The sequence below is a fragment of the Paenibacillus planticolens genome (assembly GCF_013141725.1).
In the GTDB taxonomy this organism is placed as follows: domain Bacteria; phylum Bacillota; class Bacilli; order Paenibacillales; family NBRC-103111; genus Paenibacillus_E; species Paenibacillus_E planticolens.
Window position 1 is genome coordinate 1 of the sequence record NZ_WHNZ01000061.1, and the last position, 115343, is coordinate 115343.

112 protein-coding genes (1 of these 112 running past the window's edge) are annotated in these 115343 nt (G+C 46.1%); 5 read left to right on the forward strand and 107 right to left on the reverse strand.

Annotated elements, in window-relative coordinates; all coding sequences use genetic code 11:
• Positions 1-190: 190 nt before the first annotated feature.
• Both GC097_RS24295 and GC097_RS24300 read right to left on the reverse strand, forming a co-directional pair.
• The gene (locus GC097_RS24295) at positions 191-1681 is read right to left on the reverse strand and encodes a protein adenylyltransferase SelO (protein WP_171685891.1); all 1491 of its coding nucleotides are present in this window, start codon (positions 1679-1681) and stop codon (positions 191-193) included.
• Positions 1682-1833: 152 nt separating this feature from the next.
• Entirely contained in the window at positions 1834-4296 is a 2463-nt protein-coding gene (locus GC097_RS24300) for a S9 family peptidase (protein ID WP_171685892.1), read from the reverse strand.
• 170 nt (positions 4297-4466) lie between these two features.
• On the opposite strand from GC097_RS24300, the gene GC097_RS24305 reads away from it, so the two are divergent.
• Positions 4467-5699: a niacin permease NiaP gene (locus GC097_RS24305; RefSeq protein ID WP_171685893.1), complete on the forward strand. Its 1233-nt coding sequence runs from the start codon at positions 4467-4469 to the stop codon at positions 5697-5699.
• Positions 5700-5721: 22 nt separating this feature from the next.
• On the opposite strand, the gene vanY is transcribed toward GC097_RS24305, so the two are convergent.
• From vanY to GC097_RS24335, 6 genes are all read right to left on the reverse strand, one after another.
• Positions 5722-6585 (reverse strand): VanY-A/VanY-F/VanY-M family D-Ala-D-Ala carboxypeptidase, encoded by an 864-nt coding sequence (vanY, locus tag GC097_RS24310; RefSeq protein WP_171685894.1) that lies wholly within the window; start codon positions 6583-6585, stop codon positions 5722-5724.
• A 95-nt stretch (positions 6586-6680) separates the two neighbouring features.
• Positions 6681-7766: a HAMP domain-containing sensor histidine kinase gene (locus GC097_RS24315; RefSeq protein WP_171685895.1), complete on the reverse strand. Its 1086-nt coding sequence runs from the start codon at positions 7764-7766 to the stop codon at positions 6681-6683.
• Complete coding sequence (locus GC097_RS24320) at positions 7759-8454, reverse strand: response regulator transcription factor (RefSeq protein ID WP_171685896.1); 696 nt, start codon at positions 8452-8454, stop codon at positions 7759-7761. The genes GC097_RS24315 and GC097_RS24320 overlap by 8 nt, the downstream gene beginning before the upstream one ends.
• Before the next feature lie 99 nt (positions 8455-8553).
• Positions 8554-9729, reverse strand: coding sequence for an FAD-dependent oxidoreductase (locus GC097_RS24325; RefSeq protein WP_171685897.1), 1176 nt, complete (start codon positions 9727-9729; stop codon positions 8554-8556).
• 314 nt (positions 9730-10043) lie between these two features.
• Complete coding sequence (locus GC097_RS24330) at positions 10044-11081, reverse strand: glycoside hydrolase family protein (RefSeq protein WP_171685898.1); 1038 nt, start codon at positions 11079-11081, stop codon at positions 10044-10046.
• A gap of 5 nt (positions 11082-11086) precedes the next feature.
• Positions 11087-13411 (reverse strand): glycoside hydrolase family 95 protein, encoded by a 2325-nt coding sequence (locus tag GC097_RS24335; protein WP_171685899.1) that lies wholly within the window; start codon positions 13409-13411, stop codon positions 11087-11089.
• 246 nt (positions 13412-13657) lie between these two features.
• Here GC097_RS24335 and GC097_RS24340 point away from each other — a divergent pair, with 246 nt between their 5' ends.
• A complete protein-coding gene (locus GC097_RS24340; RefSeq protein WP_171685900.1) occupies positions 13658-14095 on the forward strand; it encodes a hypothetical protein in 438 nt (145 codons plus the stop codon).
• Positions 14096-14249: 154 nt separating this feature from the next.
• On the opposite strand, the gene GC097_RS34465 is transcribed toward GC097_RS24340, so the two are convergent.
• From GC097_RS34465 to GC097_RS24365, 5 genes are all read right to left on the reverse strand, one after another.
• Entirely contained in the window at positions 14250-14822 is a 573-nt protein-coding gene (locus tag GC097_RS34465) for a DUF3892 domain-containing protein (protein ID WP_246294438.1), read from the reverse strand.
• Positions 14823-14897: 75 nt separating this feature from the next.
• Entirely contained in the window at positions 14898-15740 is an 843-nt protein-coding gene (locus tag GC097_RS24350) for an ABC transporter permease (protein WP_171685901.1), read from the reverse strand.
• Positions 15724-16527, reverse strand: coding sequence for an ABC transporter permease (locus GC097_RS24355; RefSeq protein ID WP_171685902.1), 804 nt, complete (start codon positions 16525-16527; stop codon positions 15724-15726). The genes GC097_RS24350 and GC097_RS24355 overlap by 17 nt, the downstream gene beginning before the upstream one ends.
• A complete protein-coding gene (locus tag GC097_RS24360; RefSeq protein WP_171685903.1) occupies positions 16502-17524 on the reverse strand; it encodes an ABC transporter ATP-binding protein in 1023 nt (340 codons plus the stop codon). The genes GC097_RS24355 and GC097_RS24360 overlap by 26 nt, the downstream gene beginning before the upstream one ends.
• A gap of 224 nt (positions 17525-17748) precedes the next feature.
• Positions 17749-18006 (reverse strand): hypothetical protein, encoded by a 258-nt coding sequence (locus GC097_RS24365; RefSeq protein WP_171685904.1) that lies wholly within the window; start codon positions 18004-18006, stop codon positions 17749-17751.
• Positions 18007-18154: 148 nt separating this feature from the next.
• Here GC097_RS24365 and xerS point away from each other — a divergent pair, with 148 nt between their 5' ends.
• Entirely contained in the window at positions 18155-19237 is a 1083-nt protein-coding gene (xerS, locus tag GC097_RS24370; protein ID WP_171685905.1) for a tyrosine recombinase XerS, read from the forward strand.
• 3 nt (positions 19238-19240) lie between these two features.
• Here the strand turns inward: xerS and mgrA are convergent, their stop codons facing one another.
• From mgrA to GC097_RS24420, 10 genes are all read right to left on the reverse strand, one after another.
• Complete coding sequence (gene mgrA / locus GC097_RS24375) at positions 19241-20230, reverse strand: L-glyceraldehyde 3-phosphate reductase (protein ID WP_171685906.1); 990 nt, start codon at positions 20228-20230, stop codon at positions 19241-19243.
• A 1169-nt stretch (positions 20231-21399) separates the two neighbouring features.
• Positions 21400-22440 (reverse strand): phosphotransferase, encoded by a 1041-nt coding sequence (locus GC097_RS24380; protein ID WP_171685907.1) that lies wholly within the window; start codon positions 22438-22440, stop codon positions 21400-21402.
• A gap of 25 nt (positions 22441-22465) precedes the next feature.
• Positions 22466-22972: an ADP-heptose synthase gene (locus GC097_RS24385; protein WP_171685908.1), complete on the reverse strand. Its 507-nt coding sequence runs from the start codon at positions 22970-22972 to the stop codon at positions 22466-22468.
• A 165-nt stretch (positions 22973-23137) separates the two neighbouring features.
• A complete protein-coding gene (locus GC097_RS24390; RefSeq protein ID WP_171685909.1) occupies positions 23138-23731 on the reverse strand; it encodes a ribonuclease H-like YkuK family protein in 594 nt (197 codons plus the stop codon).
• Positions 23732-23839: 108 nt separating this feature from the next.
• On the reverse strand, positions 23840-24793 hold the full coding sequence (locus GC097_RS24395) for a C40 family peptidase (RefSeq protein WP_171685910.1): 954 nt from the start codon (positions 24791-24793) through the stop codon (positions 23840-23842).
• 149 nt (positions 24794-24942) lie between these two features.
• Positions 24943-25224 carry a hypothetical protein gene (locus tag GC097_RS24400; protein WP_171685911.1) on the reverse strand — a complete coding sequence of 94 codons (282 nt, stop codon included), beginning with the start codon at positions 25222-25224 and terminating at the stop codon, positions 24943-24945.
• Positions 25225-25299: 75 nt separating this feature from the next.
• Entirely contained in the window at positions 25300-27603 is a 2304-nt protein-coding gene (locus tag GC097_RS24405; RefSeq protein WP_171685912.1) for a thiamine pyrophosphate-dependent enzyme, read from the reverse strand.
• Positions 27604-27637: 34 nt separating this feature from the next.
• Complete coding sequence (locus GC097_RS24410; protein ID WP_171685913.1) at positions 27638-28648, reverse strand: 2-oxoacid:acceptor oxidoreductase family protein; 1011 nt, start codon at positions 28646-28648, stop codon at positions 27638-27640.
• A gap of 115 nt (positions 28649-28763) precedes the next feature.
• A complete protein-coding gene (locus tag GC097_RS24415) occupies positions 28764-28943 on the reverse strand; it encodes a hypothetical protein (protein ID WP_171685914.1) in 180 nt (59 codons plus the stop codon).
• A gap of 2 nt (positions 28944-28945) precedes the next feature.
• Entirely contained in the window at positions 28946-29137 is a 192-nt protein-coding gene (locus GC097_RS24420; protein WP_171685915.1) for a hypothetical protein, read from the reverse strand.
• Positions 29138-29355: 218 nt separating this feature from the next.
• Between GC097_RS24420 and GC097_RS24425 the strand changes: the two genes are divergently transcribed.
• A complete protein-coding gene (locus tag GC097_RS24425) occupies positions 29356-30405 on the forward strand; it encodes an ATP-binding protein (protein WP_171685916.1) in 1050 nt (349 codons plus the stop codon).
• An 89-nt stretch (positions 30406-30494) separates the two neighbouring features.
• A complete protein-coding gene (locus GC097_RS24430) occupies positions 30495-30893 on the forward strand; it encodes a hypothetical protein (RefSeq protein WP_171685917.1) in 399 nt (132 codons plus the stop codon).
• 63 nt (positions 30894-30956) lie between these two features.
• Here the strand turns inward: GC097_RS24430 and GC097_RS24435 are convergent, their stop codons facing one another.
• From GC097_RS24435 to GC097_RS24850, 84 genes are all read right to left on the reverse strand, one after another.
• Positions 30957-31442: a low molecular weight protein-tyrosine-phosphatase gene (locus GC097_RS24435; RefSeq protein WP_171685918.1), complete on the reverse strand. Its 486-nt coding sequence runs from the start codon at positions 31440-31442 to the stop codon at positions 30957-30959.
• Complete coding sequence (locus GC097_RS24440) at positions 31439-32173, reverse strand: phosphonate ABC transporter ATP-binding protein (RefSeq protein ID WP_171685919.1); 735 nt, start codon at positions 32171-32173, stop codon at positions 31439-31441. The genes GC097_RS24435 and GC097_RS24440 overlap by 4 nt, the downstream gene beginning before the upstream one ends.
• A gap of 108 nt (positions 32174-32281) precedes the next feature.
• Positions 32282-32746 carry a YlbF/YmcA family competence regulator gene (locus GC097_RS24445; RefSeq protein WP_171685920.1) on the reverse strand — a complete coding sequence of 155 codons (465 nt, stop codon included), beginning with the start codon at positions 32744-32746 and terminating at the stop codon, positions 32282-32284.
• Positions 32747-32780: 34 nt separating this feature from the next.
• Positions 32781-34250, reverse strand: coding sequence for a tRNA (N6-isopentenyl adenosine(37)-C2)-methylthiotransferase MiaB (gene miaB / locus GC097_RS24450; RefSeq protein ID WP_376768427.1), 1470 nt, complete (start codon positions 34248-34250; stop codon positions 32781-32783).
• A gap of 147 nt (positions 34251-34397) precedes the next feature.
• A complete protein-coding gene (gene pduL, locus GC097_RS24455) occupies positions 34398-34967 on the reverse strand; it encodes a phosphate propanoyltransferase (RefSeq protein ID WP_171685922.1) in 570 nt (189 codons plus the stop codon).
• Positions 34968-35061: 94 nt separating this feature from the next.
• Positions 35062-35928 (reverse strand): 2-oxoacid:ferredoxin oxidoreductase subunit beta, encoded by an 867-nt coding sequence (locus GC097_RS24460; RefSeq protein WP_171685923.1) that lies wholly within the window; start codon positions 35926-35928, stop codon positions 35062-35064.
• Positions 35916-37664, reverse strand: a complete 1749-nt coding sequence (locus GC097_RS24465; RefSeq protein WP_171685924.1) for a 2-oxoacid:acceptor oxidoreductase subunit alpha — start codon at positions 37662-37664, stop codon at positions 35916-35918. Before GC097_RS24465 ends, GC097_RS24460 begins: the two co-directional genes overlap by 13 nt.
• 205 nt (positions 37665-37869) lie before the next feature.
• On the reverse strand, positions 37870-38811 hold the full coding sequence (locus GC097_RS24470; RefSeq protein ID WP_171685925.1) for a dipeptidase: 942 nt from the start codon (positions 38809-38811) through the stop codon (positions 37870-37872).
• Between the two features lie 124 nt (positions 38812-38935).
• Positions 38936-39196, reverse strand: coding sequence for a stage V sporulation protein S (locus tag GC097_RS24475; protein ID WP_028558349.1), 261 nt, complete (start codon positions 39194-39196; stop codon positions 38936-38938).
• A 115-nt stretch (positions 39197-39311) separates the two neighbouring features.
• Positions 39312-40106 (reverse strand): TIGR00282 family metallophosphoesterase, encoded by a 795-nt coding sequence (locus tag GC097_RS24480; RefSeq protein ID WP_171685926.1) that lies wholly within the window; start codon positions 40104-40106, stop codon positions 39312-39314.
• Positions 40107-40224: 118 nt separating this feature from the next.
• On the reverse strand, positions 40225-41766 hold the full coding sequence (rny, locus tag GC097_RS24485; RefSeq protein ID WP_171685927.1) for a ribonuclease Y: 1542 nt from the start codon (positions 41764-41766) through the stop codon (positions 40225-40227).
• Between the two features lie 388 nt (positions 41767-42154).
• Positions 42155-42844, reverse strand: coding sequence for a regulatory protein RecX (locus tag GC097_RS24490; protein ID WP_171685928.1), 690 nt, complete (start codon positions 42842-42844; stop codon positions 42155-42157).
• 78 nt (positions 42845-42922) lie between these two features.
• Positions 42923-43966 (reverse strand): recombinase RecA, encoded by a 1044-nt coding sequence (gene recA, locus GC097_RS24495; protein ID WP_171685929.1) that lies wholly within the window; start codon positions 43964-43966, stop codon positions 42923-42925.
• Positions 43967-44137: 171 nt separating this feature from the next.
• Positions 44138-45388, reverse strand: coding sequence for a competence/damage-inducible protein A (locus tag GC097_RS24500; RefSeq protein WP_171685930.1), 1251 nt, complete (start codon positions 45386-45388; stop codon positions 44138-44140).
• Positions 45389-45430: 42 nt separating this feature from the next.
• Complete coding sequence (gene pgsA / locus GC097_RS24505; protein WP_171685931.1) at positions 45431-46018, reverse strand: CDP-diacylglycerol--glycerol-3-phosphate 3-phosphatidyltransferase; 588 nt, start codon at positions 46016-46018, stop codon at positions 45431-45433.
• Entirely contained in the window at positions 46015-47343 is a 1329-nt protein-coding gene (gene rimO, locus GC097_RS24510; protein ID WP_171685932.1) for a 30S ribosomal protein S12 methylthiotransferase RimO, read from the reverse strand. The genes pgsA and rimO overlap by 4 nt, the downstream gene beginning before the upstream one ends.
• A 127-nt stretch (positions 47344-47470) precedes the next feature.
• Positions 47471-47962 (reverse strand): YajQ family cyclic di-GMP-binding protein, encoded by a 492-nt coding sequence (locus GC097_RS24515; protein WP_171685933.1) that lies wholly within the window; start codon positions 47960-47962, stop codon positions 47471-47473.
• 144 nt (positions 47963-48106) lie between these two features.
• A complete protein-coding gene (locus GC097_RS24520) occupies positions 48107-48979 on the reverse strand; it encodes a helix-turn-helix domain-containing protein (RefSeq protein WP_171685934.1) in 873 nt (290 codons plus the stop codon).
• A gap of 49 nt (positions 48980-49028) precedes the next feature.
• Entirely contained in the window at positions 49029-49772 is a 744-nt protein-coding gene (locus GC097_RS24525) for a DUF3388 domain-containing protein (protein WP_376768421.1), read from the reverse strand.
• A gap of 120 nt (positions 49773-49892) precedes the next feature.
• A complete protein-coding gene (locus GC097_RS24530) occupies positions 49893-50744 on the reverse strand; it encodes a hypothetical protein (RefSeq protein WP_171685935.1) in 852 nt (283 codons plus the stop codon).
• A gap of 91 nt (positions 50745-50835) precedes the next feature.
• Positions 50836-51087 (reverse strand): DUF3243 domain-containing protein, encoded by a 252-nt coding sequence (locus GC097_RS24535; RefSeq protein ID WP_171685936.1) that lies wholly within the window; start codon positions 51085-51087, stop codon positions 50836-50838.
• Positions 51088-51183: 96 nt separating this feature from the next.
• Positions 51184-51939, reverse strand: a complete 756-nt coding sequence (gene ymfI, locus GC097_RS24540) for an elongation factor P 5-aminopentanone reductase (protein ID WP_171685937.1) — start codon at positions 51937-51939, stop codon at positions 51184-51186.
• Positions 51936-53225, reverse strand: a complete 1290-nt coding sequence (yfmH, locus tag GC097_RS24545; RefSeq protein ID WP_171685938.1) for an EF-P 5-aminopentanol modification-associated protein YfmH — start codon at positions 53223-53225, stop codon at positions 51936-51938. Before yfmH ends, ymfI begins: the two co-directional genes overlap by 4 nt.
• 3 nt (positions 53226-53228) lie before the next feature.
• The gene (gene yfmF, locus GC097_RS24550; RefSeq protein ID WP_171685939.1) at positions 53229-54509 is read right to left on the reverse strand and encodes an EF-P 5-aminopentanol modification-associated protein YfmF; all 1281 of its coding nucleotides are present in this window, start codon (positions 54507-54509) and stop codon (positions 53229-53231) included.
• Positions 54510-54609: 100 nt separating this feature from the next.
• A complete protein-coding gene (sleB, locus tag GC097_RS24555; RefSeq protein WP_171685940.1) occupies positions 54610-55407 on the reverse strand; it encodes a spore cortex-lytic enzyme in 798 nt (265 codons plus the stop codon).
• A 133-nt stretch (positions 55408-55540) separates the two neighbouring features.
• Positions 55541-58111, reverse strand: a complete 2571-nt coding sequence (locus GC097_RS24560; protein ID WP_312875725.1) for a DNA translocase FtsK — start codon at positions 58109-58111, stop codon at positions 55541-55543.
• Positions 58112-58175: 64 nt separating this feature from the next.
• Positions 58176-58412 (reverse strand): YlzJ-like family protein, encoded by a 237-nt coding sequence (locus GC097_RS24565; protein ID WP_171685941.1) that lies wholly within the window; start codon positions 58410-58412, stop codon positions 58176-58178.
• On the reverse strand, positions 58409-59104 hold the full coding sequence (locus GC097_RS24570) for a ClpP family protease (protein WP_376768428.1): 696 nt from the start codon (positions 59102-59104) through the stop codon (positions 58409-58411). Before GC097_RS24570 ends, GC097_RS24565 begins: the two co-directional genes overlap by 4 nt.
• A gap of 218 nt (positions 59105-59322) precedes the next feature.
• Positions 59323-60999, reverse strand: coding sequence for a ribonuclease J (locus GC097_RS24575; protein ID WP_171685943.1), 1677 nt, complete (start codon positions 60997-60999; stop codon positions 59323-59325).
• Between the two features lie 168 nt (positions 61000-61167).
• On the reverse strand, positions 61168-62031 hold the full coding sequence (dapA, locus tag GC097_RS24580; protein ID WP_171685944.1) for a 4-hydroxy-tetrahydrodipicolinate synthase: 864 nt from the start codon (positions 62029-62031) through the stop codon (positions 61168-61170).
• 26 nt (positions 62032-62057) lie between these two features.
• Entirely contained in the window at positions 62058-63275 is a 1218-nt protein-coding gene (dapG, locus tag GC097_RS24585; RefSeq protein ID WP_171685945.1) for an aspartate kinase, read from the reverse strand.
• Positions 63276-63318: 43 nt separating this feature from the next.
• On the reverse strand, positions 63319-64356 hold the full coding sequence (locus GC097_RS24590) for an aspartate-semialdehyde dehydrogenase (RefSeq protein ID WP_171685946.1): 1038 nt from the start codon (positions 64354-64356) through the stop codon (positions 63319-63321).
• Between the two features lie 33 nt (positions 64357-64389).
• Positions 64390-64983, reverse strand: coding sequence for a dipicolinate synthase subunit B (locus GC097_RS24595; protein ID WP_171685947.1), 594 nt, complete (start codon positions 64981-64983; stop codon positions 64390-64392).
• Entirely contained in the window at positions 64980-65879 is a 900-nt protein-coding gene (dpsA, locus tag GC097_RS24600; RefSeq protein ID WP_171685948.1) for a dipicolinate synthase subunit DpsA, read from the reverse strand. Before dpsA ends, GC097_RS24595 begins: the two co-directional genes overlap by 4 nt.
• A 124-nt stretch (positions 65880-66003) precedes the next feature.
• A complete protein-coding gene (gene dut, locus GC097_RS24605) occupies positions 66004-66459 on the reverse strand; it encodes a dUTP diphosphatase (RefSeq protein WP_281364354.1) in 456 nt (151 codons plus the stop codon).
• Complete coding sequence (locus GC097_RS24610; RefSeq protein ID WP_171685950.1) at positions 66446-67702, reverse strand: M16 family metallopeptidase; 1257 nt, start codon at positions 67700-67702, stop codon at positions 66446-66448. The genes dut and GC097_RS24610 overlap by 14 nt, the downstream gene beginning before the upstream one ends.
• A 107-nt stretch (positions 67703-67809) precedes the next feature.
• Positions 67810-68838, reverse strand: coding sequence for a polysaccharide deacetylase family protein (locus GC097_RS24615; protein ID WP_246294439.1), 1029 nt, complete (start codon positions 68836-68838; stop codon positions 67810-67812).
• A 164-nt stretch (positions 68839-69002) separates the two neighbouring features.
• Positions 69003-71105, reverse strand: coding sequence for a polyribonucleotide nucleotidyltransferase (pnp, locus tag GC097_RS24620; protein ID WP_171685951.1), 2103 nt, complete (start codon positions 71103-71105; stop codon positions 69003-69005).
• 263 nt (positions 71106-71368) lie between these two features.
• Positions 71369-71638, reverse strand: a complete 270-nt coding sequence (rpsO, locus tag GC097_RS24625) for a 30S ribosomal protein S15 (RefSeq protein WP_029195252.1) — start codon at positions 71636-71638, stop codon at positions 71369-71371.
• 154 nt (positions 71639-71792) lie between these two features.
• Entirely contained in the window at positions 71793-72740 is a 948-nt protein-coding gene (locus GC097_RS24630; protein ID WP_171685952.1) for a bifunctional riboflavin kinase/FAD synthetase, read from the reverse strand.
• A 49-nt stretch (positions 72741-72789) separates the two neighbouring features.
• Positions 72790-73704, reverse strand: a complete 915-nt coding sequence (gene truB / locus GC097_RS24635; protein ID WP_171685953.1) for a tRNA pseudouridine(55) synthase TruB — start codon at positions 73702-73704, stop codon at positions 72790-72792.
• Positions 73701-74702 carry a DHH family phosphoesterase gene (locus tag GC097_RS24640; protein WP_246294440.1) on the reverse strand — a complete coding sequence of 334 codons (1002 nt, stop codon included), beginning with the start codon at positions 74700-74702 and terminating at the stop codon, positions 73701-73703. The genes truB and GC097_RS24640 overlap by 4 nt, the downstream gene beginning before the upstream one ends.
• Positions 74699-75058: a 30S ribosome-binding factor RbfA gene (gene rbfA / locus GC097_RS24645; protein WP_171685954.1), complete on the reverse strand. Its 360-nt coding sequence runs from the start codon at positions 75056-75058 to the stop codon at positions 74699-74701. The genes GC097_RS24640 and rbfA overlap by 4 nt, the downstream gene beginning before the upstream one ends.
• A gap of 6 nt (positions 75059-75064) precedes the next feature.
• The gene (gene infB, locus GC097_RS24650) at positions 75065-77992 is read right to left on the reverse strand and encodes a translation initiation factor IF-2 (RefSeq protein ID WP_171685955.1); all 2928 of its coding nucleotides are present in this window, start codon (positions 77990-77992) and stop codon (positions 75065-75067) included.
• Entirely contained in the window at positions 77982-78311 is a 330-nt protein-coding gene (locus tag GC097_RS24655; RefSeq protein ID WP_171685956.1) for a L7Ae/L30e/S12e/Gadd45 family ribosomal protein, read from the reverse strand. The genes infB and GC097_RS24655 overlap by 11 nt, the downstream gene beginning before the upstream one ends.
• A complete protein-coding gene (gene rnpM / locus GC097_RS24660) occupies positions 78301-78615 on the reverse strand; it encodes an RNase P modulator RnpM (RefSeq protein ID WP_171685957.1) in 315 nt (104 codons plus the stop codon). The genes GC097_RS24655 and rnpM overlap by 11 nt, the downstream gene beginning before the upstream one ends.
• A 30-nt stretch (positions 78616-78645) precedes the next feature.
• On the reverse strand, positions 78646-79743 hold the full coding sequence (nusA, locus tag GC097_RS24665) for a transcription termination factor NusA (RefSeq protein WP_171685958.1): 1098 nt from the start codon (positions 79741-79743) through the stop codon (positions 78646-78648).
• A gap of 36 nt (positions 79744-79779) precedes the next feature.
• Positions 79780-80244 (reverse strand): ribosome maturation factor RimP, encoded by a 465-nt coding sequence (gene rimP / locus GC097_RS24670; protein WP_312875726.1) that lies wholly within the window; start codon positions 80242-80244, stop codon positions 79780-79782.
• A 217-nt stretch (positions 80245-80461) separates the two neighbouring features.
• Positions 80462-84769 (reverse strand): PolC-type DNA polymerase III, encoded by a 4308-nt coding sequence (locus GC097_RS24675; RefSeq protein ID WP_171685959.1) that lies wholly within the window; start codon positions 84767-84769, stop codon positions 80462-80464.
• A 68-nt stretch (positions 84770-84837) separates the two neighbouring features.
• Entirely contained in the window at positions 84838-86286 is a 1449-nt protein-coding gene (gene proS, locus GC097_RS24680; RefSeq protein ID WP_171685960.1) for a proline--tRNA ligase, read from the reverse strand.
• A gap of 22 nt (positions 86287-86308) precedes the next feature.
• Positions 86309-87568 (reverse strand): RIP metalloprotease RseP, encoded by a 1260-nt coding sequence (rseP, locus tag GC097_RS24685; RefSeq protein WP_171685961.1) that lies wholly within the window; start codon positions 87566-87568, stop codon positions 86309-86311.
• A gap of 170 nt (positions 87569-87738) precedes the next feature.
• Positions 87739-88884, reverse strand: a complete 1146-nt coding sequence (locus GC097_RS24690; RefSeq protein WP_171685962.1) for a 1-deoxy-D-xylulose-5-phosphate reductoisomerase — start codon at positions 88882-88884, stop codon at positions 87739-87741.
• Between the two features lie 24 nt (positions 88885-88908).
• A complete protein-coding gene (locus GC097_RS24695; RefSeq protein ID WP_171685963.1) occupies positions 88909-89703 on the reverse strand; it encodes a phosphatidate cytidylyltransferase in 795 nt (264 codons plus the stop codon).
• 80 nt (positions 89704-89783) lie between these two features.
• Complete coding sequence (gene uppS / locus GC097_RS24700; RefSeq protein ID WP_171686364.1) at positions 89784-90527, reverse strand: undecaprenyl pyrophosphate synthase; 744 nt, start codon at positions 90525-90527, stop codon at positions 89784-89786.
• A 94-nt stretch (positions 90528-90621) separates the two neighbouring features.
• On the reverse strand, positions 90622-91176 hold the full coding sequence (gene frr, locus GC097_RS24705; RefSeq protein ID WP_157321196.1) for a ribosome recycling factor: 555 nt from the start codon (positions 91174-91176) through the stop codon (positions 90622-90624).
• A gap of 3 nt (positions 91177-91179) precedes the next feature.
• Positions 91180-91905, reverse strand: coding sequence for a UMP kinase (gene pyrH, locus GC097_RS24710; protein ID WP_127451020.1), 726 nt, complete (start codon positions 91903-91905; stop codon positions 91180-91182).
• Positions 91906-91992: 87 nt separating this feature from the next.
• Positions 91993-92643, reverse strand: coding sequence for a translation elongation factor Ts (gene tsf, locus GC097_RS24715; protein WP_171685964.1), 651 nt, complete (start codon positions 92641-92643; stop codon positions 91993-91995).
• A gap of 105 nt (positions 92644-92748) precedes the next feature.
• Positions 92749-93447: a 30S ribosomal protein S2 gene (rpsB, locus tag GC097_RS24720; RefSeq protein WP_171685965.1), complete on the reverse strand. Its 699-nt coding sequence runs from the start codon at positions 93445-93447 to the stop codon at positions 92749-92751.
• Positions 93448-93696: 249 nt separating this feature from the next.
• Positions 93697-94203: a hypothetical protein gene (locus GC097_RS24725; protein ID WP_171685966.1), complete on the reverse strand. Its 507-nt coding sequence runs from the start codon at positions 94201-94203 to the stop codon at positions 93697-93699.
• The gene (locus tag GC097_RS24730) at positions 94196-94774 is read right to left on the reverse strand and encodes a hypothetical protein (protein ID WP_246294441.1); all 579 of its coding nucleotides are present in this window, start codon (positions 94772-94774) and stop codon (positions 94196-94198) included. Before GC097_RS24730 ends, GC097_RS24725 begins: the two co-directional genes overlap by 8 nt.
• 41 nt (positions 94775-94815) lie before the next feature.
• The gene (locus GC097_RS24735) at positions 94816-95139 is read right to left on the reverse strand and encodes a hypothetical protein (RefSeq protein WP_171685967.1); all 324 of its coding nucleotides are present in this window, start codon (positions 95137-95139) and stop codon (positions 94816-94818) included.
• An 18-nt stretch (positions 95140-95157) separates the two neighbouring features.
• Positions 95158-96567 (reverse strand): flagellar assembly protein A, encoded by a 1410-nt coding sequence (locus GC097_RS24740; RefSeq protein WP_171685968.1) that lies wholly within the window; start codon positions 96565-96567, stop codon positions 95158-95160.
• A gap of 32 nt (positions 96568-96599) precedes the next feature.
• Positions 96600-97388, reverse strand: coding sequence for a FliA/WhiG family RNA polymerase sigma factor (locus GC097_RS24745; protein ID WP_171685969.1), 789 nt, complete (start codon positions 97386-97388; stop codon positions 96600-96602).
• A gap of 19 nt (positions 97389-97407) precedes the next feature.
• Positions 97408-97842, reverse strand: a complete 435-nt coding sequence (locus tag GC097_RS24750) for a hypothetical protein (RefSeq protein ID WP_171685970.1) — start codon at positions 97840-97842, stop codon at positions 97408-97410.
• Positions 97842-98336, reverse strand: coding sequence for a chemotaxis protein CheD (locus GC097_RS24755; protein ID WP_171685971.1), 495 nt, complete (start codon positions 98334-98336; stop codon positions 97842-97844). Before GC097_RS24755 ends, GC097_RS24750 begins: the two co-directional genes overlap by 1 nt.
• Positions 98333-98953, reverse strand: a complete 621-nt coding sequence (locus GC097_RS24760) for a chemotaxis protein CheC (RefSeq protein ID WP_171685972.1) — start codon at positions 98951-98953, stop codon at positions 98333-98335. The genes GC097_RS24755 and GC097_RS24760 overlap by 4 nt, the downstream gene beginning before the upstream one ends.
• A gap of 3 nt (positions 98954-98956) precedes the next feature.
• Entirely contained in the window at positions 98957-99418 is a 462-nt protein-coding gene (locus GC097_RS24765) for a chemotaxis protein CheW (protein ID WP_171685973.1), read from the reverse strand.
• A gap of 26 nt (positions 99419-99444) precedes the next feature.
• Positions 99445-101517 carry a chemotaxis protein CheA gene (locus GC097_RS24770; RefSeq protein WP_171685974.1) on the reverse strand — a complete coding sequence of 691 codons (2073 nt, stop codon included), beginning with the start codon at positions 101515-101517 and terminating at the stop codon, positions 99445-99447.
• Between the two features lie 55 nt (positions 101518-101572).
• Positions 101573-102685, reverse strand: a complete 1113-nt coding sequence (locus GC097_RS24775) for a protein-glutamate methylesterase/protein-glutamine glutaminase (RefSeq protein ID WP_171685975.1) — start codon at positions 102683-102685, stop codon at positions 101573-101575.
• A gap of 48 nt (positions 102686-102733) precedes the next feature.
• Positions 102734-103603 carry a MinD/ParA family protein gene (locus GC097_RS24780; RefSeq protein WP_171685976.1) on the reverse strand — a complete coding sequence of 290 codons (870 nt, stop codon included), beginning with the start codon at positions 103601-103603 and terminating at the stop codon, positions 102734-102736.
• A complete protein-coding gene (gene flhF, locus GC097_RS24785; RefSeq protein ID WP_171685977.1) occupies positions 103600-104910 on the reverse strand; it encodes a flagellar biosynthesis GTPase FlhF in 1311 nt (436 codons plus the stop codon). Before flhF ends, GC097_RS24780 begins: the two co-directional genes overlap by 4 nt.
• The gene (flhA, locus tag GC097_RS24790) at positions 104907-106940 is read right to left on the reverse strand and encodes a flagellar biosynthesis protein FlhA (protein ID WP_171685978.1); all 2034 of its coding nucleotides are present in this window, start codon (positions 106938-106940) and stop codon (positions 104907-104909) included. The genes flhF and flhA overlap by 4 nt, the downstream gene beginning before the upstream one ends.
• 21 nt (positions 106941-106961) lie before the next feature.
• A complete protein-coding gene (flhB, locus tag GC097_RS24795) occupies positions 106962-108056 on the reverse strand; it encodes a flagellar biosynthesis protein FlhB (protein WP_171685979.1) in 1095 nt (364 codons plus the stop codon).
• 14 nt (positions 108057-108070) lie between these two features.
• Complete coding sequence (gene fliR, locus GC097_RS24800; RefSeq protein WP_171685980.1) at positions 108071-108868, reverse strand: flagellar biosynthetic protein FliR; 798 nt, start codon at positions 108866-108868, stop codon at positions 108071-108073.
• Between the two features lie 12 nt (positions 108869-108880).
• Positions 108881-109150 (reverse strand): flagellar biosynthesis protein FliQ, encoded by a 270-nt coding sequence (gene fliQ / locus GC097_RS24805; protein WP_127451055.1) that lies wholly within the window; start codon positions 109148-109150, stop codon positions 108881-108883.
• Between the two features lie 26 nt (positions 109151-109176).
• Entirely contained in the window at positions 109177-109950 is a 774-nt protein-coding gene (gene fliP / locus GC097_RS24810; RefSeq protein ID WP_171685981.1) for a flagellar type III secretion system pore protein FliP, read from the reverse strand.
• Positions 109947-110540 carry a flagellar biosynthetic protein FliO gene (locus GC097_RS24815; protein ID WP_171685982.1) on the reverse strand — a complete coding sequence of 198 codons (594 nt, stop codon included), beginning with the start codon at positions 110538-110540 and terminating at the stop codon, positions 109947-109949. Before GC097_RS24815 ends, fliP begins: the two co-directional genes overlap by 4 nt.
• A gap of 82 nt (positions 110541-110622) precedes the next feature.
• A complete protein-coding gene (locus tag GC097_RS24820; protein ID WP_126144987.1) occupies positions 110623-110985 on the reverse strand; it encodes a response regulator in 363 nt (120 codons plus the stop codon).
• Positions 110986-111011: 26 nt separating this feature from the next.
• A complete protein-coding gene (gene fliY / locus GC097_RS24825) occupies positions 111012-112337 on the reverse strand; it encodes a flagellar motor switch phosphatase FliY (protein WP_246294442.1) in 1326 nt (441 codons plus the stop codon).
• On the reverse strand, positions 112309-113307 hold the full coding sequence (gene fliM / locus GC097_RS24830) for a flagellar motor switch protein FliM (RefSeq protein WP_167056190.1): 999 nt from the start codon (positions 113305-113307) through the stop codon (positions 112309-112311). Before fliM ends, fliY begins: the two co-directional genes overlap by 29 nt.
• Positions 113308-113343: 36 nt before the next feature.
• Positions 113344-113829, reverse strand: coding sequence for a flagellar basal body-associated FliL family protein (locus tag GC097_RS24835; RefSeq protein WP_171685983.1), 486 nt, complete (start codon positions 113827-113829; stop codon positions 113344-113346).
• On the reverse strand, positions 113830-114051 hold the full coding sequence (locus tag GC097_RS24840) for a flagellar FlbD family protein (protein ID WP_171685984.1): 222 nt from the start codon (positions 114049-114051) through the stop codon (positions 113830-113832).
• 59 nt (positions 114052-114110) lie between these two features.
• Positions 114111-114932: a flagellar basal body rod protein FlgG gene (gene flgG / locus GC097_RS24845; protein ID WP_171685985.1), complete on the reverse strand. Its 822-nt coding sequence runs from the start codon at positions 114930-114932 to the stop codon at positions 114111-114113.
• 91 nt (positions 114933-115023) lie between these two features.
• Positions 115024-115343, reverse strand: the 3' portion of a protein-coding gene (locus GC097_RS24850; protein WP_171685986.1) for a TIGR02530 family flagellar biosynthesis protein. The gene runs 70 nt beyond the window's last position; 320 of the gene's 390 nt are visible here — the last part of the coding sequence; the start codon falls outside the window, past its right edge — the gene reads right to left on this strand; its stop codon occupies positions 115024-115026.

The window sequence follows — 115343 nt, forward strand, 5'->3', positions numbered from 1 at the left end:
GTCATATTCATTTAAATGGAAAAACTCCCGCTATTTGCGCCGGTTTCGTGAGAATTCACGAAATCCGGTCAAATTAACGGGAGTTTTTCCTTATATATTCCCTGCGAGCTCATCCTTCGAGCCATTTAGAGGGATATTTTCCAGTTATCTTCATTTAGCAACAGAAAATTCATTGATCCATCTCGCAATCTCATGTCCCGCAAAAAGTTCGGTAAGGACCGGATGTTGGCGCCGGCAATGCTGCGTACTCAGCTTGTTCGGAGGTATGTGCATAGGGGTTCGCAAGAACTCCCAGCAACCTTTCCATCACGCTGTAATCTCCATGCTTCGCTGCGGCTTCCAGTGCCTCTTCTACCCGGTGGTTCCGCGGTATGACAGCAGGATTGCTGCTGCGCATCAACTGATGCGAGGAAGCTTGCAGTTCATCCTGCCTGCTAAGCCTTGCCTGCCAGCGTTCATGCCACTGCGCAAATTCCGTAGTGCCGCATAAGAACATCTCTTCCCTTTTATCAAAAGTTAAAGCAAGGAAAGTATTCGTATAGTCTTCTCCATACTTTTTCATCATACCAAGCAGGTCATCGATCAGAGACACATCGTCCTGTTCTTCACTAAAGAGGCCCAATTTCGCTCTCATTCCCGAAAGCCAGTTCCGGTGATACATTTCGGAAAAAGTGGCCAGCGCGGCTTCAGCGATTTGAATCGCCTGTTCTTCATTTTCATTCAACAGCGGCAATAAAGTTTCTGCGAATCTCGCCAGGTTCCACGCAGCAATGCGCGGCTGATTGCCATAAGCGTAGCGCCCTTGTGTATCGATAGAGCTAAAAACCGTTGCTGGGTCATAGGCATCCATGAAGGCGCAAGGACCATAATCAATGGTTTCCCCGCTAAGGGCCATGTTGTCGGTGTTCATCACGCCATGAATGAAGCCCACGAGCTGCCATTTGGCGATCAGAGCGGCTTGACGCTTAATCACTTCCTTAAGCAGCATCAGGTACCGGTTCTCATCTTGATCTACTTCGGGAAAATGTCTTTGCAAGGTGTAATCAGCCATAGCCCGGAGATCCTCTTCTGTGCCAAACTTGGCAGCAAATTGGAAGGTGCCGACGCGCAGATGACTCGCGGCTACGCGGGTAAGAATCGCACCCGGCTGCTCGATTTCGCGATACACCGTCTCACCGGTGGCGACCACCGCTAAGCTGCGTGTTGACGGAATGCCAAGCGCATGCATAGCTTCGCTAATGATGTATTCACGCAGCATCGGTCCCAGCGCTGCTCGGCCATCACCTCCGCGGGAGTAAATCGTCCGCCCGGAACCTTTTAGCTGGATATCGACACGCACGTCTTGAGGAGTAAGATGTTCTCCCATCAGATTCGCCCGACCGTCCCCCAACATGTTAAAGTACCCGAATTGATGACCTGCATAGGCTTGTGCAAGCGGCAAAGCGCCTTCGGGAATCTCGTTGCCGGCAAGCTGCCCCACGCCTTCTAAGCTTTGCAAAGCTTGGGCGTTCAAGCCAAGTGATGCTGCCAACGGACCATTCAAAATGACTATTTCAGGAGAACTTACAGGAGTCGGTTGTAGACGGCTATAAAATAATTTCGGCAGACGCGCATAACTGTTGTCGAAATGCCAACCGATTTCCTTGTCATTTTCGCTTTCTTGAATTGAAATTTTATCCATAATGCCCTCCTTCTATCATCGCTTAACGCTATTGATCAGTTCACTAATCATATCATCCGATATCTTCTCCAGCAAATCTGAAAATCATCATCGCCCAGCGGCAAAAAAAGTGCCAAGAACCCTTGTCACATCAGGGTTTCTTGGCATATCAATCATGAGGCTGATTTTTTCTTGTTTTTCACGTTCTTATTCAGGAAATGGATAAGTGCTTGATAGAAATCACGTGCGTTTTCCAACTTGTTAAAACCGTGTCCCTCATTTTTCTTGAGCATATAAGGAACGTCTACATCTAACTTGCGGAGCGCTGCAACGATTTGATCCGATTCCGCTTTATTCACGCGAGGATCGTTCACACCTTGGGCAATCATCAGCGGAGCTTTGATTTGATCAACATGCAGCAGTGGCGATACATCTTCCAGCAACTTCTTATCTTTCACCGGGTCGCCGACCTGCAGGTACATCACCGGAAGATCGAGCTCCCAATACGAAGGCGTAGTCTTCATAAAAGTAAGGAGACTGGACGGCCCAACATAATCTACGCCGGCCGCGTACAAATCAGGAGTAAACGTCATGCCAGCCAGTGTCGCATATCCGCCATAAGAGGCCCCGTATATCGCTACGCGCTCAGGATCTGCCGTCCCTCGTTGGATCAGCCAGTTCACACCGTCGGTAATATCGTTCTGCATAGCTTTGCCCCATTGCTTGTCCCCGGCATGCAGAAATGCTTTTCCATAGCCGCTGGAACCCCGGAAATTCAACTGCAGTACGGCATATCCTTGGTTGGCAAGCAACTGCGCTTCCATATTATAGCCCCAAGAATTGCGACTCCACGGTCCCCCGTGCGGATTGACGACAACAGGCAGTTTCGTAGCGGCAACGCCTTTGGGAAGCGTTAAATAGCCATGGATCGTCAATCCGTCCCTGCTTTTAAAAGAAATCGGCTGCATATCCGCCATCTTTTTCTCATCGATCTTGGGCTGCATATCGGCAATTTTGTCGAGCTTATCCGTCTTACGGTCGTACAAATAATAGCTGCCGTAAGATTTATCGCTTCCCGTGTACAAAAGCAGCACGTCCCTGTCCGGCGATCCGATCAGGCCCCAATGGCGGGTTTTCAGCTTTTCTTCGATTGTATGGGACAGCGCTTCAAACTCTTTGTCCAAATACTGCATTTGCATGTCATCCGTCTCATACGAGACGGCCAGAATGGACTGCTTCTTAAAGGAAACGATGATATCATTAATATCCACATCGTTATTCACATAAAGAACTTCCGTCTCTTTCCTCGTATTCGGATCATATTTCACTAAAGCCATCTTATCTCTTCCTACATTGGAAACCGCGTAGATTTGCTCATTATTAAAGGTGAAAAGTGCAGGAAGAAAGGTATCACTCGCGTTAAACGTGTCTATTATCGCAAAGGCTTTGTTCTCGTCTTCCCGATAGAGCAGACTAGTCTTTTCACCGTCTCTGGCGAGCGCCGCCCGGACTCTCCCCCAGTTGTCCGTCGCCCACAGTTTAACGTTTCCGGGATTTTGCGCGTGCATGTTCGTTTCTCCGTTGCTCAGCTTAACCCTATACACGTCCATAACTTTGGGATCGCGCTTATTCATTGTCAGCAAGAGCTCTAGATCGTTTTCATCCTGCGCAGGCAAAACATCGAGAAGATCCGCCTTTACGTTCGGATATGGAGTCAGATCGCTGTCGCCGGAACCGTCGACTTTAACGGCCCGGATATGCGTGTTTTCCGTCCCGCCGCTATCGATCGAATAGACGATCACCTTATCGGTAATCCAATACATATGACCGATATTTTCGTCTTTGGAACTCGTCAGCCGGGTACTTTGCTCCTCACCGACCTTTTGAATATACAGGTTCATCCGGTTTTCCCATGGCTGCAGGTAGGCCAGCGTTTTGCCGTCGGGCGATAGCCGCATCGCCGCTTTATTCGGCAGCTGCAAGAAGTCATCCAGTGTGTAGGAACCTTGCGACGTCTCTTCCTTCTGAGATATCGTTCGATAGATAAACAACACTAGCTGTGCGCGGGTCACCTGATCCTGCGGCATAAACGATAGCTGATCCGTTATAAAATTTTGCTTCAGCTTTATGACATCGTCATGATGGACTTTGGAAATAACAGCTTCATCCTTAAGCCAAGCCTGGATACCGTTATCCTTAAGCTGAAAAGCACGAACCAGCAAGCTCGCCATCTGCTCCCGTGTAAGAAGCGAATCCGGCTGATAGAGCCCATCATTGCCCTGGACAATGTTTTGTTCTTTCAAAGCATTAACCGCCTCCGCATACGGGCTGGTTTCCGCTACGTCTTTAAATGCATTCAGCGATTTCGGCTTGTTCAGCTTTAACGCTTTACTGAGCCATTCTGCGGCATCCCCGCGCGTTACGGCATCATTCGGATGAAAGCTGCCGTCTTCCTCTGCATCAATAATGCCTTTCTGCTTCAGAAGGGTGATTTCTTGACTCGCATAATAATCTCCGGGCACGTCTGGATAGGCAGCCGGATCGCTGCTCGCCTGAGCGCCGATCGGAAGCGCAGCCGTCGCAATCCATACCGCCGCCAAAATCGAAACTACCCCTCTTTGAAAAAAAATCTTCATACTCACCCTCCTGCATCGTACATGCAACAATAATACGGAACGCATCCCATTATATACCAGAAAATACAGTATGAATAGACTACTAGAGTAGATTTCAGCATGCATGTATGAAAAAGGCGGATAGGCGGAAAATAGGGTAAAAAAGTTCGCTGATGGGAGAAGCAATCAACATGAGCATAACATCATTGCTGCGTGAACCCTCTAAACGAAAATTGCTGTTCAGCGCGGGAATAAGCTGGCTCTTTGATGCCATGGATGTAGGGATTATTTCCTTTATCGTGGCCGCGCTGGCCGTCGAATGGAAATTAGGGGCTCAGCAAATTGGCTTCCTGGCTGCCATTAATTCAGTCGGAATGGCCGTTGGTGCAGCAGTTGCAGGCGCAAGTGCAGACCGCTACGGACGTCGTGCCGTCCTTCTGGCGACGCTGCTTATTTTTTCTGCGGCAAGCGGACTCTCTGCGTTAGCAACAAGCTTTATGATGCTATGCGTTCTGCGCTTCATAACTGGCTTCGGTCTTGGCGGTGAGCTTCCCGTTGCTTCCACACTTGTTTCGGAATCGTTCTCTGCGAAAGACAGGGGACGCGCCGTTGTACTGCTGGAAAGCTTTTGGGCATGCGGATGGATTGTCGCGGCATTAATTGCCTATTTCGTCATACCTGTTTACGGTTGGAGAACCGCCTTTCTCATAGGCGCACTGCCCGCATTGTATGCTATTTATTTAAGAAGAGCTATTCAAGATTCACCGCGATTTATCGAGCAGCGCAGTCGCAAGTTGACATTCAAAGAGCGCATCGTCTCGGTTTGGTCAGCCAAATACCGCAAATCGACAGGCACGCTTTGGGTGCTTTGGTTCATTGTGGTTTTTTCTTATTACGGCATGTTTCTGTGGCTGCCAACGGTAATGGTTTTGAAAGGCTTTAGCCTCGTAAAAAGCTTTCAATATGTCTTGATCATGACATTAGCGCAGCTTCCCGGCTATTTCACGGCAGCTTACTTGATTGAGAGATTCGGTCGCAAATTTGTGCTTGTTACTTATTTGCTGCTGACGGCTGTAAGCGCACTATGGTTCAGCACGGCCGGTACGGAAGGAAATCTGATTGCAGCAGGCATTAGCCTGTCGTTCTTCAATCTTGGCGCATGGGGGGCCATGTATGCCTACACGCCCGAGTTGTATCCTACCGGCGTTCGCTCGACGGGCGTAGGTTTTGCCGCAGCATTCGGACGTATTGGCGGCATCATAGGTCCGTACCTTGTAGGCTTGCTCGTAGCTATAGGCCACAGCATCACCTCGATTTTCATCATTTTCTTCGTCGCCATCTTATTCGGAGCGCTAGCACTGTTGTTCTTCGGCAAAGAAACAAAAGGAACTGACCCGGATGAGGCGATTAACGGGAACGGATAGGAATTGGATTTCGGAGTCCGGTTCAGGGGAACACAGTCACAATGACGCCATCCATATTGTTGCCTGAAATCTCATAGTGACGATCTCCTGGAACTTGAATGGTGGTATTTTTAGAAATCGGATAATATGAAATCTCATACTTCACACCTTGAACAGTAGTCGAAACCGACTTTTGTTCTTTCAGATAATCCAAGTACTGTTCCAAAGATAAATTCTTCTGCTGCATAATCACACTGTGAGGCAAACCAACGTATCGGAAATGCCAAGGTTCATATTGGATGCCGGTTACGGCCGTTTTGTCTTTGGGATAACGTAAAATAAACCCGTACATCGATGCATTTTTCGTAAGCCAAATGCCCTCAGGAGCTTGACTCATTTCCTTTTGCGAAGACCCGATATCAAGTGCCAATCCTAAGTTATGTTCGCTGTAGCCCGCTGGCAAAGCATAGTCTGGCCCCATTTCTTTATAAAGCTGACTTTGTTCTTTGTTGGTTCGATAACCGCTGTTTATCATAAAATGACTTACGCCCTCTTTGTCGGCTGCTGCGACCATCGTTGAGAAGGATTGCACCACCCGCTGCGACAATTGAACGGTACGATCCAATAAGCCAAACCCCTTAACCAACTCCTTATGCTGAAACAGATTGACCACATCCGTTTGCATGCCCGCTTGATGGACAGGATACTCTTTATTAATCAATACTAGATTCCCTTGGTAAATCTGATCTTTTGTAACTCCTACCGTAAGATTGTTACTTCCGGAATTCACCGAATGCGCTTCATTATTTTCCTTCCCTTGATCGCCGTTCGCGGCTTCCGGTTCTTGGTGAAAAGCTTGATAGCCTAGCAGCACGATGATGACAAGCCAAAAAACCCACTTCTTCATTCTGTTCCCTCCTTAACCTTGCATGCGTACAGGATAGGACAAACTGTTTAAAAAAGAAGTGGGGCAAATATAAAATTTTTCTTAAATGTAATCGGTCATTGCGGTAAACGCACTTCAAAGAGTGTTCGAATCAAATTGCTTTGAACAGAAATCGTTCCTTGATGCTGCTCCACAATATTTTTCGCAATAAATAACCCTAGGCCGGTACTCCCACCTTGATACGTGCGAGCTTGATCCCCGGTATAAAACATATCAAAGAGATACGGCAGTTCTTCTTCAGGAATGCAATTGCCATAATTGATGATGTGGACGACCACATCGTTGGCATCCGTATAACAGTGGATATCCACGAATTGTCCATCTTTTCCATATCGATTAGCATTCGTCAACAGATTTTCAAATACCCGTGCCAACAACTCACCATCACACCAAATTTTCAATTGCGGAATGATCTGCAGTCTGACCGACAAATGACTTTTCTCAAAAACAGGATATAATTCTTCACTGAGTTGGTTGAGAAGATCGCTTAAATCGATTTGCTTTTTTTCAATGGTCAGCATGCCGTAATTCATTCTGGTGAGTTCAAACAGTTCATCAATCAGCTTTTCCAATCTCTGTGACTTGGTAAAAGCAATGGTCGTATAATGTTTAATTTGCTCCGCAGTCAACTGATTGTCATGAAGAATAAAATCCAAATAACCTAAAACCGAAGTCAGCGGCGTACGCAAATCATGGGCTAAATTCAAAACTAACTGATCCTTGCTGCTTTCTGCAAAATCGCCTCTCTCCACCGCTTTCTGCAGCTTCACACTAGCCATATTGATATCTTCAGCAATCTCCTTGAACTCGTCATTCGATGAAATGTGTACACGGCTTTGAAAATTACCGTTGGCAAGACGATGAATACCTGCCGAAATCTCATTGAAATAGGTTGCATAGGGCTTGGTGAGGAAAAAGAAAAATAAAATAGCAAGCGGGATAAAGACGATTAAAAAGAAATTAAGATCTCCGAAATTGTAGATCATGTGACGAAATTTGGCTAAGGGTTCATCGACCCGCACACCCATATAATAAAGTTGCAGCACTTTATAAAGTAAGAACGTAATGATGCCTGAGAAAAGCAGGCTAAGACCTAATAACACGATCATTTTAAAACGAAAACTTCGCATCATTTTAGCCATTGAATGTGTATCCTACACCCCAAACGGTTTTGATCCATTTGTTTTTATTGTGATCTTCGCCAAGTTTTTTTCGCAGGGTACGAATATGCACCATAACCGTATTGCCGCTTTCATAGTAGGCTTCGCCCCACACTTGCCGGAAAATATTTTCCACACTAAATACTTTCTTGGCGTGAGCAGCCAGCAAATACAGAATATCGAACTCTTTCGGCGTTAGTTCGATATTTTCACCATACTGAATGACTGTCCGCTGGTCAGGATCAATCGTCAATCCACCCGCTTCAATGACAGATTTGCTTGCTGCCGCTGGCATGTTCAATTGCGTGGATCTGCGCAGCTGGGCATTCACTCGGGCAACAAGTTCCATGGGATTGAAAGGCTTGGTCATATAATCGTCCGCCCCCATCACCAATCCCGTGATTTTATCCAAATCCGACGATTTGGCACTCAAAAAAATAATCGGCATATGATGTTGTTCCCGTATTTGACGCGTTACTTCATAACCATCCAGCTTAGGCATCATGATATCTAAGATCGCCAAATCAATCGAGTGCGACCCAATGGCGCGAATGGCCTCTCGCCCATCCGATACTTTGATCAAATGGTACCCTTCCTTTTCTAAATGCAAAGCAATCAGATCTGCAATCTCCGCTTCGTCATCCGCTATCAATATCGTTGTAGGCTTCATAGAGATTTCGCTCCTATAGGATAGTAAACCGGATCTTCAATGGGTATCCGTTCCTTCTTATTCTACCCTAATTTGCCTCTTTCGCCCATTTTCTCCGAATTAACGCTGTGCACCCGCGGCTTCATGATATTGGTTCATCAGAGCCGTCAATTTGGCCGCGGCATCGTCGGAGAAGATCAACTCGAGATTGGCATGGGATTCCTGAGCTGAGATGGATGAATAGGCGAACATCTTCTCCTCGTAGACACGGACCGCCTCATTGACGTCCCCATGTCGGACAATGGACAAAGCGAGCTCCGCGGCATCTTGCATGGCCAAGTTCACACCTTCTCCGGCAAACGGAGACATCAGATGGGCCGCATCGCCGATTAGCGTAACGCCCGGTTTGTGAGCCCATTTGAGGCCGACAGGCAGCGTATAAATACGTCTCGGAGTCATTGGGCCATCAATGGCTCGGATATAATTTTTCAACGAATCGTCCCAATCGTGGAAATGCTGCAGAAGCAGCCGCTTGGCTTCTTTCAGCTCATCGAACGGAATGCCGCAGGTGTCCAGCCACTCGCGTTCCGCTTGGAACGCTAGGTAAACACAGAGGCGTCCGTCCCCATTCAGCTGTCCCAGAATGCCTTTATGGTCATCAAGCGCGAACAATTTGCCGCGTCTGTTAAATGCAGCGATGTCTGGATGTGCCGTTGCGACATTATCCAGATAAATCTCGATCATGCTTAGTCCGCTGTAGGCAGGCACGGAATCGGTCAGAAGCGGACGAATGCGGGAGAAGGCACCGTCTGCAGCTACAACTAGGTGGACAGTATCTACATGCCCGTTGTCAAAGTGCAGTTCATGCATGCCATTGGCCAATGGGATCGCTTGAACCAGATTATATCCCCAGTGAATGCATGCAGGGTCCACGGAATTCAGCAGCAGCTCGCGCAGCGTACCGCGATCAATCTCCGGTCGATCCCCCTCGTGGAGCTCAGCCACTTCGTCCATGTAAACTTTGCCGGTTTTGTCCAGAAGCCGGAAATCTTGTCCCTCATACCGGGCCAGTGCTTCGAATTGTTCGATTAATCCCGCCTCGCGGAGCGCTCTTTGCCCGGAATCTTCATGAATATCTAAGGAGCCGCCTTGCATGCGGCTTGCGGGGGATGATTCGCGTTCATAGACGACGGTTTTTATGCCATGCTGCTGAAGGATTCGCGCCAGCGTCAGCCCACCGGGGCCAGCCCCTACGATGGCAATGCGTTGTTCTTGTGCTTGCGTTGTTTGATTCATAATCGACACCTCGGATTTGGATTTTATTTATCAACTACCGAAAGTATACGATTGGCATTTAAACTGAATATTAACGGAAAGTTTACGTGCAGCAGCACCTGTCCAGTCTATGTCTCATCACGCTTCGGACATAGCGGCCGTTATCTTCGCGCAAAGCATCGTGTCTCTCTGCTGACGGACAACAGCGTCCTTATTTGCCAATTTCGGGGGGAATTCAGTCTCCAATGAGTAAGTAACAGCGCTGATATCCGTTACATAATTGAAAAAAACGACCCCTGAAATCAGAAGCCGGCTTCATAATAAAATATAATGGATTATTCCGGTGCAATCGGCACAACCATGTTCCACGTATTGGCAGCTCTCGCGAAGCCTCCTTCTCCATCCGCCGTTGCTGCGAACAAGTGCGTCGGTTTCCCGTCCTGGAACAAAATGAATGGCCGCTCAAAGCTTCCCATCATCGTCTCAGAGCCGTCATCCCATTTAATTTTCCTGGAATATGCTTTAGGATTATCCGATAGATGCCATGTCAATCCGTCTTCGGAATAAGCTTGGATACCTGCATGCATCTCCCCGCAGATACGGCCGTCCATATCTTTGGCAATAAGCTCATAGCGCTCGCCCGTATGCCATACAAACGGGTCTTCCAGATGAAATTGTGCTGGCGGAAATACCGGATCTTCGCTGACTACGCGGTAAGAACCGTCGAATCGTTCTGCGCGCGCCGCGCCGATCATCATTTGACCATGCACATTCCCTTCATACTGACGCGCTTTGTAAATCAGCAGTACGGTGCCGTCCTCATGAATACAAGGTGCGGGATTAGAGGTCAGGAAGCTGTCAAACCGTCCTGGCCTAGTAGGTAGAATCGGAGCATCGCTTCGTTCCCAAGGGCCGAAGACGCTTTTGGAAGTCGCCAGGCCAACTCGCTTATTGGCGCGGGCAACAATACAGCGCGGATCCGAAAGGCCGAATTCTTCTCCTGGCTTTACGTCTTCCAAAGGGTGTGTAGAACCCATGTAATAAAGCACATAGGTGTCCCCGTGTTTCGTAATATGCGGATTATGGGTGCTGCGGCCATCCCAATATTGTGCTCCGCGCGCCGGGAACACAATCTCCTCGAACGTATAGGGTCCTTCCGGCGTATCCGAAACTGCCCTTACGACTTCCGAGTGAACAAGCCAGCCTGGGTGCATCGGCAAATGTTTAGGCCAACGGGATGCAAACATGTGAAAGCGTCCGTCTTCGCCTTTCACGACGGAACCGCACCATACCCAATAACCTTCCATTCGAAATCCACCGTCTCTCGGGGCTGGCAGCAGCCTGTCATATAAGCCTCGATGTTGTTTTGTCATCTATCTCACCCTTTAGTCAAAGATTTATGAAAAATGGTATTCCGAGTTGGACGAAGCACGTACGTCTGGCCGGCTTGCGTCGCGAATTCAATTCCTGCTTCAGAGCATGCATCCACTAAATCAGACTCCCCCGAGACCGTGAGCTGTAAATCGCTTTGAACTTTACAGAGCCCTCCGCTAATTGAACGGATCACTGCCTCTGTCAGATGGCCATTGTCCCATACGAGATCGACCTCGAATCCGCCTCTAGCCCGCAGCCCCCTTACGCGTCCGCTTCGCCAAGCAGACGGCAAAGCCGGCAGCAGCCGAATAGCCCCGGCGTGCGATTGCAGCAGCATTTCGGCTATGGCCGCCGTACCGCCGAAGTTGGCATCGATCTGAAATGGCGGATGATCGCCGAATAAATTCGGGTGCACGGCATGACTTAGCAGCTCATGGAGATTATCGTAAGCCTGCTCGCCGTCCTCCAGCCTTGCCCAGAAATTGATAATCCATGCCCGGCTCCAACCGGTATGGCCGCCTCCATGCTGCAGCCTGCGCTGCAGGGTTACTTTGGCCGCTTCCGCAAGCACCGGCGTACCGCGCCTAGTAATTTGCTCTCCAGGATGCAGCCCAAACAAATGAGAAATATGCCGATGCCCAGGCTCCGGTTCGTCATAATCGACTGACCATTCCATCAGTTGACCGTGCTGACCGATTTGCGGCTCAGGCAGCCTGCTTATCGTTCGAACCAGCTCTTCCCGCAAGGCGTCGTCGATACCAAGCAGCCGGCTTGCTTCCACGCAGCCGCTGAACAAGGCGAAAATCAGCTGCGTATCCATAGAAGGACCCATACAGAGGTGCCCGATGTTGCCATTTGGCAGTTGGTAGCTGTTCTCAGGTGAAAGAGACGGCGCCGTAACCAGCCTGCCTTGATCATCCTCAACCAGATAATCAAGGAAGAATTCGGCGGCTTCCTTCATGACTGGGTAGGCGCGCCCCGCAAGGAAGCTGCGATTCTGGCCGTATCTGTAATGATCCCAAAGATGCAGAGCCAGCCATGCGCCCCCCATCGGCCAAATGACGGCAGGCATATACGTTCCCTGAACGGCGGTATCCGCCCAAATATCGCTCGCATGATGGACGACAAATCCACGTGCTCCGTATACCGTCTGAGCGGTGCGTCGGCCGTTAACGACGAGCCTGTCCAGGAAATCGAACAACGGCTCATGGCACTCGGCAAGATTAGCGGTTTCCGCCGGCCAATAATTCATTTGCAGATTAATGTTCGTATGATAATCAGCTTCCCAAGGCGGCGTATGACTCTCATTCCATATACCCTGCAGATTAGCCGGAAGCGTTCCAGGCCTTGAGCTCGCCATGAGCAAATACCGGCCGTACTGGAAAAATAACGCTGCCAGCCCGGGGTCCTCGCCGCCTTCCTTTAGCCGCCGAAGGCGTTCGTCCGTAGGCAGATTCGTGATGCCGCTGCCGTGCGAATCATGCAGTTCAAGCTCAACCCGCTTGAACATCGAGCGGTGATCTTCCGCGTGGTTCCCGCGTAGCACCGCGTATCCCAAAAGAGCGGCTCGCTCCGCTTGCTCCAAGCATTTCGCCATAGGATCCGCGTGCCGGAACGTTGTTTGCGCTGTCAAAAGCAGCGTTACCGAATCCGCGCCGTTCACGGACAGGTAGCCGCCGTGCATCCGCAAGCTTCCACCTTCGGTAACAGCTTTGAGCATGGCGCAATATGTGATGCCATCCGGGCCGCACTGGCCTGACATAACCAAGGTATCGCCGCCAAGGACTTCCATACGTCCATCAAATGGACGGCGATTGAGACTTGCATCCAACGTCAAACTTGCAGGCTCGCTTGCATACATACGGATCACAATCGCTTGATCAACCGCACTGGCAAACATTTCTCTTCGATACGAAATCCCCTGACAAGTGTAGCTTACAGATATGATACCGCTTTCCAAATCAAGCTCACGGTAATAATCGGTTATTTCCCCGTCCATGCCCTCAAAATGCAGTGTAAGATCGCCAAGCGTCTGATATGGCGCGAAGTGCTGCGGGACCGATGTCATCGTCAGCTTGGCTAGCCGCTCCGCTTCTTGCGGACGGCCTTCAAACAATAGGCTGCGAATTTCATTCAAATGCTTTAGAGCTTCGGGATTGTCGCGCTGCCCAGGACCGCCATACCAAACAGAGTCCTCATTCAGCTGAATTCTTTCCTGTTTGAGTTGGCCAAAGACCATCCCGCCTAGTCTTCCATTGCCGATTGGGATTGCTTGGACCCAAGTTTTTGCAGGTCGATCATACCATAGCTTCACATTCGCACTTTCCATTCATGGCGTCCTCCTTCTTCTGCTACCTCACCACGCAAACGTAAGGTTATCGATAACTCTATTGTATGTCTATATAATTTCTTGTCAATAAACGATTTTTTCACCCTATCTTCTGAAAACAAACTTCATCATTAATGGTTACAAAACGACAACGGTTTTCGAGCAACATTTTACACAAAATCCGTTAATCTATGAAAAAGGAATTACTAGAGCAAATTCCTATCCAATATAGAAGGAGGACTTATCGTGGCACACAAAGTTGTCAGTGATGAAGAACTGCTGATGCTGCTGTCCCCCATTGACGAGAACCAGGAAACGAACTTAACGGAGAAACCGAAACTCACCATGAAACTGCTATTTGAACTTATCAAAAAACTCAAGGAAGAAAATATCGTTCTATCCAATCGGGTAACCGAATACGAGCTTAAGCTGGAACTTCATCTTCAAACAAAAGCTGAAATTGCCAGTACCTTGGAAGTTCCTGACCACATCGAACCTGTCTCTACATTCCAAATGAACAATGAACTTGAGCGCGTGCTCCCTCACACCGCATTAGCGCCACGCTCCGTTCGTCATCCTTCTCACAGGAAAAAGCCCATCTGGATTTTATTTATCAAAGAGGCTGCGAGATATTTCGTCCGACGCCGCAAAATTTTTATCCATACGCCAAAAAACGGCTTCTGAACATATTCAGAAACTGGCCATCTTACAAGGATAAACGGCTTCGTCTTCCTTTTAGGACGTGCGCGTTTGTTAAGGTAGATGCGAAGCAAAAGTATACTTTCTTATCTACTCAAAAAAGCGGCTTGCCCGAAGGCAAACCGCTTTTCCTGTCCTTTTAAAACCGTGGTAAATTGGATAAATTGTTGCTTGGATCCCCATCCGGGTAAGAACGCAGCGTCTTTTCCCCTTCGCGATTTTTTCCGGTGTTCACATCCTCAATTAATCCAGCCTCTGTCATCGCAATTGCATCCGCAATATCGACAACTCTGCCGTCTTGGAATTGGACCGAGCTTATGCCGCCATTTCCATAATGAACGGCTTGAATGATCGCCTTATTCGGATCGATGGTATGCGGACCTGCGCCATATTGAGTGCCATCTCTCATAAAAGTACCGTACTGCGTAGGCTGACCGTTGGGACCATAGCCTGTATACCCGCCTTGGAAGCCCACGTTGCGCGCATCGGCATGATTGATCCCTGTATTTCGCTGACCGTATGGGGCATTCATGTTGCCGGAAGAACCCGGGACAGGCATTCCGCCCTGATAAGTCTGGTATGGATTAACATCGTTACGGGCTTGCGGCATTGACGTTTGTTGACCGCTTGATTGATACATCGGTTGCATCATGCCGTAAGGTTGGCTTTGCATATTCGGATTCGGTTCTGGAACACGTCGGCGTCTCGACATTTGGATCGACTCCTTTGTTTTCGTTATATGGCTGCCACCTAACTAGCATGCGCCACACACGCGTATCCTATGCCTTTATCTGCGCAAGCCCATCATATTTCCAGAAGCATACCTTCTTAATCCCCCATAAAACACACCGATGCCGCCTACGCAAAGCAAAAGAGTCACGCCAATTGCGCCCAAAATAAAAGGTACGTCTGCTTCTCGTAACAATCCGATCGGCAAGTAGCTGATAAATCCTGCTGGCAGCACGGTAAATAGGACAATTTTGCCTAGACCGCGGAAAATGCTGGTTGGATAAGTTGTAAACGTAAGAAGTGCATTATACAATTGAAAACTCAACCCTTCCGTGCTGCCTAACCAAAAAGCAAGACAATTCACAATCACCGTGAAAAACAAGAAAATCAATGTCGAAAGCACCATCGCCAGCCCAAATTTAATAAAGCCTAACCCCGACTTATCGCCGAAAGCGATATAGATCAATAGTGCGAAGAGCATATCACCAATGGCACTTACCGACATGCGGCTTATGAGAACATGCAGCAGAACCGGTTTCGGCTGCGTCAAATAAATATCCAGCTGTCCTGTTGCAATCAGATTCGATATCCGCATCGCATTGCCGAAGAAAGCAGCCATCGTGCCAAAACCCCCGGCCGCTATTGCCCAGAGCATCATCACATCTTGAAGCTCCCATCCGTTCAAGACCTGAAACCGGCCAAAATAAATCCCCCAAAATACGATCCAAACCACATTATTGACGATCATCATGCCGGCTGTAAGAAGAAAGCTCAATCGAAACTCCATGGCTCCCGCCAGATTCAACTTCCAGCAATCCCAAACGAAACGAATCAAGCGCTTGAACTTGCCGGGTTGCCCCATTTCACTGATTGCTGCTGATTTGCTATCCACCGTTAACATTGAGCTTTGTCACTCCTTTTCGGTACACCACAGATACGATTACACCAATCACAAGCATCCAGATGAACTGTGTCCCAAGCACTCCTGGCAAATTGGACATATCGAATGCAACGGTTGTTTTGGCTGGCAAATACACGATAGCTTGAAAAGGAAGCCAATGACCTATTCGCTGAAGAACGTCAGGGAAAAGCTCTAGCGGCATCAGCATACCGCCTATGGTAAACAAAAATTTGTTATACACAAATTCTAGTCCCCGCGTCTCCTCGACCCAGAAGGCACAAAGCGCTAGCACCATATTTAACAAAAAGTTAACCGTAAAGCCGCACAACGCAATGAACGGGAGCCATAACAAGCCATAGCCGAAGTGCGGGGGGCCAATGATGATCAGTCCCAGAATGGCACCGAGCGCTGCATTAACGATAAATCGCACCACCGCTTCACTCATATATTCCACATAGTGAAACACGACAAAATTGACCGGCCTAACAAATTTAAAAACGATATCCCCGCTCTTTACTTCTTCTTCAACGCGGGTGCACAAGCTCGGACAGGCGAGGATCATCGATTCCGTAATGACTAGATACCACATGATTTGCTTAAAGCTATAACCGGCTATCGTGTCTGTTCCTTCACCTTGAAACGTCGTCTGCCATAACTGAAGAAAAATATAAAGAATCAAGAGCAGGAATAAAGAGCGAATGAGAAAATCAGCCACATAGGCAAGTTGATTGCGCAGGGTGATTTTTCCGATAAAAGCATATTTAACGGATTTGCTCAAGGAGTTCATGTTCCATCCCTCCCTTGCCGTACTCCCCGTACATGCGCGTGATGATCTCCTCCATGGGCGGGTCCTCTACGGTGACGTCGACGATCCGGTGAGCTGCCATGATTCGGGACAACGCCGCTTCAATCGTGGTGACTCCCGTATCCACCGACAGCGTAAGTCGGGCTCCGCTCTTATCGAGCACGGTCACGCCTTCGAGCTCCACCCAGCCAGGTTCATCCTCAAGCACAAGGCGAACCGTCTTGTGGGTCATGAAGCACTGTTTCATCACATGTACGCGATCATCGAATACGATACGACCATGATTGATGACGATTGCCCGGTCGCATAGCCGCTCAATGTCCCCGGCATCGTGCGAAGTGAGGAATATCGTCGTTCCTTCTTCGCGTTTCAGCTCTAGGATGAGCTCTCGAATACGCTGCTTAACGACGACATCCAGCCCAATGGTCGGTTCATCCAGAAATAACACCTGAGGACGATGCAGCAGGGAGGCGGCAATTTCACAGCGCATCCGTTCGCCTAGCGAAAGCTTTCGAACGGTAGTGTGCAAATAAGGCCCCAGCTCAAATCGCTCAATAAGATTGTCGCGACGCTTGATATAGTCACTTCGCCGCAGCTCGTATATTCGGCTCATCAGCTCAAATGTATCGATAGGCGGCAGGTGATACCATAACTGCGACTTTTGTCCGAAAACAGAGCCAATACGATAACTGAGCTTGTTGCGCTCTTTCCACGGACAACAGCCGAGCACTTCCGCTTCGCCGGTTGACGGGTGCAGAATCCCTGTCAACATCTTGATCGTTGTTGATTTACCGGCGCCATTCGGCCCGAGGAAGGCAAGTGTCTCCCCTTGCGCAGCGGAGAATGTAATGCCTTCAACGGCTGACTTTTCCACATATTGCGGCCTTATCAGCGCTTTCACGCTTCCTGCGAATCCTTCCTCTTTTTTCTTCATCCGAAAAGATTTCCCTAACTGCTGTGCGCGTATCGACGTCTCCATGTCTACCGTCCTTTCATTCACTGCAGCAAAAAAGACCTCTCGGTCCGTTTCGCCTATGCAGGCGGAACTTTCCGAAGGTCTTTTATCCCTTACGGTGTAGCACGTCTCGATCGTGCCGACTTCGCTCGGTTCGCCATCCGCATGGATTCGGATCCCTAGAAGCCCTTCCGTTTATTTTCCACATCTTAACACATCATGTCATGTACAGACAATACTTTTTACGATCAATTTTCAGACTGCCCAAGGGAATCAAGCTCTTCTCTGAGCACAGCCGATTTTTGCTGGGCATCCTCAATTTGGGTCTGAAGCTCATGGATTTCCTCCTCCGCCTCGGACAATGCAGCCGCGGTAGCCTGCGAGTGAAGCTCTTGAGCTACCTGCAGGGTTTGTTCCGCAGCCTGCTCCGCTTGTTGTGCAAACTGTTTAATTTGTTCGATGTTTTGCTTATTTTCATCTTGACTTTGTTGATCTTCTTGTGGCATAAAGAAACCCCCTGCTCGAATTTTCCATACAGGATTAATTTTAGTAAAATGGGCCGATCTTATTCTCAGAATTTCCCCGCTTCTACCAATTTCCTTCTTTCACTGCTATACTTACAGCATGTAAACGTCAAAGAGGTGACAACTGCCTATGAACATCATTAAAGTCAAGGACCGGCACGAATTAGACAAAAGAATCCCCTCTATGCCATGGTATATTGAGAAATTCATCAACTACAAGCTGCCCGATCTTTCCCCTTCCTCCTTGCTGGAATATGTGCGCGATTACGAAATTTTCCTTTCTTGGCTCTTGGCCGAAGGATTAAGCGCGGCCCCGGTTATGAATCAAGTTCCGTTGGAAGATTTAGAGAAATTGCATATGGACAGCGTAGATAACTTCCGCATGTTCCTTGCTACTCGGAAAGAACAAGCTAACGTAAAAACGACCATTAATCGTAAACTGTCCGCACTTCGCTCCCTGTTTCATTATCTAAGCCAAATTGCGGAAGACGATAATTTCTACCCGCTTCTTAAGCGAAATGTCATGGCCAAAGTGGAGATTAAGCGCTCCCACAGGCCAAAGGATACGGCCGCCAAGCTCGAGGGAAAGCTGCTGCAGGAAGAGGAAATTGCCCAGTTTATCGACTATGTCCAGAACGGTTACGAGCATGATGTCGCTTCCAACAAGCAAGCCATTTACTCCTATGAACGCAATAAAATAAGGGATATATGCATCATAACGCTGATTTTGAATTCCGGTTTGCGCGTGTCAGAGGTTTTCAATTTGAACATGGATGATATTGATCTTAAGAAAAAGCTGACCCATGTTTATCGTAAAGGAAAAAACGACGATACGTTCAAAACTCCAGTCTATTTCCGCCAAGAAGCCATTCAAGCGCTAACTGACTATATGGCTATTCGGCAAACGCAGTATAAACCGGTCAAAAAAGAAAAAGCCCTCTTCCTTGCCATCGCAAATGGCAAAAAAGAAGGCGTCCGTATGACCAAGAGGGCTATTCAAGAGCTTGTGATCAAATACGCAAAGCGTTTCGGCAAGCCCTACTTGTCCGTTCACAAGTTGCGGCACTCGTTCGCCACAGACTATTACTTGCAGAACGATTTGTACAAAACGCAAGAGCAGCTCGGACATGCCTCGCCAGAAACGACGCAAATTTATGCCCATCTTACAGATCGAACCATGTCCGAAGCGATTGATAAACGGTTGGAATCCTGAAGCTTACTTCAGGATTTTTTCGATTTGTTCCAATTCTTCCGGAGCAAATTCCAAATTTTTCAGAGCTGCGACGTTTTCTTCAATTTGCGAGACGCGGCTTGCCCCGATCAGCGCTGAAGTGACGCGTCCGCCGCGAAGCACCCAGGCCAGAGCCATTTGCGCTAAGCTTTGACCACGGCTTGCGGCCAACTCGTTTAGCTGAATAATTTGGTTCAGCTTCTCTTCTGTGATGTCCTTCGTATTCAAGAATTGGCTTTTCCCGCCTGCCCGCGAATCACTCGGAATGCCGCTCACATATTTGTTCGTCAGCAAGCCTTGCGCTAGCGGACAAAACGCAATACTGCCCACTCCGAAATCGTCCAGAACATCCTGAAGCCCGCCCTCGATCCAACGATTCAACATACTGTAGGAAGGTTGGTGAATCAAGAGCGGTGTCCCAAGACCTTTCAAAATCGCAGCCGCTTCCTTCGTTTGTTCTGCCGTATAGTTGGAAAGCCCCACATACAACGCTTTACCTTGACGAACAATTTGATCTAGCGCTGCCATTGTTTCTTCAAAAGGCGTGTTCGGATCCGGTCTGTGCGAATAGAAAATATCGACGTACTCGAGTCCCATTCGTTTCAAGCTTTGATCCAGCGAGGATACTAAGTATTTCTTGGAGCCCCACTCCCCATATGGACCTTCCCACATGTAGTAGCCCGCCTTTGTCGAAATGATCATTTCATCGCGGTACGCGCCTAAATCGCTCTTCAGCACCTTGCCGAACATTTCTTCAGCCGATCCCGGAGGCGGGCCGTAGTTATTCGCCAAGTCAAAATGTGTAATTCCCAGGTCAAATGAACGCAGCAGCATCGCTCGTCCGTTCTCATGAATATCCAATCCGCCGAAATTGTGCCACAGCCCTAATGAAATCGCCGGGAGCTTAAGTCCGGACTTGCCGGAACGATTATATTTCATTTCTGCATAACGAGTTGAACTTGCCTGATAAACCATGTTCTTCCTCCTTCAAATGTCCGTACAAAAACTTACGGTGTAGACATCTATTAATATTTCACCAATTAATGGTTTCTAAGTACAGTATAGGCGAACCCGGACAACAAAAAAAGAACTGAAAAAAACGTGTCTTACTTACCTTGAGGTGAGTATGACCGCCTTTTCCACTTTCTTCGGTCAACAAGAAGGAGACCTAGCCTGCGGCTAAGTTCTTGTCTAAACCCATACGTTTGAGCGTGGGGTGGGAATTGGGTATAGGACTCCGACCGTTTCTTGAAATCGTGTCCATCCCATACCCATCCCCTTTTTGTTCTACTTTGTGCTGCCTCCGACTTCTCCTACCCCGATACGGTTGAAGGAGACCTATATCTCACCACGCTTCGGACACAGCGGCCGTTATCTTCGCGAAAAGCGTCATGTCTCTCTGCTTGTGGACACCAGAGACTTTATTTGCCGATTACGGGGCGAAATCAGTCACCACGTGAGCAAGTAACAGCAATGGTGTCCGTTACATGTTCGAAGGTGTCCTTTTCCACCTAATAAGGGCTTCCCTGTCCGTCAGCGAGGACAGACCCAGTCATGCCAAATACGCTTATCCCAAACAGGGGATGCCTCGCCCATACTATGGGAACTCAGTTCCCTTATTTCGGTGAGAAGCGGTATTTCGGCACCCAAGGGGGAACTACAGGGCCTTATTCGCCCTCCATCTTCCAAATATGTGACCAACTTGACGAAATAGCGGACCCGAGATCCCTTTCCCTCGTCCAAAAAGGTGTTTTCAACAGAATAACGCCCTATAGTTCCCCCTATCCCTCCTACGGGGCCTAAATCAACAAAAAAACTGCCGAGTCTCCCCGGCAGCTTTAGATTTACTTACATTTGCCGCAGCCGCAATTGCATTTGCTCTTTGGCTTATAAATTTCTTTTTTGGTAAGCAACGCTGTTGATTTCGCAGTCCCGCGTATTCCGGCACAACGCAAACAGTCAGCAATACATTGGTTTCGGCCAACGACGAACAACCGTGTACAGACATTACGGCAATAACGTCCGCAGTTCGGTACTGCACCTACATTTCCGAGATAAGCGCTTTTTTGCATACCTCAAGCACCGCCTTTTCCTTTGGTACTATAAGGTATTCCTGTGCTCCTAGTTACGGTTGTACGGTTCAGCTAAACTTTTTGCTTATTTTGCAACGAAAGCACCAGTTCAATGCCGTATTCCTGCAGCCATTTCGTTTTTTCAAATGTATTTTGAATAATATCGATCAGCACGCCTTGCGGATCAACGCCATCTGCATATCGTCCCAAGAAATGAATAAAAACATCCAATCTCCGAAGCTCAATCAACAACGGAAGTACTTGAATTTCTGCCTCTTTTAACGCAACAGACTGCCCGTAACCCTCATAAAAAGCCGTACAATTACGTTTCAGCTCATCTTTGGAAAGCGCCGGATCAATCAAGTCCGACAAGCAGACAGCGATTTCCATAACGCGAAGATCTTTGGTTACAAACTCAAAATCAAGCACCGCTGTAATTCGGCCGTCCCCATCAACAAGCATATTCGATCCGTTTATGTCTCCATGGACTAGCTGGTGAGGCAGTTTTCGCAATGCGGGAATCGCTTGATAAAAGGCTGAAAACCGTTCAAAAATGTATGTTAGCTCCTCGCGCAGTGCAGAGAACGTTTCCGGAGGATGCAAACAGAACTCATGAATCGCATCCGGCGTGCAGCGGGGATGAATGTTGTCAATCTCATAGTACGGCGGATACACAGGCTTTAGATCGACAGATACCGTTCCGAGAACGGCAGAGAGCTGACCGACAGCCGCTCCAAATTGTAAGATTTGTTCGGAATTCATCCAGGTTGGATTCATCCCATCTGTAAATGTAAACAAAGCTGCGAGCTTCCCTTGATTATGATCCAACTGGACGACAGTTCCGCCGTCCGGCAGCTCGATCGGCACCGGAATGCGATACGGCAGCTGATTTTTGCGCTTATTAAGCGCCAAAAGGATCCGATGCTCAAACATGATTTTATCGATATCCCGATGTGTTTCGTATAACCGCATCACATAGGTGCTGCCGGCCACCTCGACAAATCGTGTTGTATTATTCATTCCCCCCATACCTGTACGCATCGACCATGTTTGACCAGGAAACCAGTATGCAGGCAATAAGGCTAATTGCTCCTCCAAATCTTTTACGCGCATAATTGTATTCGTCAGCTCACTTTCACTAAACCTGATTGTCGCCTTCCACCGCGAATTCGAAGTCCTCCACATCAAAGGCCTGTACTGGAATGCTTGCTCCAATCAGCCTTTCGATAAAATCGAACTGATCTGTCAATAATGCCGCTTGCTCCTTGATCGCAGTTAGAATTAACTCGGTTTCAATCGGGTCGAATTGTTCGCCGTACGCTTCGTTATCAATGGCAAATACAACCATTAAGGTCACGTGCTCGTTGATCGGAAGCGGAGGACTTTTGCGCCATGGAACGGCAAGCGCTTTTTCAATTTTTTTCTTATTAAAAGATTCCTCGAAGAACGCGATCAGCTCGCCAATCATTTGCTTAACGAATCCGTCGTCTTCTTCCTCCAGCATAATCGGCTCGCTGCCGGCCTGCAGCTCATATAACTCTTGAATGCTGGTATAAGGGATTAAGTAAGTAACAGGCTGCCCCGGCAGCATCAACTGACCGTGTACGGCGAGCATGACTGCCTCTATAATAAACGTTTTGCTCATGTCTAATCATTCTCCTTCCTCTAAGGCTGCTTCAGTTTTATTTCGCTAGAAAGCCTTAGAAATCCTTTTTTCAACTGGCAAATTAGCCATGTCACAATCGCATAACAAAAAACCGTAAGCTCTAGCGATCTCAATGATCACCTGAACAAACGGTTCAAAATCATTTTAAAGACTCCCATCGACAGCCTCACGATCCTCGTACAACGGAAGATAAGGTTTCTTTGAAAATCGATTCGCATAGGCCGACGCTACATAACAATCCGGCTTAATGACAGGAACCATCCCGACAGATGCTACTCGCCGCACCATCTCTTGGACGAATTTGGCCGTTCGGTTCTTCGTCACATCATCCCCAGCATCAATATGGATATACATATCGAAAGAGGCTCCCTGGTACAGATGAGGAAGAACGATATTTTCCATATCTTGTCGTTTAGCCTCGTCAAAGTATGTGGCGATCTCTTCACTGAGCGCAGTTTCCATCGACAGCTTTTCTTTAATCGAATGCATGGCCCGGTGGACAATCACTTGACGATAGCACGCCCATGCTCCTTTACCACAACGCTGAATAACTACACCTGTTATGAATTTGGTGTGGCCTGGGTGTACCTGACAATCCGTTCCGATAATAAATTTGTAGATAGCTGCAGGGTCTAGCCGCATGAAATGCAAAATTCTCTCATGAACCGTATCCAGGTTTAGTCCTCTTTCCGTCGTGTTCCGAAATTCCAGTGGGTGGTTTGCCGTCGAAGTTTTCAAAGATAAGGTTCTTCCTTTCTCCTTAGAATCAGGAAGAAGCGGATGCTGGCCTCATGCATCCGCCCCTATCTATAGTATATGGCAAAACTCCTCTGATCGAACCATCACTTATCGTAAAACGCTTCCGCCGTATAAAAAGCGGTTCTCCCATTGCTTTCCTTCGATCGTATCGAACCGCACGCCACCGGATTCGACGGAGTACGTATGCAGTATGTTTCCATCCCCTAAATAAAGCGCAACATGCGTAATTGGTTCTTTAAAAGCATTCATATTGGCATAGTCAGAAGCTTTGCTGCCTTTGTAGGAGCTGAAGAACATCAAGTCGCCACGCTTTAATTTCGTCCAATCTGTGCTAACAGGACCTAAGGAACGAACAAACGTGCCTTGTGATGCTGAATCGCTCGGTACGGAGAAGCGTAAAGCATCCCAGAACATCGTTTGCACAAAATCCGAGCAATCGAACGTTGTCGTGTCGTTTCGGTCGGAACCATACTCGTACGGTGTTCCTAAGTAACTATTGCCTGCGGCAATAACGGCTTCAATCTCATCCGCCAGCGGCATATTGGGCACTGCAACAGAGAAATCAGTTAGCATATATTTGCTGCTCGTGCTAACGTAACCGCTTGTACCGTTCGCGTCCTGGATTTTGTACCAACTGTCATTGACTTTATCGGTTACGAGAACTTCTTCCCCTTTGCTTAGCATCCGAATAACTTTGGATCCGCTATCGGAAGAAGGAAGCGTGCGAAAGTTAACGCCATAAATGATTTGCGCATTGCTGATGATTTTTATGTATTTACTGTTCGTAGATACATAACCGATCACACCCTGAGCATCTTTGACTTTATACCAATTTGAAGAGACATAATTCGTTACGGTTACTTTTTCATTTGCTTTCAGCAAACGGATCACATTGCTTGACGTGTTCGGTTGAGATCTAAAACTTACGCCCGAAACGATTTGCGCCTTGGTTGTAACACCCTCAGCAGCTGAAATTGCCGCTGGGAAAACAAAACTAAGCACTAAAGCAATCATGCTTAAAACCATCGTCCATTTTTTCATCGCCTCAACCGCTCTCCCATGCTGTCATATTTTTCGTTCATACCCTAATTATAGGTTCATTGTGTATTGAGCGAATATAGGCGAATGGTTGCGTTTTTTGTCGATTGCTTACTGGAGCTGCATGGCTGCGTACCTATTGACGATACGGTTTAATTTTCCACTTTACGGACCTCTGATTTTCGTGTAGGAAGCCAAAATAGAGCGTGATTGGCGTCATTCTTCAGCTTCACATTGCACAGCTTCATCTCCCTTTCCTCAAGCTCGATAATTTGCCATTCCTCGGCAGCTAAACCTTCAATGGAGAGAATAAAAGCATGCACTTGCTCCTCAGCTTCCTCTCGCTCGGACCAATATTTCACGCCATAATAAGCAAGATCATAATTATTGACCAGTGTGCATGTGTAGAGCTGATCTGTTCTTTTGTTTTGCATAACAAAGGGCATCACGGTTTCCTCCATCAAAAAGGCACATTCACCGCACAGGGTGAACGTGCCTGGTTCATATCATTACAAATAAGCGTTCTCGTGCTTTGCTTTCAATCGATTCCAACGGCGCTCGACTTCGACCTCGAACGATTTGAGAGAGCCCTCATATTCCGGCTTCGTCATATGCTTCGTTTTCCCCATCGTTTTCAGCCAATCGGCAAGTGGAATCTTCTTGTTCTTATCCTCAGGGTTGTAAGTGAGGGTCGTTATCCCATGCTCGACTTCATACAGCGGGAAGAAACAGGAATCTACCGCAGCGCCGACAATGTTCGATCCCTCTTGATCATCGGACAACCAGTTGAGCGGGCAGGCAATCAGAATCTTGCCGTACACCAATCCTTCATTCTGGGCGTACCACTGCGCTTTCGCCGCCTTTTTCACGAGATCCTGCGGGTAGGCCTCAGATCCGGTAAAGACATATGGAATATGCGTGGCCGCCATAATTTGCGCAGTATCCTTATGGTGGAACACTTTACCGCCTTGATGTTTCCCGACATTCGAAGTCGACGTCCGATGGCCCATCGGCGTAGAATAGGACAGCTGAGCGCCGGTATTCATGTATCCCTCGTTATCATACTCGAGGATAATCATTTTATGGTTGCGCAGTGCAGCGCCAATGGCCGGCCCCATGCCGATATCCATCCCGCCGTCGCCTGTAATCATGACGAAAGTGAAGTCGTCCTTCAAGCCCAGATGATCGAGCTCTCCGCGCCGTTTGCGCTCCCAGAACATCTCAACAACCCCTGACAGCGTTGCGGCACCGTTCTGGAACAGGTTATGGATATATGTCGCCTTATGGGCTGAGTACGGATAGCCCGTCGTAACGACCATCGCACAGCCGGTATGGAAGATCGATACAATATCGCCTTCTATGCCTTTGAAAAACAGCTCCAAGCCCGAGAAAATGCCGCAGCCCGGACATGCACCGTGACCCGGAGCGATACGCTTCGGCTTTTTGGTCAGTGCACGCAGCGGCGGGATGCGAACGTTCAGCTTGCCTGAGGTCTCATCCGGCGTCACCGTAATGAGTCCCGTCTTCAAGTCCTCATACTTCATCGGCGTCAGTACCCTCTTCGGCGCTTTGGCCGGGTCGCCCGGCGTGTGACCGTAGTAATCGAAGGGCACTTCCACCTTGCCGCTTTGTACAGCGTCAATGGCAAATTGGAACAGATTATGCCCGTCTTCGGCATAAAAGTCCTTGCCGCCTAAGCCGTAGATGCGGCTTATCACAAGCGTATCTCTGTTCCCGTGGGTGAACAGCGCCGCTTTAATTTCATTGACCATATTGCCTCCATGGCCGCCGTACGAATCCGCGCGATCGCCTACGGTGATCGCCTTCACGTTTTGCAAAGCATCCGCAATCTGCTTGGCGGGGAAAGGACGGATCATATTCGGTGCGATGGATCCCGCTTTAATGCCCTTCTCGCGGAGCTGGTCGACGACGTCTTTGATGATTTCGGAGGCCGAATTCATCAGGAACACCGCGACTTCCGCATCCTCCATCCGATACAGCTCCAGAATCGGATAGTCACGCCCGGTTAATTCGGCATATTCCTGCCGAATGCGGTCATATACGCCTTCGGCGTTGTACATCGCCATAGACTGCTGGTAACAGTTATTAATGTAATCCGGTTCATTCATATAAGGACCGACCGTGATCGGGTTGTTTCGATCCAAAGTATCCGGGAAGCCTTTCGGCTGCTCGCCGATAAAAGCGTGGACATCATCTCGATGTGCAAACGTTTGCACTCTGCGCTTCTGGTGGGACGTGAAATACCCGTCCGAAGCAACCAATACCGGCAAGCGCACCGCCGGATCTTCCGCCAGTTTCAACGCGATAATGTTCATATCGTAGACGGATTGGGGATCACGGCACATTACAATGGGCCATCCCGTATTTAAGGCATAATACAAATCCGAGTGATCCCCGTGAATGTTCAAGGGACCTGAAACGGACCGGCATACCAGGTTCATTACCATTGGGAAACGTGTACCGGATTGTACCGGCATTTGTTCCAACATATACAAATAACCGTTGGCGCTTGTCGCGTTAAATACGCGGCCGCCAGCAGTTGAAGCTCCATAGCATATACCTGCAGATCCGTGCTCGCCGTCAGCCGGGATGAGCACAATATCATGTTGTCCGTTGGACTTCATAAGATCTAGGAATTGGGCTACTTCCGTGGATGGAGAAATCGGGAAATATCCCATGACATGATAATTAATTTGATGAGCTGCATAAGCAGCCATCTCGTTGCCTGATTCGTATACAATGCGTTGCTCTACCTTGGCCTGCCCTAATTCCTTCTTAATATCAATGGACATACGAGTAGTTCCACCCTTCTCCCATAAATACTCTCTAAGAGTTTGCAGCTAGATTGAAGCGATGTGGCATACGGTGATTATCGGCATAACCGTCTACTTCCCGCTCATCTGTGAGCGCTTCGGTCGGACAAGCCTGTACACATTTGAGGCAGCCTTTGCAGTATTGATAGTCAATGCCCTGCAGAAACATTTGCGGACGTCCTTTTTTGTCCGGGAGCTCATCCCACACAAAGCAGAAATCCGGGCAAACATTATCACAAGAAGCACAGTGAATACATTTATCTTCATGGAAATGCGGCATCATCCCCGCACGGGAAATACTTAAATCCTTCAGAATACTGTTGCCTGGATTTGAAATAACTCCACCGATCGTTTGTGTCTCGTACCCGAGCACAGGCGTATCGAAGCGGACGAAATCAGGCATGGTCTCCCCTTCTGGAAGCGCATACGACTGGAATTGTACCTCGTTATACCCGCGGTCGAACGTCCGTAAGGCAGGTGCAACAGCCAGAGGATATTTCTTCTCCAACGATTTGCGAATTACGCCTCTCATGACATCCGGATCAAGGAAATCACATAACCGGAACAGCGCGCCAAGCATCGCCATGTTAACGCGGTTCTTCTCCTCCAGCGATATGCCGATCGCATCAATCACGGCGATCGTGCCTCCTCTGAGCTTCATCTTTTCCTTGAGCTCATCAGGCGTTTTGGTTGAATTTACTAATACGGTACTATCCTCATAGATGCCACTGATAACGTTTACAGTTTTGGAAAGCGATTCATGAAAAACACCAACAACATGCGGTCGTTCAACGGGTGATGTATCCCGTATTTGCGTATCCATGTCACAAAACCGGATATGTGCTTTCACTGCCGATCCTTTCTTCTCAGAACCATAAGAAGAAAAACTAACTCCGTTTAATCCAACCCCGACAACTCCTGCTTCCGCCAGCATCTTGCCTGCCAGATTGGCGCCGAGACCGCCGATGGATTCCAGCCTTATCTCGAAAAATCCGAGATCGTTCAATTTAGGTAAAGTTACCATGCAAGGTCTCCTTTCAAAAATGAACTGCATAAAGAATGAATAGTATGAATAGTAAATCTACTATCATTGTAACAAGAAATCGCTGGTAATCAACCTTTTTTTAACCCGGAGCCACTTACAGCAAATAATCGATGATAAGGCCGCACTTCCCCAAATAGAAGCTTGTTGTCGCTTCTTTATCCGCTTCATCTTCATGACAGCCCTTTTCAGCCTCTTCGCACTCTTCACATACGTTGACAAAATCATCGTCAATCGGATTAAAGACAACACCGCAAACATGTGAGCACGCCCTCATCCTCATCTCTCCTCGTTTTCAAATCCCGCGAATTTGTAAACGCTTGCATTCAATGTATCTCCTATTATACAGCCGTTTATAGCGATAACACCATAAGTCTTTATCAAATCTTTAGCATTCAAAATAAGCCCTTTCTCTTGATTAGGTCTATTTCTGTGAGATAATGTAGAAATAACAAAGATAATGTCGGACATTTGGAAAGGATGGCACTATTTTGCTCCATTCAATCATTTCCCATGAACTGCATGGACTCTTCTACCTCTTCAGTGCTGCATTAATCCATCTGGTTCTTACCCCTATATTCATTTACAAAAAGCATCAGCGAAATCTATTATTTGGGCTTCTCCTCGTCATCTTAATGAATGTTTACTGGCATTTTGAAGAGATCGACCCTCTCATCTATTCGCTCCACTTGCTACCGCTATCATTGACGGCGATCATTATATTTGCCGGATTTATACCTGCTGCGATGACATGGATCTGTTTTAATATAGGCTGCTTCCTTGTTTTGAATTATTATTGGCAACCGGCATTGCTTAGCAGTGCGTTTATCTTAGTTGGCAGTTATTTTGTTAGACATAAAACCAATCAGATGAAGCTTAAAATCAAGTTATGTTATGCAGCAGGTTTGCTTAGCATATACGAAATATTGTATGCGCTGCTTGCGACTCATACCCAAACTTACTTCTCTCTGTATGTTTTATACACCATTTTGTTTACTTTTATTTCACTCTTGGTATTGATCATAGTCATCTTCCATGTAATGAGGCACGAATTTATTAGGGAGCGGCTCGTCGCCTTAGAAAAGGATCGCATGGTCGGCCAACTGGCAGCCACGATCTCTCATGAGATTCGAAATCCGTTAACTTCAATCCGTGGTTTTCTGCAGCTTTTAGATCAGAAAGAACTTTCTATGTATGATCAGAAGCGGTATATTGAACTGGCGCTATCCGGCGTTGATCAGGCGAACACCATCATCAATGATTATTTGAACTATGCCAAACCGTCAACAGGACTGCAGGAACAATTGGATATCAAAAAGGAATTAGAAGCAACGCTTCGATTCATCTCTCCTTATGCGTCAGACCATCAGGTCGTGATCGAAATCACTCACGATAACGAGATCCCTCTCTACATCCTTGGAGAATCCAAAAAACTCCGGCAGTGCTTGATGAATTTGGTTAAGAATGCGATCGAATCCATGCCAAACGGCGGTCTCATTTCCATGCGAACCTGCAAACTGCCGGGTGCCGTCCAGATTTTGATTACCGATACAGGCGTTGGAATGACAAAAGAGCAAATAGATTCGCTCGGGATGCCGTTCTTTACAACCAAAGAACAAGGAACCGGGCTTGGACTTGTCGTCGTCATGAGCATTATCAAAATGATGAACGGAACCATTTCTTTCAGCAGCTCCTTGAATCAAGGCACGGAATGCTCCATCCTGTTTCAACAAAAATAGGTACCAAGACCCTCCATTAACATGGAAGATGATCTGTGTTATTCTGTTATGACAAGCATTCATCATGACACGTGAAGGAGGGCTTTGCCATGCATTCAGATTTCATTCAGATCAAATCGCTGGAAGGCGACTTGAAAATGTCTCATAAAAAAAAGGACTACGGTCTGACGGTCACGACCAAAGAACTGATCTTTCACAAACCGCACGTGAATTATTATTTCAAACTTGACCAGATCATCTCTATTGTTCCCTATGATAATTCGACGCTCAAAACCATTACATTCGTCAACGCCCGGTCTTCTAACCAAGAATCCACCCATCTGGCTCCTGGCTCAGAACACTTCCGCATTTATGTACAAGGCGCTACGGTTCATAACCGCAGTGGTTTGTTTGAAATTGGGCCCATTGATGTCATTCTCCCTATTTATCCAATTATGATGAAAGCTATATCAGAATGCCTGCAGCGTACGGGGCTGACTGTCTTCTAATACGTCAAAAAAGCAAAAGCTGAGAACATTTCTTTCTCGCCTTTGCTTTTTTTGTTTGTATGGCTAGGATAGCTGTTCCTTTTCGATAATAAAAGCGAGTAATCGTGCGCAGCTCTCTTCCACCATCTCGTAAACTTCTTGAAAATTCCCGGTATAATACGGGTCAGGTACATCTTTATTCGTACGCCCAGGCGCAAAATCCAACAACTTATGAATGGAAGCCCGCTTCTCGCCAGCAACCGGTGCCGGAGCAAATCCAGCCAAATTACGGACATTGCTCTCATCCATCGCCACGATGTATGTAAACTGCACGAAATCATCCGATGTGACTTGTCTCGCTTGCATTCCCTTGTAATCAATCTGATTTTTATCCAAAATGTCTCTTGTTCCTTGATGCGGCGGATGCCCGATGTGCCAGTCCCCGGTGCCAGCTGAATCAATAGCTATGACATGAGCAAGCCCCGCCTGCTTGACCTGGTGCCGAAACAACGCTTCCGCCATGGGGGAGCGGCAAATATTTCCTAAACAAACGAATAAGACCTGGATCATACTTCACCAAATACGAGCTTTTTCTCACGCATTGTTAACGCTCTGGCGGGGATATCGAGTACAATTTTACCTTCAGATATTCCCCAAATGCGTGTTGCAAATCGCTCCGCTAATTCTACCTTATGCAGGGTCGCGATTACGCTCATATTCCTATCTTTGCATAATGATTTCAAATCCTGAAGAATATATTCCGTCGATTTCGGGTCCAGTCCTGATACCGGTTCATCGGCAACCAGCACTTTAGGTCCTAAAATCAAAGCTTTGGCAATCGCTACACGCTGCTGCTCGCCGCCGCTAAGCTGACCTACCTTCTTGTCTCCTTTATCGAGCAGGCCCACTTTTTCCAAATAGTCCATGCTGTCCACATGTTCATCTCGGGATGTCAGGCCTGTTAATACTCGCAAGGGCGTTTGGAAAACTCTCCCCATCATCACATTTTTGACAGCGCTTTTATTTCGGTTCAGCGCAGGTTTTTCTTCAAGGAAAGCGAAATCCTTGCCTAGTTTGAAACGCTCCCACGGGCCCGGCTTTGAGATATCGTTGGAATGATAGATGAGTTGGCCGCTTGTCCACTTTTCTTGATGACTGATGCAGCGCAGTAAGGTTGTTTTGCCGCTCCCGCTGCTTCCAATGACGGCGATAAACTCGCCCTCATCCACTTGAAAGCTGATTTGAGAAAGCACTTGATTGTCCGGCGGATATACTTTACTTAGATTGCGTACGGTCAGCATGACATCCCCTCCTTCATGAATCCAATTGTTGATTTTGGAAAAAATCGCCCTCACATCAAGCTGGAGCCTGATTAGACGGCGATTCTCCATTCCCCGCAGGAAGTCATCTTAGTCACAAGATGTCGGCGCTTCAGCAGTTCCTGCTTCTACATTGATTTTGTCGGAGATTGTATCACGGACGACCGACATCACAAGCTGCAACAAATAATTGATATCGTCTTGTGTTTGTTTGAATTCACTTACAATCGGAATGCCATCCAGTTCATCTTGCAGAACTTCGATTTCATTCTCAATTTTTTGAACCATTTTCTCATTTTTGAATGTCTGGAATGCGACGATTTCTTTTTGCTTCTTTTTAATCGAACTAATCAACACCTGAATATCAGGGTTATTTGCAATTTGCTTCTCGGCCTTTTGATAAAATTGCACTTCATTCGAAGTCGTCAACAAATTGGCCAGTTCCTTGGCTTTATCCAAAATATCTTCACGAACGATCATTTCCGTATTCGTAAACTCCTCCACTTTGAAAGCATGAGGCTGGTTATCGTTATGTTGATGATCACATTGGGACATTCTCATACACACTCCTATCTATATTAACAACGACTTAAATGGACAATTTCATAGGTTTCGGGACGATTTCACCCTTCAAGATCCAGGTTTGCGCATGCGTCACTTTAACGTCTATCATTTGTCCGATTAGCTCTTTAGAGCCGGTAAAATGAATCAACTTATTCGTACGCGTACGTCCAGCAAGTACATCGGCATTATTTTTACTTTCGCCTTCAACCAGTACTTCAACTGTTTCCCCCAGCAGCTTCTCGTTGCTTGCTTTACTGTGAGCATTCACAAGCTCATTCAAGCGATACAAACGCTGTTTCTTCACTTCCATCGGAACATTATCTTCCATACCGGCAGCAGGCGTTCCTTCTCGCGGCGAATAAATAAACGTAAACGCGAAATCAAAACCTACTTCCTCATAGAGCGACATTGTTTCGTCGAACTGCTCGTCTGTCTCGCCAGGAAAACCGACAATAATATCCGTCGTTAGTACGACATCAGGCATCGTTGCTTTAATCTTGCGGGCAAGCTGCAAATAATGATCTCTGGAATACTTCCTGCTCATCCGTTTCAAAACTTCTGTATTGCCCGATTGAACCGGAAGATGGATATGTTCGACCAGATTGCCTCCTTGACCTAACACTTCAATCAAGTCGTCATCAAAATCGCGTGGATGCGAAGTTGTAAACCGAACTCTCGGTACATCGATTTTACGAATGTCATCCATCAAATTAGCGAAAGAATACGTAATATCTTCAAAGTCTTTGCCGTAGGCATTGACGTTTTGTCCAAGCAGCGTAATTTCCTGGAATCCTTGACGAGCCAGATCTCTTACTTCGGCAAGCACATCCTGCGGTCTCCGGCTTCTCTCTTTGCCGCGTGTATAAGGAACGATACAGTACGTGCAGAACTTATCGCATCCGAACATAATGTTCACCCAAGCACGGATTCCTTCCCGTTTCTTTGGTAAATTTTCAACGATGTCGCCTTCTTTGGACCATACTTCAACGACCATTTCTTTGTTATAAAAAGCATCCTTCAATAATGCCGGCAGACGATGAATATTATGTGTTCCAAAAATCAAATCAACAAAAGCATGCTTCTGCATGATCCGGTTCACAACCGCTTCTTCCTGCGACATACAACCGCATACGCCAAGAACAAGGCCTGGCTTCTGCGCTTTGAGTGCCTTCAGATGGCCAAGCTCGCCGAACACTTTGTCCTCAGCATTCTCACGGATGGCGCAAGTGTTCAGCAATATAACATCTGCTTGATACTTATCCTCCGTTGTCTGATAGCCCATCTGTTCAAGCAAGCCTCTCATAACTTCTGTATCATGCTCATTCATCTGGCATCCGTAAGTGCGAATCAAATAATATTTATCTTTGCCGAACCCCTGCATGTCCTCAGGGATATGAAAGTCATAGTGAACGGCGATTTCTTCTTTTCCGCGCTTCTTAGCATCTGTCAGTGAAGGAGGCTGAAAATATTGGGAATAATCCTTGTCGGATTTCACTTGGTTAGCCACTTTCGTTCCTCCTACGAGTTTGCGTTGGTAAAACTTACGTAATACACAAATAATTACGCAACTTTAATTATAACATCACATGCCTATTCAGATCAAAAGGAAATTGGCATAACGGTGAAAATGACGCTGTCTTCGCTATTCGAGGATCTCGGCCATATCGCCTGTTTTTACGCCGGCCGCATTTCCTTCATCCGTGTCGATGTGCATATCCAAAGCAAATTGCTCGGATACACGGGCAATCACGTCTTCAAAAATCAAAGGCCTTTCGCCATTCACTTTGACGCGCAGCAGCTGTTTATCTTGAATGCCCCATTTCTCTGCATCTGAAGTATGAAAATGAATATGTCTAGCGGCGACGATCACACCTTGTTCCAAGTCAACTTCGCCTGCAGGACCTACGACACGGAGACCGGGTGTTTGATCGATATGACCGGATTCACGCACAGGAGGGTTAACGCCTAAAGAGAAAGCGTCGGTCCGTGATACTTCTATTTGCGTAAAAGGACGTGCCGGTCCCAAAATCCTTACTTTTTCAATCTTATTTTTCGGTCCGACAATCGTTACAGTTTCTTGGGCTGCAAATTGCCCAGGTTGCGAAAGATCTTTGAAATGCTTTAGTTCATAGCCTTGTCCGAATAATATTTCAATATGAGCCGGTGAAAGATGAATATGTCTAGCAGAGACTCCAACGGGAACTGTTTTCATTATGTATCATCCTTTAAAAGAGTATAGTTGTCAGTATTGCCGCCCAGCAAAAAGGGCATACGGAGTATCTCCATATGCCCTCAACGTACAACGATTATTTGAATTCAGTGAGCATTTTGTTGAAGTCTGCTTCTGAAATTTGAAGATTTTGTTTCGATAGTCCTTCTTTTGCGAAGCTAGGAATAGAATCTTCATAACTCTTTTTATCTTTGTTTTGGTAAATGATGCCTGTCAACATGGAGTTAGTTTCCATGATCTTGGTCATTGCCATTACGCGATTCGTGTAGTCGTAATCAGGAATTTCATCAAGATCTACGATGTTTTCTTTGAACCAGTCATACGTGTTCACTTTATTGAAAGTTACGCATGGGCTGAAAACGTTGATCAAGGAGAATCCTTTGTGGTTCAGACCAGCTTCGATAACAGCTGTTAACTGTTTCAAGTTGCTGGAGAAAGATTGTGCTACGAAAGTTGCACCTGCAGCCATAGCTACTTCTAACGGAGAAATAGCGGACTCGATTGTTCCAAGCGGCGTGCTTTTCGTTTTGAAGCCTTCCGCACTACGTGGGGATGCTTGACCTTTTGTCAAACCGTAGATTTGGTTATCCATAACGATGTAAGTTACATCGATGTTACGGCGAATTGCGTGTACCGTGTGACCCATACCGATTGCGAAACCGTCTCCGTCACCGCCGGAAGCGATAACTGTCAAGTCGCGGTTAGCCATTTTCACACCTTGTGCGATAGGCAACGATCTGCCGTGAATACCATGGAAGCCATAAGCATTGATATAACCGGAGATACGTCCGGAACAACCGATACCCGATACGATTGCCAAACCTTCAGGCTCTAAACCAACATTAGCCGCTGCGCGTTGAATAGCTGCTTGTACGGAGAAGTCTCCGCATCCTGGACACCAATTCGGCTTTACATTGTTACGAAAGTCTTTTAATGTTGCCATGCTAAAGTCAACTCCTTACATTTTTGTTCGATCTCTGCTGGAAGGAACGGATTACCGTTGTATTTCAAAACGTTTTTAATTTTATCTGCATGACCAACATGCAGTTTAATTTGATCTGCTAATTGTCCAGTTGCGTTGTTTTCAACAACGATAACTGATTTTGCTTTTTCAACAAGCGGTCTCAGCTGTTCAGCCGGGAATGGGTGGATCAAACGAACCGTCGCGTGATTTGTTTTGATGCCATCTTGTTCAACGCGGCGTCTTGCTTCGTCAATTGTACCGCCAGTGGAGCCCATGCCGATAATCAGAAGATCCGGGTTCTCATGCGGAGCATCTGCTTTGATGGCGTCAGTCACTTGAATGTGTTTCAACTTCTCTAGACGTTTATCCATCATTCTTTGACGATTTTCCGTGCTCTCGGACGGACGGCCTGTTTGGTCATGCTCTACCCCTGTTACGTGGTGAAGACCATGTTTCACGCCTGGAATTACACGAGGTGAAATGCCGTTCTCTGTGAATTCATAGCGTTTGAACAATTGGTTTGCTTCTTGTTCAGGAGCTTCAGTTACCAATGCTCCGCGGTCGATCACGATGCGGTTGTAATCCAGCATTTCAGCGGATTGTTTACCCAAGGAAAGCTGAAGATCCGTCATCAGAATGACTGGACATTGGTATTTCTCAGCCAAGTTGAAAGCTTCGATTGTATCGTAGAAGCACTCTTCAATTGTGCTAGGAGACAATACGATTTTCGGAATTTCACCGTGCGTACCGTATACCATTGCGTTCAAATCGGATTGCTCTTGTTTCGTTGGAAGACCTGTACTTGGACCACCGCGCTGTGTATCAACGATAACAACCGGTGTTTCTGTCATACCAGCCAAACCAATAGCTTCCATCATCAAGGACAGACCAGGACCAGCAGATGCTGTCAGGGCACGCGCACCAGCGTAGTTAGCGCCAATGGCCATTGTGCAAGCTGCGATCTCATCTTCCGTTTGGATAACCGTACCGCCGAATTTAGGAAGCGCTTTGATCAAGTATTCCATTACCTCGGAAGCTGGTGTAATCGGATAGGCAGGCATGAAACGGCAGCCGGCAGCTACAGCTCCAAGAGCGATTGCATCGTTACCGATCATGAACAATTTTTGCTTGCCGTCAGCCGGCTCTAATTGGAAGTCAGCGATAGGACCGCCTGCCAATTCCAGAACGGATTCAGCACCTTTGCGAACAGCTTCAACGTTTTTCTCAACGACAGCCGCGCCTTTACGTCCGAACTCTTCTTCTACAGCTTTATTAAACACATCAAGCGGCAAACCGAGCAGCGCCCAAGATGCACCTGATGCGGCCATGTTCTTAAATAGGGATGTTCCTAGTTCTTCTGCAATTGCAGTAATCGGAACCGGAAACAGACGTGCTTTAATTCCTTCAGGTAATACAGGGTTAAATTTGGCATCTGCAACGATTACACCGTTGTCACGAAGCTCGTGAGCATTGAAATCGATACTCTCCTGGTCAAATGCTACCAGAATGTCCAAATCATCTGAAATTGCGCGAATCGGTTTGGTGCTGATGCGAATCTTGTTATTTGTATGTCCCCCCTTAATCCGTGAAGAGAAATGACGGTACCCATACAAATAGTAACCGAGACGGTTCAATGCAGTAGAGAAGATACGGTCAGTACTTTCGACCCCTTCACCCTGTTGACCTCCGATTTTCCAAGATAACTGACTAATCACCGTACGTCCACTCCTTTTGATTGTAGCTGCTCGAAGACATTAAAAGCTAATTTGTTAGTAAAAAAAGATAATGCAATAAAAAAAATCTTTCACTTGTCAACCAAATTCTATGCCTTTACGGAGTAAAATGCAAGGGGTACAAACAAATCTAACAGATAGAGTTTTTAGATCGAACCTATATCAATATTAGATTGATTCGCAATTTTCATTTCGGCAGGTTTGCCAGCATGAAATTACGCCAATTTCCGAACAAAAACGCTTCAACTTGCGCTTCCCTATAGCTCTTGCAAAGTGCTTCGATAAGGTTTTCATATTGTCCGGCATGTCTCAGCCCTTTGACCCATTGTTCAATGCCGTCAAAATCAGATCCGAAACCAATATGTCTCTCTCCCCCCAATGAGCAAACGTGATCAATATGGTTAAGCAGGGACTGGATTGGAACAACCGGATTCACGCTCTCGACAAAGTAAGGAACAAACGTAATGCCCATAAGTCCCTGACATTGAATGATAGCTTTCACTTGGTCGTCTGATAAATTTCTTGGATGGGGACATATTTTCTGCGCATTCGAATGGGAAGCAATAAAAGGTTTCTGATAGATCTCGACCAATTCCCAGAATGCCGCCTGCGATAAGTGTGACACATCTGCTATTATACCCATAGTTTCGAATTCTCTTAACATCAGTTTCCCTTTTCTTGTGAACCCCCCTTTTCTAGGCTCCATAACACCGTCAGCGGCCCAATTCGCGTAGTTCCAAGTTAGTCCTATACTCCGTACCCCGAGGTGGTACAGGATTCGCAAATGAGTTAGATTGCCTGCTAACGCATCCACACCTTCAAGAGTCAGAATAGCGCCTACTTGTTCTCCCGCTTCTACGTCGTGCCAATCCTTCACATTTTGAATAAAATGCATCCCGGGATGACCAACGATTTTGCGGTGAAAAATATCAACCATCTGCAGGATTTGCTCGAATGTGGGCTGCTGGATCGTGTCCGATAAGTAGATGGCAAAACATTGCACCTTAATTCCCGCCTGCCGTAGCCTCGGATAACTGACATCCAATTCCTGATCTTCCTTGCCAAAATCGAGTTTAGGGTTTGCATATAGTTTCGTCAGCGCATCACAGTGACCATCCATGATTTTCATCCCTTTAGCCTCCTCATCTATCGCTAAACAAGACAAAAACCTCTTGCACAGAGGTTTTTGGCAAAGAATAAAAAACCTGTCTACAAGGTAAACAGGCTGCATGCATTATGTATGGTACCGCTGATTACCTCGGCTCTACAATGAGTTTAATGGCCGTCCGATCTTCCCCGTCAATCACGATATCTGTGAAGGCTGGTACACAAATTAAGTCAACTCCGCTGGGCGCCACAAATCCTCTTGCGATCGCTACTGCTTTGATGGCTTGGTTTAGGGCGCCTGCACCGATGGCTTGGAGCTCAGCCGCCCCGCGCTCGCGCAAAACACCTGCCAATGCACCTGCAACGGAGTTTGGGTTGGATTTTGCTGAAACTTTTAATACATCCATGAATAGTACCTCCTCGGGAATGATGGATAGTTCCATTAACCATCATATTCTCGAGGCTGCCTAAACATGACTTACCGCTAATAATCAATTATTCGCAATTTTCTGAATCCATTGACTAATCCATGAAAACTTGATCTTCATCGTAACGAATGAGCTGTATTCCTTTCGCCAGACCCGTTTGATCGTCCAGTTCAATCACGACCGCATGGAAATGCCATTTCCCTTCATCGGTCACAAATCGAACAGGCAGCTGTGTTTTAAACTTCTGCAGCACGGCATTTCGCTCCACGCCCAGTATGCCATCGCGAGGGCCTACCATCCCTACATCCGTTACATAAGCCGTACCTTGCGGCAATACACGATTGTCATTGGTTTGCACATGGGTATGCGTGCCGACTACAGCAGACACTTTCCCATCTAGATGCCAACCCATAGCAATTTTCTCGGAAGTCGCTTCCGCATGGAAATCGACAAAAACAAATTTATGTTTCTTTTTATCGGCTTCAAGAATCTCATCGACTTTCCGAAACGGACAATCGATTGGCGGCAAGAATGTGCGTCCTTGTAAATTAATGATGAGCAGCTCTTGATCCTTGACCTTAATGACCGTATGTCCCCTTCCCGGTGTTCCGGGTGGAAAGTTGGCCGGCCGCACCATTTTCTCGTCCCGGTCAATAAAATCAAAGATTTCTTTCTGATCCCATGTATGATTGCCCATTGTAAGCGCCTGAATGCCCATCTCATAGATTTCTTTCGCAATGGCTGCAGTTATACCCTTGCCTGCAGCCGCGTTCTCCCCATTGGCAATGAAGACGGCGTGAGGATGCAGTTGCTTTAATCGAGGCATGGTGTTTTTCAACGCTTTTCGTCCGACAGATCCAACAATATCTCCAATAAATACAATTTTCATAACAAATAGATAGCTCCTTTATAAACATAGATACGTGGATGGATATGCGCCAGCGGCAGCTTCCCTCCTGAAAATAAGGAAAAGTGGCTGTATCAGCCACTTTTCGCATTGGTTACTCTTATTTAGCGTATTCAACTGCTCGTGTTTCACGAATGACCGTAACCTTAATATGTCCTGGATAATCGAGTTCACCCTCGATTTTTTTGGTAATATCGCGGGCCAGACGGAATGCTTCGGTATCATCCACTTTCTCCGGTTGAACCATTACGCGTACTTCACGGCCTGCTTGAATGGCGTATGATTTCTCAACACCTTCAAAAGATTCCGATATTTCTTCGAGCTTTTCCAAACGCTTAATATAGGTTTCGAGCGTTTCCCTGCGTGCTCCAGGTCTAGCCGCGGATAAGGCATCTGCTGCTCCGACTAACATCGCGATAACTGACGTTGCCTCCACATCGCCATGATGCGAAGCAATACTGTTAATGACGACTGGATGCTCTTTGTACTTCTTACCTATCTCAACACCGATTTCGACATGAGATCCTTCAACCTCGTGGTCAAGCGCCTTACCGATGTCATGAAGCAGCCCGGCACGTTTCGCCAAAGTTACGTCTACCCCGAGCTCCCCGGCCATCAGTCCAGCCAGATAAGCTACCTCCATGGAATGCTTCAACACGTTCTGACCATAACTTGTTCTAAATTTCAGTCGACCTAAAATCTTAATCAAGTCAGGATGCAATCCGTGAACGCCCACCTCGAACGTGGCTTGCTCCCCATATTCGCGGATACGCTCGTCCACTTCTTTACGGGATTTCTCAACCATCTCTTCGATGCGTGCAGGATGAATTCTTCCATCGGCAACAAGCTTCTCTAAAGAGGTACGAGCAATTTCACGTCTGATTGGATCAAATCCAGATAAAATAACGGCTTCCGGCGTATCATCAATAATAAGATCAATACCCGTTAATGTTTCCAGTGCACGGATATTGCGTCCCTCACGACCGATGATGCGGCCTTTCATCTCTTCATTTGGCAATGAAACAACAGAAACGGTCGTTTCAGCAACATGATCTGCGGCGCAACGCTGAATGGCGAGCGTGATGATTTCACGTGCTTTCTTATCGCCGTCTTCTTTGGCCTGTGTTTCAATTTCTTTAATAAGCTGTGCGGTTTCGTGACGTACTTCCTGTTCTACATTAGTAAGAATAATGCTCTTCGCTTCTTCCATAGTAAGACCTGAGATACGCTCTAACTCCGAAACTTGGCTTTTATAAAGCTGATCAATTTGATTTTGGGTATCCTCGATCCGCTTCTCTTTGTTGGCAACTTGCTCTTCTTTACGCTCGAGAGATTCTAATTTTTTATCCAGCGATTCCTCTTTTTGCAACAATCGTCTTTCTTGTCGTTGAATTTCATTTCGACGCTCACGAATGTCTTTTTCAGCTTCGGACCTAAGCTTATGCACTTCGTCCTTTGCTTCCAGAACCGTTTCCTTTTTCAGTGCTTCTGCTTCTTTCTTAGCAGCTTCTCTAATCTGCTCAGCGGCTGTTTCAGCACTGGAAATTTTCGCTTCTGCAAGAGATTTACGGATAAAATAACCAATCCCTAAGCATGCAGCTCCAACAATGAGAATGATCGCGATCCAGATGAAAGTCATCATCTTGTTCACCTCCTCGTTGGTTTCTCCAAGGTGTTAGCCTGGGATTCCGTTCGGTTTTTTAATCCGATTTTTAATTGTTTGACTAGTCATACATACCCTAAGATAAAAAAGAGTATGGCTTTTAAATGAATGCGCACTGTGCGTTAGAGGCACTATAGTGCTAATAATCCATAATCAACAGTGTAAAAATTGGCGGTTTTTACATCTGTCCTCTCAAAATCAATGAAATAAGTATGATTTTGAATACATTATGAAAATATACACTGTTATTTTATCTTTTGTCGAAGAAGCTTGTCAAGCGATGTTCCATGAGAACATCATCTTGATCTGCCAATTGTCACCAAAAAGGTTAATAGCATCAACTAATTTCAGCAACTATTTAACGTCATTAATAATCAAAAGACTCGTCTAGTATCTCAAATTCATCCTCGCTTGACTCACTGCTTAATTGTCCTAGCACCTTATTAACGACAGTTCCTGTGTATCCTCTACGCATCAGAAACGCAGCTGTTTTTCTTTTCTTATCGAATGTTTCGCCGGAAGTTTGCTTCCATTTCGTTTGGGCAAGCTTCATGGCCCCTGCTAATTCATCCTCCGGATTAATGTTCTCCATCGCATGTTTAACCAGCTCTTTGTGGATGCCTTTTTGCTGAAGCTCTTGACGCACAAGATTACGGCCTTTTTTTTGAGAAATGATACGGCTGTCCGTCCACATCTTCGCAAATTCCTCATCATTGAGGTAATTCTGCGAGGCTAATTTCTCTATGACCCAATCGATAACTGGCGGTTCATAGCCCGTTTCTTTGAGCTTGCGTTTCAACTCGCTGGATGAATGCGGACGTCGGCCGATCACGCGCAAAGCCTTCATGTAGGCGCTATTCTGCTCTTCATCTTGAATTATGCGTTCTATTTCTTCATGATTTACGATTTCCCCTTTTGATAAACGATGCTTAATCAAAATGTCTTCATGAACGGAAAAAGCGTATTCTTCATTCAAAAATATATTATAGCGGTGTTTGCCCCGCTTCTGCTTCTCCACCTTCGTGATTATGGACGGCTGTTGTTCTTCCTGTTCCAACCTCTCAGCTCCTTTTAATAAATGAAAGCACCTTAACCCGAGGTTTAAGGTGCTTTCATGGTATGATCTTGTCGAACTTTAGTCGATAGCCTCTTCCAACTCTTCATCTTCATCGTCAATATTTGGCCCAACTGCGACAATCAAGTTGCTGTTCTCACGAATTTTTTGCTCGATTGTTTCGGTGATTGCTTTGTTATCTTTCAAAAATTGCTTCGCATTCTCACGACCTTGACCTAGGCGTTCGCCTTCATAGGAATACCATGCTCCGCTTTTATTAACGATATCCATCTCTGTCCCGATATCAATAATACTGCCTTCACGTGAAATCCCTTCGCCGTACATAATATCCACTTCCGCTTGTTTGAACGGAGGCGCTACTTTATTCTTAACGACCTTAATTCTCGTGCGGTTACCCACCATGTCATTGCCTTGCTTGATTGTTTCAATGCGTCGAACATCCAGTCGAACAGAAGAGTAGAATTTCAGCGCACGGCCACCGGGAGTTGTCTCCGGGTTACCGAACATTACGCCAACTTTCTCACGCAGTTGGTTAATGAAAATCGCAATAACCTTCGATTTGTTGATCGCACCGGAAAGCTTACGAAGTGCTTGCGACATAAGACGGGCTTGCAGACCCACATGGGAATCCCCCATCTCGCCCTCAATCTCTGCTTTAGGCACGAGAGCCGCGACGGAGTCGATAACGATAATGTCTACGGCGCCGCTTCTTACAAGCGCTTCTGCGATCTCTAGAGCTTGCTCGCCCGTATCCGGCTGGGAAAGCAACAACTCATCTATGTTAATGCCGAGCTTACTTGCATAAGAAGGATCCAAAGCGTGCTCTGCATCGATAAATGCAGCCTGTCCGCCAACCTTTTGGACTTCAGCGATAGCATGTAAAGCTACTGTTGTTTTACCTGAGGATTCAGGTCCGTATACTTCAATAATTCTTCCGCGTGGGAATCCACCTATGCCAAGTGCAATATCAAGGGCTAGTGCTCCGCTTGAAATCGTTTCAACTTGCATATGAGTCGATTCACCAAGCTTCATGATGGAGCCTTTACCGAATTGTTTCTCAATTTGTCGTAATGCATTATCAAGTGCTGCGCGACGGTCTGTCAAAACACTCACTTCCTTCTATCATTATAGGTATATGATAACTTGTTTCGGGGTGTTTGCCAAGTATTTTTTCGAACATACATTCGACTTTTTCGCGAACAAACAAAAAACCGTAACAAAGTTATCGCTTTGCTACGGTTCTTCCGTTAACACTTCTTTAATTATATGCGAACTCTATATTTCTTTCAACTGTTTCCATAAATGATAGAGCGCACTCTTCGCTGACCTGTGTTTAATAGACTCCCGGTTTCCGGAAAGCTGCAAGGCAATCACTTCGGTATCTCCATTCTTTTGTGCAAAACCTATGTAAACCAGCCCCACCGGCTTGCCTTCGGAAGTGCCTGGACCGGCTACTCCCGTAACGGAGATGCCAAAGTCGCTTCCGGCCTCCGTCACCAAGTTTTTCGCTAAAATGGCCGCCGTTTCACTGCTCACCGCTCCTGGAGCTTCTTCGCCTTCCAGCACCTCCATAGGAACTCCGAGCAGCTTATGCTTTAGCGCATTCGAATAGCAAATAATTCCGCCAAGAAAAGAGTTCGAACTTCCCGGAATCGAAGTAATTAAATCACTAAGCAAGCCCCCTGTGCAGCTTTCAGCGACAGCCAGAGTCAACTTGCGCTCATCTAACATTTTCAGCACGATCGTTTCAATCGGAACATCTTGGTCTGCATAAATATGCTGACCTAAGCGATTTCTAATCTCCTGCTCGGTTGCGAATAGTTTGCTCTCGCCTTCTTCGATGGAGTGCGCACGCGTCGTTAAGCGAATCGTCACTTCGCCTTCTTTGGCATAAGGAGCAATGGTTGGATCGGACTGGGCTTGTATCAAATCAAGCAGTTGATGCTCTAAATTGGATTCGCCGATGCCGGCAAATTTGAGCATTTTGGAATACAGCGGAACTTCATCTTGCATAACCGTACGCAGCCAAGGAACCGCATACTTCGTGAACATGGGCTTCATTTCTTTCGGAGGTCCCGGAAGCAGGATGAAATGCGTCCCCTCATAGGTGAGGGCAACGCCAACTGCAAGCCCTGTTTCGTTATGCAACGGATCGCTGCCTTCAAGCATTAGCGCTTGGCGTCTGTTGCTTTCAACCATATGGATTCCGCGTGAATGGAACATTTCTGTGATTGCTTGCATGGATGGCTCATGAATGACCAGCTGACGGCCTGTATACGCCGCTAGGACATCTTTGGTCAGGTCATCTTGGGTTGGGCCAAGCCCGCCTGTACAAATGACGACATCCGCCCTGGAAGCGGCTAATTTGAGGCTTTCTAATAATCTCTGTTCATTATCGCCGACTACCGTCTGGAAATACATGTCTACGCCAATCGCAGCACATTCCCTGGAAAGGAATTGCGCGTTCGTATTTACAATTTGGCCAAGCAAGAGCTCTGTTCCAACAGCAATAATTTCTGCTTTCATCCAAGCTTCCTCCTCAAAATAGAAAAAAACCAATAGGTTGCCCTATTGTGTCTTTTCTGAAAAATCTATGACATGCTTATTCTTAACAAAATACTCGATTCCTGAGTAGACCGTAATAATGGCCGCTGCCCAACTTGCAATGACATCAAAGGGAATGTGCAAAAACGTAAACGGAAAATTATTGATAAGCAGAGCAATGATGGCTGTGATCTGAGCTGCCGTCTTCGCTTTCCCCCATTTGCTAGCGGCCATCACTGTACCTTCCAAAAGAGCAATTTGGCGAAGACCTGTAACTGCCCACTCTCTGCTGATAATGACAATGACAATCCAAGCATCTACTTTATCCATTTCCACTAATGAAACGAGCACAGCCGTAACAAGCAGCTTGTCCGCCAAAGGATCAAGCAGCTTGCCCAAATTAGTTACAAGATTGCGCTTTCTGGCAATATAACCGTCTAAACTATCCGTGCTCGCTGCAATAATGAAGATCAAAGCAGCAATAATTTGATTATACGTAATGCTAAATTCCTCAATCCGTATATGAGGGAATTTGACCTTAATCAACAAAAAAAACATGATGATCGGTACTAGTAAAATCCTCGCAACGGTGATGCGGTTGGCCAGGTTCATGCAATTACCTCCCCGGATAAGTCAAACTCATAGGAGTGGGTAATGCGCACTTTAGCAAGCTCGCCGATCGTCAGCTTACCGTTCGATACGAATACTTCGCCATCGATTTCCGGAGCATCGAATTGAGAACGCCCGATGTATACATCGCTTCTGCCATCGTAACGCTCGATTAACACGTCGATTTCTTGACCGATACGGCGCCCGCCGCGGATATTCGAAATTTCACGTTGAATTTCCATAATCGCATTCGCACGGTACTCTTTCACATCGTCAGGGACTTGATTCGGCAGACGAGCTGCCGGCGTATCGTCTTCTTTGGAATAGGCGAACACACCGAGACGATCAAACTGCACATCGCGAACAAACTGTTTCAAATTCTCGAAATCCTCTTCCGTTTCGCCAGGGAAGCCGACAATCAGTGAAGTACGCAGCGCAACATCCGGGATCGATTCACGAATTTTGCGAACCAGCTCGCGAGTATCCTTTTGACGTCCAGGTCTGCGCATGCGCTTAAGAATCGAATCTTCGCTGTGTTGAAGCGGCATGTCGATGTACTTGCATACTTTTGGATTCGTCGCCATCACTTCAATCAGCTCATCGCTAAAGAAACCAGGGTAAGCATAGTGCAGACGCACCCATTCAATGCCTTCTACCTCGCTCACTTTATTGAGAAGTGTAGGCAGCATGAAGCTATCATAAAGATCGGTTCCATAATTAGTAGAATCCTGCGCGATCAAGCTAATCTCTTTAACGCCTTGGGAAGCCAAGTTGGCCACTTCCGCTACAATGGACTCCATGCTTCTGCTCTTAAAGCTCCCCCGCATGATCGGAATGCTGCAAAATGTACACGCATTATCACAGCCTTCGGCAATCTTCACATACGCCGTGTATCTAGGAGTAGTAACGAGCCTTGGCAGGTCCGCATCATAATTAAATACCGGATTCCCGACGAGAACCGGTCTTTTTCCGCGAAGAGCTTCATCTACGATGTGATTGATTTTATCAAAATCTCCCGTTCCCACGATTCCGTCAATCTCCGGCATTTCGTCCAGCAGCTGCTTCTTGTAACGTTGTGTTAAGCAGCCTGAAACGATAAGTGCCTTCAGATTCGCTGTTTCTTTCAGTTCTGCCATATCCAAAATTGTATTCACGGATTCTTCTTTCGCCGCATCAATGAACCCGCAAGTGTTCACGATAATGACAGTGGCTTCTTCCTTGCTGTCTACAAGTTGAAAACCACGCCCATGTATTAATCCTGCCATAATCTCGGAATCGACCATATTCTTTTCGCATCCGAGGGTTACTACTTTAACCTTTTCTGTCATGAAAGAAACAACCTCCAATAGTCCTAAAAACGCTCCCTACAAGTATAATACAAGCCCTATAGGGTGTCAAAATGTAAAAACCCCCTAGATACAGGGGGATTCTCTTGCAATAACGTCGTATGTATGGCTATTTTAAGTTTACAAATTGCAAATCAAGAGGAATGTCTGCCTTGCGGAGCAACGCGATGACAGCTTGCAGATCATCTCTGCTCTTCCCGGTAACCCGAATTTGATCGCCTTGAACTTGTGTTTTCACCTTAAGCTTGGAGTCACGAATAAGGATATTAATTTTCTTCGAATTTTCTTGATCGACACCTTGCTTCATGCTGATTTTCTGTCTGACAGTGGAGCCGGCAGCCGGTTCTACCTTACTGTAATCAAGATTTTTGATTGAAATCCCGCGTTTCGTCATTTTCGCATGCAGGATATCCAATACATTCTGCAGTTTGAATTCATCATCGGAGGTGACGACCAATTGATCCTTCTCTAATTTAATGCTGCTTTTGCTGCCTTTAAAATCAAAGCGGGTCAATATCTCTTTTTCTGCCTGCTGAATGGCGTTATTTAATTCTTGCATATCCACCTTGGATACAATATCAAACGAGCTTTCTGAACTCATCTTCGACCAAACACCCTTTCCATCAAATTACATTAGCATTATAGCAAGAAGTCTTATAAAAAGAAACATCCCGCAGCTCCACGGCGCAGGATGTCTCTGGGGAAATGATTCATTGCCCGGGAAAGCGCAGGAAATGCCAAAATGCTAGCTTTTCTGCAAATTTAACTGTACCCGCTTCGGATTAGGCGTATCGCCGACAGGAACTACGGTGCCATTAACGTTAAGCTCCAGCGCACTCGCCGCACCAACGTTCAAATAGGCTGAACTGGTTAAATCGAAGGTGTCTGTATCGCCCTCTTTGTATAGCTTCTGTCTAAGCATATCCTTAGCGCCTCCGTCTGAAAGAGCATCAACTCGAATCCAGCAGGAGCCTGTAATTTTCATCTGGATTTTCAAATTTGCAGTACCTGTAATCGTATAGTTGTCTACACCTTTTTCATTACTGCTGAATTTAACTTGTACGGCCGGTGGCGTTGGTGTCAGCGTTGGGGTCGGAAGAGGCACCACTTTACCTTCACTGGACGCATACGTTGATGTAGTCGGCGTCGTGCCTGCCCCAGGATTCGTGGAATTCGTTATTCTCGGCGACTGCGTTTGAGAAGACTTATCCCCTACCGGCGTTCCCTTGTAATTCTTATATGTATAATAGTACACAATTCCGAAAATGAGCAAAATAAAACAAATAAACATAACGCTGGAAGCCCACCGGCTCATTTTCTCCGTATTGCGAACGCTCGTTCTATTCTTGCGAATCGTTTCTACAACCGGCTTTTCCACGACTGGAGAAGGATTCGTTGTTTCGTACATATTCAGCACTTCAGTTGGATCCAGTCCTACCGCTTCCGCGTAGCTTTTAATGAAAGCCCGCACATAGAAGCTTCCAGGCAGCACTTTATAGTTTCCTTCCTCAATGGCTTCAAGGTAGCGTTTGCGAATTTTTGTAACTTCCTGCAAATCATCAAGCGAAATCTTCTTTTCCAATCGTGTCTTACGTAAAATGTATCCAAGATCAGACATTATGGTCACCTCCTCGCGGGAATCCTATTAGTTAATGACGTTACAAACCTTAAAAAGGTTCGGAAGTGTACGTAAAAGAATCGTAATTGATTTCCTCGTCCGGGCTGTTGCGAAGCTCAATAATATAATCAAAGTGATTATATGTGTATTCGGATTCGCGAATAAATATATCCGGATGCTCAATGACCTTCGTCGAAGGCATCGCCATAATGTCCTGCAACAAACTGTGATGCTTCTCATTCGAACGAATCGTGGAGACGATGCCGTCGATAATGAACACATTGTTAGGGGTCATTTCATCTTCGGATAATTGACTGCGGACCGTTTGTCTAAGCAATGTCGAGGAGACAAATGTCCAACGTTTATTTGCGCAAACGCTGCCTGCGATGATGGACTCTGTTTTACCAACACGCGGCATACCGCGAAGTCCGATCACGTGGTTGCCATCCCGTTTAAACACCTCACCCAGGAAATCGACCAAAAGACCCAACTCATCGCGGGTAAAACGAAACGTTTTGCGGTCATCTGAATCGCGTTCAATATATCGTCCGTGGCGCACTGCTAAAATATCCACCAGTTTGGGTGGCCGCAGCGCCGTAATAGTAATATTATCTACTTTTTTCAACATTTTACCCATTAAGTCAATTTTTTCTTCATCATTCGTTTGAAGAAGCATGCCGCGCGTCCGATCTTCAACGCCGTTAATCGTCACAATATTAATGTCCAACATCCCCATCAAGGAAGCAATATCTCCTAGGAGCCCGGGACGGTTTTTGTGAATCTTATACTCCATATACCATTCTTTAACGTCCAATCCTTCCACCTCATCACTGTATCTGTAACGTTCAATTTGTCATCTCATCAAATAAATTCTACAATTTTCGCTAAGTTCCTTCTCAAAAACGCATGAAATTTATTTCATTTTTAGTTCGGTAAGCTCTGTTGAATTGTAATTTATAGGACCTTTATGCCATGACTTACTTGTCATAGCAAGAAGCCGGTCATCTAAAATTTGCGGCCAGTTCAGTTCAGCCGATAAAGAGTTGGAGATATCCATCACGGATACGCCAATTGTCTTTGCTTTCTGCAATTGCGCCTCTGTCGCCGGGGAATAGAAAATGATCCATTTTGCAAAATGCTGTCTCGTTTGAAAGGATAACTGCTGGAACCACTGTTCATTATTATCAAGCAAAACAATGTGATCCGCCTCCTCCGAAGGCGCCAATTCAGAAGGAATCGGGCGGTCGCTTCGGGTCACCCACTCCACGGTCACATTCTGAGCTAACAGATCTTGAATCCACTTCGTTTTCAACGATTCAATCTGCTGTGCATCGATTTGCAGGAAAGCAGCCTGGTCAACTGCCGTGCTTGCGGTCCCATTCACATCAAGCTGACTTTGTAATAAAGTCCATTTACCCGTATTCAGCCCTTGCTGAATCACTCCATTAGCCGATGGGAACAAATCGTTTCCGATAACATATATGTAGTCGTACGAGCTTGTTTTCAGCTTCGTGAGCACGCGATCATCAAGCGCTCCCAAATCATTGATCCAATCGTAAGCTATGAAATTGACATCTCTCCACTTTTGAAGAGCCGATCCAATTGCTTGTTTGGAAGGATCGGACAGATTGACGCTTGAGAGCATCAAGACAGACAATTTCTTCTCCATTAATTCCTGCTTAATGACAGGAATACCTCGATTTCCGCAGCCTGATACAAGGAAAGATAAGAGCAAAATCACAAGCATAGAACGTTTGATCTTCATTGACTTCGATTCCTTTCTACCTAAAAAGCGTGCAAAAGCCTCCGAAAGAGGAGGCTTTCACATAGTACCTTATTGAATTGTAAAACGGTTATTAACCTTTGTCTACTAATTTTACCATGAGGCGGGCAAGCGTGCGTTTCTCCTGCTCATCCCCTGCATCCCACAGCTCTTTAAGCACACGTTCCTGCTCATTTTCCGGGTCAACTTTATCTGCTAAAAATTCACCGATTTGAAAAGCGAGCTTGGAGATGGTTTCTTCGCTCATCCCTGCATGTCCGGCTTGACTGACACGCTCAGCCAGAAACTCTTTCCACTTATCAAATACTTTAAGTACCGTAGCCATTGTAAGAAGCCTCCTTTGAGTTGAGAGAAATGGTCATTACATAAGTAATATTCGCTTCTCCGTTTGGAATTATGCGCGGACTTCTTACAATAGCGATCACGTCAACCATCCGCCATTGGGGCTAATGATTTGACCGGTAATATAACCGGACTCCGGGAGAGCCAGGAAATAAACGAGCGAAGCGACTTCATGAGGCATAGCAAACCGGCCTACCGGAATCTCGCTGGCAATGGCATCCCGCTCCTCGGTTTGAAAGCCGGCCATCATCTCCGTTTCTACTGCGCCTGGTGCCACGGCATTCACCGTAACTCCGGAGGGAGCAAGCTCTTTGGCCAGTGCCTTGGTGAATGCATTCAACCCTCCTTTAGCCGTTGAATAAACGACTTCACAGGAAGCGCCGGAGATGCCCCAAATGGAGGAGACGTTAATAATTCGCCCATACTTCTGCGAAATCATTGCTTGCATAAACGTTTGCGAACAAAGAAACGCTCCTTTGAGGTTAACGTTCATAACGGAATCCCATTCCTCTTCGCTAACGTCCGAAAGCATGCCGTAATGGGCAATGCCGGCATTGTTCACGATAATGTCGGGAACCATTTCTTTTTGTTCCAGCTTATCCCGCATAGCCAATATTTGTTCACGCGATTTGACATCCGCAGATACCGTCAATACCTTAGCGCCATGCTTCATGCAGGATCTGGCGACTTCGTTAGCCGCCTCGTGGGAGTCGCGGTAGTGAATGACCACTTTCATTCCTACCCCGGCGAAGCGCTCCGCAATGGCTGCTCCTATCCCTCTGCTAGCTCCCGTGACGAGTACGGTTTGTTCACTGAATGGTTTGGAGAATGTCACGACTTCTCACGACTTTGTACGATCGAGACAGCGAGCTTGCTCCAATCAAAATGCTCTCTAAAGCGCTCATTAACATCGTTAAGGGTAATCTGCTCATAGACCGGCAAAATGTCAAACAAGTCAATGCCTTTGAAGCGATATTTCGTAAACTCATTGGCAATCGATTCCGGCGAATTCATCATCCGCAAGAAATTGCCGATTTTCTTTTTGCGGCTGCGTTCAAAGGTAACCTCATCGAGTCCCGAACTCTTCCGCTTTTCAACTTCTTCACGTATGCGCGCGACAAGTTGATCGGGGTCTTTGGTATCTCCGCCAAGAATAGAGAAAGCATACCCGTCGCTGCAATTATACTCATGACCAAAATTATCCGAAATGAGCTGTTCATCATAAAGTGCTTGATAAATATCGGAACTTGAACTGAACAAAATATCCAGCATTAATTTCGTCGTCAATTCCCGGACTAACAGCTCTTTGCCTTTCACGGAAGGGGCTTGTTCCTTGAAACCGATTAAGCATTTGGGCATCGACACCGGAAGAAGGGTAACTCTGCGCGCTTCCTTCACCTCTAGTGGCTCTTCCGGGAAAAATCGTTTGATATCCCCTTGGGGAGGAAACGTTTTGCCAGCTTGATTGTCTTTGACAAGAGCGATTACCTCTTCGGCATCCACGCCGCCTACGACGAACAAGCTCATATTGCTGGGATGGTAAAACGTATTGTAGCATTCATATAAAGTTTCTTTGGTAATTTCAGAAATGGATGCCACTGTTCCCGCGATATCAATATGAATCGGATGCTTAGCATATAAAGATTCTATTAATCCGTAATAGCTTCTCCAGTCTGCATTGTCTTCGTACATTTTAATCTCTTGCCCGATAATTCCTTTTTCCTTTTCCACATTTTCATCTGTAAAATAAGGATTTTGCACAAAGTTAATTAATGTCGTTAAATTTGTCAAATAGTTGTCAGTAGACGAGAACAAATAGGCGGTCCGATCAAAGCTTGTAAAAGCGTTCGCCGAAGCCCCGTTCGAAGCAAAGGTGGCGAAAATATCGCCCTCAGGCTCTTCGAACATTTTGTGCTCAAGGAAATGGGCAATGCCATCCGGTACTTGAACGGCTGCTTTACCTTCCACTTGGAAATCATTATCGATGGACCCATACTGTGTTGTGAACGTCGCATAAGTTTTCTGGAAACCTTCTTTGGGCAGAACAAACACATGAAGCCCATTATCAAGCACTTCGTGGTAAATCGTTTCACCCAAATGTGGATATGGAATAACTTTCATGGCCTACTCTCCCTTCTGATCCCGCAAAAAGTAAATCGTATCCAGCTGCACACGTTTAGCCGCTTCAGCGATCGCGGGAATATCGATCTGTTCCACAGACTCAATCAAACCTGTTACTGTACGTTCTTTGCCGGATAAAATCGCATTAAAATCAAAAGAAATTAATTCAAAAGCGGAATCCTGGATTTCACGAAGCTGATTCGCAATCATCGCACGGGTTTGGTTTAGTTCAATATCATTGATATCTCCCTGTTCCATAGCCGTTAACTGTTTGCGAATAATATCTACCGCTTTCTCGTAATTCGCCATTTCGATACCGGATTGAATCGTTAGAATCCCTTTGTGACCATCAAATCGAGAGGAAGCGTAATAAGCAAGGCTTGCTTTCTCCCGTACATTGATAAACAACTTGGAGTGCGGATATCCGCCCAAAACTCCGTTATACATAAGAGCTACAGGATATAGCTCATCGCCGTATGAAATATTCGTACGCAGGCCCATATTCAGCTTGCCTTGGTTTACGTCCAATTTCTCAACGATTGTCTTTATCTCGCCTGTTGCCCCTCGCGGAGCCGTTGCAACGTAACCGACATCTGAATTTCGTTCAATATTGAACGCGGTTGAAACGATTCCTTCAACTTCGGCCAACGTCGTATTCCCAACTACGTAAATATCAATGGGTTGTGATTGAAGCCACTGTCTATATTGTTCGTAGAGCTGCTCGGAATTGATACGGTCAAGATCATCTATTTTACCCAGTGGATGGAGGCGATACGGATCGTCGCTGCACATTTCCTCGATACAGCGCTCAGCGGCGTACCGGATTTTATCATTAATAACGGATTCAATCCGTTTCTGGAGCGTCTGCTTCTCGGAGTCTACATATTTACTGCGAAAATGTTGATCCTCAAGTGCCGGCCGGGTTAATGTTTCGCCGACAAATTCAAGACCCTGTTTCAAAAGCGACTGCGCTGACTTTACGAAACGGTCGTTAATAATATCCATACGCAGCTGCACAATTTGATAATCGCCTCGTTTGTAAATGTCAAAACCGAAACCTGCGCCATACAGATCATCCAAATACTCTCGAAATTGCTTCGTTTCCGGACGTAATTCCGTTCCTCTGCGTAAAACAAAAGGCGTCAGTGCCGTGCTCGTGACCGTTTCCTCGTCTAAGGGACGGCCTATGTACACGGAAATAGCAAACGTTTTGAACCGATCTGTCGGCAGTACATGCAAACGAATATGATTCAATGTACTGCGCTCAAATTGTATATGCTTCAAAGGTCTGTCTCCCTTCTAAGATCGTAATAGTTCCATTATATTCCTACATGAAGAGGAGAAGCAACCAATGCAGGTTCCTTCTCCTTGTCCACCTCATAAATTATTTACAGAAAATATGCTTGCCAATCACTTTAACCTGCGGTCTGGACCAGATCCACTTGGATGTCGCTGTTTCCGGATTAAAGTAGTAAATGCAGCCGCCTGACGGATCCCAGCCCCCCAGTGCGTCTCTTACCGCTTTCTTCGTAGATTCGTCCGGAGTCAGCCAGATTTGACCATCGGCTACCGCTGTAAAGGCGCCAGGTTGAAAAATAACACCCGAAACCGTATTCGGGAAGTTTGCCGACTTCACACGATTCAAAATGACAGCCGCTACGGCAACTTGACCGATATAAGGCTCTCCGCGAGCTTCACCGTGCACCGCATTAGCCATCAGATTAATGTCTTGTTCAGAGAGCCCAAGGTTATTGGATGGCACGAGATTCGCTGGTTTTTGATTAGCAGCCGCATTATCCGATCCGCCACCGCCACCACCGCCACCGCCTGTATTTCCTCCGGTCGCAGGAGCTGTAGGTCTCCAATTTTTTGTAGCTTCCCAGAGCCTAAGCTTAGTCTTGGGCCCTACAATACCGTCAACCGTCATTCCAAACTCACCTTGGAAACGTTTCACGGCTGTGAGTGTTCTGTACCCGAAATCGCCGTCAATATTGCCTCCATAAAAACCAATGAACTTCAAACGGCCTTGCAGCTCATTGACGTCAGAGCCTGTAGCTCCATAACGTATCTCATTTTTGCTGAACGTTTCTTCCGCCGGCGGGTTGAACTTTCCTTTCAATTGAAAGGCGACAACCAGCACAAAAACAATACAAAAGGTAAGTACAATTAGTCGTTTGTTCATTCCCCTTCTCAACCTCACTTTTCAAATAAGAGCCTTTTCTTGCTTTTCTTGCTTATTATGAGAAAGGGGGTCGCGGTTTATGCAAACAAAAACACTCTCCGTAAGGAGAGCGTTCTGGCAATTCGTATATTTCCTATGAGCTAATCCGGTTATGGTGATATTGTTCGATGGACATAAGCACTTCACGAGGCTTGCTTCCTTCGTAGGGGCCGACAACTCCTTTGGCTTCCATGGAGTCAACCAGCCGTGCGGCACGCGTATAACCGACTCTCATACGTCTTTGCAGCAATGAAACGGAGGCTTGCTTCGCTTCCAATACAATTTGAACAGCTTGATCATACAGCTCGTCCTCAACTTCGTTCTGCTGTTCCGGCATATCTTCCACATGCGGAACTAACTCTTCCTGATAATTGGCTTGCTCTTGCGTACGTACAAAACCAACGACATGCTCAACCTCTTGGTCGGATAAAAAAGCTCCCTGCACACGTACCGGCTTGGAGGCGCCTACCGGCAAATAAAGCATATCTCCTCGGCCAAGCAGTTTCTCCGCCCCGACCATATCCAGAATCGTCCGTGAATCCACCTGTGATGAAACGCCGAACGCGATACGCGAAGGGATATTCGCCTTGATAACTCCTGTGATTACATCAACAGAAGGACGCTGTGTGGCAATAATCAAGTGAATACCCGCTGCACGGGCCATCTGTGCCAATCGGCAGATCGAATCCTCGACATCGTTAGCCGCGACCATCATTAGATCGGCTAACTCGTCGACGATGACTACGTAGTAAGGCAGAGGAGCCGCTGTGCCGCTTTCGGTTAACATTGCGTTGTATCCTTCAATATTCCGCGTACCGCTCTTCGAGAATAGCTCATAGCGTTTCTCCATCTCGACGACGACTTTCTTCAGCGCCAGCGAAGCTCTACGTGGATCTGTGACAACAGGCGCCAGAAGATGCGGTATTCCGTTGTATACATTCAATTCGACCATTTTGGGGTCGATCATCAGGAACTTCACTTCGTTCGGCTTGGCCTTATAAAGGATGCTCGTAATGATCCCGTTAATACATACGGACTTTCCTGACCCCGTAGCTCCAGCAACAAGTAAATGCGGCATTCTAGCCAAATTTCCTACGATGGGTTGTCCGGAAATATCGCGGCCTAATACGACGGACAACCGGGAGCTGGATTCTTGAAAAGCGGATGTTTCCATAACTTCACGCATCGTAACGACGGAAACCTCCAGATTCGGAACCTCAATGCCGATCGCAGATTTACCTGGAATCGGCGCCTCCATCCGAATATCCTTCGCAGCGAGTGCCAAGGCAATATCATCGGTTAGCGAGACGATTCTGCTTACTTTTACCCCGACATCCGGCTGAATCTCATAGCGCGTTACAGCAGGACCCCTGACGACCTCGAGCACTTTGGCGCGAACGCCAAAACTTTCTAAAGTAGCTTCCAGCTTCCTGGCATTCGCTTTGTAGTCAGACATTTCACTGCCCTTGCCGACTGCAGGCCTCGCCAGCAAATCGAGCGAAGGCATCTCGTAAGGACGCGTTTGAACGATAGGAGCGTTCTCTTGAAATTCCAAAGTAACTGGCTCATCGTCTGCCACTGCATCGCCCGCCGCGGCAGCTTTAGGCTTAGGCGGCACGCTTGCAGAACCAGACGCAGCTGCCGGTTTAACGGATTGCTGCGCTTCTTGAAGCACCTGCTCCTGAAAATCGCGTATAATCGGTGTGATGGGCTGATCCTCGGCAGCGTCAACTGCTGCAGCCTTTGCATCATTTGATTTATATACGACTTGATCTGAAGCATCCGTTTCATCTGAATTATGTAAAAACTCTTCCTCATTCTCATCATTTGAAACAGCCGCTGGCTTCTTCCGGCCTTCTTTAATCGGTCGCAGCAGCTCCATAATAAGCGGCGATTTCTTTTTTTTCACTGGCTTGAACATTTCTTCATCGAACTCATCATCGACCGGAACATATGCCGGTTTCTTCACTTTCTTGTCGTTAGCTCCCGCAGAGGAAGATGAGGCAACGGGTCGTGGTTGTCGCGCTTCCCTGTCCTGCAGCCACTCTCTCATTCTGTCCTTGAAATTCTGGCTGACATTGCTGAATCGGCCGTGGATGACGTTTCCGATGTCTACATAAGAAATGCCGGTAGCCAGAATAAAGCCTATGACAAATAAGGCATATTGGATCAATCTCGCTCCCAAATAGTCAAACAAGAAGTATAAGATGCTATACAGCACGCCACCGATCATTCCGCCGCCGATCCCGTGTTCGAGCGCAGCCCTTCCTGCCTCCGTCGGATGCAGTCCTTCCAACATGGCTTCCCATGTCGACGAAATGATTTTACCTGACGTGAAACCGCCATCCGGATATAACTGAGCAAATAAATCAATGTGATTCTTTATCAGCAGTCCAAGAATAAACAGCAAAATGCCTGCTTTCTTAGGCGTCACCATCTCTGGCCAAGCGCGTTTGATCATGGCATACAAGGCCACATATATGAAAATGAGCGGCACTAACGAATACCATGTTCCCACAAAAAAACGGAAAAGGTAAATCAGCGAGTTCCCGACATGTCCTTGATGGGCGAGTGCAACAACGGAGAAAATCAAGATGAGAATCCCGTACAATTCGAATAACAAACTTGTTTTTAATGCTTTATTTTTCTTCTTGCGTTTCGCCACTTTTGTCACCCCCAAGTCCACATTATACCATATTTGGCTTGAGGGATGATACAGGAACAACGCTTTAAGTGAGTGAAGTCTCCGCGACAGGACTGTACGAAATTATAGTGCCAGGGGCATATTGCTCTTTTAAATAGTCCTGCGGATTACAGCTGTACAGCCTGACAATGCGGGCTTGAAAACCGCTAATAGGCTCTATTTGCATCTTTACACCCCATTGATCAATGTCAATAAATTTCGGCTCATAAGTTTCTGCCCCTTCAAAAATAACATCCATCGGCACAGCGGAATAGTGTATCATTGTACGATTCCACCGCCCATAGCCGCCTTCTTCGCTTCTATGCGCTTATTCAGCTCCCGAATCGCATCGCCGATCCCGCCGACCTGGTCGATCAAACCGTATTTCACAGCGTCTTCCCCAATAACCGTTGTCCCGATATCTCTGGTCAATTCCCCGGTCTTGAACATGAGCTCTTTAAATTTTTCTTCGGTCACATTTGAATGCTTGGTAACGAATCGCACGACACGCTCCTGCATTTTATCCAGATATTCAAACGTTTGGGGAACACCGATAATCAAGCCATTTAATCGAATAGGGTGAATCGTCATGGTCGCCGTTTCGGCAATGATGGAATAGTTAGCTGACACCGCAATAGGGACGCCAATACTATGGCCTCCGCCTAGAACTAAAGCGATCGACGGCTTCGAAAGAGTCGACACCATCTCTGCGATGGCTAACCCAGCCTCAACATCGCCACCCACCGTATTTAGAATGATCATGACGCCTTCAATTTTGGGATTCTGCTCAGCAGCCACCAATTGAGGAATCAAGTGCTCATACTTAGTTGTTTTGTTCTGAGGAGGGAGTACGATATGACCTTCCACTTGACCGATAATCGTGAGGCAAAAAATATTCGATTCACCCGAAATGGTATTGGTTTGACCTAACTGCTGAATATTTTCGAGGATTGGATTTTTCTTTCCCTCTTCGATTCCCGGTTCCTGCTGTTTCGGCTCTGTTGATGATGCCACAATAATTCCCCCTTCAAATTTGACTCACAAACTGTGCATGTTAAGATCATAATCTCCCCTAGTATGAATAAACTTGGTTGCTTTCATGCATTCTTGTTTCTTAGGAAGCACTGAAAAAAGCTCCCTCCAGTGATGGAGAGAGCTTTGCTATTTGCATAGGTTCAAGTGACTGTTCGAGCCTAGACTTCCATAATAATTGGAAGGATCATTGGTCTTCTTCTGGTTTGTTCATATAAAAAGCGTCCGAGAACATCTTTTACGTTTGTTTTTAAAGATGCCCATTCATTTACATTTTCATTCATTAACTTCGTTAAAGTATTCGTAACGATTCGATTGGCTTCTTCCAAGAGACCCTCTGATTCACGTACATAAACGAATCCGCGGGAAATGATATCCGGTCCGGATAAAATTTTGCCATCTTGTTTGCTGAGAGTAACGACGACGACAAGAATACCGTCCTGAGACAGCAACTTACGGTCGCGCAACACAATGTTGCCTACATCTCCGACGCCCAGTCCATCAATTAGAATGTTGCCGCTTTGAACCTTAGATCCTTTGCGTGCAACACCATTTTGAATTTCTACCGTGTCACCGATATCGCACATAAAAATATCTTCTTTCGCCATGCCCACAGACTCTGCAAGGATTCCATGTTGACGCAGCATGCGATATTCACCGTGAATAGGGATAAAATATTTCGGCTTCATTAAATTGAGCATAAGCTTCAATTCTTCTTGACTGCCGTGACCTGATACGTGAACACCGGTTACAGAACCCGGTCCGTAAATCACGTTAGCTCCGATACGGAATAGTTCATCAACCGTACGACCTACGTCACGTTCATTCCCCGGAATCGGCGTCGCTGCAATAATGACCGTATCACCAGGTAAAATATCAACTTTACGGTGAGTAGAACGCGCCATTCTTGTCAGTGCTGACATAGGCTCGCCTTGGCTTCCGGTGGATAGAATGACGACCCGATCAGCAGCAAGCTTGTTCACTTCTTCTGGCTCAATCAACATGCCATCCGGAATGTTCAAGTAACCTAATTCGCTTGCAATCGATACCACGTTCACCATGCTTCGACCGATGACGGTAACTTTACGATTCGTTGCTGCTGCTGCATCAAACACCTGTTGTACACGGTGAATGTTAGATGCAAAAGTTGCAATGACGACTCTCTGCTTCGCTTTACGGAACACTTCTTCAATCTCAATGCCCACACTGCGTTCCGAGCCTGTGTAACCAGGACGTTCCGCGTTGGTGCTGTCAGAAAGCAAGGCTAGAACGCCTTTCTTCCCGATTTCCGCCATACGGTGCAAATCTGCATATTGATCATTGACAGGCGTTTGATCAAATTTGAAATCGCCTGTATGAACAACGACGCCTTCCGGCGTATCCAGTGCGACACCGACAGAGTCAGGGATACTGTGGTTGGTTTTGAAGAATGTTGCTGTAATAGTGCCCAGAGAAAGTACAGAATCCGCGTTAATAAGGATCCGGTTCGTCGTACCGAGCAAATTCGCTTCCTTCAGCTTCGCCTCAATGAGTCCCATTGTTAGCTTAGTTGCATACAAAGGAACATTAAGGTGCTTAAGTACATAAGGTAAGCCGCCGATGTGATCTTCATGGCCGTGAGTAATGATAATGCCGCGTACTTTATCCCGATTCTCCGTTAAGTATCCGATATCTGGAATGACAATATCAATTCCGAGCATGTCCTGCTCAGGAAATTTCAAACCACTATCAATGACGATGATATCGTTCGCATACTGAACGCAATACATATTTTTTCCGATTTCGCCCACGCCGCCAAGAGCGAAGATCAAAAGTTTATCAATATTTTTTTTGGACAAGAATATACCTCCTTCTAAGATTGGACGACGAATTTTAAATGAAAAACCGAACTAGTCACTTGCAACCATTATACATGAAAAAAAACTACAAATACAAGTTAATACCGATTACAATAGCTTCCCCAAAAAAAGAAAACCGATGCCGGAGCACCGATTCATTAGGCGTTATCATTCAAAAAGTGATTGGATGAATTGTCCTTCTTGCTCGGATACGCGAACTAACGGAAGCCTTACGCCCCCTGTTTGAACGCCTTTCAGTGCAAGAGCATGCTTAATGGGCGCAGGACTCGGTACACGGAAAATGCCAGTAAATACAGGGTGCAGCTTGCGATGAAGTTCTGCCGCTTGCTGAATGTTACCTTCTAAATAATACTTTACCATAGATTGCATTTCTTTTCCAATCACGTGGCTCGCAACGCTAATAATTCCATGACAACCAACGGATAGCGCTGGAAGCGCAGAGCTGTCATCTCCGCTGTATACAAGGAATCCAGGGGCTGCATCATTGAGAATACGGGTCAGTTGATCCGTGTTCGCACAATCCTTGGTTGCCACGATATTCGGAATGCGGGAAAGACGAATGGTTGTTTCGGCGTCCAGATTGACACCCGTACGTCCCGGTACATTATAAAGCATGACAGCCACCTTAACGGATTCAGCCACCGCTTTAAAATGCTCGTACAGCCCCTCTTGCGACGGGCGGTTATAGTAAGGAGCAACGATGAGCAAAGCATCTACTCCGAGGTTCTCAACCTTTTGTGAAAAACGAATGGCATGTGCCGTATCGTTACTTCCAGTGCCTGCAATGATTTTGCAACGGCCACGGGCATAGCGAACGGAAAGTTCGATAAGCTTCAGCTTTTCATCGTCTGTTAATGTTGGTGCCTCTCCGGTGGTTCCGCAAATTACGAGGCTATCGGACTGCTGTTCTTCGATTAAATAGTTGATAAGCGGTTCTACTTGGTCCCAGTTGACTTGTAATTGCTCGTCAAACGGAGTGACCATGGCTGTGATTACTCTTCCAAAATCCACCGATTGCACCTCCTGAGTTTCATATTTTATTTATTTAAACTAAATTTATGATGTAACGCTTTAACCGATCTAATCATATCTTCGCCTTGAACAAGCACCCAAATCGTCGTATTCGAATCGGCTGATTGCAGGATCCGTATGTCTTCTACGGTTAATGCTTCTACAATTTGCGCCATAATTCCCGGCACACCGTTCATGCCTCCGCCGATGACGGAAACTTTCGCACATCCCCTCGAAGCTTGCGGCTCATAGCCATGACTTCTCAGGAGTTTGACAGCACGCTCCGCCTCGTGATCGAAGACCGTGTAAACGACTGCCGATGCATTCACACTAATAAAATCTACACTGATCTGGTTCTGCGCCATCGTCTTGAAAACACGAAGCTGCAAATCAAACTGCCCCTCAACGGCAGCAACATGAATTTGCGTAATATTCGTGAAATGAGCAATACCAGTAACAAAGCGGTCTTTCACTTGATTCAAATCATGCGAAATACTGTCTGATGCCGTTACCAAAGTTCCTGGTTCCTTCGTGAACGTAGAGCGAACCCGAATCGGAATATTGGCGTGCATCGCCACTTCAACGGCACGCGGATGAATGACTTTAGCTCCATTATGCGCCATATTGCAAATTTCGGCAAAACTCACTCGAACAAGCGGTTTAGCGTCCTCGACAATTCTTGGATCCGCTGTCATTATCCCATTCACATCGGTGAAAATATCAACAATATCGGCCTTCAAAGCTGCTCCCAGCGCAGTCGCCGAAGTATCGCTACCTCCGCGTCCCAGTGTCGTCAGCTCATCAGCGCTTGTTTTCCCTTGAAATCCGGTAACAATCACAACCATATCTTGTTCCAATAATTCTAAGATGCGGTTAGGCTGCATAGCAACAATCTTGGCGTTGCCATGATCGTCATTCGTAAGAATGCCGGCTTGCCCACCTGTCAAAACTGTAGAACGGATGCCCCTCGATTGCAATATGCTGCACAAATGCACCGCAGAGATGAGTTCCCCGCAGCCCAACAGCATATCGAGTTCCCGCGCCGGCAGTCCCTCCCCGTTCTGGCGAACGAGGTCTAGGAGCGTGTCAGTCGCGTAGGGTTCCCCTTTACGTCCCATCGCAGAAACGACAACGACTAATTTGTAATCATCGATTAGTGCATCTTGAATATGTCCAATAACGTGTTCTCTGGCTTGTGCGGTGGAAAGCGAGGTACCTCCGAATTTTTGTACAAGGATTCGCATAGGTTTCCCCCATATTAACTGCAACTTGATCGCAGTATGCTGATTATTGTTCTATAGCAATATATTCAGCAATTTGCACAGCATTCCAAGCAGCGCCTTTGAGGAGATTGTCAGAAACAATCCACATATTCAGAGCTTTTGGGTTGCTCAAATCGCGGCGAACGCGACCAACGAAGGTTTCCAGTTTGCCTGCTGCATCTGTTGCCAATGGATATTGCTGCTCGGCAGGATTGTCAACTAATACGATCCCGGGAGCATCCGCAAGCAAAGTCTTCACTTCCTCTACGTCGAAATCTTCTTTCAATTCCACGTAGACAGACTCGGAATGCCCATAAACAACTGGAATACGCACGCAAGTTGCGGTTACTTCAATGGACTCGTCACCCATAATTTTTTTCGTTTCAAGAATCATTTTCATTTCTTCGTTCGTAAAACCGTTGTCGAGAAATTTATCGATTTGCGGTATGGCATTAAATGCGATTTGGTGCTTCACAGGCAAGGAGCCTACGGGCAAAATGTCCGGATTCGCATCATTTCCAGCAAGAACTTCTTGAGATTGTCTTAACATTTCATGAATGGCTTTGGAACCCGCTCCAGAAACGGCTTGATACGTCGATACGATGATACGGGAAATGCCATAGCGGTCGTATAAAGGCTTCAAAGCAGCAACCAATTGAATCGTGGAGCAGTTCGGATTCGCAATGATTCCTTTGTGCTCGTTGATTTTGTCAATATTGACTTCTGGAACAACCAAAGGCGTATCCGCGTCCATTCGGTATGCACTTGTGTTATCTATGCAAATCGTACCCGCTTTAACGGCATGCGGAGCTAACGCTTTAGACACATCGCCACCAGCGCTAAACAAAGCAATATCAACACCTGCAAAGCTATCGGGTCCGGCTTCTTGAACCGTTACTTCTTCACCTTTGAATGCAATCTTCGCGCCTGCCGAACGAGCGGAGGAAAGTAATTTCAATTCCTTGATGGGGAAATTCCGTTCTTCTAATAGACGGATAATTTGTTCGCCTACTGCGCCTGTAGCACCGACGACTGCAACGTTAAAAAGCTTCTGGTTGGACATGAGCTGGTCTCTCCCCTTCAAGATTTATCTATATTAGTATTGAAATCTCTCAATAATCATGGGCTGTAACTGTTTGCCTTCCAGTGCGGATTCACAAGCTTCCATAATCAAGTCCATGCGAGCTACCAACGAATTTGGCTTAGCTCCAGGCGCATCTTGACCAAAAGGAACAAAATAAATGTTCTTCGTAATCAAAAGCTTAGCGATATTCATCGCATTCAAGCCCAGTCCGTCATTGGTTGATATAGCAAGAACAAGAGGACGTAAGTTCCTCATTTGCGCTTTGGCTGCCATTAATACAGGACTTTCCGTCATCGCATTCGCAAGTTTGCTAGTCGTATTCCCTGTGCAAGGCGCAATAACCATCACATCAAGCAACTTGGATGGACCCAGCGGTTCTGCATCTACAATTGTGGAGATGATGTTGTTGCCTGTTATTTCCTTAATCTGTTGCTGCCAATCCGCCGATTTGCCGAAACGTGTATCTGTTGTCATGACCGTATTGGAGACAATCGGAATGACACGGGCACCCGCATCTACAAATCTCTTAATCTGAGGCATAACCTCTTCCAGCGTACAATGAGAACCAGTTAACGCGTAGCCGACCGTTTTTCCTTCCCAATTCATTCCACAACGCTCCTGTCTTTAAAGTCTTCCTCGATCAGCTGACTTAGTGTGTTCGCCATGATGCGGCCAGCTGTTTTGGGGGCGACGATGCCAGGTAAACCGGGCGCGAGCATCGCTTTGATGCCTCTTTTCTCGGCAAATCGGAAATCCGTTCCGCCGGGTTTAGAAGCCAAATCGATGATGAGCGCGCGATGTGGGATATTGGTAATAACTTGCGCTGTGACTATCATAGTCGGAATTGTGTTAAAAAGCAAGTCAATATTCCCCACTTCCGGATACAAGTCTTTCGTATAAAATGCCTGAAAACCCATCTCCCACGCCCTCGCAAAATGCTCCGCTTTCCTTACCCCTACCTTAACGGTAGCCCCTAAACCTTGCAGTGTTTTGGCCATCGTGAAACCCGTACGGCCAAAACCTAGAACCATACATACAGAACCGTGGATTGTTATATCCGTGTTCTGTATCGCCATCATCAGAGCGCCCTCAGCGGTCGGAATTGAATTATATATCGCGACATCGTCCCGATCGAATAATTCCACAACCTCTATCCCCTGTGCGGCGCAAAGTTTTTTCAAGTAACTTTTGGCCATTCCTGTGTACACTTTGGCATGCTTCGGGAGCGAAGAAATATGAACGTCCGTAAGTTTCAGCTCTTCGCTTGAAAAGATAGATTCCACTTGTCCCGAATCATCCGTACCTACGGCCGGCAATATAAGGACATCAATGGCTTGAAGCAGCGCAGGATCCAGCTTGGCGTTGGATACACCGCTAAATTGCCTGCCGAGATTGTCAAAGCCGAATAATGTCACCGTCGCATCAAGCTCGGTAAATTTCTGAATTACTTCAAGCTGCCGGGCGTCTCCACCCATGAAAGCAACCGAAATCCCAGTAAGCATTGTTTGCTTACACCCCTTTCTCGGTCCGTTTCGATACGTTATAATATGCGTTCGCCTAAAGATGGGTGCCTCTCCTTTAAGAAACAAAAAAGAACCCCTTTTCAGAGGTTCTCCCATCTACTTCTTATCGACCGGTGTGACCGAAACCGCCGGCTCCCCGCTCCGTTTCCGTTAGTTCATCAACTTCCATTAATTCAATTTGCGGCACAAGCTGAAATACCATTTGCGCAATGCGCTCATTTCGCTGGATTGTGAATGACTCCTGCCCGAGGTTGATCAACAACACTTTGACTTCTCCCCTGTAATCGGCATCAATCGTTCCAGGCGAATTCAGCGTTGTTATGCCGTATTTGAAGGCTAACCCGCTTCGCGGCCTGATTTGCGCTTCCAGCTCCGGTGGCATGCTCAGGGCAAAACCAGTCGGAATAAGTTGACGTTCTCCTGGAGCAAGAACAACAGGCTCGCTTACAGCGGCATAAAGATCATAACCGCTAGCTGCCGCGGACATTTTCTGAGGCAAGAGAATATCCTCCTGCCCGGATACACGTTTTATTTGGACATCAAACTTAGAGAGAGACAAGCTGATCCCTCCTGAAGCTGCCGATGACGTCATCTGCATTCCCTACCATAGAAAGAGCGAAAGGCGTCGAGAATAATGTCTTCGTTAGCGCTTGAATATGTTCCATTTGAACGCTGTCTATGCGCCCAAGCATTTCGTCCAAACTGTAATGCTTTCCGGTCATCAGCTCGTTTTTCCCGAAACGGTTCATGCGGCTGCTCGTGCTCTCAAGGCTTAGAATCAAACTGCCCTTCAACTGTTCTTTGCCTTTCTTCAGCTCGGACTCCAGCATGCCTTTCACCGCAATATCATGCAGCAGCTCCATCGTAACTTTCAACACTTCTTCCGTTTGTTTCGGGGCAGTGCCGGTATAAATGGTAAAGAGCCCGCTATCGATATGGGAAGAGTGATACGAATACACGGAGTAGGCTAAGCCGCGCTTTTCACGGATTTCCTGAAAGAGTCTGGAACTCATGCCACCGCCTATCGCGTTGTTCAGCAGCACCATCGGGTACAGGTTCTCCTCTTGAAGCGATAGTCCGGGAAGCGAGAGGCAAATATGATTTTGCTCTGTTTTTTTCGCATGGAAAATGAGTTCTCCAAGGAAATCTGGTGCATCGTAGCTCGTTTCCACGCCTGCTTGAGCGAAACCGCCAAAATGCTTCTCGATCAGTTCACGAACGCTATCATCAATATTGCCGGCAATACTAAGCACTGTATTTTCCGTATTATAATGCTTTTTCATATAATTACGAAGATCATCGGAATTCATCTTGGATAAATTCTCTTCTGTCCCAAGAATCGTATAGCCTAACGGATGAGTACCATATGAGGCTTTCGCCAACAAATCATGGACCAAATCGTCAGGCGTATCTTCGTACATGGATATTTCTTCGTAAATGACTCCCTTTTCTTTCTCCAACTCCCCTTCATCAAAAGCAGAGTTGAAAAACATATCCGAAAGCACATCCATCGCCAGCGGCAAATGCTCATCAAGCACTTTGGCATAATAGCACGTATACTCTTTGGAGGTAAATGCATTGACATTCCCGCCAATTCCGTCAAATATCTCAGCAATATCTTTGGCTGAATGACGCTCCGTTCCTTTGAACAGCATATGTTCAATAAAATGCGAAATGCCGTTTTGCTCTTGAGACTCATTACGTGAGCCAGTTTTCACCCAAATTCCGAACGTAACCGATCGAAAAGTAGGGATTTGTTCCATAACCACTCTCAAGCCATTATGTAAGCGATATTTGATCACTAAGTTTCCTCCTCAAAATGAAGCCCTGTAAAGTCCCATTTCCAAATTATACTTCCTCAGTCTAACAAAAATGTGCGGGCGACTCAACTTTACAGCTTGACCGCCCATTAGTTGACAATTTGGCCGGCCTCTGCAACCCGTTTCGATGAAAGCATCTCCGTAACAGTGCCGATTGTCAATCCTTTATTCTTGATGATCCGAATCATTCCGGGCAATGCATCTCGGGAAGAAGGCGTTGGATGCATCAAAATGAGCGATCCTGGCTCCACATTGGCCGATAGCCGCTGCAGAATTCGATCTGCCCCCGGATTTTTCCAATCAATCGTATCAAATGTCCAAAGGACTGTCTTCAATTTAAACTCAGCGGCTACTTGAACCGTTTCTTGCTTGAAATAACCCGAAGGCGGCGCAAAAAGCGTGTTGTTCACACCTAACTGCTGTTTCAGCAGCTGTTCGGTTTTGGATATTTCCTCCACTGCTTTGCTGCGGCTAACATTCCTCATATCTTTATGCGAATAAGCATGATTGGACAGTTCATGTCCCTCGCTCTGAATTTTTTTGGCCATTTCGACGTTCTTATTCAACCATGACCCATCCAGAAAAAAAGTGGCATGTACGTTTTCTTTGCGAAGCGTCTCTAAAATACTCGGTATATATTCATTCCCCCATGCAACGTTGATCATGAATGAAACCATCGGCTTATTAGGGTTCCCTTTATAGATCGGGTTAGGACCTAAATCTTCCAACTGAATGCTAGGGGGCACTTCTTTCATAACATAATTAATTTTGCCTGGAGTCAATCTGTGTTCGGCAATCTTAAGGGTTTCCTCTATATCGACTTCAAGCCCGTTATAACCGGGGATGGCTTTCCAAACAGGATCTAATTTGGCATTGACTGGAGCAATTTTGCGCTTTTCCGCTTCTTTGGTAATCGTCTCTAACAGATTATTGTTTCCAATAGGTCCAGATGCGAAAACCGGAAGCGCTTCCTCGTCCTCCCAATCCGCCCCAAATAGATAGGGACTTTGCCCCTGTTTTATGGTTTGGATATAAGCACCTACATGAGGGATAGAATTTAAGGCAAGCATAACCATAGCAAAAAAACTTCCTAGAAGAAGCCACTTCTTGTAGTGCATAGACAGGTCCCCCTTATCTTCATGTCCTGAGTGTATGCAGGAAAGGACAAGAGTAGAACGAGGCATGTCCGTGATTGTCTGAAAAAGCAAAAAAGAGACAGATAGATCTGACTCTTTATCCAAAGCTGCTAATATGAAAAAGGGACTTCACAAGTCACTCGGCTCTAAGTTTGAGCCGGGACTTGCGAAGTTAATGTTGCTTTGCGGGACAGATTTACTCGTCCTTGTTGGTCAATCTCGGTTACTTTCACCGTGATTTGATCACCAACGTTAACGACATCTTCCACTTTCGCTACGCGTTCAGTGGAAATTTGAGAAATATGAACCAGTCCTTCTTTACCTGGCAATATCTCTACGAAAGCTCCGAATTTCTCTACGCGTTTAACTGTGCCGAGATACGTTTCACCGACAATCACTTCACGCACAATGCCTTCAATGATGGAACGCGCTTTTTCGTTCATCGCTTGATTGGAAGAAGCAATGAACACACGGCCGTCTTGTTCGATATCGATTTTCACGCCGGTTTCTTCAATGATTTTGTTGATGATTTTGCCGCCTGCTCCGATGACATCACGGATTTTATCAGGGTTAATGTTCATCGTCAAAATTTTCGGTGCGTATTCGGACAACGTTTTCTTAGGTTCAGAAATACGGGAAACCATTTTGCTTAAAATGTGCATGCGGCCTTCTTTGGCTTGCTGCAAAGACTGCTGCAATATGTCGCGGTCGATCCCGTCGATTTTGATATCCATTTGAAGCGCTGTAATACCTTCTGCCGTACCCGCGACTTTGAAGTCCATATCGCCAAGATGATCTTCCATCCCTTGAATATCGGACAAAATGGAGAAATGGTCTCCGTCTTTAATCAGCCCCATCGCAATACCCGCAACCGGTGCTTTGATCGGCACGCCGGCATCCATAAGCGCTAATGTGCTTGCGCAAATACTTGCTTGGGATGTCGAACCGTTGGATTCCAGAACTTCTGAAACTAGACGAATCGTGTAAGGGAAATCAGTTTCGTTAGGGATAATCGGCTCCAGAGCTCTCTCCCCTAGTGCACCATGTCCGATTTCACGGCGACCCGGCGGACGAAGCGGTCTTGCTTCCCCTACGGAGAACGGCGGGAAATTATAGTGATGCATGAATCGTTTCGTTTCTGTAAGATCCAAGCCATCCAGGATTTGAACATCGCCTAGTGCGCCTAGTGTACATACGCTCAACGCTTGAGTCTGACCACGTGTGAACAAACCGGAACCGTGAGTGCGCGGCAGCAAATCAATATCGCAGTCAATCGCGCGGATTTCTTCTAATTTACGTCCATCCGGTCTTACTTTATCATGCGTAATCAAACGGCGGACTTCTTCTTTAACGATATCATAAAGCGTTTCTTTCACATCGCCTAACAACTCAGGCGTTTCAGCATACAAAGCTGTAAAATGTTCTACGGCTTCCGCATTTACAACATCAATGGCTTCTTGTCTAGCATGTTTCTCGGAAATTTTGATGGCATCGACTAATCTAGCCTGTGCGAATTCGCGAACTGCTTTACTGACATCAGCGTCTACCGCATGGAGTTTCACTTCCATTTTAGGCTTGCCGGCGATTTCAACCAATTCTTCAATGATAGCGACAATTTTGCGAATTTCATCATGTCCGAACATAATCGCTTCCAGCACAACGTCCTCCGACACTTCATTGGCGCCTGCTTCAACCATCATGATTGCGTCTTTCGTACCCGCCACTGTTAAGTGCAGATCACTTTTCTCTGCTGTCTCTCCCGTTGGGTTGACGACAAACTGACCGTCCACACGTCCGACAATAACGCCGCCGACAGGACCGTTGAAAGGAACGTCGGAAATGGCAAGAGCCGCGGAAGTCCCGATCATGGCTGCAATTTCCGGTGGACACTCTTGATCCACGCTCATGACCATGGAAACGATTTGGACGTCATTCCGGAATCCTTCCGGGAACAACGGACGAATCGGACGATCCGTCAAACGGCTGGCAAGAATAGCCTTTTCACTCGGACGGCCTTCACGCTTAATAAATCCGCCTGGAATTTTACCTACAGAATACAGTCTCTCTTCATAGTTAACAGTTAACGGAAAGAAATCCAGGTCTTTCGGTCCGCTGGATGCCGTAACTGTACTAAGCACAACCGTGTCGCCGTAGCGAACGGTTACTGCCGCATTGGCTTGTTTGGCTAGTCTGCCCGTTTCAAGAATGAACGGTTTGCCGCCAAGTTCCATTTGTACCCTTTTCTCCATAATATCCTCCTAAGGAATGTTCATATTCATTATGTGTTGTGATACGCATACACAAAAAGGAAGGTCAGTGACCTCAACATGGTGACTCCGTATGTATCCAAAGAATGCCTTGAGCTGGAGTCATCCTCTAATTCTGCGTAGTGTCTAGTATTTCCTTCTTTTTCCGTTTTAAAAATACAAGAAAAAGCAACCTCGTTGCCACTCTCTGCGCAAGCTTTATCAAGCCCAGCAAAGGAGCAACAGGTTGCTTCTCATTGTCGGTTTTATCGACGCAAACCAAGCTTTTCGATCAAAGCACTGTAACGGCTCACATCTTTGTTCTTCACGTATGCTAGCAGCTTACGGCGTTGTCCAACCATTTTAAGCAAACCACGACGGGAGTGGTGATCTTTCTTGTGCGTACGAAGGTGGTTCGTAAGGTTAACAATGTTCTCTGTAAGGATTGCTACTTGTACCTCAGGTGAACCCGTATCGGTATCGTGTACCTTGTGAGTTTGAATCAGTTGTGTTTTGCGCTCTTGAGTTAATGCCATGATTGTTCATCTCCTAAATTCTATTGTATCCCCGTAAGCCTAGAAATCGCCGATGATAGCGTGTATCCAAGCTTAGGTTCATGCCAAAGGGAATGTTCCTTGGGCAACGTTAAACAGTATATCATACTCGCACAGTAGAAGTAAATGCTTGTTTCTATTCAGGCGATGATAGTTTATTTTTTGCCGTTTCTGCATCCACCTTAATTTGTGCGACCAGTTCGTCAATGGACGAAAACTTGCGCTCCGGGCGGAGAAAAGCAATAATTTCGACTTTCATCTGTTCGCCATAGATTTGCTCGGAAAAATCAAATAAATGGGCCTCAAACGAAGGTTTCAACTCTCCGGTTGCGAATGTCGGCTTCACGCCAATGTTCATGACACCTTTATACGTTTCCCCTTTGACTGAGGCTTTAATCGCATAAACACCATTTGTTGGGATGACATAGGTTTCATCCAATTGAAGATTAGCCGTTGGGAATCCTAACAGTCTTCCCCGCTTTTCGCCATCCACCACGATGCCGCTAATGCTGTAGGGACGCCCGAGAAGTCTCGTCACTGTGTCAATATTCCCTTGCTGCAACGATTCACGAATGAGTGTGGAACTTACTTTTTCGCCGTCCATTTGAAAGGGTCTCACCACTTCCACAGAAAATTTCCCATGACTCAGCTCACAAAGCGTATCCGGATTCCCTTTACCTTGATAGCCGAATGTAAAATCAAAACCGCAAATCACACTGTTAACGCCAAGTTGATCCAATACTTGATCCACGAACAGTTCCGGAGATAGCCGCATGAGCGAAGCATCGAACGTAACAATGTAGGTATGATTGACACCCAGCGAGGCAAATATATCCATCTTCTCTTTCATTGGTGTCAAGAGATCCATGTATTTATCCTGCCCCATTACCGCTCTTGGATGAGGGTGGAAGGTCATGATCGCCGTCGGAAGACCAAGCTTCTTAGCCGTAAGTAAGGCTCGCCCGATGACCTCCTGGTGTCCCAAATGTACACCATCAAAATCACCAATGGCCACAACCTGCTCTCCAACAAACACTTGTGGAGAATCAAAATCAATGGGATATGATATGGGTATTATTTGCATATAAGTTCGTTTCACCTATCCATTTCAACCTGTCCCTGAATGTAATGGGTTAAAGAAATACTTTTGAAGGAATCAGGATTTGGCTGGCGCTTTTCCATTCAAATAGACCAAGGAACCGTTTATCGGGAGAATAAGCACGAAGCAAGGTTTGCGAACCCGCTGCACCTGCTATCCGACTCGAAGACAGTGATATCCGTTTCCCTTGTTGAGCATATACAGCTTCTTGCTCGGTAAGATCAACAGAAGGGATATGGGAAATCGCCTGATCCATAGGAATCATCCGGTCTTGCAACACGCCTAGTGCCTTCATTTCTTTAATCTGCTCAAAGGTTAAACACTGTTCCTGCCGGATACTGCCGGTCGAAGTCCGAATCAAGCTTTTCATAACCGCGGGATATCCTAAAGCTTTGCCAATATCAACACATAAGGTTCTAATATAGGTTCCTTTGGAGCAGGATGCCCGAAAATGAATTTCCGGATGCTTCTGCTGTAAGTCCATATGAAGAATCTCCAGTTGATGAATGGTCACTTTGCGGGATTTCCGCTCTACTTCTTTCCCTTCCCGGGCCAGTTCATAGAGTCGTTTCCCATCTACCTTAACGGCCGAGAACATTGGCGGAGTCTGTTCAATCTCTCCGATAAAGCGATGCAGTACCTCGCGGACTAGCGCTTCATCCAACCGTACCTCGGAGACTTCCTCCAATACGTTGCCGGTCATGTCCTCCGTGTCCGTTGAAAGTCCGATTGTAAGCTTAGCCTCATACTCCTTAGGCAGTTCCTGAATATATTCGACCATTCGGGTCGCTCGACCAATGCAAAGCGGCAGAACCCCCGTCACCTGCGGATCTAGCGTACCTGTGTGGCCAATTCGTTTGATTCCAAGAATACCTCTGACTTTAGCTACGACATCATGCGATGTGAAGCCTTCCGGTTTCCAAACAGGCAAAATGCCTTCTAACGTCATATCAGCTTGCTCCCTACTTCCTGAACCATTCTTGCCACTGCCTCTTCAAGCGTTCCTGGGATTGTACAGCCGGATGCACGCACATGACCGCCACCGCCAAGGGATTGAGCGATCGCTGCAACGTCAACAAGACCTGAAGAGCGAAGACTTACTTTAATTATTCCGGGCGCTTTCTCTTTAAAAAGCATGCCCACCTCGACGCCTTCCACATTGCGCGGATAGTTGACGAGTCCATCCAAATCCTCATTAGAAGCCCCCGTAAACTCTAAATCCTCTAGGGAAACAGCAAGCCACGCAAGTTTACGCTCATGGGCAAATGAAAGGGTAGACAGCGCCTTTTGCAAGAGAACGATTTGCGAATACGTCACTCGCTCTAATACTTGCTCAGCAATCTCGGAGCCTTGGACACCTAGATCAAGCAAGTTCGCTCCCATCTGCATAACTTCCGGCGAAGTATTCGAATATCGAAAGCCGCCTGTATCTGTTAGCAAGCCTGTGTATATACAGTCTCCAAATGACAGGTTTAAGTTCATATTCATATGTATGGCTAAATCATACAGAATCTGAACGGTCGCGGCCGCATCATCCTTAATCAAATGACACGAACCAAATCTATCATTAGTCGGATGATGGTCAATATTGAGCAACTGGGCTTGTCCATCAAAAAGAGTGCTGACCCTACCTATTCTGGAGAAATCAGCACAATCAACACTTATTATAGTCTGGAACTGCCTGTTCGGCATCTCCTTGCCAAAATCGAGCACGAGATCGCTTCCCCATAAATAGGAGAATTTCGTAGGCATTGCGCCCTCGTTGATTAGGGTAAAGGTTTTGCCTAGTTGGCTCAGAAGCCAACCCATCGCGTATGTAGAGCTGGCGGCATCCCCATCCGGCTGGATGTGAGATACCACCAAGAAATCATCATGCTGCTCGATAAACTTAGCTGCTGCTTCCAGCTGCTGGCTATATTCGGTGGCATGGATCATTCTGCTGCTCATACGCTTGGATTTCCTTCCTGATTTAGCTTGTGGAGCAAGTTTTGGATATGACTTCCGTAATCGATAGACGTATCAAACTTAAACTGCAGTTCCGGAATTTTACGCAATCGGATCCGTTTGCCTAACTCGGAACGGATGTATCCCGAACCGGCAGAAAGTGCCTTTAGCGTGGCCTCTTTCTGTTCGTCGGTGCCCATGACGCTAAGAAACACGCGTGCTAAGGAAAGATCATTCGTTACTTCAACCCCCGTAACCGTTAAGAAACCGATACGCGGATCTTTCAATTCGGATTGTACGATTTGGCTTAATTCTTTCTTAATTTGCTCGCCAACTCGACCTACACGCACTCTAGCCATTTGTTATCACCTCTCAACGGACTCCATGATGAAGGCTTCGATAATGTCGCCCTCTTTAATATCATGATAACGCTCCAGAGATATACCACATTCGTAACCTTGTGCCACTTCTTTTTGGTCGTCCTTAAATCGTTTCAAGGAATCAATTTTACCTTCATGGACAACAATACCGCTGCGGATCAAACGAGTTTGTGCATTGCGCGCAATCTTGCCCGAAATAACCATACAACCGGCGATTGTTCCTGAACCCGTAATTTTGAACACGTTACGTACTTCAGCTTGACCGAGAACGACTTCTTTGAAGATAGGATCCAACATGCCTTTCATCGCTTGCTCGATTTCTTCAATGACGTTGTAGATGATGTTATGCAGACGAATATCAACTTTCTCTTGATCTGCCGTTGCTTTGGCAGCAGATTCAGGACGAACGTTGAAACCGATGATAATCGCGTTGGATGCAGAAGCAAGAATAATATCGGACTCCGTAATCGCCCCTACGCCGTTATGCAGGATTTTGACGCGAACGCCTTCCACTTCGATCTTCTCGAGCGAGCTTTTCAGAGCTTCAACGGAGCCTTGAACGTCGCCTTTGATGATGACATTCAGATCCTTGATTTCGCCGTCTTTAATATGTTTAAAGAGGTCATCCAGCGTCACGCGTGAATTCGCGGTCATCTCTGATTGACGCAGAGCAATGGAACGACGATCTGCGATGTCTCTTGCTTTACGCTCATCTTCATACACTAAGAATGGATCTCCAGCTTGAGGAACGTCCGTAAGACCTGTAATTTCAACTGGTGTAGACGGACCTGCCTCTTTCAAGCGTTTGCCCTTATCGTTAACCATCGCACGGATACGTCCGAAGTGAACGCCCGCAACGAAGCTGTCTCCTACTTTCAGCGTACCATGTTGAATCAGGACACGAGCCACAGGGCCTCTTCCTTTATCCAACTCAGCTTCAATAACAGTTCCTCTTGCACGTTTGTTCGGGTTAGCTTTGTATTCTTGAACTTCCGCCACGAGCAAGATCATCTCAAGCAGATTTTCAAGTCCGATACGCTGTTTCGCGGAAATTTCGCAGAAGATCGTATCGCCGCCCCACTCCTCCGGAACCAATTCATAAGCGGTGAGAGCCTGCTTGATTTGGTCAGGATTAGCGCCTTCTTTATCAATTTTGTTCACGGCAACGATAATTGGAACGCCAGCTGCTTTAGCGTGGTTGATCGCTTCTACGGTTTGTGGCATTACACCGTCATCTGCAGCAACGACGATAATCGTAATATCCGTAACTTGCGCACCGCGGGCACGCATCGTTGTAAATGCTTCGTGACCCGGAGTATCCAAGAACGTGATCTTTTTATGGTTAACTTCGACTTGATACGCCCCGATGTGCTGTGTGATTCCGCCAGCTTCCCCTTCGGTAACGCTTGTTTTACGAATGGCATCAAGAAGTGTCGTTTTACCATGGTCAACGTGACCCATAATCGTAACAACTGGCGGACGCTCAAGCAGATCTGCCTCGTCATCCACTTCTTCAATCGTCTCGAAGTTGTCTTCTTCAACTTTGATTTTAATCTCAACTTCAACGCCGAATTCAGTTGCAATCAATTGAATAGCGTCCAAATCAAGCTCTTGGTTAATCGTCGCCATTGTTCCTAGGAACAATAATTTTTTGATAACTTCAGAAGCATCTTTGTGGAGCAATTTAGCTGTTTCACCAACCGTCATGCTGCCGCGAACGATGATTTTCTTAGGTGTGTTATCAATTTTCTCTTTCTTAACGGTTTCTTGCTGATATCTGCCGCGGTTGTTACCACGTTGATTACCACGGTTGTTGCCAGATGGCCCGCGGTTTCCGCCAGAGCGGTTATCATCAAAACGTTTAGGCGTTGGTTTGGATTTCTTGGTTGTAATCACGCCTGCTTTCGCTGCTGCATCATCCAATTCAGCTGCTGTTGCGCCTACGTGGAACTGCGGCTTAGCTTCCTGAATCACAGGTCTTCCGCTTTGATTATTGTTGCGGTTGTCAAACGGCTTGTTTTGACGGTTTGGCCCTGCACTGCGGTTCGGACTCGAACCTTGCGGACGGCCGCTATTCGCGCTTTGTCCGCCACCTGTCGAACCACCTGCACCTTGACTAGGACGGGATCCCGCATAGTTGCTGTTGGTGCGCGGAGCTCCGCCTTGACCTTGACCTTGACCTTGACCGCCCGGACGTTGGCTGTTATAGCCGCCTGTCGAGCCGCCGGGACGTCCGTCGTTGGAACGGAAAGGAGGTCTGTCGCCGGAACGCTGTCCGCCTTGGGAAGAACCTTGACCTTGGTAGCCTTGACCAGCTGGACGCTGACCGCCTTGGTTTGACCCTTGGTAACCGGAACGCTGTCCACCTTGGCTGGAACCTTGACCACTAGGACGCTGACCGCCTTGGCCTTGGTAGCCTGTGCGCCCGCCTTGACTGTTTGGACGGCCGCCTTGACTGGAACCTTGACCACTTGGGCGACTATCGCGCTGAGGTTGGGAAGGACGACTCGCAGTATTAGGCGTAGATTGTGTTTGCTGTGGTGTCACTGCACCTGCACCTGTAGTTGTACTGTTGGCTGATTGTTCTGAAGAAGCAACCGGCTTGGAAGCTGCCGTTGCTGCACCTTTATTCTCTTGTGCTGGAGCCTGCGCTGCAGGATTCTGATTCGTCGTTGATGAACTCACATTTCCTCCGTCCGTAGCTGCTCGTTTGGCAGCCGCATTTGCTTTTATATCACGGAAAAATTTCTCCACGGAACTAACCGCGTCATTTTCCATTACACTCATATGATTGTTAACTGGGATATTTAATCGTTTAAGAATCGTAATAATCTCTTTACTGCTCATATTGAGCTGTTTGGCATATTCGTATACGCGTGTCTTATCTTTATTATCTTGTTGTTTATTGGTCAATATGTTCCACCTCCGCAGGATTTACTTGACTTTTCTGCAGCATCTGCGCGAAGCCTCCGTCCAATACACCTATGGTGACACGCATCTCTTTTCCAATGCTGCGGCCCAATTCATACTTCGATCCAACTTCCATAAGGGTTACCCCATAATATTGGCATTTGTCCTGAAATTTCTTGCGTGTATTAGCCGAAGCATCCTCCGCCATAATGACAAGTTTGGCCTCTCCCGAACGAATGGCTTTAAAAACGCCCTCGTCTCCGGTAACAAGCTTCCCCGCCCGCATCGCCAATCCCAACTGGTTCAAAAATTTAGGATTCATCCTCCGATTCCTCCTCTTTCGAGGAGAGAAATTCATCTTCAACCCGAATGAAATCTTGCTCCAATTGGTCATAAATATCGGCGCCAACGGCATGCTTAAGTGCTCGATCCAAGGCTTTGCTTTTCTTCGCCAATTTAAAACAAGAAACTTTACCACATAAGTAGGCACCGCGCCCGGACTTTTTCCCTTTAAGATCAATGAGAATGTCATCCTCAGGCGTTTTGACGACGCGGATCAACTCCCTCTTCGGCATCATTTCCTGGCAGGCCACGCATTTTCTCAGAGGGACTTTTCTCTGCTTCATTCCGATCACCCCTTGTTTCCAAACAAAAACTTAGTCGATACTTACTGAATCTTGATGCATTTCTTCTGTATAAGTTTTTACTCGGCCAAATTCTTGTTCTGCTTGTGTTTCACTCTTGATGTCAATTTTCCAGCCTGTCAGCTTGGCTGCAAGGCGGGCATTTTGCCCTTTGATGCCGATAGCCAAAGAAAGCTGATAATCAGGAACAATGACGCGTGCCATTTTTTCATTTTCATGAATTTGCACCTCAAGAACTTTAGAAGGACTTAACGCATTCGCTACGTACTCTTCCACGCTCTCCATCCAGCGTACGATGTCAATCTTCTCGCCGCGCAGTTCCGTTACGATCGTCTGAACGCGCAAACCTTTTGGCCCAACGCAAGAACCTACTGGATCCACTTCAGGATTGCGCGAGTGAACAGCAATTTTGGAACGGAAACCGGCTTCGCGGGCTACCGAACGAATCTCAACGACACCGTCAAAAATTTCCGGCACTTCCAGCTCAAACAGACGTTTAAGCAGTCCTGGGTGCGTTCTGGATAAAATGATTTGCGGTCCCTTTGTCGTATTCTCCACTTTGGTGATATACGCTTTAATTCGATCGCCTTGTTTGAACTTATCTGTCGGCATAAGTTCGGTCAAAGGCAGCACGGCCTCCACTTTACCCAAATCGACATAAATATTACGTTGATCCTGACGTTGGAGAATACCCGTAACAATATCTTCCTCTTTGTCAATGAATGCATTGTAAATTAAGCCCCGCTCAGCTTCGCGAATGCGCTGCGTCACGACTTGTTTCGCTGTTTGCGCAGCAATACGTCCAAAATCGCGAGGTGTCACTTCAATTTCAACAATATCGTCAAGTTGATAATTCGGGTTAATTTCACGCGAGGCGTGAACCGAAATTTCCAATCTTGGATCAAGTACTTCCTCAGTTACGGTTTTACGGGCATACACCTTGATGAGGCCAGTATGACGATTGATATCTACGCGCACATTTTGCGCGGTGTTGAAATTACGTTTATAACTTGAAATCATCGCTGCTTCAATTGCATCGATAAGTAACTCTTTAGAGATACCCTTCTCACGTTCAATTTCCGACAGCGCTTCGATGAAATCCGTGTTCATTTGAACTGAGTCCCCCCTTTCAATAAGTAACAGTCACTAAAATACGATAGCCAGACGAGCGCTTGCTACCTTTGTGAATGGAATCGTAACTTGCTTCTTGCCGATTTCAATGACGAGATCTTGTTCGTCGAAGGATAACAGTAATCCTTCAAACTCCTTGGAGCCCTCGATCTGCTCATAGGTCGTAACAAATACGTGACTGTTCACGGCCTTGTAATAATCTTGTGTCTTCTTCAGCGGACGCTCTGCGCCTGGCGAAGAAACTTCCAAGAAATATGCATCAGAGATCGGATCTTTCTCATCCAATTGAACACTTAGGTATTCACTGATACGGCCGCAATCATCTATATCAATTCCGCCTTCTTTGTCAGCGTAGACACGAAGGAACCAATTGCTGCCCTCTTTGACATATTCAATATCCACGAGTTCAAATCCATTTTGTTCAATGAAATCCTTCAGCATGTCCTCAATGACGGATTTGATGTGTGCTTGTGTAACCACAGATAAATGTACCTCCTAAATTGACTTTCCTCAGCCATAAACCGAAAAGTCCTATATCAAAATGTAAAGAGTGGGTTTCCCCACTCTTTAATCACAAGATGATATCCTCATTATTGCCAATAAAAATTATACCATAACCAATCTTTGCATTACAATAGCAAACTTGTTAATGATTTTCACTTGACAGCTAATTTTTTTCTGAGAAAAACCATGCCGTCTAGAAGAGCGACAACTGATTCGATTCCGGCATACCGCGGAAACATCCCATTGAGCTTAGAAGCTCAATCACGGTTTTGGAAGCCTTGGAACGATTCTGGAAATCCTCGATCGAGAGGAAATCGCCTTCGTCCTTGGCAGCCGCAATATTCTTAGCCGCGTTCTCGCCAATACCTGACATGGCGGCAAAAGGAGGAATCAGCGATGTGCCATCGATCGTAAAGCGCGTCGCATCCGAACGATAAATATCAATCGGCTTGAAGCTGAAGCCGCGCGACGTCATTTCCAGCGACATCTCCAGAATGGAAACCATCGCCTTCTCTTTAGGCAGCGCTTGGAAGCCCTTTTCTTCAATTTCTATCAAGCGTTTCAAGATGGCATCATAACCTTGACACAGCAGCTCGAGATCAAAATCGGCCGCACGAACGCTAAAGTATGTCGCGTAGTAGGCAATCGGATGATACACCTTGAAGTACGCTGTACGAACAGCGGAGATAACGTAAGCGGCAGCATGCGCTTTTGGAAACATATATTCAATCCGTTCGCAAGATTCAATATACCAGGCAGGCACGTTGCAGCGTTTCATCTCTTCTTTCCACTCATCCGTGAGACCTTTCCCTTTACGCACACTCTCCGTAATTTTAAACGCAAGGCCCGCATCCATGCCCGCTTTATAAATTAAGAAGAGCATAATATCATCCCGACAGCCGATAACGGTCTTAATATTGCATATGCCTTTCTTAATCAGTTCCTGGGCGTTGCCTAACCAAACGCCCGTTCCGTGAGACAGACCGGAAATTTGCAATAAGTCGGCGAACGAGCTCGGCTGCGTTTCTTGAAGCATCTGACGAACGAATTTCGTCCCCATCTCCGGAACGCCATACGTAGCAACCGGCGAACGGATCTGATCGGGGGTTACCTCGAGCGCTTCCGTAGAGTTAAAAATGCTCATTGCTTTAGGATCGTTCATTGGAATGGTCGTTGGATCGATCCCTGTCAAATCCTGCAGCATCCGCATCATCGTCGGATCGTCGTGCCCGAGAATATCCAGCTTGAGCAAGTTGGCATCAAAAGCGTGATAATCAAAATGTGTTGTTTTCCATTCTGAGTTTTTATCATCTGCCGGATATTGGACCGGCGTAATGTCATCGACTTCCATGTAATCCGGTACGACGACGATTCCCCCTGGATGCTGACCTGTACTTCGCTTAACCCCTGTGCAACCTGCAGCCAATCGATTCAGCTCTGCGCCCCGCCATTTCTGGCCTTGCTCTTCTTCATATTTTTTGACAAAGCCGAACGCCGTCTTCTCTGCGACTGTGCCAATCGTACCCGCACGGAATACGCATTTCTCACCGAAAATTTCCTTTGTATAGTTATGGGCTACAGGTTGATACTCCCCAGAGAAGTTCAAATCGATATCGGGGACCTTGTCCCCTTTAAAGCCAAGGAATGTTTCGAACGGGATGTCATGACCGTCGCCTTTAAGGGGCCCGCCGCAGTTCGGGCACTCTTTATTCGGGAGATCGAATCCACTTGGAACGCTTCCGTCCAAAAACCATTCGCTATGCTGGCAGGATGCGCAAATATAGTGTGGAGGGAGTGGATTAACCTCGGAAATCCCCAGCATCATCGCAACAACGGATGATCCGACAGATCCCCTTGAACCTACGAGATAACCATCTTTGTTTGACTTTTTAACCAGACGCTCGGAGATCAGGTAGTTCGCAGAGAACCCGAATTTAATAATCGGGACGAGCTCTTTCTCCAAGCGGGCAATGATAACCTCCGGGAGTTCTTCGCCGTAGAGGCTTTTCGCCGTAGAGTAACAGGTATCTCGAATTTCTTCGTCTGCCCCTTCAATAATTGGCGTGAACAGTTTATCCGGGAAGAGCTCAATCGATTCGAACCGGTCGGCCAGCTCATTCGTGCTGCGAACGACAACCTCCAGCGCTTTCTCTTCACCCAGAAATTTAAACTCTTCCAGCATCTCTTTGGTGGTGCGGAAATGTGCGTCCGGCTTCTTCATTGATTTCAGCGGACTAAAGCCGGTTATCCCGTTTATTGTGATGTCCCGGCATACTTTCTCTCTTGGGTGTAGGTAATGAACGTTTCCTGTAGCAATGACCGGTTTGCCTGTCTTATATCCGATTTCGCAAACACGGCGTACGGCATTCTCGAGATCTTCAACACTGCCCACGAGACCCTTTTCTACTAGGTGCATGTTATAGCTGACCGGCTGAATTTCCAGAATGTCATAAAACTCTGAAACTTGCTCGGCTTCTTCGATCGTTTTATTAAGAACCGCTTCGAAAAACTCCCCTTTTTCACAGCCAGAGGTAATCAGCAATCCTTCTCTTAATTCGACTAACACACTCTTCGGAATCGTAGCGCCCCGCTGCAAGTAAGTGGTATGGGATAAGGAGATCAGTTTAAATAAGTTCTTTTTGCCAACCGCATTAAGCGCATATATGCAGCAATGGAACGGACGTTGATTCGACAGATCTTTACCGACATAGTCATTCAGCTTAGCAAGACTCGTAATTTGTCGGTCATTAGCTTCATTAATGAGATGATAGAGTACAAAACCTAGTGCGATGGAATCGTCAATCGCGCGGTGATGGTTATCTAAGCCAACTTTAAATTTATCCGATAACGTGTTCAATCGATGATTTTTCATGGATGGGAACAAAAATCTGGCAAGCTCCAATGTATCCAGAACGGCATTCGCAACCTCAGGCAGCCCCATACGATTCAGATTGGCTTGTAGAAATCCCATATCGAAGCGCGCATTATGAGCGACAAGAACAGAATCGCCAATGAAGTCCACAAACTTCGGAAGTTCGTCTTCAATGTCAGGCGCATCTACGACCATATCATCCGTAATATTCGTTAACTGCTGAATGTTGTACGGAATTTTTTCATGCGGATTGATGAACGTTGCAAAACGGTCGATTTCTTTGCCATCCTGCATCTTGACACCGGCAAGCTCGATGATACGGTTATTCGTGACGGATAAACCGGTCGTCTCCACGTCGAAAATCACATATGTCGCTTGCTTCAAGTCAATATCCCTGGCGTTCATGACGATAGGCACAGAGTCATTAACGACGTTGGCTTCAACGCCATAAATCACTTTAATCCCGTGTTTCTTGGCTGCTTTTCCGGCATCTGGAAAACATTGAATGTTGCTGTGATCCGTGACCGCGATCGCTTTGTGCCCCCACTTTGCCGCCATTTTCACATAGTGATCGATAGGCGTTAAAGCGTCCATCGTGCTCATCGTCGTATGCAAATGGAATTCAACGCGCTTCTCCGCAGCATCATCCATCCGATCCTTAGGTGCCATCACTTCGGTCAAGTCATTAGGAATCATGACGAGCTCAGGAATCTGCATGAACCGGTCATACTCAACCTTCCCTCTGGCCCTGATCCAAGTTCCGTTCTGAAGCAAGCTCATAATCTTAACGTCATCTTTGGTTTTAGCAAACACTTTCATCGCCATAGAGTCCGTAAAATCCGTCAAGTTGAAAGTAAACAGCGTGTTTCCGTTTCTTAATTCCTTGACATCCAGGCCGAATACAGTACCTTGAACCGTGATTTTCTTCTCTTCTTCTTGAATATCCTTCAGCGGTGTCGGCACTTCTTTGATGTCATACCCCATGACAAGCTTCAAATCATCCGGTAAAGAAGATTCTTCTTCCTCCATGTCAATCGACATCATGATTTCTTGCGTAATCGTCTTCTCGCTCTGCTCCCGCTGCTTGGCGAACTTTTCATACTCGGTTTCAACTGCAGCGGAATCGCTTATCGCATATTTAACGGTTAACTCCGTTTGGAAATAGTTATGAAAAAAGTCCCGAATACACGTGTCGATATTTTTTTTCTTCGCGAGCTCGAGTCCTATCGCATCTAGCATGATGAGGGACAAGGAATGGCCTTGCACATCATATCTCGCTTTGGACATCCAGCCGTTAATGGAGGGCACTTCGCGCTGCAGCCATTCCATAAAAAGGCTCCAGTATTCGTCCACCAAAGCAGCCGGCTCCGCCCCTTCAAATCTCCAGATAAAGCGTATCTTCGCGATTTGCGCGAATTTCTCTTGAATCATTTTACAAAAAGAGCGGTAAATGTTCTGAGGCACCAATTCATTTTTCACCAAATAAAAAGTCCAGTCGCGATTCTTCCGACTTATTTCTACTTGATCGATATAGCCTTCTGTAAAAAATGATGACACGACATCGGCTGGAATCTCCGCTTGCTGCATCAGAAGCTCGAAGCGATTCCGTTTATCAGCCAAATTACTCATGAACAGCCTCCCCATAAAAATACGAAGGGCAATGGAATAGTTGCCTCCATTTGCCCTTAGGATTGTAATTAATAGCTGCGTCCGAAAACGACCGTATGCTTAGCCGCATCGCCGCATACCAAACATGTTGATTTCGTTTCTGTCGGTGTGAAAGGAATATTCCGGCTTGTCGCACCTGTTTCTTGCTTCACTTGTTCTTCACAAGCATTAGAACCGCACCATCCAGCTAAAGCAAAACCTCGTTTTGTCTCTAGGAAAGTTTTGAATTCATCGATGGTATCGACGGCAATATAATGCTCATCACGGAACTGCTTTGCTTTATCATACATCTGCTGATGAATCTCAGCAAGTAAATTCTGCACTTCTTCGACAAAATTCGATTGCTGTACGGTTTTCTTTTCACCGGTTACACGGGATACCAGCACAACTTGACCATTTTCCATATCGCGTGGCCCTAATTCAACCCGGATCGGCACGCCGCGCATTTCATATTCATTAAATTTCCAGCCAGGGCTTTGGTCCGCACGATCGTCCACTTTCACTCGGACACCGGCTTTCTTAAGCTCAGCGTAGAGCTCATCCACTTTGGCAATCACTTGGTCGCGGGTTTTTGGAGGACCGATCGGAATCATAATCACCTGTGTCGGAGCCACTTTCGGCGGCAGAACCAAACCGCGGTCATCGCCATGAACCATGATGAGAGCCCCGATCAAACGAGTACTTACGCCCCATGAGGTGGTGTGCGCGAATTGATGCTGATTCTCGCGATCCAAGAATTTGATATCAAAAGCTACAGCAAAATTCGTCCCCAGGTAGTGAGAAGTGCCCGCTTGCACGGCTTTGCCATCCTTCATCATCGCCTCAATGGAGAAAGTATCGATAGCGCCCGCAAATTTCTCGGAAGGCGTCTTTTGGCCGACGATAACCGGAATAGCCAAGAAATCTTCCGCAAATTGACGGTAAACGTCCAACATTTGCATCGTTTCGCGGCGTGCGTCCGCTTCATCCTCATGAGCCGTATGACCTTCCTGCCATAGGAATTCCGTCGTGCGAAGGAAAGGCAGCGTGCGCTTCTCCCAACGAACCACGTTCGCCCATTGGTTAATCAAGAGCGGCAAATCCCGGTAAGAGTTAATCCACTCGGAGTACATATGCCCGATCATCGTTTCGGAGGTTGGACGAATCGCCAAACGCTCTTCCAGTTTTTCCCCGCCTGCTTCTGTAACCCAAGGCAATTCCGGATTAAAGCCCTCTACGTGCTCCTTTTCCTTCTGGAAGAAGCTTTCTGGGATAAATAGAGGGAAATAGGCATTGCGGTGACCGGTCTCTTTGAATTTGCTGTCCAGCTCGCGTTGAATGTTTTCCCAAATTTCATAGCCGTCCGGCTTGAACACGATACATCCGCGAACCGGCGAATAGCTCATGAGATCCGCTTTTTTGATCACATCTATGTACCAACGGGAGAAATCCTCTCCCTGTGGCGTAATCTCTTTAACAAACTGTTTATCGTTTGACATAAACCCTCCTAGATCATGAGAACTATCCCTTTATTAATCGCAAAATATCATTATACGTTACTGCCACCATGAGCAGCATGAGCAGTGCAAACCCGACAAAATGAACCATACTTTCCCGGTTCGGGTCGATCGGTTTGCCGCGGAGCGCCTCCAGCCCCATGAACAGAAGCCGGCTTCCATCCAGCGCCGGAATCGGCAGCAGGTTAAATATCCCGAGGTATAAGCTTAACGTAGCTGTCCAAGAAAGAAAAACAGCGATTCCCATTTGGGCAAATTGGGCAGAAACTTGGGCTGTTCTTACCGGTCCGCCTAAATCATCAAGTTTAAATTGCAGTGTAACGAGCTTCTGCAGCCCTGTTACAATCATCGTCGTTGTTCCAACAACTTGTTGGTAGGTACCTTTGATCACTTCATTAAAGGTAGCACTGCGCCGGTCCCCTGAAATCACAACCCCCAGCTTGCCGGAGCCAGCTTCCATCTCCGGTGTTACTTGAAGCGTCAGTGGATTTCCTGCGCGATCAATAACCCACGTCATCGGTTTGCCGGCGGATGATTGAATGGTGTTCACCAGCTTCTCACGATCATCGCCGATCGGCTGATTGTCGATGGAAATAATGATATCGCCTTTATGTAGACCCGCCTTCTCTCCGGCTTTACCCGCAAGAACGGAATCCAACTTAACATTCGTGAAGACGCCGGATATAATCACGACGATCAGGAACAGCACGATCGCTAGAAGGAAGTTCATTACCGGCCCCATCACAATGGCAAGAGCGCGTTGTCCTACCGTTTTGGAACCGAATTGCCGGTCATATGGCGCTATCTGTGTTTCAGTGCCTTTGGTGACCATGATCGCTTCGCGATCAATGGGATAGGTCACTTTCTCTCCGTCCACATCAAGAGATATTTGAAGTGTTCTTTCTAAGTCGATTTGTTCCACGACACCCAGAATCACATTGGAGCGACGGTCTAATTGATCGAGAAACAGAGAAGTGACTTCATTTTTTTTATTTAATTTAACGGCCACGGTTTGTCCAGGATTCACCTGAACAATTTCCGGATCTTCGCCTGCCATCCGAACAAAACCGCCGATGGGCAGCAAGCGAAGCGTATAGCGAGTTTCCCCTTTTTTATATGAGAAAATCTTGGGTCCAAAACCGATCGCAAACTCTCTAACTAAGATGCCTGCGCGTTTTGCAAAGTAAAAATGACCCCATTCATGAATCGTGACAAGAACGAAAAACAACAAAATAACCTTCAATCCAACTTCTATGGCTGACAAGTCGTATTTCCTCCTTCATGGACAGCATGTTCTTAGATTACCATTATTGAACCGCTGAATACAAGCTGTGCCTGTTTAGCACAGTATACGAGCCGGGGGATTGAATTAGACGTACCTGTAACCAGAGAAAAAAAGAGCCGAGCCACTCTCGCTGACTTTAGCTCCACACGTTAAAATCGAATAGACTCTGCAAAAGACCTGGCCCACGAATCCTGCTCATGAATAACATCCAGCTCGGGGTTTGAAATAGACTCATGCTTCTGTAAAGCAGCTTCGATCACTTGCTCAATTTGTAGAAACGTAATCTCGCCTTTGAGGAAACGGGCCACTGCGATTTCATTCGCAGCATTATATACCGTCGGTGTTGTTCCGCCTTGTCGGCCGCTCTCAAACGCCATTCGCAGGCACGGATACCGGCCATAATCCATCTCACGGAAATGCAGCTTGCCGATGGAAGCCAAATCAAGCCGTTTCGTCGGTGTTGCGTAGCGGTCAGGATACGTTAATGCATACTGGATAGGCACGCGCATGTCCGGGTTGCCCAGCTGAGCGATAATGCTGTTGTCAACAAATTCAACATAGGAATGAATAACGCTTTCCGGATGAATCAGGACATCGATTTGATCATAAGAAAGATTGAACAGCCAGTGAGCCTCCATCACCTCAAGCCCTTTATTCACCATCGTCGCTGAATCGATTGTAATCTTAGCGCCCATCGACCAGTTCGGATGCTGCAAGGCTTGTTCAACCGTAACTCCTTCCAACTCCTCACGTGACCGGTCACGGAAGGAACCGCCGGAAGCCGTTAACGTAATTTTGGAAACTTGCGAAGCGTTTTCACCGTTAAGACATTGAAAAATCGCCGAATGCTCGCTGTCAATTGGAAGCAAAGCCACGCCCTTCTTGCGAGTTGCAGCGGTTACGATATGTCCCGCACTGACCAGCGTTTCTTTATTGGCAAGTCCGATATGTTTGCCGGCTTCAATTGCCGCAAGTGTGGGCTTTAGTCCCTGACTGCCTACCAAAGCCGTGACAACTAAATCAGCGTCAGTTGCAGCGGCAACTTCAACAAGTCCTTCTTGGCCATATAGAACCTTCGTACTTGACGACACGTTCTTAATAACTTCGTCTGCTAGCTCCTTTGTTGCAAGAGAAACGAGTTTCGGGTTAAACTGTTTGATTTGTTCTATTAATAACTTTGTATTATAACCGCCGGATAAAGCTTCGACTTGAAATTTCTCCGGGGCATGTTGAACGATATCTAAGGTTTGCGTACCGATAGACCCTGTTGACCCTAAAATGGCAATTCGTTTCATCCTTTTCCACCTCGCCTGCGACAATTACATAGGAACAATTCCGATTAAATAAATAAATGGAAACACGATTAGCCAGCTGTCCATCCGATCCAGCACACCGCCATGCCCGGGCAGCAATGTCCCTGTATCTTTGATGCCTTTTACACGTTTGTAAGCAGACTGAATCAAATCGCCAACTTGTCCGACAACAGCGATCATGAAGCCGAGCGCCAATGCTTTGCCTATTCCAAGTAAATCCGGAGCGAACCAAGCGAATAGGAGTGCTGCAATCATGGAAATAACAACGCCGCCAATTGCCCCTTCAATTGATTTCTTAGGACTAATTTGCGGCCACAGCGGGTGTTTGCCTAGCTTGGAACCGACGAAGTAAGCGCCTGAATCCGAAGCCCATATACAAACAAAGACTAGGATTGTCCAGAACAAGCCGTGCTCTGCTAAACGCGCAGCAATCATATAATAGAAGCCAAAAGCAATATATACGACGCCTAACAAAATGACCGATACTTGATCGATCGTAATTTTATTTTTTGAAGCTACCGTAATGAATAGAAGTAAGAACATAACCAACCAAATCATCGCACTTGTAGAAATAGGCGCTGTTATCCCGGCGAATTCCCAAGGTATTGTCATATACAATAGTGCAATTAATCCAACAAAGCTTGTTAATTTATACTTCGAGTAGCCGTTCATTTGAAGATATTCCCGATATCCGAGAATCGAGAGCAATACGATTAAACCTGCGTACCAATAACCGCCCAATACTAATAACGAAATAAAAACAAGCCCAGCAACGACCCCTGTGACGATCCTTTGTTTCAAGTTGAATCCTCCTAGATGTACAACTTCAAATCCGGCAGCAATTCGTTTGACATCACCGTCCGGGAGAATAGAAGGAGCGCTTACAGTCCTCCGTATCTTCTCCCGCGGCGTTGGTATTCAGCGATAGCCTGCATAAATAAGGATTCCGTGAATTCCGGCCAATAAGCCTCAGTAAACCACAGCTCTGAGTAAGCTAATTGCCAAAGCAGAAAATTGCTAAGTCTCAACTCACCGCTCGTACGAATTAACAAATCAGGATCCGGCAAATCTGAAGTAAGCATATACGATGAAAAGCGCGCTTCATCCAACTCATCCGCCTGCAGCTTTCCGCTTTGTACGTCCCGCATCATATCCTGCACACCGGCGATTATTTCCTTGCGTCCGCCATAATTTAAGGCAAAGTTCAGAATGAGTCCTGTATTATTTTTCGTCCGTTCGATGGCTCCCTCAATCGCATTTAACGTATAGTCAGGCAAACCCTCTTTCCACCCCGTCATTCGGATGCGGACATTATTCTCGATCAGCTCTTCTATCTCCAAAGGAAAAAACTCTTGTGGAAGCTTCATCAAAAATTCGACTTCTTCCTTGGGTCTTTTCCAATTCTCTGTAGAAAAAGCGTACATCGTCAATACTTTGACACCGATCTCATTAGCTGCCATCGTAATTTTCTTTACGTTTTTCATGCCGGAATGATGTCCCGCTACACGAGGTAAACCTCTTTGTTTCGCCCAACGGCCATTTCCATCCATAATGATAGCGACATGCGCAGGCACTTTGTCTCTTTCAATTTCTGGCATAACGCCAGAAGCCGGCTGATCCTTCATTCCAAACCATTGCTTTAATCGCTTGAGCACTGTTGTTCCTCCCAACTAGGGAAAGATGAAAAACCCCCAGCGACTACCCGGGGGCATATCTATCTTATACTTCCATGATTTCTTTTTCTTTAGCAGCCAAAACTTTCTCAACTTCAGCTACGAATTTATCCGTAAACTTCTGGATATCTTCCTGATGCTTACGGGACTCATCTTCAGAGATCCCTGCTTTTTCAAGCTTTTTGATCTCATCATTGGCATCGCGGCGAATGTTGCGGATAGCAACTTTGGCCTCTTCGCCGAATTTCTTTGTCATTTTAACGAGATCCGTACGGCGTTCTTCCGTTAGAGCCGGGATGACAATACGAATAACGATACCATCGTTGGATGGCGTCAGTCCTAAATCAGATTTCATAATCGCTTTCTCGATTGAAGACATGGAGCTTTTGTCCCATGGTTGAATAAGCAAAGTACGTGAATCAGGTGTCGTTAAATTCGCCAGTTGATTCACCGGTGTCATTGCTCCGTAATATTCCACTTGAATACGATCCAATAAAGAAGGTGTAGCACGACCTGCGCGAAGCGAAGTCAAATCTCTTTTCAGTGCGCCGATGGCTTTATCCATACGGTCTTCTGCGTTCTTTTTCACTGCCTGTGGCATCGATTAGACACTCCCTTTAACTGTAGTCCCTATTTTCTCGCCAAGGACCACTCGTTTAATATTCCCTTTTTCTGTAATGTTGAACACCACCAACGGGATGTTGTTATCCATACATAGGGAAGAAGCGGTGGAGTCCATGACACCTAGATTGTTACTAATGACTTCCATATAGGTCAACGTTTCAAACTTCTTAGCTGTCGGATCTTTGAATGGATCTGCGGAGTAGACGCCGTCCACTTTATTTTTGGCCATAAGAATAACTTCCGCTTCAATTTCAGCAGCTCTTAAAGCCGCTGTCGTATCTGTGGAGAAGTACGGATTCCCTGTGCCTGCCGCAAAAATAACAACTCTCGCCTTTTCCAAATGACGAATTGCTTTTCTACGAATATAAGGTTCGGCCACTTGCTGCATCGTAATGGAGGACTGTACTCTTGTAGGCACATCGATATTTTCCAATGCATCCTGCAGAGCTAATGAATTCATAACAGTCGCAAGCATTCCCATGTAGTCCGCTGTCGCACGATCCATGCCTTTCTCACTGCCGGCAATTCCGCGCCAGATGTTACCGCCACCTACAACGATAGCGACTTCCACGTTTAATTCTACAACGTCTTTCACTTGTTGGGCAATGGAGGTAATGACTTCTGAATCAATGCCATACCCTTGCTGTCCAGCCAGAGCTTCGCCGCTCAACTTGAGCACTATTCTTTTGTAAAAAGGTTGACCCAATTTGTATAACCTCCGTTTCCATGCATGAACAAACTTCTTGGCTAAAAAAGAAGGAACACCAAGTGTTCCATCTTTTTGAAATAGCTATTATAGTTTAACTTGGGACATAACTTCTTCTGCAAAGTTCTCTTGTTTTTTCTCAAGGCCTTCACCAAGAGCAAAACGTACGAAACGACGAATGGAGATGTTCTCGCCGATTGTAGCGATTTTCTCGTTCAACAGTTGCTCGATTGTTTTGTCTGGATCTTTAATGAAGGACTGTTCCATCAAGCAGAACTCTTCGTAGTATTTACCGATGCGGCCTTCAACCATTTTATCAACGATTTTTTCAGGCTTGCCTTCGTTCAAAGCTTGGTTGCGAAGAATTTCTTTCTCTTTGTCCAAAGCTTCTGTCGGCACTTCTTCACGACGCACGTAAATCGGGCTTGCAGCCGCGATGTGCATAGCGATGTCTCTGCAGAAAGATTTGAATTGATCTGTTTTACCAACGAAGTCAGTTTCACAGTTAATTTCAACAAGCACGCCTACTTTACCGCCAGCATGGATGTAAGATTCAACGGCACCTTCTGTAGCAATACGTCCAGCTTTATTCGCTGCAGCAGAAAGACCTTTCTCACGAAGCAGTTCTCCTGCTTTCGTCAAATCACCATTTGCTTCTTCAAGCGCTTTTTTGCAATCCAACATTCCTGCGCCTGTTTTTTCACGTAATTCTTTCACTTGTGCTGCTGTAACTGCCATTGAAAGAAACCTCCCGTTAGTTGTTTAATATGTACTGCACTTTTTAAAAAAAGGGTGGTGACAGGCTGTTACACCTTCCAACCACCCTTTTCATGTTCCTATAAATTAAGCTGTTGTTTGTTCGCCTTGGTGTGCTTCGATAACTGCATCAGCAATTTTCGCTGTAAGCAATTTAACTGCACGAATCGCATCATCGTTACCTGGGATCACGTAGTCGATCTCGTCTGGATCACAGTTCGTATCAACGATACCAACGATTGGGATACCCAATTTACGAGCTTCTGCAACAGCAATACGCTCTTTACGTGGATCGATAATGAATAGTGCGCTAGGCAAAGATTTCATGTTTTTGATTCCGCCCAAGAATTTCTCAAGACGCTCTTTCTCTTTACGGAGAATGATAACTTCTTTCTTAGGAAGAACTTCGAATGTACCGTCCTCTTCCCATCTTTCAAGAGTTTTCAAACGGTCAATACGCTTTTGAATCGTTTGGAAGTTAGTAAGCGTTCCACCCAACCAACGTTGGTTGATGAAGAACATTCCGCAACGCTCTGCTTCTTCAGCAACGGAATCTTGCGCTTGTTTCTTAGTTCCAACGAAAAGGATTGTGCCATTATCTTCAGATACGGATTTAACAAAGTTGTATGCTTCTTCAACTTTTTTAACCGTTTTTTGTAGGTCGATAATGTAAATTCCGTTTCTTTCAGTAAAAATGTACTTGTCCATTTTCGGATTCCAACGACGTGTTTGGTGACCGAAATGTACGCCAGCTTCTAAAAGCTGTTTCATGGAGATAACTGCCATCCCCAATCCCTCCTCTAAAATGGTTTATTTGGTATCCGCCGCCTGTCGCATCTTTGCATAAAACTTACCAAAGTAAGCACCATTATGCAAATTGACTGGCGTGAGTTTTTAACACCGTGAATAAATATACCACAACTCAAATCCCTATGCAACCTTTTGTCGAGATCGACATTAAGCTCTATAACGGGATGTCCGGAAGCGAAAAAAATAAAAATAGACCTTTGGGAAAAGATCCATTTGAGCGCCTATTTATTGGGCTGTTATTAAATTGGTTACGACTTGTTGCATATCTACTTGGCCTTCAAAAACATGAAAACCAACTTGCAGCTTGGTGTTACCGCCTTGCTTCTGAAGCTCTGTTGCGAACGCCTTACGGTCGGTGATCAGTCCGGATTTCACGAGCAGCTCGGCGACGGCCGTTGCGTCAAGATTGGGCTGAACATAAATAACCGTTCTATTTACGGTTTCAACTTTAGGCGGTTCTTGCGCCTTTGCTGCAGCCAGCTTGTCCGTTTCTTCTTTCACCTTTTTTTGAACGGCGGCATCCAATTCTGTCTGCGTATACACCTTCGCGTTTTTATCGAAAACTTGATAATACTTGGCGGCTTCCTCTTTCAATTTGGTCGGATCCATTTCTTCGAGAGCTAAGCTGGATGGACCGGGGGCGCTTGCCCGGACTGACATAAGTTGAAGCAGCAGAGCCCCAACAATGATGCCAGTTCCGATTCCTAACATATATGAACGATTTTTAAACACGGGTCCGCTCCTCCTGTCGGGAAAGCTGGAGGATCAAACTGACCTCACCTTTATTCATCCCTAGTTTCTTAGCGATCGCTTCCACACCTTTTCCTTGATCATGCAAAGAAAAAAGCTCGGCATATCTGCTTTTCATACTCAATCCCGAATACACTTGCTCTTTGGCGGCGGTTGGCTCGACAGCTGTAGCAGGGTCCAAGGAAGGGGACGCAGCCGCGGCAACTTGGTGACCAAACGCTTGATTAATAGAAGCAATAGAAGCGGCATTCACTTGTTCATTAACATGTACTTTCGTTAACTCTTGTGAAAGCTCCTGTTTTTGCTTTTCCAAAGTTTCCAGCCTGTTTGCCAGCTTGGCAAGCTCAACTTCGTAATCTTGCTTCGTCTTCGAAAACAAGTCCAGCAGCGATTGATTCTGCTCGTCCATTTCCGCTGCAAAGTGCTCTATCGTTTCCTCAATCTCCTGAACAACATTCAGCTTCCCGGAGGCTGTTTCTTGTTCCTTCGGCAGAAATCGCGCGTAGACAATCAAGACCAAGCCTAAAAGTACGACATACATCCACGGCTGCATGGCCACCTGTGTTCACCTTTTTCTATTAATGAGATAATGCTTTATAAAGATAGATCTATATGATGCCCTTTGTATGGGTGATTCGGCAGATGATCAGGTTCAGATGAGCTTGAGGGCGACAGTTTTCCGCCTTTGGATTTCCGTTCAGACATTTGCTGCTTCTGCCCGCCATGATCTTTGATATCCGCACGCGCGCTTTCTTCAAGCTTACTGCTGCGGTGCCGATCCTTCTCTGTGGATTGAGCCGCTTGATTCTCTAAGATCGTTTCATCCTGACGCGGTTTCTGCATCAGTTGATTCTGCCGAATCCCTGCCTCATCGTTCTTGTGAACAGCGAACTGTAAATCGATGGCCTTCAAACTCATCGCTTACCCTCTCCTTCACTACACAGTGGCGCTCATCGAAATATCACCGTCGACTAGACGGAATGTCATACGGTTTGTTGGATCTTTGATGAATTTGGTATAACGGCCAATGACGATTTTGGTTCCCCCATATATGGTGGACAAAACTTCGATTTTCGCCTTTTCAGAGTCTTCTAACGATTTTTCAATCTCAAGAATACGTTCCTTAATCGTATTTTGCTCTTCGATGCTTTGTTTTCTCGTATGATTCAGCTTAACGCGCATCGCTACTTTATCCGGGGTAAGTTGTCCCGCAGCGGCTAATGAATCCAGCAGCGTGAGCGCTTTATCTGTCTTATCCATATTTTCCATATAGACTCTGAGCTGATTCCGCAAATGGATCATTTCATTACGGAGTTCTGGCAGCACACCTACTTCAATTACGGTTGCCGTTGACATCGAATTCCCGATCGTACGTGCGGTTACACGCTCCCCAGCTTGGATGATGCCTCCGACAATGAGACCTTTCGCACCGTTGCAGTTAACTGCTTTTCCCGCTCTAATCGTGGAATGCATGATACTTTGTGAGACTCTTAATTCACCGGAGACTTCAACAGTAGCATCCTGAATAAAAGAGCTTTTCACATTTTTGCCGGCCTTGACGTGTGCTTTATTTTGGCCGACGATGCCGGCATTAATTTCGATTGAACCTTCCGCTTCAAGTTCTGCGGCTTCTACGCCGCCTGTCACACGAATATCGCCCGCAGCACGAATTTTAAATCCGGGCAAAACATTTCCACGAACAACGACAGTTCCGATAAAATCGATATTTCCAATATTATAATCTACATTTCCATTTACTTCGTAAACGGGAAACACATTTATCTTATCGCGGTCTGTTCGAACAACCATCCCGTCAATCAAAGAATAAAGCCCCATTTGTTCAGCGTCTGCAATGACATTCTTACCTATTTTGAAACGCGCCTCTTTCCCTGCTTTCGTAAAAATCGTCTCACCGGTTACCGCGCGTCCGGGAGTGCCTTCGGTAGCCAAATAGCGCTGACCGATCAGTTGTCCTTTTTTTACATTATGTAGGGAAACCACTTCTTTATAATTTACCCTGCCGTCGTCCAGCTCTAGAGGTTTTTTATCATTTTCATCAAAATCAAAAATATAAGTAATATAGCCGTTTGCACCTGGCTCTGCCTTCGTCCCTTCGGCAATAACCAGTTTTTGATTATAAAAAGGCTTCGGATTACCTGCGATTTGAGCAAGCAGCTGGCGATTCAAACCATGAACGATGTGATTTTTCTGAGCTAACTCTTCCAATTGAGCGTTGGTTACTTTAAAGCTATCATCTATGTTGCTAATTAACAAATATGCTGACAGTTTATCATCTGAGATGGAAATATTGATATAATAATCTAAAGGCATGTTCCTCTCAAGCATGGAATCCCACCCTTCAACTTCACCAATTTATTTTAGATATCTTGAAATAACTGATTCTTAAGACGGCTAAGCACGCCTTTCAAACGAAGAATCGCTTTGGAATGCAGCTGCGAAATACGCGAAGGAGATAAGCTCATAACCTCTGCGATCTCACTCAAAGATAGCTCTTCGAAATAAAACAACGAAACCACAGTGCGTTCTTTCTCGGTCAAACGCTCGATCGCTTTTGCAAGTGAATCTTTCAAAAAGAACTCATTCACCTGAAACTCCGGGTTTTTGGCCTTTTCATCGACAAGCAGCGAAAGCCGCGTTTCCGAATCTTCCTCCCGGATAGGATCATCAATGGAGCACACCGTCGTAATGGAAATATCCTGAAGCATTTGCTGAAAATCCTGCTCGGATACCTGCAAATAGTCGCTGATCTCGGCATCCGTAACGGAACGCAGATACTGTTGTTCAAGCTTTTGATAAGCATCTTCAACCTTTTTGGCCTTTTCCCTCACGGAACGTGGAACCCAATCTCCTTGTCTTAGCCCATCGATGATAGAGCCGCGGATGCGCCATGAAGCATAGGTTTCAAATTGCAGACCTCGGGCATAGTCAAATTTCTCAACGGCATCAATAAGACCCATCACGCCATAGCTGGACAGGTCCTCTTTCGAAACACTTTTGGGCAGTCCAATGGCAAGACGACCGGAAACATAATCGACTAAAGGCAAGTAACTCTCAATCAGTGCCTGTTTAGCGGGAATCCAGCCGTGCTCCTTCCACTGCATCCATAAGTCGTAATTCGCTAGTTGCGATTGCTTTTGTTCGATCATGATTTACGTTTCACCATCCTTAGTCTTCAGACATTCGCCTTAAGGCACCCGCCAGTTGTTCAGGGTCCAGATTATTCTTGGTGACTAGCTTAGGTGGATTCAATGGTGAAAATTGCATCTCGGCTGATGGCGCCGTACCGGTATTGCCTAAGTTTGCTTTCAACAACTCGCGCGTTTCCGCGTCTTCGTCCGGTGTCGTCATATCTAACGTTTGACCTACGGATGAATTTGAATCCGAATCTCCAAGTTGTGCTCCACCTGCCGCGTGTTCAGCCCCAATCATTAGACCTAGCACCCATCGAAAGCCAAACGTAAGAACAAATAAAATGAGAAAGCTATATACGCCTTTGAGACAGGAAGTTAGAAACAAATTATTGCCAATTGATAAGCCAAAAGTAAATATACAAGCCAAACCTGCTACAATGACATTAATTCGAATAGTTCCGATCATCATTAAATTTCCTTCACTCCTAATTGCACGCTTCGAATAACCAGAATGCCGGTTTCGCTATTAAATTCTATCGTTCGACCGTAATTAGCTCCTGTATCCTCTGCACGAATTGGAATTTTGTATGTATTCAACATTTCTTTACAAGATTCAACATTTCTTGGACCAATTCTCATCGTATCATTATTTCCTGCAAAAGCAAACATTTGAGCTCCGCCAGCCAGCTTAGCCTCAAGCCTGCTAACGGCAGCTCCTAGTTTCTCCATTCGGGAAATTAGCTCAGGGATCGCAGTATCCGCGTATTTCGCAATGTTTAAGGATCCTTCACGGGCAATTTCAGAAGAAGGGAGCATGACATGCGCCATTCCGGCTACTTTAACTCGGCTATCATAAAGGGTAACACCCACACATGAACCTAACCCCGTCGTTTTCAATACACCTGTCAGGTGAGCAACATTCAGGTCAGCCATGCCAACTTTAATCAAATTTTCCTGCGTCATGAAGACTCTACTCCTAATGCCGAAAATATTTTGCCAAACGATTCCGGATCAGGAATTAGGAAGAAATGTCCTTGTACTTCATTATCCCCTTCCAAAAATTTGGTATCGATGAGCAGCGCTTGATCACCCATTTGACCAAATTGCAATAAACCATAGCTTAAAATAGCGCCTGCCATATCAATCGCCAGTGCTGGAACAGTCGGCTGCATGTTCAAGTTTGTGAAATCAGCAAGAGAAGACAAATACGAGCCGGCAAGAATGTTGCCAATTTCGTTTAAAGCGGATAACTCTAACTCCGAGTATTCTTCTTGGTCTTCAATTTTTATCCCAATCAGATCCCTCAGCATATTTTTGGCGGCATCTAAGTTGAGAATAAAAAACATATTTCCAGGAGCGTCTCCATCTACCCGTAAGAAAATAGCCAGAACAACCGTTTCGGCTCCGCCGACACTCTCACAAATTTCTTCAAAAGGCAGCATTCTTACCTTGGGTACAAGCATGTCAATCGGTTTATCTAATAGGGTAGACAGGGCGGTAGCAGCATGCCCCGCGCCTATATTACCAACCTCTTTGAGAACATCCATTTGAAAATCTGCCAACTGATTAAAAACGTCCACAAGCTAGTCCTCTAATCTTTCTAACTGTTGAATTTCGTTGCGGTCAAGAACCTGCTCTAGATTAAGCAGAACAAGCAAACGTTCCTCACCGATACGCGCAATGCCATCCAGGTATTTCGCTTTGATCCCGCCGACAATTTCCGGTGGATTGTCAATATTGTCAGTATCCAGATCAATAACATCATTCGCTGAATCTACGATTAAGCCAACTTCAAATTCACCGGCAGACACGATGATGATGCGAGTAGCGTCCGTAGTAGGTTTCTCTTCAAGCCCGAAACGCGAGCGAAGATCGATAATAGGAATAACTACGCCGCGAAGATTGATCACGCCTTTAATAAATTCCGGTGCTTTCGGAACACGCGTCATAGGCTGCATTCTTTCAATCGTTCTGACTTTCTCGACTTCCACGCCGTACTCTTCCGTTGCAAGTGCGAAGACGATTACCTTTTTTTCTTCTCCCATTGTAATACCCTCCTTAGAATTATGTTTTATTTAATTAACGCGTTAGGGTCAATAATCAATGCCACTTGTCCGTCGCCAAGAATCGTCGCGCCTGAGATGGCAAAAAGACCTGTTAAATATTTGCCTAATGTTTTGAGAACAATTTCTTGCTGGCCAATAAATTCATCCACCATCAAAGCAACTTGCTTGTCCCCTTTGCGAACGACGACAATCTCGGTTTCTTCTTCAAGATCCTCGTTGAAATCCGGCACGCCAAACAACGTGCTTAAGGAGACCAAAGGAATAACGGACTTGCGGTAATCGATCATTTTGTTGCCATGGATGCTGCGAATTTGCTGCTTCTGGATCGCTGAAGTTTCCACGATGGAGGATAACGGAATCGCGTATTTCTCACTGCCCAGACGTACTAGCATCGCAGAAATAATAGAGAGCGTAAGCGGCAGTTGAACTGAAAACTTGCTTCCTACGCCAGGCTTCGAGTCAACTTGAACATGTCCGCCTAACATTTGAATTTTCGTTTTCACGACATCGAGACCTACACCGCGCCCGGAGATATCTGAAATTTTCTCTGCCGTACTGAAGCCTGAAGCGAACAATAGGTTGTAAACTTCTTTATCGGTCAGCTTTGCAGCTTGTTCGGCAGTAACTAGGCCATTTTTAAGCGCAGTCTTCAATACTTTTTCTCTATAAATACCTCGGCCATCTTCTTCGATTTCAATAAATACATGATTGCCGCTATGGAATGCGCGAAGCTGAATCGTTCCATGTTCGCTTTTGCCTGCAGCCACACGGTCGCTGATCGATTCAATGCCATGATCCACAGCATTACGAAGCAAATGGACTAGCGGGTCGCCAATTTCATCTATGACGGTGCGGTCTAATTCGGTGTCCGCTCCGGTGATGATCAAATCTACTTTCTTATCAAGCGATTTGGCCAAATCTCTGATCATGCGCGGGAACCGGTTGAAAACGGAATCCACAGGCACCATGCGCAGCTTCAAAACAATATTTTGCAAGTCGCTGCTCACTCTGGACATGTGCTCAACGGTTTCCGTTAAATCGTTGCGCTTGACTTCGCTAGCTAACTGCTCTAAACGCACGCGGTCAATCAGCAATTCACTAAAAAGATTCATTAGCGCGTCCAGCCGCTCAATATCAACGCGAATCGTCCGGCTTGCTACCGGCGCTCCGCCAGCAGCCGGCTTAGGTGCCGCAGCAGGTTCCGCTGCTTTTGGCGCGCTTACCGCTGCAGCGGCAGGAGCTGGCGCTTCAACCGCAGCAATCGCAGCAGCGATTTCTTGTCTGGCAGCCTCAACTTCACTGCGTGGACGGGATAATTCGGCCAATGACTCTGAATCCACCGTAATAATGACAGCTGATTCAATTTCGGAAACATTTAAAATCTCTTTTTCCAGCGATGCTTGATCCACTTTGGAAATGAAGTAGAGCGAGAACGAGCGATCGAATTTCTCCTGCTCGATTTCTTGCACGGACGGAGTCGCTTTGACGATCTCGCCCATTCTCTCCAAGGCATCGAAAACCATATAGGCGCGTGCGGCTTTCAGCACACAATTCTCATTCACGTTAACTTCAATGTAAAAAACAAGGAAGCCCGCCTCAATGGATTGTTGAAGGATCGAAAATTGAAATTCATCTACTTCGATGCCTTTCACCGGCTCCTTAACCGCAGTCACGGCTGCCGTTTGAGCTGTTTTGTATTCACCGGTCACAATAGACCGAAGAGAGACGACAATCGGGGAAACGTCAGCCTTCCCGGTGCCCCCTTGAATAATGTCTTCAACCATAGATTCTAAAGAATCCAAGCTTTTAAAAATACAATCGAAAATAAAGGAGTTCATTTCGATTTTACTGTTCCGAACCATATCCAGAACGTTTTCCATCTCATGCGTCAGGGATGCGATATCCTCGAACCCCATGGTTGCGGACATCCCCTTCAACGTATGTGCAGAACGAAAAATATTATGTACAATGCTAATATCTTGAGGGTTGCTTTCCAAACTTAGTAAGTTCTCATTCAAAGCTTGCAAGTGCTCTTTCGACTCATCGATAAACATGGATAAATATTGACTAAGTTCCAAAACCACACACCTCCAATAGAATCTCTTAAGTAACTTGCTTGCATCATTCGATCAATTAAGGAAGTACACATTGCGCTAAGCGAGCAGCAATATTATGCTGAGGCAGCACATGCATGGCAGCCTGCATCTCAACGGCAGCTCTCGGCATCCCGTAAACAACACAAGTTTCTTCAGACTCGGCAATGGTCGTCTGTATACCGGATTGCCTTAAAGAAAGCATACCTCTGGCTCCATCGCTCCCCATGCCCGTCATTAAGACAACGTGTCTCTTCAACTCACTCAGACAAAGCAAGGACTCAAACATGACATCCACAGAGGGGCGGTGGCCGGAACGCGGCTCGTCTTTGGTCAATCTAATTTTGTACGTTCTGTTTGCCTCTTTATGTACAATCATATGCCAGCCTCCCGGCGCTACATAAGCGGTTGCCGTTTTGAGCACGTCCCCCTCTGCTGCCTCGACAACTTGAATCTGAGAGACGTCATTCAAACGCTGCGCCAAAGACTTCGTGAAATTGGGCGGCATATGCTGAACAATTAGGATAGGAGCCGGAAAGCCTGCTGGGATATTCGAGATTACCTGGTGCAGAGCTCGCGGTCCTCCAGTAGAAGTCCCGATTCCAACAAGATGATCAAAATGCATCGAGCCTTCCGTTATCGTCTTCGGCACATCAGGCTGTCTGAAGAGGCCCGTTTTATTTCTCGCAAGCGGCGCTTGATTCCTTTTCGTTAACAACGGTGGCTGCCCAATGGGTTGGAATGATCTCAGCTTGGTTCGAACAGCCATTTGCAGTTTCTCATGTAGAAGCTGCTTTACTTTATATAAGTCCAAAGAAATGGAACCTGATGGCTTTCGAATAAAGTCGACAGCACCCCATTCGAGCGCTTTAATTGTTTCAGCTGCCCCTGCCTCGGTTAAGGAACTGAGCATAATTACCGGCGTTGGCTGCTCAGCCATAATGCGCTGCAGGGCATCCAAACCGTTCATCACGGGCATTTCTACATCCATCGTTACGGCATCCGGTCGCAGAAGCTTCACTTGTTCAATGGCTTCTTGACCGTTTTTAGCCGTTCCTATGATGTTATACTGCGGATTTTCTGAAATCAGATCGCTTATTATTCTTCGCATAAAGACGGAGTCGTCTACAACTAGTATGTTATATTGTGCCATGCTGTTTCCCTCCCTTTATGTCCTAATTCGACATAACTCGCGAAAATCCTATTTCAAAAGTCTCATCATTTTATTCAAAAAGCCCTTGACCCCGGAAGAAGGTGTCGAAATGACTCGATAGCCTTTGATATAATCGTCGACGAGTGAATGAAGGCTTTTGGCAGCCGGGGAGTTAGGGAAAGCAATCGTAAACGGCACTTGCTTTTTGACTGCTTTGGAAACCGACGAATCGTCTTCCACAAAACCTAGAGTAGGAATCTGAATGCCCAAGAATTGGTTCGCAACTAGCGCTATTTTGTCGGCAGTATGCTTGCCTTCCCTCCGATCCGTTACCCGGTTAATGATTAATTTAAAGGAAACGTCATGTCCCATGGAATGAACCATTTTGATAATCGCATAGGCATCGGTGATGGAAGTCGGCTCCGGTGTCGTGACGACGAATGTTTCCTCCGCAGCTAGAATGAATTTCAAAGTTTCTTTCGAAAGCCCGGCACCCGTGTCAAAAATGATGAAATCCACATATCCGTTGAGCTGCATGACCTGCTCGGCAAAATAATCCAGCTCTTCCTCCGTTAATCGCAGCAAATCGTTAAAACCGGATCCGCCGGCGATGAAATCCAGATTGTTCGAGCCCTTCTGAATAATTTCCCAAATGGTCTTTTCCTTTTTCAACAAGTGATACAAATTGTATTTAGAGGAAACGCCCATCAGCACATCAATATTGGCCAGCCCGATATCAGCATCAAAAACAAGAACTTTGTAACCTTGGGATTGAAGCGCCAGTGCAAAGTTCAGCGTAACATTCGATTTCCCTACGCCGCCCTTTCCACTAGTCACGGTAATAATCCTGGTGGATTTTGTGCCTTTATCATTCTGAAGTTGAACCAGGTTCCGCAACCCTTCTGCTTGATCCTTCATGTTCTCGGTTCCTCCAATAACAAATCAATGATCTGCCACTCGTTCAATTCCGTAATATCGTCCGGTACGCTTTGACCATTGGTCACATACGAAATTTGAAGCGAAAATTCGTGAACGATATTAACAATCGCACCGTAAGAATCCGTTTCATCCAATTTGGTGAAAATGACTTTATCCAGCTTGAATTTGTTGAAATTGTTCGTTATCGCTCTCATATCTCTATACTTCGTCGTTAAGCTGAGAACTAGAATCGTCTCACTGTTACCTTGTGTTCTAAGCAATGAATTTAGTTCTGAAACATACATTTCATTACGGAAATTGCGACCGGCTGTATCCATGAAAATGACGTCGCAATCTTCTAAGTTTTGAAAAGCTTTGACTAAATCTTGCGGTGAAAAGACGACTTCCAGCGGAACGTTCAAGATGGTGGCATACGTTTTTAATTGTTCAATAGCCGCAATCCGATAAGTGTCTGAAGTAATGAAACCAACTTTGCGTTGATACTTTAGCACTTGTTCGGCGGCTAGCTTTGCAATGGTTGTCGTTTTACCGACACCGGTCGGACCCACAAAATGAACCACGCGCGTAGCCGGTGAAATCTTCTTGCTGGCTTCTGACTGGAAGATCTGTCCGAGTTTAGCTCTGACGATTTGAACTGCGCTTTCATCCGTAATCGGTTCATCGGCAAGTTGAAAGTCCGCAACCGTTTCGTCCATGATTTGACGAATCAGCTTTGGATCAACCTCTTGATCAATCAAGCGCTGCTCCAGGTTAAGCAAAGGCTCGGGGAGCGTGAACTCGTCCGATGCCTGAGTTAGCTTTCTCATCATCTCTTTCATCTGTTTGATTTCCTCAATGAGGTGCTCATCCTTTTGAAAGCTGGGTCTGCTGGCTGCATTGACGGATGCTGGTGAATACGTCGTCTGCGGTTGGGCAAATGTTGGCTGCGCCTCTGCACCAGCTCTTGCGGCGACAGGTTCTTTCGCTGCCGTCACTGCCGCTAGCACGTCCGGAACTTCCGGAAAGTCAGAAAGATGTGGTTGAGACTTAGACACTTGAACTTGAGAAAGCACTGGCTGCTTCTGAGGCTGCAGCTGCGGTGCCGCCCTCATCGGTTGCGGAGTTGAATTCGCATTCGTATTATCAATTGCGGCAATGACCTCAATTTTTTTCTTGCCGAACATGCCAAGAAATCCGCCTGTACGGATTTCTTTCGTATTTAAAATAACCGCATCCTTACCTAAATCCGTACGAATCTTCTGCAACGCATCAGGCATGGAATCGACAACATATCTTTTTACTCTCATAAATTGACTACCCCCATGCTCTGAATTTCTACGCTAGGTTCTAATTCGCTGTATGATAATACAGGGATATCTTGCAGTGTTCTTTCAAGAAGTTGTCTCAAATACATCCGAATCGTTGGCGACGTTAAAATAACAGGCTGCTGACCGGATTGAATTAATTTAGAAACTTGCTCGCTCACGCGATGATAAATAATTTGCGACGATGAGGGGTCAAGCGCTAAATAGCTTCCTTGATCGGACTGCTGCACGGAATCTGCAATTTTCTTCTCTACGGATGGACCAACTGTGATCACCTTCAAAGAGTCCCCTAACGATGTGAATTGCTGTGTGATCTGTCTGGATAAAGATTGTCTGACATACTCCGTCAAGATTTCAGGATCCTTTGTATAGGAACCATAATCAGCAAGCGTCTCAAGGATAGTGACCAGGTCACGTACGGATATTTTCTCTTTAAGCAGCTTTGCCAATACCTTCTGAACGTCTCCGATCGAGAGAACGGAAGGTATAAGATCATCAACAAGCGCCGGGTATGATTCACGCACATTATCGATGAGCGCCTTCGTTTCTTGACGTCCAAGAAGCTCGTGCGTATGTTTCTTAATAATTTCCGTTAAATGCGTAGCTACGACAGACGGAGGATCAACAACCGTGTATCCTGACAACTCCGCTCTCTCTTTGGTCACTTCATCTATCCAAATGGCCGGTAAACCAAAGGCAGGCTCCGTTGTTTCAATCCCTGCAATGGAGTCGTCATCAATCCCTGGACTCATGGCCAAATAATGATTGAGGAGAAGTTCGCCTCGTGCAACCGTGTTGCCTTTAATTTTGATGATATACTCGTTCGGACGCAGCTGAATATTGTCGCGAATCCGAATAACGGGTACGACGACTCCCAACTCAAGCGCGCATTGGCGCCGAATTAGAATAATTCGGTCAAGCAAGTCTCCGCCTTGCTGCGTATCTGCCAGCGGAATCAAACCATAGCCAAACTCAAACTCAATAGGATCGACTTGCAAAAGCGAGATAACACTTTCCGGACTGCGAACTTCCTCGATTTGCTGTTCCTCCACCAATTGTTCTTCCTTGATGGCTTGCCGTTCCAAGTTCTTTTGCATCTTGTAACCTGCAAAAACCAGTAATCCTGCAATCGGGAACGTCGTAAACCAATGAATTGGCGTAAAAATACCTAACATGACTAAAGTGCCTGCGACGATGTAAAGCAGTTTAGGCTGCGCCGTTAATTGCTTCGTGACATCATGGCCTAAGTTGCCCTCGGACGATGCCCTGGTTACGATAATACCTGCAGCCGTAGAAATAAGCAGCGCTGGAATTTGCGAGACCAGCCCGTCCCCAATCGTCAAGATCGAAAAAGTTTGTAAGGCTTTCGAGAAATCCATGCCTTTCATCGTCATCCCGATAATAAAGCCGCCAATTAAATTGATGACGAGAATGACGATCCCTGCAATGGCATCCCCTTTTACGAATTTGCTCGCTCCATCCATGGCACCGTAGAAGTCTGCTTCGCGTTCAATCTTTTGTCTGCGTTCCCGGGCTTGTACTTCATTGATTAAGCCGGCGTTTAAATCTGCATCGATACTCATTTGTTTCCCCGGCATCGCATCGAGCGTAAATCTTGCTGCGACTTCGGCAACGCGCTCAGAACCTTTGGTAATTACGATGAATTGAACTAAGACAAGGATGAGAAACACGACAAATCCCACGACGATATTGCCTTGAGCTACGAAAGAACCAAAAGTTCTGACCACGTCGCCTGCTTCTGCATGTGACAAAATGTTTCGCGTAGTAGAAACGTTAAGCGCCAATCGAAACAAAGTCGTAATCAGCAGTAAGGATGGAAAAATAGAAAATTGCAGCGCTTCTTGCGTATTCATAGCAACCAAAATAATCATTAAAGCGATTGAGATATTAATGATTAGAAGAAAGTCCAATAAAGGGATTGGAATAGGTACAATCATCATTAAAACGATACCAATTATACCGATAAGAACGAATAAATCCTTGACTTTCACAAGATTGTACCTCCCTTCTTACTAATTCGTCTTGCCCTTCATTTTATATACATACGCCAATACTTCTGCGACAGCCTGGAACAGGTCGGCTGGAATGGAGTCTCCGATTTCCACCTGGGCAAAGATCGCTCGAGCAAGTGGTTTGTTTTCCATCGTCATGACACCGTTTTGCTTGGCAACTTCTTTAATTTTCAAAGCAACGTAGTCCGCGCCTTTCGCAATGACGGTTGGAGCTTGCATATTGGTGGAATCATATTTCAGAGCAACAGCAAAGTGTGTTGGATTCGTGATAATGACATCCGCTTTGGGAACTTCCTGCATCATCCGCTGCATGGCCATCTGACGCTGCTTGGCACGGATCTTCCCTTTGATAAGAGGATCCCCTTCGCTCTTCTTGTATTCGTCTTTAATGTCCTGCTTAGACATTTTAAGACTCTTCTCGTATTCATACTTTTGATAAATATAGTCAAAAATGGCAAGAACAATTAGTACTGCGCCTATTTTGATGCCCAACTTTAGCGTGACCGTAGCGATAAAAGAGAACGCGCTTTCCAAAGGCGTATGACCTAAGCCGAGCAGCTTCGCTTTTTCCCCCATCAAAGTCGTATATACGACGTAGCCGATAATGGTCATTTTCAAAGTAGACTTCAAAAAATCCATGACCGAGCGTAGAGAAAAAATTCGCTTAAATCCCTCTAAGGGGTTAATCTTGTTGAATTTCATCATCAAGGGCTCACCGATAAACATAAATCCGATCTGTGCATAGTTCCCGATAAAAGCGATGAGTACAACAAGGAGAAAAATAGGCCCTAGAATAAACAACCCTTGTTTAAGTAAATCTACGAAAAGAACCTGAACGTTGCCTGCGGTAACCTCCATGGTCAGTTGATTCTCGTATACATTTCTGAAAATGTTGATCATCTTCTCTTTCATGAAGCCGCCAAACATAATGAACGACAAGAACGTAAAGAGTAAAATGAGCGCCGCGGGCAAGTCCATGCTTTTGGCAACTTGCCCTTTCTTGCGTGCATCCTGTCTTTTCTTGGCCGTAGCAGGCTCCGTCTTCTCCCCAGCAAACCATTGCAAATCAAGTTGTAAACGCAGTTGTTGGGACACGGCTTTCCTCCTGCTTAAGGAGACGGTTGCTGTGTTCCGCTAATGAGCCCAAGCAACTTCTCCATGTTATCGAAAATGGTTGAGAATAAATATTGAAATTGCGATATTAATTCCGGAAATAGAACAACGAGCAAGAAAAAACCGAGAATCATTTTGAGCGGCGCTCCAATGACGAAAATGTTAAATTGCGGTGCCACCCTCGTTAAAAGCCCTAGCCCTAAATCTGTCAAAAAAAGAGCTGCTACGATTGGAGCAGCGAGTTGAAAAGAAAGATAAAACATTTTGGCCAATGAGTGAAACAGAAAATCTGAAATTTGACCGTTGTAAATGCGAGTAAACAACTGGTTATCCAGCGGCACCCATTTGTAACTATCCATAATGGCTCTTAGGAGATAGTGATGACCGTCGAAAGAAAGAAACAACAAAACGGCGATCATATACTTTAGGTTACCTAGCATCGGCGATGAAGCCCCTGTCAAGGGGTCAATCACGCTTGCCATACTGAAACCGATTTGCATATCCATAAAAGAGCCGGCTGTTTGAACGACGGTAAAAAAGATATAGGCGAGAAAACCAAGCAAAATGCCGATCAGCATTTCACGAATAATCAAAAGAACATATTCACCATCCATGGGAATGGGCTTATCCAGCCCCATGCTCGCAAAAATCAGGAATGAGATGAATACGGAGAGACCGATTTTGAACATCATGGGAACATTTTTTGAAGATAAAATCGGCACTACGACAAAGAATGATGTAATTCGACAAAAGATAAGCAAAAAAATAGGAATAGCCTGAAAAACTAATGTCATCGCGCTCACAACCTATCCAACGAATTTGTAAAGGTTGTTGAGTAAATTAAACGTAAAGTCAACCAACGTATTCATGATCCATGGCCCGAAAATAAGGATGGAAAGCAGTACGGCCACGATTTTCGGAACAAAAGCCAAGGTTTGTTCTTGGATCTGGGTTGTTGCTTGAAAAATACTAATGATCAGACCTACAACAAGTCCAATTACCAGCATAGGGGCGCTCGCTTTAAGCACCGTATAAACAGCCTCACCGGCAATTCGAATGACAAATTCCGAACCCATTCAGGAAACCTCCGATATCTTGATCGTCAACCATAGCTTAGGAGTAATGATCTCACCACAAGATACCAGCCATCTACCAATATAAAAAGTAGAATCTTAAACGGTAATGAAATCATAACAGGCGGTAACATCATCATCCCCATTGCCATCAACGTACTCGAAACGACCATGTCAATAACCAGGAACGGAATGAATATCATAAATCCCATCTGGAAAGCAGATTTCAATTCACTTATCGCATAAGCTGGAACTAAGGAAGTAATCGGAATATCTTCTACGCCTGTTGGTGCCTTTGCTTTGGAGTAATCTAGAAATAGCTTTAAATCCTTTTGACGCGTATGTTTGAACATAAACTGCTTCATCGGCAGTGCGGCCTTCTCAAAAGCCTGGGTTTGATTAATTTCCCCCTTTAAGTAGGGCTGAAGCGCCACTTGATTCACTTCGCCTAAAGTTGGAGACATAATAAAAAAGGTTAAAAACAGAGCGAGTCCGATTAGAACCTGATTTGGCGGCATCTGCTGGGTCCCCAGCGAAGTACGGACGAAACCAAGTACGATGACAATACGTGTAAAACTAGTCATAAGGATCAGGAACGATGGAGCAAGGCTCAAAACCGTGAGCAACAGCAAAAGTGTTACTGTATTGGAAGATCCTCCGGCAGTCCCTCCGGTCCCAATATTTACGTTCAATCCTGGAATCGGATTGTTAGGATCGATCTCGGCCGCTGATGCTGACAAAGAAAGCAGGAACACAGAAACCAGCACAATCAGAAGTGTAAGAACTAATTTATTTCGTCTCATTCATCATTCAACCGATCTTTTTGTTTTTGATCAGAAAGCCACTCTTCCACATTTCGGTTACGGTTTGTTACACGCTGCAGCTTATCATGAAACACTTGCTGAAACGTTGAAGTAATCTCTACGTCTTCTTCGATGTCTTTCTTTTTCATCGGCAGCTTACTAATCCACTTGCTAACAGTTCCGAACCCCATTCGATCATCCTGAGAAGCTAACATCAATTCAGTGATGTATGCCACTTCATCGGCGTCATCGATTTTATCCAACAGTTGGATGTTATCTCCGACACCAACGACGAAGAGCGAATGGCCAATTTCAACGATTTGGATCGATTTATTTTGGCCTAAGGGAACTCCGCCTAAAGAACGAATCGAGTTCCCGAACATTGTTCCCTTATTTTTCTTAGCCACGTATCTAATAAGTACATAGAAAAGGAGAATAATTAAAATCAAGAAAAATATGACCTTAAAAATCATGCCAAGCGTTCCCGTTGGATCGGCAGTCGGGTAATCCGATGCTGGAAGACCTTGTCCAGGTTCTGTTTCAGCAAAGCTCACGGACTTTGTATACAACAAAGCCGTTAAACTAAGCATACCTGTTAGCAGTCGTTTCGAGTGGAGTCTTCTCATAGTCACTTCCCTTTCGGCTTATGCAAGACTCGACCGAAGAGACGGCTTAACCCAGAGTCTTTTTAATTGCTTCAATTACGCGGTCTGCCTGGAAAGGCTTAACGATAAAGTCCTTTGCACCGGCTTGGATCGCATCAATAACCATCGCTTGCTGACCCATCGCGGAACACATAATCACTTTTGCATTAGGTTCGATTTTTTTAATTTCTTTTAATGCTTGAATCCCGTCCATCTCCGGCATTGTAATATCCATTGTAATCAGGTCCGGTTTCAACTCTTTGTATTTCTCGATCGCTTGTGCGCCGTCATTTGCTTCTCCACAAACCTCGTAACCATTTTTCGTTAAAATATCTCGAATCATCATTCTCATAAATGCAGCATCATCAACAATCAAAATACGGTTAGCCATGAATAAAGTCCCCCTAAAAAATTAAATTATTGTAACTTTTGAATTCGTTCCCATTGGTTGACAATGTCGGTTACTCGAACCCCAAAGTTTTCATCGATGACAACGACTTCACCCTTGGCAATCAGCTTATTATTCACTAAGATGTCTACCGGCTCACCTGCCAGCTTATCCAATTCGATAATCGATCCCTGGGACAATTCCAAGATATCTTTAATCACCTTGTGCGTTCTGCCTAATTCTACAGTTACCTTGAGAGGTATATCCAGTAGTAAATTTAGGTTCGTATCATCCGTATGACCTAATGCGCCTGTCTGCAAATTCCCAAACTGAACGGGTTGCACATTCACATTGCGATTAGGCATCCCGCCGTACGCAGCAGGTGGTTGCCCATACATCGGTTGTTGCGGCGGATACATCGGCTGTCCCATCGGTGGCTGCATTGGCGGTTGCATTGGCGGTTGCATTGGCGGTTGCATAGGCTGCTGGTACATCGGCTGTTCATACACGGGCTGCTGTTGTTGTTGATACATAGGTTGCTCATACATAGGTTGAGCAGCAGCAGGGGGCGGTGTATGTACTTCCTGGTTAGGAGCAGATGAAGGCGCCGGTGCTTGTGCAGCAGGTGCAACTTCCATCGAAGAATCGGAATCCCCACCCATGAGAATCGACACCATTTCTTTGGCGAAAGGAACAGGCAATAATTGCATGATATTAGAATCAATAAGGTCGCCAATGATGAGTCGGAACGATATCTTTATAAATACGTCCTCGTCGGGTAGTTTTCCTTCTCCTTTCGACAAATTTAATATGTCGATTCCTGGAGGAGAGATATTGACAAAACGATTAAATATGGTAGACATCGACGTCGCCGAAGATCCCATCATTTGATTCATCGCTTCTTGCACAGCACTAATGTGAATTTCGCTAAGCGTTTCATCCCCGCCGGTTCCGTCTCCACCCATCATTAAGTCAGCAATGACTTGGGCATCGCGCGTTTTGATCACCAGCAAGTTAATGCCGTCGAAGCCATCCACATAGTTGACATGCACAGCTACGTGCGGTTTTGGAAACTGCTCTTGCAGTTCTTCTTTACTGATAATGGAAACCATCGGCGTCGTTATATCGACTTTTTTACCGAGCAAAGTAGAAAGTGCTGTAGCTGCACTGCCAAATGTAATATTACCAATTTCACCAAGTGCGTCTTGTTCTAATGAAGATAAAAAATCTTCAACTTGAGGAGGCCCTTGAAAAGAAGAGGCTGAACTATCTTCCGAAGATTGTCTCAACAAAGCATCGATCTCTTCCTGGGACAAATAATCTCTGTTATTCGTCATAATCTTCTTCTCCTTCATTTACGATATCTGTAATCTGTACAGCCATCTTTCCTTTTAAGGTACCAGGGCTTCCGAGATATTTCAGCTTCTCGCCCACTTTGACTTGAAGCGAATCTTCGACGGATTTTTGCAGCGGGATAACATCGCCGACCGTTAAGCCAAGAAAATCTCGAATCGAAATTTCCGACGAACCCAATTCTGCAATGAGAGGTAGCTTGGTTTTTTCCAAGCGGGATTGAAGTGCTTCCACTTCTTCAGGTGCTCTCGTCTTTTTCTGCGAAACAAACCAATGATGCACAGAAAGTCGAGGCATAATCGGTTCGATGACGACATGGGGAATACATAGATTAATCATCCCTGTCGTATCACCAATTTTGGTACTCAGTGAGATCAGTGCGATCGTTTCATTGGGCGAAACAATCTGCATGAACTGTGGATTTGTTTCCAGTGCCTCTAATCTAGGCTGAATATCGATAACTGTTTTCCAAGCCTCTTGCAGGCTGTCGAACGCCCGGCTAAATATGCGCTCCATCACAATGGTTTCAATCTCAGTTAAAGCATTAATCTTCGTAGGTGTTGTCCCAGCCCCGCCCAACAATCGATCTAACATCGCAAATGCAACATTGGGATGAACCTCAAGCACCATTCGACCCTCTAAAGGCTCCGCTTCAAAGATGTTCAAAATGGTCATTTTCGGGATCGAACGAATAAATTCATCGTAAGGCAGTTGTTCAACCTGAACTACACTAATTTGTACGAATGTACGAAGCTGAGCTGAGAAATAAGTGGTCAAAAATCGTGCAAAGTTTTCGTGAATCCTAGTTAAACTACGAATATGGTCCTTAGAGAAGCGAACCGCTCTCTTAAAATCATAAGCTCTTACTTTCTTCTGTGTCTCTTCTTTTTTAAGTTCATCCGCATCCATTTCGCCAGAGGACAATGCCGCTAACAAGGCATCGATCTCATTTTGCGACAAAACATCAACCATTAGAGTCACCTCCTTTTAGCAAAATCAATAGCGAATTTATTGAAGCACTTTATCAGTTATCCAAATTTGTTTAATCTTACCTTCGTGAAGCAGCGGGTTTAATTTATTCATTAGTGTTGAAATCAAAGTATCTGACCCTTTGCTTCCTTCAATTTGTTCCTTTGTGAGATCGCCCAGTGTTTGCACGATTGTGCCCTTCACTGCCGAGTCCAACAAGCTGTCAAATTCGGTCTTCCCCTTGGCGTTCTCTAATTCAAAAGCAAAACTAATTTTAATAAAATTCTGACTGCCTGATAAATTGGTCAAAACATCTTTGATGATTGCCGTGTTGGCTTTAACCGTTTCGGCGGAAGGTGCTTTCGTCGGTTTTACACTTGCCACAGCATCTTGGGCCTTCGCCGCTGGATCACTCGATTGATTGTTTTTCTCCATGAAATTCCATAAGACAAAAGCCGCAGTCAAAATCAACGTAATTGCAATTAAAATCGAAACAATCAGAATGAAAATTTTGTTCTTAAACAATTACGAACCCTCCGCATCCTTTGACATAATTGTCGCTCGTACCGAGCCAATTTCCTGCATGTAGGTCCGCACTAAGCTTACCACAACCTCTGCTTTTTCAAGAACTGTGATTTTTTTGCCTGTAGTCAATGTAATCATGGTGTCTGGCGTCTCTTCAATCAATTCAATCAAGATCGCATTAAGGACAATGGCTTTACCATTTAAACGAGTGAGAGAAATCATCTTTCTCCTCCTGCATCAGGATAAGGGGAGACAAGCTCCCCTCGATCATTTATTCAACATTAACGTTTAAGATTTACAACCTCTTGAAGCACTTCATCTGAAGTTGTGATAATGCGGGAATTAGCTTGGAAACCACGTTGCGCAATAATCATCTCTGTAAATTCACCGGTCAAATCTACGTTGGACATCTCCAGCTGTCCGGAGATCAGGGTCCCTGTTCCCGTAGTTGCATCCCCTGGAGCTACAATTTGCAATGCGCCCTCCGGGTTGGCATTTGCCGTCATACGATACAAATTGCCGCCAATTTTCTCAAGTCCTGAAGGGTTAACGACTTTAACGACACCGACTTTCTGGCCGGTAGCAACTGTCGCTCCTGTGGAATCAATCCCAATGATATCACCGTTTTGCGAGATGGAGAAAGAAACGATATCTTCCGGAATGACAATCGGCCCTGCCCCTTCAGCTCCCATAACATGAAGTCCTTCGGCATTAACAAGATTTCTCGAAGCGTCCAACGTAAAGTTACCCGATCTTGTCAAATAAGGCGCATCCGTTTGTTCTGTCGTTCCAACAGCGAAAAATCCATCTCCGTTAATACGTAAATCCGTAACTACATTCGTAGTCATCGCACTTCCTGCAGTATGTACGGTGTCGATCGCAGCCAAACTCACACCCAAACCAACTTGCTGGGCATTCACCCCGCCACGGTTCTCATCTGCTGCACTTACCCCGGAAACCGTTTGGCTGAGAATGTCTTTGAACATGACACGACTACCTTTAAATCCGATCGTGTTTACATTTGCGATATTATTGCCGATAACATCTAATTTTGTTTGGAAACCACGCATACCTGAAACACCAGAGTATAAAGATCTTAACATCTTACTAGCCTCCTAATCGGATTAAAATACATCATTCATGAGCTGCTTCCATCGTTCCACAGCTCCAGGCTTCCTACGCGGTCGAGCCTGATTAAGAAGAAATTATCATTGCACTGTCTATCTGAGTGAAAACATGTTCATTCATCGCGTTTCCGTCAAGTGCCGTCACAACAGTCCGGTTAGGAACATTGACAATCAATGCATTCCCGCCTATAACCATCAATGCATCTTTAGCTCCCTTTGCTGCAACCTTATCGATTGCCTGGCTAAGCTTATCTAGCTGCTCCGGTTTTAGCTGAATGCCTCTTTCCTTCAGCCTGACCTCTGCGTGATGACTGAAACGAACCAATTGATCCTGAAGAAGTTTTTGAAAGCTCGAGTTGCCGGATAAAGATGCCGGCTGCTGTACAG

Bases quoted from the DNA above. Each gene is read 5' to 3' on its own strand.
- GC097_RS24295 (WP_171685891.1), bottom strand. From the start codon at position 1,681: ATGGATAAAATTTCAATTCAAGAAAGCGAAAATGACAAGGAAATCGGT.
- GC097_RS24300 (WP_171685892.1), bottom strand. From the start codon at position 4,296: ATGAAGATTTTTTTTCAAAGAGGGGTAGTTTCGATTTTGGCGGCGGTA.
- GC097_RS24305 (WP_171685893.1), top strand. From the start codon at position 4,467: ATGAGCATAACATCATTGCTGCGTGAACCCTCTAAACGAAAATTGCTG.
- vanY (WP_171685894.1), bottom strand. From the start codon at position 6,585: ATGAAGAAGTGGGTTTTTTGGCTTGTCATCATCGTGCTGCTAGGCTAT.
- GC097_RS24315 (WP_171685895.1), bottom strand. From the start codon at position 7,766: ATGGCTAAAATGATGCGAAGTTTTCGTTTTAAAATGATCGTGTTATTA.
- GC097_RS24320 (WP_171685896.1), bottom strand. From the start codon at position 8,454: ATGAAGCCTACAACGATATTGATAGCGGATGACGAAGCGGAGATTGCA.
- GC097_RS24325 (WP_171685897.1), bottom strand. From the start codon at position 9,729: ATGAATCAAACAACGCAAGCACAAGAACAACGCATTGCCATCGTAGGG.
- GC097_RS24330 (WP_171685898.1), bottom strand. From the start codon at position 11,081: ATGACAAAACAACATCGAGGCTTATATGACAGGCTGCTGCCAGCCCCG.
- GC097_RS24335 (WP_171685899.1), bottom strand. From the start codon at position 13,411: ATGGAAAGTGCGAATGTGAAGCTATGGTATGATCGACCTGCAAAAACT.
- GC097_RS34465 (WP_246294438.1), bottom strand. From the start codon at position 14,822: ATGTCGAGACGCCGACGTGTTCCAGAACCGAATCCGAATATGCAAAGC.
- GC097_RS24350 (WP_171685901.1), bottom strand. From the start codon at position 15,740: ATGTTAACGGTGGATAGCAAATCAGCAGCAATCAGTGAAATGGGGCAA.
- GC097_RS24355 (WP_171685902.1), bottom strand. From the start codon at position 16,527: ATGAACTCCTTGAGCAAATCCGTTAAATATGCTTTTATCGGAAAAATC.
- GC097_RS24360 (WP_171685903.1), bottom strand. From the start codon at position 17,524: ATGGAGACGTCGATACGCGCACAGCAGTTAGGGAAATCTTTTCGGATG.
- GC097_RS24365 (WP_171685904.1), bottom strand. From the start codon at position 18,006: ATGCCACAAGAAGATCAACAAAGTCAAGATGAAAATAAGCAAAACATC.
- xerS (WP_171685905.1), top strand. From the start codon at position 18,155: ATGAACATCATTAAAGTCAAGGACCGGCACGAATTAGACAAAAGAATC.
- mgrA (WP_171685906.1), bottom strand. From the start codon at position 20,230: ATGGTTTATCAGGCAAGTTCAACTCGTTATGCAGAAATGAAATATAAT.
- GC097_RS24380 (WP_171685907.1), bottom strand. From the start codon at position 22,440: ATGCGCGTAAAAGATTTGGAGGAGCAATTAGCCTTATTGCCTGCATAC.
- GC097_RS24385 (WP_171685908.1), bottom strand. From the start codon at position 22,972: ATGAGCAAAACGTTTATTATAGAGGCAGTCATGCTCGCCGTACACGGT.
- GC097_RS24395 (WP_171685910.1), bottom strand. From the start codon at position 24,793: ATGAAAAAATGGACGATGGTTTTAAGCATGATTGCTTTAGTGCTTAGT.
- GC097_RS24400 (WP_171685911.1), bottom strand. From the start codon at position 25,224: ATGCAAAACAAAAGAACAGATCAGCTCTACACATGCACACTGGTCAAT.
- GC097_RS24405 (WP_171685912.1), bottom strand. From the start codon at position 27,603: ATGTCCATTGATATTAAGAAGGAATTAGGGCAGGCCAAGGTAGAGCAA.
- GC097_RS24410 (WP_171685913.1), bottom strand. From the start codon at position 28,648: ATGGTAACTTTACCTAAATTGAACGATCTCGGATTTTTCGAGATAAGG.
- GC097_RS24415 (WP_171685914.1), bottom strand. From the start codon at position 28,943: ATGAGGGCGTGCTCACATGTTTGCGGTGTTGTCTTTAATCCGATTGAC.
- GC097_RS24420 (WP_171685915.1), bottom strand. From the start codon at position 29,137: ATGTCCGACATTATCTTTGTTATTTCTACATTATCTCACAGAAATAGA.
- GC097_RS24430 (WP_171685917.1), top strand. From the start codon at position 30,495: ATGCATTCAGATTTCATTCAGATCAAATCGCTGGAAGGCGACTTGAAA.
- GC097_RS24435 (WP_171685918.1), bottom strand. From the start codon at position 31,442: ATGATCCAGGTCTTATTCGTTTGTTTAGGAAATATTTGCCGCTCCCCC.
- GC097_RS24440 (WP_171685919.1), bottom strand. From the start codon at position 32,173: ATGCTGACCGTACGCAATCTAAGTAAAGTATATCCGCCGGACAATCAA.
- GC097_RS24445 (WP_171685920.1), bottom strand. From the start codon at position 32,746: ATGTCCCAATGTGATCATCAACATAACGATAACCAGCCTCATGCTTTC.
- pduL (WP_171685922.1), bottom strand. From the start codon at position 34,967: ATGAAAACAGTTCCCGTTGGAGTCTCTGCTAGACATATTCATCTTTCA.
- GC097_RS24460 (WP_171685923.1), bottom strand. From the start codon at position 35,928: ATGGCAACATTAAAAGACTTTCGTAACAATGTAAAGCCGAATTGGTGT.
- GC097_RS24470 (WP_171685925.1), bottom strand. From the start codon at position 38,811: ATGAAAATCATGGATGGTCACTGTGATGCGCTGACGAAACTATATGCA.
- GC097_RS24475 (WP_028558349.1), bottom strand. From the start codon at position 39,196: ATGGATGTATTAAAAGTTTCAGCAAAATCCAACCCAAACTCCGTTGCA.
- GC097_RS24480 (WP_171685926.1), bottom strand. From the start codon at position 40,106: ATGAAAATTGTATTTATTGGAGATATTGTTGGATCTGTCGGACGAAAA.
- rny (WP_171685927.1), bottom strand. From the start codon at position 41,766: ATGATGACTTTCATCTGGATCGCGATCATTCTCATTGTTGGAGCTGCA.
- GC097_RS24500 (WP_171685930.1), bottom strand. From the start codon at position 45,388: ATGAAAGCAGAAATTATTGCTGTTGGAACAGAGCTCTTGCTTGGCCAA.
- pgsA (WP_171685931.1), bottom strand. From the start codon at position 46,018: ATGAACCTGGCCAACCGCATCACCGTTGCGAGGATTTTACTAGTACCG.
- rimO (WP_171685932.1), bottom strand. From the start codon at position 47,343: ATGACAGAAAAGGTTAAAGTAGTAACCCTCGGATGCGAAAAGAATATG.
- GC097_RS24515 (WP_171685933.1), bottom strand. From the start codon at position 47,962: ATGAGTTCAGAAAGCTCGTTTGATATTGTATCCAAGGTGGATATGCAA.
- GC097_RS24520 (WP_171685934.1), bottom strand. From the start codon at position 48,979: ATGTCTGATCTTGGATACATTTTACGTAAGACACGATTGGAAAAGAAG.
- GC097_RS24525 (WP_376768421.1), bottom strand. From the start codon at position 49,772: ATGGAGTATAAGATTCACAAAAACCGTCCCGGGCTCCTAGGAGATATT.
- GC097_RS24530 (WP_171685935.1), bottom strand. From the start codon at position 50,744: ATGAAGATCAAACGTTCTATGCTTGTGATTTTGCTCTTATCTTTCCTT.
- GC097_RS24535 (WP_171685936.1), bottom strand. From the start codon at position 51,087: ATGGCTACGGTACTTAAAGTATTTGATAAGTGGAAAGAGTTTCTGGCT.
- yfmH (WP_171685938.1), bottom strand. From the start codon at position 53,225: ATGAAAGTTATTCCATATCCACATTTGGGTGAAACGATTTACCACGAA.
- sleB (WP_171685940.1), bottom strand. From the start codon at position 55,407: ATGAACAAACGACTAATTGTACTTACCTTTTGTATTGTTTTTGTGCTG.
- GC097_RS24565 (WP_171685941.1), bottom strand. From the start codon at position 58,412: ATGATACACTATTCCGCTGTGCCGATGGATGTTATTTTTGAAGGGGCA.
- dapG (WP_171685945.1), bottom strand. From the start codon at position 63,275: ATGCGAATCCTTGTACAAAAATTCGGAGGTACCTCGCTTTCCACCGCA.
- GC097_RS24590 (WP_171685946.1), bottom strand. From the start codon at position 64,356: ATGTCCAACCAGAAGCTTTTTAACGTTGCAGTCGTCGGTGCTACAGGC.
- GC097_RS24595 (WP_171685947.1), bottom strand. From the start codon at position 64,983: ATGAATTGGGAAGGAAAAACGGTCGGCTACGCGTTAACTGGTTCTCAT.
- dpsA (WP_171685948.1), bottom strand. From the start codon at position 65,879: ATGCTTACTGGGATTTCGGTTGCTTTCATGGGTGGAGACGCCCGGCAG.
- GC097_RS24615 (WP_246294439.1), bottom strand. From the start codon at position 68,838: ATGCACTACAAGAAGTGGCTTCTTCTAGGAAGTTTTTTTGCTATGGTT.
- pnp (WP_171685951.1), bottom strand. From the start codon at position 71,105: ATGGAGAAAAGGGTACAAATGGAACTTGGCGGCAAACCGTTCATTCTT.
- rpsO (WP_029195252.1), bottom strand. From the start codon at position 71,638: ATGGCATTAACTCAAGAGCGCAAAACACAACTGATTCAAACTCACAAG.
- GC097_RS24630 (WP_171685952.1), bottom strand. From the start codon at position 72,740: ATGCAAATAATACCCATATCATATCCCATTGATTTTGATTCTCCACAA.
- truB (WP_171685953.1), bottom strand. From the start codon at position 73,704: ATGACGTTAGAAGGCATTTTGCCTGTTTGGAAACCGGAAGGCTTCACA.
- GC097_RS24640 (WP_246294440.1), bottom strand. From the start codon at position 74,702: ATGAGCAGCAGAATGATCCATGCCACCGAATATAGCCAGCAGCTGGAA.
- rbfA (WP_171685954.1), bottom strand. From the start codon at position 75,058: ATGGCTAGAGTGCGTGTAGGTCGAGTTGGCGAGCAAATTAAGAAAGAA.
- GC097_RS24655 (WP_171685956.1), bottom strand. From the start codon at position 78,311: ATGAATCCTAAATTTTTGAACCAGTTGGGATTGGCGATGCGGGCGGGG.
- rnpM (WP_171685957.1), bottom strand. From the start codon at position 78,615: ATGAAGCAGAGAAAAGTCCCTCTGAGAAAATGCGTGGCCTGCCAGGAA.
- nusA (WP_171685958.1), bottom strand. From the start codon at position 79,743: ATGAACACGGATTTCATCGAAGCGCTGTCGGAAATTGAACGTGAGAAG.
- GC097_RS24675 (WP_171685959.1), bottom strand. From the start codon at position 84,769: ATGAGTAATTTGGCTGATAAACGGAATCGCTTCGAGCTTCTGATGCAG.
- proS (WP_171685960.1), bottom strand. From the start codon at position 86,286: ATGTCAAACGATAAACAGTTTGTTAAAGAGATTACGCCACAGGGAGAG.
- GC097_RS24690 (WP_171685962.1), bottom strand. From the start codon at position 88,884: ATGAAACGAATTGCCATTTTAGGGTCAACAGGGTCTATCGGTACGCAA.
- uppS (WP_171686364.1), bottom strand. From the start codon at position 90,527: ATGAAGGATCAGCCGGCTTCTGGCGTTATGCCAGAAATTGAAAGAGAC.
- frr (WP_157321196.1), bottom strand. From the start codon at position 91,176: ATGCCACAGGCAGTGAAAAAGAACGCAGAAGACCGTATGGATAAAGCC.
- tsf (WP_171685964.1), bottom strand. From the start codon at position 92,643: ATGGCAGTTACAGCAGCACAAGTGAAAGAATTACGTGAAAAAACAGGC.
- rpsB (WP_171685965.1), bottom strand. From the start codon at position 93,447: ATGGCAGTTATCTCCATGAAACAGCTTTTAGAAGCTGGCGTACATTTC.
- GC097_RS24730 (WP_246294441.1), bottom strand. From the start codon at position 94,774: ATGCAGCCGTGGATGTATGTCGTACTTTTAGGCTTGGTCTTGATTGTC.
- GC097_RS24735 (WP_171685967.1), bottom strand. From the start codon at position 95,139: ATGAGTTTGAAGGCCATCGATTTACAGTTCGCTGTTCACAAGAACGAT.
- GC097_RS24740 (WP_171685968.1), bottom strand. From the start codon at position 96,567: ATGCTTGAGAGGAACATGCCTTTAGATTATTATATCAATATTTCCATC.
- GC097_RS24745 (WP_171685969.1), bottom strand. From the start codon at position 97,388: ATGATCGAACAAAAGCAATCGCAACTAGCGAATTACGACTTATGGATG.
- GC097_RS24750 (WP_171685970.1), bottom strand. From the start codon at position 97,842: ATGATGATCGGAACTATTCGAATTAATGTCATTGTAGCAGGTTTGGCT.
- GC097_RS24755 (WP_171685971.1), bottom strand. From the start codon at position 98,336: ATGACGCAGGAAAATTTGATTAAAGTTGGCATGGCTGACCTGAATGTT.
- GC097_RS24765 (WP_171685973.1), bottom strand. From the start codon at position 99,418: ATGGGAGAAGAAAAAAAGGTAATCGTCTTCGCACTTGCAACGGAAGAG.
- GC097_RS24775 (WP_171685975.1), bottom strand. From the start codon at position 102,685: ATGGCACAATATAACATACTAGTTGTAGACGACTCCGTCTTTATGCGA.
- GC097_RS24780 (WP_171685976.1), bottom strand. From the start codon at position 103,603: ATGAAGGATCAAGCAGAAGGGTTGCGGAACCTGGTTCAACTTCAGAAT.
- flhF (WP_171685977.1), bottom strand. From the start codon at position 104,910: ATGAGAGTAAAAAGATATGTTGTCGATTCCATGCCTGATGCGTTGCAG.
- fliR (WP_171685980.1), bottom strand. From the start codon at position 108,868: ATGACATTAGTTTTTCAGGCTATTCCTATTTTTTTGCTTATCTTTTGT.
- fliQ (WP_127451055.1), bottom strand. From the start codon at position 109,150: ATGGGTTCGGAATTTGTCATTCGAATTGCCGGTGAGGCTGTTTATACG.
- fliP (WP_171685981.1), bottom strand. From the start codon at position 109,950: ATGAGACGAAATAAATTAGTTCTTACACTTCTGATTGTGCTGGTTTCT.
- GC097_RS24815 (WP_171685982.1), bottom strand. From the start codon at position 110,540: ATGCTTAGTTTAACGGCTTTGTTGTATACAAAGTCCGTGAGCTTTGCT.
- GC097_RS24820 (WP_126144987.1), bottom strand. From the start codon at position 110,985: ATGGCTAACCGTATTTTGATTGTTGATGATGCTGCATTTATGAGAATG.
- fliY (WP_246294442.1), bottom strand. From the start codon at position 112,337: ATGAAGGAGAAGAAGATTATGACGAATAACAGAGATTATTTGTCCCAG.
- fliM (WP_167056190.1), bottom strand. From the start codon at position 113,307: ATGGTTGATGTTTTGTCGCAAAATGAGATCGATGCCTTGTTAGCGGCA.
- GC097_RS24840 (WP_171685984.1), bottom strand. From the start codon at position 114,051: ATGATTTCTCTCACTCGTTTAAATGGTAAAGCCATTGTCCTTAATGCG.
- flgG (WP_171685985.1), bottom strand. From the start codon at position 114,932: ATGTTAAGATCTTTATACTCTGGTGTTTCAGGTATGCGTGGTTTCCAA.